Raw genomic sequence first — 115,343 nt, 5'->3', positions numbered from 1 at the left:
CAGTTCCACGTAGCCGATCCGGTCCGGACGCTGGCCCGCGTTCTCGTGAGCGGCCCTGATGACCGCCTCCTGCCCCTCCGGAACGGGCCGGGTCAGGAACTCGCCCGTACCTGAGTGGTTGACCGCACCGCCGTGGATCACCGCGAGGACCCGGTCCCCGTCGGCCAGGGCGCGTTTGAGCGGCTTGAGCACCACCACGGCTCCGCCTTCGCCGCGCACGTAACCGTTGGCCCGGGCGTCGAAAGTGTGGCAACGCGCGTCCGGTGAGAGCCCACCGAACCGCGCGACGGCCTCGGTGCTCTCGGGGACGAGGATGAGGCTGATGCCACCGGCGAGCGCCATCTCGGACTCTCCCCGGCGCAGGCTCTCCACGGCCATCTGCACCCCGACCAGGGAGGAGGCCTGCCCGGCGTCCACGGTCAGGCTGGGGCCGCGCAACCCGAGGGCGTGCGAGACCCGGTTGGCGATCATGCTCCGGTGGGTGCCGGTGAGACTGTGCCGGGTGATGGCGTCGGGGCCACCACGATCGTGGAGGAGGGCGTGGTCGGATCCGATGGTGCCGGTGAACACCCCCACCCGAGCACCGCGTAGGGAGCTCGGAGCGGTCCGCGCGTTCTCGACCGCCTCCCAGCTCAGTTCGAGCATCAGCCGCTGGTGGGGGTCCATCGCCAGTGCCTCGCGCGGGGAGATTCCGAAGAAGTCGGCGTCAAAACCGGCCACGTCGTCCAGGTAGCCGCCCCAGCCGGGGCCGCGTTCGGCGGGGGCACCGCCCAACCGCTCCGGCGGCGGCACCACGGCTTCACGCCCTTCGGAGAGCAGGCGCCAGAAGACGTCGGGGCTCTCCGCTCCGGGCAGTCTGCACGAGACCCCGACGACGGCGACGGGTTCCCAGGTCTCTGGGACAGGGGGGCCTTCCGCTCCGCCACTCACGATCGCGCCTCTCACTCTCGACTGCCCTAACCCGGCCTCTCCAGGCGGAGGGTCTCCCGCCCCTGCCAGGGGGCGCCCCGGGTTCCCGTGCATCTGCACAGAACAGCACCGTTTCGGGGAGTGAAAACGGACTCCATATCACACTTGCCCGAAACCAGGCTCCAGGGGACGACAGGAACCATCACACCAAAGACCATTCAGGACTAACAGGCACCAACCCGGAAGAGCGTAACGCTTGCTCATAACCACTGACAATGGAGGGTTCTTTTTCGGACAGTGGATTCGGTCCACGCAACAGCCGTTTCACGAAGGCAGCCCCGAAGCAGCAGCGGGCCCGGCACCCTCAGGAGGTACCGGGCCACACAGCCGTAAACATCAGGGGCCGGTCGGTTCAGTCGCCGTGGCGCGCCTTCACCTCGTCGATGTAGGCCTGCGCAACCTCCCTGTCGAACAGCCAGTTCTTGTAATCGGAGGGGCAGTCCCAGCCCTGAATCCAACGGTCGGCGATCTCCTGGTACTCCGCGGCCGCCATCATGACGTTGGTGACGTGTTCCGGGAGGTCCTGCTCCCACATACTTCCCGCGAACTCGGCCCACATCTGGTTGTCCTGACCGAACTCCCAGAACCGGTCAAATGCCCTGACCAGGAAAGATTCATCGAACTTCTGGTCGCCGTGCTCCAGAATGCTCTCCAGGTACGCCTCCGCACAGCGCGTGGAGTTGTTCCAGCTCTGCCCGACGAAGGGGTCCATGGTGACCACCACGTCGGCCATACCCAGGACCTTCCCTCCCGAGGGAAGGGTGCCCACCGGGTTACGGACCTGGGGAGAGAGATCCTCCACAAGGGTGCTGTGCCCGTCGATCAGCACCGCGTCCTTGGCTCGTTCGAAGAAACCCGGGGCGTGCTTGCGCATCAGGTCCTTCATCCGGCGCAGCTGCTCCTCGGCGCCCGGACGGTCCGGCCAGGCGTCCATCGGCCCGCCCTTCTTGTCCACCATGAGGATGTTGTGGGCCGGCCCCTCCTGGGTGAGGATCGGGATGAAGAGGATGTTGCCGGCCTCCTCGGTGATCGACGCCCACCCGATGTTCTCCGACTCACCGGGATCCGGCCACAGGTCGTAGACGTAGGCCTGGGCGAGGGCGCGGGGCCGGGTCCCGCTGAACCGACTGCTGTCGTAGTCGAAGAGCTGGCCGAGCTCCCCGTGGCCGACCGCGACGATGATCAGCTCGAACATCCTGGAGAAGTAGTCGAGGTCGGTCACCGTGACCCCGTGGATCACGACCTTGCCGCCGCGGTCCTCGAAGAACTCCAGCCAGTCCGCCATCTTGACCCGGCGGTCGACCGAGACCGTGTACCCGTTGCCCGGGTGGGAGCTGCCCTGCAACGCGGTGATGGGATCACCTTGCCGGTACATGAACAGCTTCTGTTCACGGATCTGGGGTGAGAGCGCACTCCAGAAGTCGAGGTCGAACTTGCGCTCGTACTCCAGGGCCGTGGGGAAAGTGAACTGGGAGATCGACGGCTTGGCGGTCCTGATCTCCGGCGAGGACTGCCCCGTGATCACCGTGACGTCGTAGCCATGGGTCAGGAGCCCGTGGGCCAGGTGCAGGCCGGCGTGGCCCGCGCCGACGATAAGGATCTTGCGCATTGTGTCGCTAACTTTCCTGGGGAATCTACGGGGCCGTGGGGAGACCAGGGGGTCCAAGGGCTCCCCACCCGTCAGGCGACGGGCTCGCTCGCTCGGTTGTGCTCGAGCGCGTACCGCAGCAGCGTCTTGAGCACGTCGCCGCCAGACGTCCTGTGCCTGGCGTCGAAATCGATGATCGGGACCTCAGGACTGACCTCCAGGGCCTCGCGGACCTGTTCGGAGGTGTAGTCCAGACGTCCCTCGAACTTGTTGAGCGCCACGATGTAGGGGATGCGCTTGTTCGTCTCGAAGTAGTCGACGGCGTCGAAGGAGTCCGCGAGCCTCCTGCAGTCGACCACGACGACGGCGCCCACGGCGCCCCGGACGAGATCGTCCCACATGAACCAGAACCGGGCCTGGCCCGGTGTGCCGAACATGTACATGACCAGTTCGTCGTCGATGGTGATGCGACCGAAGTCCATCGCGACGGTGGTCGTCGTCTTGTCGGGTGTGACCGAGGTGTCGTCGTGCCCGACACTGGCCTCGGTCATGATCGCTTCAGTCGTGACCGGTGGAATCTCCGACACCGAGCTCACCAAGGTCGTCTTGCCGGCACCGAAGCCGCCGGCGATGACGATCTTGCTCGACATCTTCTTGCGATTCGACCTGCTGTCACTGGAAAAGTCGTTCGAGACCACGAAGAGCCCTCTCCAGAACCTGGTTTTCGGACGGACTGCTGCCGGTGATGGTCGGGTGGATGTACACCAGGTCCTGCTCAGCCAGGTCACTGATCAGGACCTGGGTGACACCCAGGGGGATGTTCAGCTCAGCCGACACCTCGGCGAGAGACCGCGTCTCCCGGCACAGTTTGTAAATACTGATCGACTCCGGCATGAGGGTGCCAGGAGGGTCCTGCCCGGGCTCGGACGTCGAGACCAGGGTCTGCACCATCAGCGGATGCCGTGACCGCGTCCGCCCACCTGTGAAGGTGAACGGGCGAACACGGTTACTCCTTCGCCTGCGGAAGCTCATAGCCGCGGCAACCTCATTCCTGCCGAACCGTTACGGGTCACCGTCGTCAGTTCTGGATGACCTCGCGCAGCTGCGAGCGCAGCTGCGGCGTGAGCACGTGGGCGACGTTGTCCACGAGCTTGGCCATCTGGAAACCGACGATCTTCAGCTCCGTACCGGGTGCGGTGAGCACCGCCATACAGGAACCGTCACTGATGGCCATGATGAAGAGGTGGCCGTGGTTGAAGCGGACGAGCAACTGCTCGCACTCGCCCCGCTGGAACAGGCCGGCCCCGCCGACCGCCAGGCTGTGGAGGCCGCTGGCGATCGCCGCGAGCTGCTCGGCGTGCTCCTCCGGGAAGTCACTCGAGTGGGTCAGGACCAGGCCGTCGGAGGAGACCACCACGGCGTGCTCGACACCGCGCACGTCCCGGACGAACCGGTCGATGAGCCACGAGAAGTTCTCAACGCTGTCGTTCGTGGATTCAGTCATGCTTGTGCTCTACCTGCCTCGGCCGAGTGTCGTTTTCGCTGGGGGTTCTGGGGTGTGGGGGGCCCGCGCCGGGTGCGTGGGCCGCCGTGTCGGAGGTCATTCCTTGTCGCCTTCGAGGTCCTCGCCGTCGAGGGCGGCGCGTTCCCCGTCGAGGAAGTCGCCGAGCTCGTCGCGGATCTGCTCCGCCCGGGCCTCGCCGGTGAGCTTGGGCGGGGTGTCCTCCCGGCCCTTCGGCGGGGGCGGCGGGTTCTCCGAGAGCGCACCGGGGTGAGGCATCATCCGCAGCGGCGACCCGTGCGGGGTGGCACTGCGCCGGGGGAGCCCGGCGGAGGTCACCGACGAGTTCCCGCCGGCGGACGGGGCGGGCTTGGCACCGTTGGAGCCGTTGCCCCCCTTGCCGTTGACGGGCTGCTGCGGGATCGGTCCGGTCGGTGTCACGGGAGCGCTCACGCTGGGAATCGTGGAGGTTCGGGTCTGTCCGGGCTGCCGGGGCGTGGCCACCCGCAGGAGCCCCTTGGGAACGATCGTGTAGGCGCTGACCCCGCGGAAGGAGCGGGACTCCAGGCGGGTCTCCAGACCGTGCTTCTGCGCGATCCGGCTGGCCACGTACAGGCCCATGTGCCGGGGCACCTCGTCGTCCAGGACCGGCTCCCCGTCCAGGCGGCTGTTGAGCTCCGCCAGCTGGGTCTCGGGGATACCCACGCCCTCGTCCTCGACGACGACCATCAGGCGGCCGTCCTCCAGCTCCTGCGCGCTGATCACCACCTGTGAGTGCTCGGGCGAGTTCGCGGTGGCGTTGTCCAACAGCTCGGCCAGGAGGTGGCTGATGTCGTCGGCGGCCAGACCGGTGATGGAGGTCTGCGGGAGCTTGCCCAGGCTGACCCTGGGGTAGTCCTTGATCTCCGAGGTCGCGGCACGGGCGACGTCGAGCAGGGGGACGATCTCGTCGTGGGCGTCGGACTCGCCGCCGTCGTGCCCGGTCAGCACCAGGAAGTTCTCCCCGTTGCGGCGCATACGGGTCGCGAAGTTGTCGATCTGGAAGAGCTTGTCGAGGAGGTCGGGGTCCTGGGCGTCGGTCTCCAGCGCCTCGACCATCTCCAGCAGTGCGTCGACCAGGGACAGGTCACGCATGGCCAGACCGGCGAGTGCCTCGTTGAGGAGGTCGCCGGACGGGTCCTTCGGGGACTCGGCGGCCGTTTCGGCCGCGGTGTCCGCGGTCGGGGCGGTCCGGGACCCGGCCGCGCCGTCCTCGGCGGTCGGCTCCGCGGCCCCGGCCCGGGAGGCGCTCTCCGACTTCGCCTCGGTCCCGTTCCGGTCCGACCCGTCCGCCTGCTGCGCCGGGTCCTCCTCCCGGGTCCGGCCCTGGTCCTCGGCGGCCTCGGGCTCGTCCTCGGACCTGGGGAGCGCCTTGTCCTGGCCGACCTCCCGGGAAGAGGACGGTTCGGTGCGTTCGGCGAACAGCGTGGCGGCCGACTCGGCGCTGACGATCTGCGGCTGCTGCCCGGCGGTGAGCACGATGACGTGCTGCACGGGCTGCCCGTAGGGGTTGAACTGGCCGTAGGGGGCGAACTGGCCCGGGTAGACCACCGGCTGGCCCGGGTAGACGTAGCCGGGCGGCTGGTAGGGCGGCGGGTAGGCGCTCTGGTACGGCAGCGGCTGGGGGTGCGGGTAGGGCGCCGGGTAGGGCGGCGCGGGCTGCGGCGGCGCCGGGTGGTCGGCCCGCGGGTACCCCGGGTGGGGCGCGGGCGGGGCGTGGCCCTCCTGGTACGGCCACTGGTAACCGTGCGGCGGCTGCGGGGCCGCGGGCTGGCCCTGGTGGCCGTACTGTCCCTGGTAACCCTGGTAGCCCTGTTGACCCTGCGGTTCGGGGTAGCCGGGGTGCCCCTGGTAGCCGTAGGGGTCCGGGTGCCCCTGGTAGCCGTTGTGGGGCTGGGGAGCCTGCGGGGCGTTGCCGTATCCGGTGGGCCCGGTGCTGCGAGCCTGCTCCGCCCCCTGGCGGGTGTCGGCCCCCCCGGGGGTGTCGGTCGCGGTGCGCGGCGGCTCGTACGGTGCCTGCGGCCGGTCCTCGTGCCCCTGGCGGGCGTGGTCCCCCTGGGGAGGCGCCCACTGCCGCTGGGGCGCCGCGGGCCACTGGGGTTCGGGCTGCTGGCGGGCGGGCTGCCTGGTCTCGGGCCGCTGGGGTTCGCGGGCCGCGGCCTGCCCCGGTGCGGACCGTTGGCGGGGAGCGGGGTCGGGGGCCGTGGAGGCCGTCGGGGACACAGGGGCCTCGGGCCGCTCTGTGTGCTCTTCGGGTGTGGGGGTGTCGGTCATGGTGTCCGTGGTGGCGAGGATGTGCGGGCTGCGCGGTTCGGGCTCGTGGAGTCCGACGCCGCGCCACTGGCCGACCGGGTTGGCGCCGGTGTCGACATCGTCGACGTCGACGCTCCTGGTCGTGTAGGGGTTGGGAACGCTCACCCGGGGTGTGGGACGGTAACCGTTCTCGGCGGACGCGGAGAAGGGTCCGGTGGGGGGCTCCGTCGCGGATGTCTCCTCGCCGTCCGACGTCCGGTCGGGGTCCTGCGAGTGCGGATGCACGGGCTGATGCACGGGATGTCCTTGCTCGGTCTCCGGTGACGGGGGTTCCTGGGACTTGACCATCCGGGAGATGGCCCGGCGGAACCTTCCTTCACGCCTGGCTCCACGCCCATCCTCCGTCGACATCATCTTGGCCAGGGGGTTGTCATCGCGCTCGTGCGGTGACTGCGCCTGTGCCACAATCTCGTCTCCTCGAATCAGGTGGGCGGATTGGCGGTGGCCCCGCACCACCGCCCTGACCAGGGAGGAAGCCACTCCGGGGCCCCGTCGGGGCACTGGTGCGACCAGGCGTCCCGAACGCCGGGGGAACGCCTCGACCGTTTTCGGGGCAGCGGGAACAGGTGTGGCGGACCTTCACCGTGATCGTCGGAGAGCGCCCGATCCGGCGGACATGTGTCCGTGCTCCACACAATTCCTGTTCTTCCACCGAGAACCGTCGTTCGGTTCGTCAGACTAACAAAGGACGCCCAGCTTGACAGAAGAATCGAAGAAGGACCGGAAAAGCATCGGACGACACCCTTGCGACGTGCGCAAACAGCGAAAAATAAGCCCTTCACCCAGAAGGTGAACAGGGTATTTTGTGGTATTTTGTCTGATTCTTGCCGGGTGTCACCAGAATCACTTCGGCAGCCGCTCCGGCGACACCCGGCGCCCGGAGCCGCCTAGAGGTCGATTCCTACCTGGCCCGGGGCGGCGTTGACCAGGGCCGCCATGTTGCCCGGGGGCTGCTTGTTCTCGTGCAGCAGCTGGTGGGCCTCACCGATCTCGTCGAAGGGCACCGTCCTGGTCACACACGGGTCGAGCCGGCCGTCCTCGACCAGGTCGATGACCATGCGGCACTGCGCGGGCGAGGCGAAGTGCGAACCCTGGAGGCGCTTGAGCCGCATCCACAGGAAACGAAGGTCCACGTCGGCCTGGAAACCCGAGGTGGCCCCGCAGATCACCACCATCCCGGAGTTGTCGCACAGGTAGAGCGAGGTCGGCAGGGTGTCGGCCCCGGTGTGCTCGAAGACGATCCTGGGCGAGCGCCGCTCCCCCAACGCCTCCCAGAACTTCTTCCCGAACGCCCGGGCTCCGCGCATCCAGGCGGCGAAGGCCTGGGGGTCGCTCTCGTCGGGCACCCGGCCCCAGTGGTCGAACTCGGTGCGCAGGATCGTGCCGACCGCGCCGAGTTCACGGCACAGTTCGGCCTTCTCCGGAGTGGAGACCACGGCGACCGGCCTGCCGCCCACCTGACGGGCGAGCTGGATCGCCGAAGTGCCCAGCCCGCCCGCACCGCCCCAGATCAGCACCGGGTCGCCGGGACGCACGACGTTGGGCTCCCAGCCGAAGAGCTGCCGATAGGAGGTGGCGGCGCTGACCAGGAAACCGCCCGCCACGTCCCAGGGCAGCCGCTCCGGCTTGCGGTGGCACTGGACGTCCTGCACCAGGGTGAACTGGCCGAAGGAGCCGTAGTTGTGCTCGTAGCCCCACACCCGCATGCTCTTCGAGGCGATGGGGTCGCCGCCCATCCGGATGTCGTCCGCACCCTCGTCCCACTGTCCGGAGGCGAGGATGACGTGGTCGCCGACCTCGACACCGCGCACGCCCTCACCCACGGCCCAGACCACCCCGGAGCCGTCGGAGCCGCCGATGTGGTAGTCCTCGGTCGCCCCCGCCTTCTCCCGGGCGGCGATCACGTCGGCCGGGTGCCCCTTGGCCGCCCAGACGTTGTTGTAGTTGATGCCCGCGGCCATCGTGTACACGAGGACGTGGCCGGGCCTGAGCTCGGGCACCGGAACGACCTCGCGGGCGAAGGCCTCTCGGGGCGTGCCGTAGCGCTCCCTCCGGATGGTGAAGGCGTGCATCCGCGCGGGCACGTGGCCCAGGGGCGGAACCTCTCCGAGTTCGTACAGGTCCTTGGGCATGGCGCACCAGTCCTTTCGAGGGCCGGGAGCAGGGGGGCGAGGGGGTCGGGGCGGGCGGGGGACGAGCGGATGCGCGTGCCGGTGCACGCGTCGGTACCGATGCCGACGGGCAGGCGGATGCACGTGCGGTCCGGGGCCGGGGGAACGGGCCCGGAAAGCACACGGACTCCGACCGGATCCCCGGGAACGACGAACAGCGCTGTCGCGTCGCTGGGGGACGGACGATCGGGAGACTACATTCCCCGGCCCCGAACGCGCACAAACGGACCGCAGGGGGACGAAGCCGAGCATGCCCGTAATGTCCCGGGCACAGGTGCGGGGCGGGGCCCGAAGGCGCCCGCCCCGCCTCCACCGCCCCTCCCCCGGGTCTCCCCGGCCGTCCGACGGGAGGGACCGCGGCGCCCGTCGGGACGACCGGTCCGGTGGACGCTCCCGGACGTCAGCCCTCGACCGGGGACAGCTCGCCCTGGATCAGCGCGAGGATGATGTGGTTGTCCTGGTACTGCTCGTTCTGCGAGGTGGGGGTGTCGGTGGGGAACTCCTCGACCCGCACCCCCTCGACCGCCGGAGCGAGGTACTTGTAGGTCCAGATCGGGATGCGCGGCAGCAGTTCGTTGAAGACGATCGACATGGTCTTCAACGCCTCCAGCTGCTCCTCCTCGGTCTCGGCCCGCCGGGCGACGTCCACCAGCTCCGCCAGGTCCACCTCGCCCTGGGAGGGGCTCTCCACCCGGAGGTCGAACCCCTGGCCCGGAGAGTCCTCGGTGCCCGCGTTCTCCGTCATGAAGTTCATCTCGAAGGCGCCCCAGTAGTCGGGCTGCTCCGGGTTCCCCCAGTGGCGGACGGCGACCTCGAAGTCACCGGCGCCCCAGATGCCCCACGGGTTGTCCTGGGGAACGTTGCGCGCCACGGTCCTGATACCGAAGTCGTTCCAGGCCTCCTCGACCTGGGTGGCGGTCAGCTCGAAGTCACCCCATCCGGCGACGCCGATGACCTCGAAGCTGGCCTCGTCACCGTTGGGGAGGTACCACTTTCCGCCCTCCTTGGTCCAGCCGGCCTCCTCCAACAGCTCCGCGGCCCTGTCCTGGTCCTGGTCGAAGGTCTCGAAATCCTCGAGCTCCTGCGCGGTGAAGATCTCCTCGGCCTGGCGATCGGCCAGCCCCGCGTAGTGCGTGACCCGGGTGTAGGCCTCGCCCCGGGCCACCTGGCCGATCTGGTCCCCGTCGAGGACGTAGGCGAGCGCCTTGCGCACCCGCACGTCCTGGACCTCCGGCTTGGCCCTGTGGTTGAACATGATGCCGCAGCCGTCGTAACCGGCGTGCTCGATCCAGCGGAAGCCCTCCACGCTCTGGAAGGCCTGCTGGTCGGCGGCGGAGGGCGCCAGGGTGGAGTAGTCGATCTCGCCCTGCTGTACCAGCAGGGCCGACTGGCGGTTGTCACCCTTGTGGATGACGACCTCGTCGAACTTGACCTCGGTGCCCTGGTAGCCGTCCTCGTTGCGCACCAGCGTGATCCGCGCGTCCGACATCTGCGCCTCGTCGAACTGGTACGGGCCGCTGCAGATGATCGAGTCCGGGTTGAACTCGATGAACTCGGCGTTCCACTCGAGGTGCTCGTCGTCGCCCTGACGGACCCCGTCGTTGACCATCTCCAGCGCGCGCTCGCCGAAGCCGTCGTAGGTGGTCTTGGAGACGATGCGGTGCTTGAGGATGCTGCGCTCGATGTTGGGGAACGGGTCCTCGAAGCCCAGCCGGACGCTCAGATCGTCGAGTTTCTCCAGGTCCTGGACCTGGGGGAAGCCGGTGCCCCACGAGGGGGCCTCCAGGACGCGCATCGCGTAGCTGCGGACCATGTCGTCGGCGTCGAGGCTGCTACCGTCGCTCCACCTCAGGTCCGGGCGCAGGGAGACCACGAGGTTGTCGCCGTCCCACTCGTGCCCTTCGAGCAGGAGGTAGTCCCACTCGTGGGTACTCCAGTTGAAGACGGCGCCCGTGCACAGGAACAGGTCCTTGTAGACGGAGTTGAGCAGGAGCGCGCCGTCCTCGACGTGCACGTTGCGGGTCTGGGAGTCCAGGTCGAAGTCGAAGACACCGGTGAACCGCGTGGTCCCGGAGTTCGCGCTGTCGCCGCCGGAGCAGGCGGACAGGACGCCGGCGCCCGCCGCGCCGACGGTACCGAAGCCGACTGCCTTGAGCAGGCGCCGCCTGCTCAGATCCTGCAGGAGGGTGTTGCTCTGGGGGGTGGGGGTCATTCTTGACGCTTCCTTTCCAGAAGGAGGGCGAGCAGGCCGAGAACGAACACGAGCAGGCCGACACCGACGGTGAGGACGCTGATCGTGAACTCGGCCGTCCCTGGGGACGTGAACACGGCCGTGAGGGTGCAGGAGAGGGTGAGGAAGGCTCCGGTGAACAGGCCGAAGCGTCCGATGAGGGGCAACAGGTCGCCTCACCCCCGGGTGAGGACGTGGCAGGCCAGCAGCCGGTCGTGGCTGCGGACCAGCGGGGGGCGCTCGGTGTCACAGCTGCCCTGGACGTAGCTCGGGCAGCGCGGGTGGAAGTCGCAGCCCGGCGGCAGGGCGGTGAGGTCGGGGATGTCGTCGCTGCGCAGCCGCACCCGCTCCCTGGTCCCGGCCAGGTCGGGGTCCGGTTCGCAGACCGCGGAGACGAGTGCCCTGGTGTAGGGGTGCTGGGGGTCGTTGACCACCTGCGGGGTGGGCCCGTGCTCCACGACCCTGCCGAGGTACATCACCGCGATCTCGCCCCGCCAGGCGAAGTACTTGGCAACGGCGAGGTCGTGGGTGATGAACAGGAAGCTCACGCCGAGTTCGTCGCGGAGCCTGCCGAGGGTGTTCAGGAGGCTGACCCGGATGGACACGTCCAGCATCGACGTGGACTCGTCGGCGATGATCACTTCGGGGTTCATCGCCAGGGCCCGGGCCACGGCGACGCGCTGGCGCTGGCCGCCGGACATCTGGTGGGGGTACTTGTCCAGGTAGTCCTCGGCCGGGGTGAGGTCGACGCGCTCCAGCAGTGCGGTGACCGCGCGACGGGCCTCGCGGCGGCCCTTGACCATCCCGTGCCGGCGCAGACCGGCGGAGACCGTGGACAGGACGGTGCGCACCGGGTTCAGGGAGGCGTAGGGGTCCTGGTGGATGTACTGGACCGAGTGCCGGAAGGCGGCCCGCTCCTTGCGGTCCATCTCCGCCACGTCCCTGCCGCGGAACAGCACGGACCCCGACGTGGGGTCGGCCAGCGCGGCCGCCATGCGGGCGGTGGTGGTCTTGCCGCAGCCGGACTCACCGACCAGGCAGAGCACCTGGCCGTGGCGCACCTCCAGGTCGACCCCGGCGACGGCGGGGACGTCGCCGCGGGGGGTGTCGAAGACCTGTCGAACGCCTCTGAGGGCCAGCACCGGAGGTTCGTCGGGGCGGGGCTCGGTGTGGGCGGGGTTGGCGGTCCGGTCAGTCACGGAAGACCCCCTCGGCGTGGAGTTCGGTATCGGTGGAGCGCAGGCAGGCCGCTGCGTGGCTCAGTCCCGCGTCACGGGGTTCGAGTACTTCGAGCTCGGGGCGGGTGACGGTGCAGGCGTCGATGGTGTGGGCGCAGCGGGGGGCGAAGGAGCAGCCGGGCGGTAGGGCGTTGAGGCCGGGAGGGCCGCCGGGAAGGGGCTCGGGCACGTGGAGGTCGCCCGCGACCGGCGGCACGGAATTGATCAGCGCCGACGTGTAGGGGTGCCGGGGACGGTGGAAGATGTCGCGGGTCGTGCCGGTCTCGATGAGCCGCCCCGCGTACATGGTGCCGACCCGGTCGGCGAGTTCGGCGGCGAGGCCGAGGTCGTGGGTGATGAAGACCATCGAGAAACCCAGCTCCTCGCGGAGTTCGGTGAGGCGTTCCACGATGGAGCGCTGGGTGAGGATGTCCAGGGCCGTGGTGGGCTCGTCGAGGATGAGCAGTTGGGGTTCGAGCGCCAGGGCCAGGGCGATGAGGCTGCGCTGGCGCATGCCGCCGGACAACTCGTGCGGGAAGCTGCCGAGTACCCGTGCCGGGTCGAGCCGGACGGTCTCCAACAGTCGGGCGGAGCGTTCGAGGATCTCCCCGCGCGGGCGCCGACCGCCGACCCGTTCGTGGGCGCGGAAGGTGTCGAGGAAGTGGTCCTCGATCCTGAGCACCGGGTTGAAGGCGTTCATGGCGCCCTGGAAGACCATGGCCGCCTCGTTCCAGCGGAAGCGGCGCAGTCTCTCCTTCTCCAGGGTGCGCACGTCGACACGGGTGCCGTCCTTGCGGCGGAAGAGGATCTCGCCCCCGGAGACCACCCCGGTGCGCGGGAGCAGCCGCAGGAGTGCGAGGCCGAGGGTGGTCTTGCCGCATCCGGACTCGCCGACCAGGGCCATGGACTGTCCGGGGTACAGGTCGAAGGAGACGTCGTGGACGGCGGTGACCCGGCTCCTGCGTCCGGTGCGGTAGCCGACGTCGACTCCGCGGACGGACAGCAGGGCCCCGTCGGGGGTGTCCGGGGCGGTGGGGAGGTCGTTCACGGGGCTCACCTGTCCCGGAGTCGTGGGTTGAGGGCCTGTTCCAGGGAGCGGGTCATGGTGACCAGCCCGATCTGGAAGAGCATGATCATCACCATCGGGGCGACGAGGAAGGGGGCGGCCTGCGGCAGGAGGAAGGCGTTGTTGTCCCAGGCCTGCTGGATCATCAGCCCCCAGTTGTCGGCGGTGCTGGGCAGGAGGCCGAGCAGGTACATGCCGACGACCGCGTAGATGGCGTTGGTGATGGCGATGATGAAGTTGATGAAGATGTAGCCCGCCATATTGGGCAGCACCTCGACGAAGAGGATTCGCGCGGTGCCCAGGTCCTGGAGGCGCGCGGCCTCGATGAACTCGCGTTCCTTCAGGGTGAGCACCTGCGCCCGGATCGACCGCATCAGGTAGGGCCAGGTGACCAGGCCGATGATGAAGGAGACGACCAGCGGGGAGGAGGTGCGGTAGAAGGAGGCGATGACCAGCATCAGGACGATGAAGGGGATGGTCATCGTGATGTCGGTCAGTTGGAGCAGGAAGTGGTCGACCCGGCCCCGGACGTAACCGGCGACCGCGCCGAGGACGACGGCGATGGCGACGGTGATGAGGGCGGCCGTGACGCCGACCCAGATGGGTTCGCGGCCGCCCAGGACGAGCTGGGTGAGGGTGTCCTTGCCCTCGTGGTTGGTTCCGAGCCAGTGCTCGGAGCTCATCGGGCCCCAGATCCTGGTGACGTCCGTGGGGTTGTGGGGGTCGACGAACAGGGGGCCCACGAAGGAGAACAGCAGGACGCCGAGGACCAGGCAGAGTCCGACGAACCCGCTCGTGCTGCGGGTGATCCCCTGCCAGATGGAGCCCCAGACGCCCGCGGCGGGCGCGCTTGCTGTGGTGACGGCCATGCGTGCGTCCCCCTACTTCCGGATACGCGGATCGAGCCTGCTGTAGAGCAGGTCCGCGACGAGGTTGGCGATCACCACGCATGAGGTGATGATGATGAGCAGACCCTGCAGGAGGGGGTAGTCGCGGTAGTTGACCGCGTCGAGCAGCAGACCGCCGACCCCCTTGTAGACCAGGACCTGTTCGACGAAGATCGCGCCGCCGACGAGGGTTCCGAAGGAGATGGCGATCTGGGCGACCAGCGGCAGGACGGCGTTGCGGCCGACGTAGGCGGTGGCGATGCGGCCGTCCCGGAGTCCGCGGGCCCGGGCGACGGTCACGTAGTCCTCGCTGAGCACCTCGGTGGTGGAGGCCTTCATGATGAGCATCCAGGTGCCGATGATGGCGAGCACGTAGGTGAGGATCGGCAGGGCCGCGTGGAAGAACGCGTCGCCGACGAACTCGGCGGTGAAGCCGGGTTGGACGCCGGGGCTGAGGGTGCCTCGGAGTTCGATCGGGTTGAACCAGCCCAGGTACATGCCGCCACCGACGACGAGCACCATCGCGATGAGGTAGTTCGGGACGGCGCCCAGGACCGAGGCGAGCACGCTGAGGACGTGGTCGAGCAGCCTGTTGCGGCGGTAGGCCATGACCATGCCGAGGGCGAGGCCCAGGGCGATGGCGGCGAGGGTCCCGACACCGATGCTGAAGAGGGTCCAGGGAAGGTAGGCGCCGATCGCGTCGGTGACGCTGAAACCGGGGCGGTTGATGGTGTCGCCGAGGTCGAGGGTGAGGAGCCCGCGGATGAACTCCCACCACTGTTGGAGGAGGGAGGCGTCGGGGTCGTAGGCCAACGAGTTCGTCGCGATGGCCCGGGCCTCGTCCATCGACATGCCGCCCTGGGTGAGGCGCCCCGCCATTACGTCGATGGGGTCGCCCGGCATCGCGCGGCCCAGGAAGAACGTGGCGTTGGCGACAACGAAGACCACGACGAGGGCCTTGCGGACCTTCACGAAGACGTAGTTGCGCCAGAGCCGGTCCAGGACGGTTCTCGGCTTCCGGGGGGCTGCGGGCCCGGTTTCACCGGTGTCCGGTGGCGGGGCGGCCGCGGTTTCGGTGGCCACGGGGCTCCTTCGAGCAGGGGGTGCGGCGGTGCTGTGGAGACCATCTTTTTATTAGGAAACTTTCCTAATAAAACATCACGGTAGTCCCACCCCTGTGGCGCACACCACCCCCGTGACCAAACGGCGTCTTCTATGCGACCCGATCGGCATCACGAAAAGAACAAAAAATGACAAATGCCCCCATATGACCAAGCAATTCGTGGCCGCATCCGGCCGCATCCGCCCCAGGCGCCCTTGCCGGTCCCGTCACCGGGAGGCGGTACACGCCGCCACGGCACGACGACAGCCCGCGCCATCGGATGGCGCGGGCCGTTCATGTTCCGCGGGTCGTCGGAGGTTGCGGCTCCCTAGAGGCTGGAGCCCTCCAGGGAGCCGGTGGTCTGCTCGTCGAACTGGCCGACGAGGCAGAGGTACTCGCGGTCGCCCGCCGCCCAGCCCTCCTCCATCGGGAAGAGCGTCTGGAGGTTCAGCGCCGACTCCTCGACGGGGATCCCGACGAAGGCCGCGAAGGCCTCGTGGCAGCCCTCGTTGACCAGTGCGACGACCTCGTCCTCGCCCGGGTAGTCGAGCCCGCTGTCCAACGAACCCCCGTGGTAGACCTCGAGGTCGTGCGGCTCCGAGCAGTCGATGATCGGCACGGTGCTGACGGAGTCGTCGTAGCCGACCTCCATCTCGTTCAGGCAGTCCCCCACGACCAACACGTTGACGTCCTGGTCCTCGGGATCGACGGTCGGCTCCGGCGTCTCGGTCGGCTCGGGCTCCGGCGCCCGGGTGGGCTCCGCGGACTCCGTCGGCTCCGGCTCCGCCACCGGGGAGGGTTCGACGCCGTCATTGCTGAAGGCCGGCGGCAGCAGGGGCAGACCGCATGCCGAGAGGGACAGGGCGGCACCGGTGGCCGCAGCCGTCAGGGCGATACGGCCGGGCAGGGGGCGCGCTTCGGACAACATGACTGCTCCATTGGATCGTTGGTCGCACACCGACGCGGAAGAGGGGATCGGCGTCACCTGTCCAGATGCGCCCGGGAAGGAGAAGGTTTCGTCCCGCCCGCGAACCGGCTCCGGCAGGGGTCCGGTTCGCGAACGGGGGGCGGGCCGGGCCATCGGCCACGGGCCCGCCGCCGACCGGGTCAGCGGTTGGAGCCCGCCAGGCTTTCGCTGAGGGTCTCGCCGTCGATCAGGACGTAGCAGAGGATCTCGCGGTCGTCGAAGTGCTCCCAGGTCTGGGAGGTCGGCATGAGGCCACTGACGTAGAGCTCGGACTCCGCGTAGTCCGTGCCGACGAACTCCTCGAAGGCGCTGCCGGTGCAGATCTCCTCCATGGAGGTCTGCAAGGACGTCTCCCCCGGGAAGTCACCCTCGGGGAGGTCCTCGGTGTGGAAGACCTCGGAGTCGTGCGGCTCGCTGCACTCGACCAGCGGGATGTCACTCACCTCCCCCTCGGAGAAGGCGGTCTGGATCTCGCTCTCGTTGAAGCAGTCACCGACCGCGATCTCATGGACGTTGCCGGCCCCGAAGTAGGAGGTGAGCAGGCCGCAGGCGGAAAGAGTGGCGACCGCGCCGACGGCGAGGGCCGTGCGGGAGACGGCGCGGACAGCGGGGGATGTGGGCATGAGGGTGCTCCGGGTTTTCTTTGGTGGGAATCTCGCCGAGAGGATCGGCGGACGTGAAAAGATTTCACCAGAAGATGCGCGATGTCAATCTGGTTTTGAACCATCACTAATAAATCATGAATGAATACACATTGTAATTGAACAAAGTCATAACAACGTGCCTGACCTGGGAAACGCCACCGTTACAGGACCGAACCCCGAACGGGTTCACGCCATCCGGGGCTGACCGGGAAAGCGGCGGGAAAAGGTCCGGGCGAACCGGTTCCGTGGTTTTCCGGCAGCGGAAATCGGGGTGTTCACCCGAGATCATCCCGCGCAGCCACGACATTTGGGGGCGTGTGCTGCCGCACCGGGGGCGTGCGGACCGCGCACCGGCACCACCGGGGACGTCCGACCGGAGGTCGGGGGTGGTGGGACGCGAAAGACCCCGGCCGGTGGACGTGGTGTCCTCCGACCGGGGTCTCGTACTGTGCGCCATCAGGGACTCGAACCCCGGACCCGCTGATTAAGAGTCAGCTGCTCTGACCAACTGAGCTAATGGCGCCCGTCTCCGCCCGGAACCTGCGGTCCTTCGCGGCAACGGAGTTAACTCTACCGGAACTTCGGAGTGCCGGGAGCCATCAGGGGCACGATGTGTGCCAGGACACGGGGCGGCCGGGTGTGCGGACCGGCGGACTGCCGCTCCGGAGTACCTGCGCGCCCCGGGCGGGACCGCCGCACACACGAAAGACCCCGGCCGGTGGACGTGGTGTCCTCCGACCGGGGTCATGTTCTGTGCGTCATCAGGGACTCGAACCCCGGACCCGCTGATTAAGAGTCAGCTGCTCTGACCAACTGAGCTAATGACGCCCGTCTCCGCCCGGAACCTGCGGTCCTTCGCGGCAACGGAGTTAACTCTAGCAGGGCCGAAGGGTGGCCGCGAACAGGTTTCGGGGTCGGCCGGGGTCGGACCCGTCACACCGCGGCTCTCGCCTGAACCCGCACGTCACGCGAGGACTCGGGCGCCTAAAGGAAGGCGATGACCAGGGCGGCGATGATGGCGATGGCCAGAACGACACCGACGCCCGCCAGTGCCAGCGGCAGGATCGGGCGACGCGGGGCCTCCTCGGGCTCGGGGTTTTCGTCGACGAAACGGCGGAAGTGCTGCGTGGTACCCGCCGGGTCCATGTTGGGATCGTTGTTCTGCGTCATGGCTTTGACACTAGCGACTCATCCGACCACTGAGCACCCCCCGAAGCAGATCCGGTGGATCTGCGAACCCTCCGTTGGGACGAACGGGACCCGGATTTTCCGAAAATCCCTCGTTGCCGCCCTTCCCACCGGCCCCACGGACAGGCGGAACTCCCCTCAGGTTGAAAGCCGGCCGTAAGACCGAACCCGAAGACTCGACCCGGGGACGGAGCCCGGCCGGTACTTCCCCGCGGCCGTGCCCGTCCCTGCCACCGCCACCGTCCGGACCGGCCCGGGCGCGCCGTGCGGGTACGCTCCGCCCACCTGCCCGGAGACTTTCTGAGCTGGAAGCACGCCGGCGGGCCGGGGCACTTGCCGTGCGGACCGTCCCTTGAAATCCTTGATTCTCCCGATTTTTCCCGTCAGTGCGTTGACTCTGAACCACGACCGAAAGAAACTTTCCTCCATGGCGCAAACTCCGAAGCCTTCTGGCGACCATTCGAGCCGGGGTGATGCCTCCCGGTCACAGGTCCCCACGACGGTCCTCCGGATCCGGTCGCTGCTTCCCTCGCTGGCCCCCGCCGAGCAACGGGTGGCGCAACGGGTGATCGACGACCCCGAACGGGCGGCGGCCTCCTCGATCACCCAGCTGGCCAAGGACTGCGCGACCTCCGAGGCCACGGTTATCCGGTTCTGCCGCACCATCGACTTCAGCGGCTACCGGGAACTGCGGCTGGCACTGGCCACCGAAGCCGGACAGGCTCGGGGCGCCCGTACCAACACCCCCGAGCTGGCCAGCGACATCAACCCCGACGACACCCTGGTGACCGTCGTCCAGAAGATCGCCTACACCGACGCTCGCGCCGTGGAGGAGACCGGCGCCGCCATGGACGTGGAGGTTCTGCGTGCGGCCATCGACGCCATGTCGAACGCGCGTCGGATCGACGTGTACGGGGTGGGAGCGAGCGCGTTCGTGGGCGCCGACCTCCAGCAGAAGCTGCACCGGATCGGCCTGACGTCGTTCGCCTGGTCGGACGCGCACGTGATGCTGACGAGCGCGGCCCTGTTGGAGGAAGGCGACGTCGCGATCGGTATCTCGCACAGCGGCACCACCATCGACACCGTCCAGGCACTGACCGAGGCGGGCCGCCGGGGCGCGCGGACGGTGGCGATCACCAACTTCCCCCGGTCCCCGATCGGCTTCGCCGACCACGTACTCACCACCGCGGCACGGGAGACCCTGTTCCGCTCGGGGGCCACGGCCTCCCGTCTGGCCCAGCTGACGGTGGTGGACTGCCTCTTCGTGGGGTTGGCGCAGATCCGCTACACGGACAGCCGGACAGCTCTGGAGACCACCTACGAGGCGGTGCGCGGTCTGCGGCTCAGCGACGACCGCAGACGTCGGCGGAGCGAGGCCCCCGCGGCCCGGGGCGGCGGGAACCCGGCAACCCGCACCGACAGCAACGACAGCACCACCGGAAACGACGACTGACCCGCCACCCGCGTCGGTTCCGCGATCCGCTCGTCCGGGCGCGACCCGGTGCGGCCGAACGGAAGGACGAACACGGGTGCGGACCGGACAGGAGAGCGCAGTGCACGGCGGCAGGGAACAGAACCCACAGGACCGGGGACCGGGCGGCCGGGACTCCGAGGGCGGCGAAGCCGTGATCGTGCGAGCGCCCACCGAGGCCCGCAACCCCGACACCTACGACATCGACCTGCTCCCGGCCCTGGACGTCCTCCGGAAGATCAACGCCGCGGACGCCACCGTCGCGGCAGCCGTGGGCGCGGTGCTGCCGGAGTTGGCCCGTGCCGTGGAGCTGGGGGTGGCCGCGTTGGAACAGGGGGCGTCCATCCACTACTTCGGAGCCGGCACCTCGGGGCGGATCGCGGCCCAGGACGCCGCAGAGCTTCCCCCGACCTACGGTGTACCCGCGGAGTGGGTGGTGGCCCACCACGCCGGCGGCGGCGAAGCCCTGGTCCGCGCCGTGGAGGGGATCGAGGACGACTGGGAGTCGGGACGGATCGACGCCGCGGGGGTGGCCCCCGGTTCACTGGCGGTCGGCCTGGCCGCGAGCGGACGGACACCCTACGTGGGCGGCGCTCTGGAGGCTGCCCGGGAGAGGTCGGCCGACACGGTGCTGATCAGCGCGAACCCCGACGCCCCGTTGGCCGCGGTCGCCGACGTGCACGTGGGTGTGTCCACGGGGGCCGAGGTGATCGCCGGTTCGACCCGGATGAAGGCGGGGACCGCGCAGAAGCTGCTGCTGAACGCGTTCTCGACCGCGGTGATGGTGCGCATGGGGCGGACGTACTCGAACCTGATGGTGGGCGTGGACGCCAGCAACGGCAAACTCCGCGGCCGGGTGGTCACCATCCTGGTCGAGGCCACCGGCTCGGAGGAGCAGGCGTGCGCCGAGGCACTGACGGCGGCCGGGGGAGACACCCGGGTGGCGTTGGTTTCGCTGTTGGCCGGCGTGGACGCCACGACCGCGGCGGGGGCGTTGGAGAAGGGCCGGGGCCGGGTTCGTACGGCTCTGACCGAACTGGGGCTGCCCGGCCGACAGGCGCCGGGGTCCTGAGGCCCCGGGACCTGTCGGCGGCCGGTCAGCCGTCCAGGGCCGCCCCGATCAGCCCCAGGGGCGGCGAACCGAGCTCCAGCAGGGCGCGGTGGAAGCGCGGCAGCGAGAAGCCGCTCCCCCACTGCTGCCGTGCGCGTTCACGCAACGCCAGGATCTCCAGCTTCCCCCAGGTGTAGCGACCGTAGGTGGGGTCGAAGGTGGCCCGCTGCGCCTCGGCCACCGCCGCCGGGCCCTGGAGCGGGGTGTCCTCGGCGAAACGCGCCGCGCCCTCCTCCACTCTCATCCGTCCGGTGTGCATGCCGATGGCCACGGACAGCCGGGTGACGCGGATGAGGGCCTCGATCCACACCCCGATCTCGTAGTGGTCGGCGGTCCAGTCGGGGTCGCCGACCCGTTCGGCCGCGTACTCCCCGAACCCCTCCTCCAGGCACATCTCCTCGGCGTAGTGCGCCCAGCCCTCGGCGAAGGTCATGGACTGCAGGGCGCGCCGGACCTGGCTCGGCGCCCGGCGCAGGGCACGGCCGTGCGAATAGTGGCCGGGGGCGACCTCGTGGACGCTCACCGCGGGGAGGGTGGTGTGGCTGAACTGCTCCAGCCACTCCGCGGCCTCCTCCTCCGACAGCTCGGGGGCGGGCGGGGTGATGTAGTAGAACGACGGGGTGTCCCGCTCCCAGGGACCGGACCACGCCATCATCGCGGTGGCCCAGCGCATGGCGGGCGGCGGCACGTCGACCCTGCACTCGCCGTCGCCGTGGGGCGCGAGTCGGCGCTCCTCGGTGAAGTCGACGGCGATCCCGGTCCACCGGCGGGCGGCGTCGAGGACCCCCTCGGTGTCGGGGTGCCGGCGGGTGAGTTCGCGGCTGAACTCCATCGGGTCGCGCCCCGGGGCGAGGCGCCCGGTGGCCTCGGCGAGCCTGGCCCGCAGCCGGTCGCGCTCGGCGTCGGCGCGCGCGGCGAGGTCGGTGAGGTCGACCTCCATGGCCTCCCCGGTCCCCATCAGCAGGCTGAGCGCCTCAGCGCCCAGGCCGGCGTCCTCCGAGCCGTTCTCGACGGCCTCCGCCACATGCGCGACCAGCCTGGCGTGAGCCGTCAGGGCGTCGCGGCGCACGTCGTCGGGGAGGTCGCTCGGGAGGCCTTCGGCGATGCCGCGCACAGCACCGATCAGGGAACGCGCGACGGGTGCGGAGAGCCGGTCCAGCGCGGCGACCGCGTTGTCGGCCAGGGTCGGCCAGAGCTTCAGGTGAGCGATCCGTGCGGCGTCGCGCTCGGCCCTGGGCGCGTACTCGCGCTCGTAGGAGGAGACGTCCATCTCGCCGATGTGGTGGAGCGGGTTCCTCCGGTGCCACTCCAGCTCGCCCAGCTCGAAACGCAGCCCCGCCTCGGCGGCGGACAGGTGTGCCTCGTCGTGCGGGTCGTCCAGGGGTGCGCCGCCCAGGGCCTCCAGGCCGGCGCGCACGCCCTGCGGGGAGAGGTCGGCGGCCCTGCCGTCGTACTCGTGCATCCCCGCGCCCTCCCGCATGGCCCCGGGGGTCAGGTCGGCGATCGCCCGCAGTCGCGGTGGGAGTTCGTCATGGTGGTGTGCAGACATGCGGCGACCCTAACGTTCCCCGTGCCGGCGCACACCCGGGTTCTCCGGCGGTGCGGCCCCACCAAGCGAGCCGCGTCCCCCCACTCCACCGGACGCGTGCCCGGGCTGGCGGACCCCGGCCGGAACCCGATCCGTTCCCGGGGCGTCTCCCCCCTTGTGACGACCTCCGAGAACCCCGCCGCCGAAGAGCCCCGATCCGCCGTTCCCGACCGGGCCCGGGACCCCGCTCCCCCGGCCTGGCGCCGACGGCTCGCCCTGCTGACCGCGGCGTTCACGGTGCTGGCGTGCGTGCCGTTCGTGTGGGTGCTGGTCTCCACCGACAGCCAGCGCCACACCGCGGGTTCGGTGCCCGACCGGCCCGTGGCCATCGTCCTGGGGGCGGGTGTGCGTCCCGACGGTCTGCCCAGCCACCTGTTGGCCCAGCGCCTGGAGCTGGCGGTGGAACTGTACGAGGCGGGCAGCGTCCAGGCGGTTCTGGTGACCGGCGACAACAGCGTCGAGCACTACAACGAGACCGACACCATGGCCGAGTACCTGGTCGACCGGGGCGTACCCGAGGACCGGGTGGTCGGCGACTACGCGGGCTTCTCCACCTGGGACTCGTGTGTCCGGGCCAGGGAGGTGTTCGGGGTGGAGGAGGCCACGGTGCTCACCCAGGACTTCCATCTGCCGCGTGCGGTGCGGTTGTGTCGGGCCGCGGGGATCGACACCGTCGGGGTGGGCGACTCCAGTCTGCGGGAGCGCAGGACCGCCACGGTCTACGGGTGGGCCCGGGAGGTGCCCGCGGCGGTGGCGGCCCTGGGCACGGTCGTGTTCAGGCCCGACCCCACGTTCCTCGGTGACTACGAGAGCGGTGTGGACGAGGCCCTGGCCGGGGCCGCCGAGGAGGCCGCCGGGGCCGAGGGCTCCGGACGCTCCTAGGGGCGTCCCCGACCGCCGTGTTCCTACCCGGCGCGGGGCCGTCCCCGTCGTCAGCGGCCCCCGCCGAACAGGCGGCCGAGGATGCCGGTGGGTGCCTGCTGCTGGGGCTGCTGCCGCTGCGGTGCCGCGACCTCGGTCTCCTCCGCGGCCTCGGGTTCGGGCTCCACACCGACCAGGGCGCAGAACTCCTCCGCGTTGTCCGGCAGTGCCCAGGCGCTGAGGGTCGCGGTGAGCTCCTCGTCCTGCCACGCCGAGGCGGGCAGTTCCGCGATGGCCCACAGGACCTTCAGGGTCTCCTCGTCGTAATCGGCCTGGGCGTGCTCCTCGACCGTGTATCCCCTGGAGCGGGGGCCGAGGACGATCTCCAGGCCGACCCCGGTGACCAGGGCGCGCGACTCTTCCTCGCCCTTGATCAGGCCGGGCAGGATGTCCAGGCGCAGGCGGCGGGCACGGTCTCCGGCGCGGCCCAGCGCCAGGAACCCCAGGACCTGGGGCGAACGGTTGCCGCAGTGCGGCCACGACTCGTTGAACAGACCCTCGTAGCCCATGGAGGTGCCGCCGCCGCGGCCGATCCTGCGCAGCCCTTCACGCGGGGTGTTCTCCCCGTGGATGAGGACCAGGGCCACCGAGGCGGCGAAGGAGTTGTAGAGGTTGCCGCCGGCCATCTGGTGGGCCAGGCCGACGGTGGTGTCGATGTCGGAGGGGTCGGCGACCAGGCCGAGGGCGAACAGTTCGGCGGGCAGCGGCTCACCACTGTCCAACCCCTGGGTCATCACCTCGCGCATCGAGGTGGGGGCCTTGGGCGCGGGGCGCAGGTCCTTGGCGAGCAGCACCTGGGAGGCGCCGGTGATCTCGGCGGAGATGCGCTCGGCGTCGGCGGGCAGGAAGCCCAGCAGGTAGCTGACCCACTCCCCCGCTCGGTCCAGTCCGCCGCGGTTGGCGCCGCCGTGGAGAAGGGTGACCAGGTCGGGGACCCGGGCGAGGACGGCCTCGTAGGTGTCCAGCTCGGCCTGCAGGAGTTCGGCGCCGTCGTCGGCCTCCATCACGGCGAGGCGGTTGCGCATCCGGTGGTGGTGCTGCTCGTCGGGCGCCTCCTCCATCCAGGTGCGGTACTGCGCCCGCACCTTCTCGGCGTCGTTGGAGGTGGCCCAGGCCACTTCGTCACGCCACTGGTCGAGGTCCCGGTGCTGTGGGAAGCGGTCCTCGGCGTGCGCGCTGACCAGCTCCAGCAGGAGGCTGAGGGGACGCCAGCGGTCGACGGGCTGGGTGGCCTCGTCGGTCGCGATGTCGACCAGCCGGTCCACGGCCCTGGGGGCGGCCCGGTGCCCGGGGGCGGGGAAGTGGATGATGTCGTGGAGGTCGGACAGGGCACTGTCGCTGGTCGCGACCTGTTCGAGCAACTCGGGGATGCGCTCGCCGCCCTCGGGCGCCAGGGCGGCCCAGTCCACGTTCTCCGTGTTGTCGTGTGCTTCGTTTCCCGTGGTCGCGTTCATGCGCCCGATTATCCCGGCTCAGGGGTTCTACGCGAATCGACTCCGGGGTCGTGCTTCTCACCGGGCCCCGGGGAATCCTCCGCCGCGTTCCGCCCCGGCTGCCGGGCCCGTTCCGAGGCGGACGGGTGTCGGAGCCGTCCGTTATCGTGCCCGTATGCCCGCTCCCCCTCGTCTTCCGCCACCGGCCGGTCTGCGCATCGTGCGCGGGGACGCCACGAGTCCGCAGGCTCCGGGGCCCAAGATCATCGCCCACGTGTGCAACAACCGGGGCGGCTGGGGCAAGGGCTTCGTCCTGGCGTTGTCCCGCCGCTGGCCCGAACCCGAACGCGACTACCGCGCCTGGCACCGCGAGCGTGCCCGCAACGACTTCGCACTCGGGTCCGTGCGCCTGATCCGGGTAGGACCCGACACATGGGTGGCGAACATGGTCGCCCAGCACGGCACGCGACGCGGCAGCGGCGGCCCGCCCATCCGCTACGAGGCGGTGGCCTCCTGCCTGCGCGCGCTGGCGCCCCGAGCGCTCGAACTCGGTGCCACCGTGCACATGCCCCGGATCGGCTGCGGACTGGCCGGCGGCAGGTGGGACCGCATCCAGCCCCTCGTGGAGCGGGAGCTCATGGCCCGCGGCGTCGGGGTGACGGTCTACGACACCGACTGACCAGAGCGAGGGCGGGGTCGCCGACCATGCCGTCCGCACCTGCGAGCCGCCCCGTCCGCGCCGCTTAGGCGTCCTTGTCGGTGAGTTCCGTGTTCGTGGGTTCGGGGCGCAGGACGGCGTCGCGCAGGGCCTTCGCGGCCGCACCGAGTTCCCGTGCGTAGCCGATGAGGGTGGACCTGCGACGGGAGCCGAGACTGGGGTCGCCCACCCCGACGGCGTCGATCCCGGCGGCCCGGGCCAGGGAGACGGTGCGGGGCAGGTGGAAGGACTGGGTGACCATGGTCGCCGCGCCGATCCCGTAGAGCTCCCGGACCCGTACGCAGGTGTCCCAGGTGCGGTACCCGTGCGGATCGGCGGTCACCAGTTCGGCGGGGACGCCCTGTTCCACGAGGTAGTCGGTCATGGTGTCGGTCTCGCGGCGGGAGACCTCGCGGTTGTCGCCGGAAACCAGGACCCGGTCGACCTTGCCGGCCGCCACCAGCCGAACGGCCAGGTCCAGGCGGCGGGCGAGCAAGGGGGAGGGCCCGTCGGGCCAGGCCGCGGCGCCGAGCACCACGGCGACCGGCCGGTGCGGGACGGTGTCCACGGTGCCGCGACGGCCCGTGCTGGCGAGGTAGGTCCAGGCGAAGGGGCCGAGCCCGAGAGCGCACACCCCAGCGCCGATCGCCGCGATCCACATACCCACTGTCCCGTGACCTCCCGCTCTCCGCGCGGCCCCTGCCGCGCCCCACCATCATGGCGCACGGGGGGTGCCCTCGGTCCGGTCCGTCACGGTCGTCCCGGGGCGCTTACCCGCCCGGCACGGGCCGTCCGCGCGGGGCGGCGGGGTCAGCCGAAGAGGTCGGCCCACCCGCCCTGCTTCTTGTGCCGCACCCGGAGGGTGCCGCCCTGGCTCTTGCCGGTGATGACGAAGTGCGGTGCGTTCGGGCGGCGGATGGAGTCGATGTCGGAGCGCAGGCTGCCGAACCAGGAGGAGTCGACGTCGACCTCGGCGGTGGCGCCCTCGGGCAGGATCAGGTCGGCGCTGCCCCAGGAGGTGTCCAGCCAGACCTCCACGACGGGGGTGGTGAGCTGGGCCTGGCGGAAGTCGAGTTTGGTGTTGTTGAAGCGGGCGTCGACCTCGACCCGGTGGGGGACGGTCCACTCCCCCTTGCGCACGACGGGGTTGCCCTGGGCCTTGAGAACCAGCGGCTGTCCGCCCGCGAGGGGGCCTGCGCCGAAGGCCGGGAGCGTGGCGCCCGCGGCCGGCCGGGCGGTCCCGGGGGTGCTGAGGCCGCCCGCCCCGGCGGGGAGGTCGAACACGATGGGTTCGAGGTCGGCGTAGGTCTTGGCGGCGTAGACCGCGCTGAGGCGCTCGTCCAGTTCGTCGAGGTCCAGACGCCCCTCGCCCGCGGCCTCGCGCAGGATCTCGGCGACCTGGTCGCGCTCGGCGTCCGAGATACGCATGCGGCTCTTGTCGTTGGGGGACACGTGCTCGGCCCGCTCCTTCCACCCGGTTGGTCGCGTCCAACGTTAGAGCATGGTTCGCGCACGCAGGGAGCCGCGAGCCCGGCGGAGCGGCCGGCGGCCGGCGGCGGTTCTGTCACAGCCGTGGGGCAGGATGCGGGAAAGGTCGGCCGGAGTCCCCGCTTTGGACGGTACCGGGACTGGGTACCGCTTCTCTAGGGTGGTTGAGGACTCTGCCGGGGTAGGACGGACCCCGGCAGAGTCCTGAACCACGCGTGCTGCTTCCCCCGGGTGTGTCCACGATCCCGCACCGCACAGCTTCCCGCACAGAGCGTGTCCGCAACCGGCCAGACAGCGATCTCGCGGCACCGCGATCCCGTGTTTTCCCCTCTCTTTTCCACCCCGGGAACCCTCCTTTCCCGTCCCCGGGGGATCCTCCCTGGTTTCGGCCTCCCCGCCCCCTGTCGAGCCGATCCGCCTCCCCACCCGGTCGGAACAGGCTCACACCCACCCGGGGACCGGATTTCGGTCAGCAATATAACCGCCCTTTCGGCCACCACCGCACCCCAAGGAACCGCAGGTCACGGAAAGCCTCCCCCAGCCGCATGGAAAAGCCGCGAAAACAACTCGAACACCCTTGCGTAAAACATCATTTGAGCTGCGCATACACGGAACCGCAAGCGATCCGGGGAGCTGCCGAGAATCGTCCCCCGAGCGGCGTTTGCCCAAATTCCACGGCGAGCATGTCTCAGGTGTGAGCGAAGCCCGAAAACAGGCTTTCCCGTACACGAGGACCACCCGCTCCGAACGTCCGCTCCGACCGTCCAGAAGAGCCGCCACCAGGTCGAAGACCGGAGGAATCCACAACGTGTCCGCCCTCGCGATCGCACCGACGTTTCTCAGCGACTTCACCCGCCTCACACCCGACGTCCAGCTCGACACCCTGGCCGTGATGCGCGCCTACCAAGCGGGTGACCGTCCCGGGTTGGAGTCCGTCGCGGGCGCCGCCGATCCCCGGGTGCGGGTCGTCACCATCGCCCGTGACTGGTCCGGCGTCATCGTCCCCGACCCCGACGCCGCCCCCGGGCCCGATGAGACCGAGGAGACCGGCTCCGACGACCCGCCCTACCGGCTGCTCACCGTACGGCCGCGTGCCGAGGCCCTCCGCTACGCCCGGAGCCTGCGGCCGGAAACCCTGCCCGACGCCCCCACCGGGGCGGACGGCGCCGCCCTCGCCCCGGTCGGCCCACCCGAACTCTCCGGCGCGCTCAACGCCCCCTTCGCCCAGTGGCAGATCACCCTGCACCCGGACCAGCACCAGGTGACCGAAGGCCACTTCAACGGATCGGTCCAGGTCACCGGGGGCCCCGGAACCGGCAAGACCGTGATGGCCCTCCACCGCGCCGCGCACCTGGCCGAACTGGACGCGGCGGCCCACCCCGAGGACGACCGCGAGTCCGTACTGCTCACCACCTACAACCGCGGACTGGCCCAGTCCCTGGCGGAGCGGCTCGACCAACTGCTGCCCGACCCCGGCACGCGCTCCCGGGTGCGGGTGGCCACCATCGACAGCCTCGCGCGCACGGTCGTGCAGTCGCACACCGGTGTGGCACCCCGCATGGCGAGCAGGGACGAACTGGCCCAGCGCTGGCGTGCGGTCGCCCTCGCCGACGGACTGCCCTTCTCCGGGCGCTTCCTGGTCGACGAGTGGGAGCAGGTCATCCTGGCCAAGGGCCTGGAGCTGCTGCCCGACTACATCCGGTGCGAGCGCAGCGGCCGCGTCCAGCACCTGGCACCCGAGCACCGTCGCCAGGTCTGGGAGACGATTCGGCGCTACGCGGGTGCGATGCGGGTGGAGGGCCTGTGGTCCTACCCGCAGCTGGCCGGTGAGGCCGCCCGCCTGCTGGGCCGGTCCGGGCCGCTGTACCGGCACGTGGTGGTGGACGAGGCCCAGGACCTGCATCCGACGCAGTGGCGGATGCTGCGCGCCGCGGTCCCGGAGGGCCCCGACGACCTGTTCATCGTGGGCGACCCGCACCAGCGGGTGTCCGACAACCGGGTGTCCCTGGCCTCGCTCGGCATCAACGTGCGCGGCCGCGGCCACCGTCTGCGGGTCAGCTACCGGGTCACCCAGGAGATCCTGGACTGGAGCATGCCGATCCTGGGCCGCCGGTCCGCCCTGGGGATGGACGACGACGCCGACACCCTGGCCGGGTACCGCTCGCTGCTGCGCGGGCCGGCGCCGGTGGTGCGCGGCTGCGCCAACCGGGCCGAGGAGCTCAACGCGCTGGGCGAGTGGGTCCGGGTGTGGTTGGAGGCCGGGGTGAACCCGAGCGAGATCGCGGTGGCCGGGCGTAACCACTGGGTGGTGCGCGGCATCGCCAAGGAACTGGAGGCCCGCGGGGTGGCGACCACGCCGTTGGAGGGGGCCGGAGCCCTCTCGGCGGTCCGGGTCGGGACGATGCACCAGCTGAAGGGCCAGGAGTTCCGTTGCGTGGCCCTGCTCGGGGTGAGCGAGCACCTGCTCCCGCCCAGGGCCGCGCTCGAGGCGGCCGAAGGCGACCAGGTGGCGTTGGAACACGTCTACCAGCAGGAACGGACACTGCTGTTCGTGGCCTGTACCCGGGCCCGGGACGCACTGTACGTGTCGCACGTGGGCCGGCCCAGCCAGTTGATCTCGGAGTGGTGACCGGGTCCGGGCGCCCGGTCCGGGCGCCCTGAACCGCCCGGCCGCACACCGCAGGACGGGGGCACCGCGTTCACGGTGCCCCCGTCCCCTGCCTGCGTGCTCTCCCCGCGGGTCCGGCGGGGAGGTTCGAGGTGGTCAGGCTCCCCCGCCGTACTGGCCGTCCAGGTCGGGGATGGTCATGGTGTCGGAGGACGCCATCGGGTTGGCCACGTCCACATCGGTGACGTACATGATCGGGAGCAGGAGCGGCGGCGGGAAGTCCGGGGTGAAGGTCAGTGGGATACCGAGGATCCGCACGTGCATTCGGGTCACGTGCATCTCCACGTCACCGGTGAGGTTCATGGTGGGCAGGCCGAGGCTTCGGCGCGCGCCCGCGTCGTCGAACCACAGTTCGCCGTTGCTGACGTCACCGCTGCTCATCGTGAGCCGGAGGTAGCGCCGGGGGCCGTCGGCGGTCGGACACTCGACCACGCCCCCGTACCAGGCTCCGTACATGGTGAGGCTGTCGGCGGTGAGACCGGAGTCCCGGACCGACCCCCGGAAGCAGTCGTAGTCGGAGTCGACCACGACCTCCGGGAGCTCGTCCTCCTCCTCTGCGGCCTGGCACGCCGCGACCGCGTCGAGGAACTCCTCCTCGTCCTCGACGAGGGCGGCGTCTCCGACCCGCAGTTCGCACTCCTCGGGGTTGCCCTCCTCGGGCTCCTCGGCGGCCCCCTCGTCCTCGGTGCCCTCCTCCTCGCCGTCGGCCTCCTCCCCGTCCGGGTCCCCGGAGCCGTCCCCGTCGGAACCGCCCTCGTCGGGGTCGGTCCCATCGGGTTCCTCGGACGCCTCCTCGGAGGGCTCCCCGGAGGGTTCCTCGGAGGGTTCCTCGGACGGCTGTTCCTCGGACTGCTCCCCGTCGTCGGGGAAGAACCAGTCCCAGGGCCAGCCCGCGGCAGGGGCAGGCGCCGAGGCGAGGGTGACGGCCGCGGCGAGCGGCAGGGCGATCGCGGCCAGGGGCCGGTGCCCCCCGCGCGGCTCGGTGACGGTCGCGGCCCGGTGGGACCCGGGGCCGCTGTCCTCGGACGCTTCGGCGCGGGTTTCGGCGCCGTCTCCGGCGAAGGGTTCCTCGTCCTCCGGCTCGGGATCCGCGGGGTCCTCCTCGTGGTTACCGGTGTCCTCGGGGGCCGGTGCGCCCGTCCGGCGACGCCTGCGGGGGCGCCGCCGGACGTGGGGGGCCCACGCGAACATGAGAGCTCCGCCGACGATGCCGAGCAGCATCCCGATGACGAACCCACCGAAGTTGGAGGTCACGAAGGAGACCAGCGCGAGCATGAGCCCGACCAGGCCGAAGAACACGTGCTGTGCGGGCTGGAGCCAGCCCAGCACACCGAGCGTGATCAGCAGGAGGGCGATCAGGGCGCCGGACACCCCGGCGATGCCCGCGTAGATGATCAGGTCGATCGGCAGGATCAGGCTCTGCGCGGCCGGTGCGACCAGCAGCTCGACTCCGGCCGCGATGAGGAGGACGCCGCCCCAGAACGGACGGGTCCGTCGCCAGTCACGGAACCGTCCCCATCCCGAGCGGAGCAGGGTCAGTGGGTGGGCCATGGGATCAGAAGCACTCGTGGTTGCCGGGCTTGACCGCCAGGTTCAGCCCGGTCATCCGGAGCGAACCCGAGCTGACCGCCCACGAGGTCATCTCCATGTCGGAGACGGTGATGGAGTCGGCCTGGAGACCGAAACCGCCCTCGGGCCCCTGCCCGTTCTCCGCCTTGTCCAGGGTGCTGGCGTCACGGCCGATCTCGATGGCGCTGAACTCGGCGTTGCCCTGGAGCTGTTCGATGTCGATGACCATGTTGCTGCCCTCCACCGGGCTTTCGGCACCGGCGTTGATCACCAGGGTGGCCTCACCGATCGGCAGGTCCCACAGCGAGGACAGGCACAGGTTCTCCAACTCGGAGGAGTTGACCGTGGACAGACCGACCGCGCGGGAGGAGCCGTCCACCGAGTTGGCGACGTCGCCGTACTGGCTGAAGCCGCTCCCGGAGAACGAGTCCGCGGACAGCTTGAAGCTGTCCCCGGAGACCGCGAAGGAGGCCGCGAGAAGACCCTGGGTGGTCATCCCGCCGAGAACCGCGGCCGCCACGAAACCGGGGACCGCGACGAGGGCGAACCTGCGCCAGCGTGTTCCGCCACTGCCTTCGTGCTGCTCAGGCGCTTCCTGAGGCACCTCGGGGGCCTCATCGTGGGCCTTGGGCATGTGTACCTCCAGTGTTCCGTCGCGGGAAGGGCGACGAGGGGGAACGAAACTTGCGCCGAAGCACGCCACGCGTGTTACATGGAACACACCTTACTCGGCGGTAGTGACGAACATTACAATATGAATTGTCACATTTCTAGATGGCGCATTCATCGTTGCGGACTCGTATCCGGCGCATTACGGGCATCCGCTCCTGACCTGGAGAGAGACCCCACCCATGTCCCCTGAGCGCACAGAAGCCCCCGCCGCCGACGGAGCCCCAGCAGCAGACGGTTTCGACTACGACGTCCTCGTGGTCGGCTCCGGTTTCGGCGGCTCCGTGAGCGCCCTCCGCCTCACCGAGAAGGGTTACCGCGTCGGCGTCCTGGAAGCGGGCCGACGTTTCACCCCCGAGACCCTGCCGTCATCCTCCTGGGACCTGAAGAACTTCCTCTGGGCCCCGAAGGCCGGCATGTACGGCATCCAGCGCATCCACCTGCTGCGCGACGTGATGATCCTGGCCGGAGCCGGCGTCGGAGGCGGTTCGCTCAACTACGCGAACACGCTCTACCACCCGATGGACGCGTTCTTCCAGGACCCGCAGTGGCAGCACATCACCGACTGGAAGTCGGAGCTGGCACCCTTCTACGACCAGGCCCGGCGCATGCTCGGCGTGCGCACCAACCCCACCCTCACCCCTTCCGACGTCCACCTGAAGGCCGTCGCGGAGGACATGGGAGTCGGTGACACCTTCAAGCTCACCCCGGTCGGTGTGTGCTTCGGTGACGGCGACGACGGCGAGGGCAACAAGGCGGCCCCCGGCGAGTCCGTCGGCGACCCGTACTTCGGCGGAGCGGGTCCCGAACGCAGGGCATGCAAGGAATGCGGCGAATGCATGACCGGCTGCCGGCACGGGGCCAAGAACACCCTCACCGAGAACTACCTGTACTTCGCGGAGCGTGGCGGCGCCGAGGTGCACCCCCTGACCACGGTCGAGCGGCTGCGCGAGCTCCCCGGGGACCGGGGCGGCGGATTCGCGGTCGACACCGTGCGCACCGACGCGCCCCGGCGCCGGGAGAACGCCCGCACGTTCACCGCGCGCCAGGTCGTGGTCGCCGCCGGGACCTACAACACCCAGACCCTGCTGCACCGGATGCGGGACAGCGGGATGCTCCCCCGGCTTTCCGCGAAGCTGGGCACCCTGACCCGGACCAACTCCGAGGCCCTGGTCGGCGCCATGAGCAAGCAGGTACCGCCGCCGGAGGACCTCACCCGCGGCGTGGCCATCACCTCCTCCATCCACCCGAACGAGAACACCCACATCGAACCGGTCCGCTACGGCAAGGGCTCCAACGCGATGGGGCTGCTCACCGCGATCCAGGTACCGGGCGGCGGGAGGGTCCCGCGCTGGCTGCGCTTCCTCGGCCTGGCCGCGCGCCACCCGTACGTGTTCATGCGCAGCCTCTCGAACCGGCGCTGGTCCGAACGGATCATCATCGGCCTGGTGATGCAGTCCCTGGACAACTCCCTGACCACCTCCGTCAGACGCGGCCTGTTCGGCGGGAAGAAGCTCACCTCCCGCCAGGGCCACGGGGAGCCCAACCCCACCTGGATCCCCGAGGGCCAGGAGGCGGCCACCCGGCTCGCCGACCGGATCGACGGATACCCGGGCGGCACGGTCGGCGACATCTTCAACATCCCGATGACCGCGCACTTCCTGGGCGGCTGCCCGATCGGAGACAGCCCCGAGAGCGGTGTGATCGACCCCTACCACCGGTTGTACGGGCACCCCGGGGTGCACGTGGTGGACGGTTCCGCGGTCACCGCGAACCTGGGCGTGAACCCGTCCCTGACCATCACCGCACAGGCCGAGCGGGCGATGTCGATGTGGCCGAACAAGGGCGAGGAGGACACCCGGCCGGAGCAGGGCGCGGAGTACCGGCGCACCGAGCCGGTCTTCCCCAGGGAGCCGGCGGTCCCGGCCGGCGCCTTCGCCGAGCTCCGCTTCACGAAGTCGCTGCCGCTGTCGGTGGTCGACCCCACCGGAGCCGCGGAGGAGTCCGTCGAGCGGCCGGAGGAGTCCGGGGGGAGGTCGGACGGGGCCGCCGCGGAGGAGTCCGGGGCCTGAGGTGGTGCGGAATCCGCGGGACCGACCCGGCGTGCGGGCCCGGACACTGATGCGGTGTCCGGGCCCGCGGCCCGTCCGGGGGTCGAGGTCTGCGGGGAGCGGGGGTCTCGGGGGTCCGAAGGGAGCGGGGGTCAGGTGAGCCGAAGCGTCGGGGCGACTGTCCGGCGGTCCCGGGAGGGCTGGAGGAGGCACGGGGTCCCGGAGTGCTCGGCAGGACTCAGGAGGGCCCGGGGAGGCCCTCCATGTCCCGGCCCGCCTGGTCCTGCGCCTGAAGGTGCTCCATGGCCTCGGCGAAGTGGTCGCCCAGGACGTTGGTGAGGTGGTGGGCCATCTCCTGGGCCAGGACCGCGTCCACGGCCTGCTGGGCCAGGGGGCGCACCCTGCGGATGAGCTCGGCGATCTGGGCGACGTCCTCGCTCTGGATCACGGTCCCGGGGGCGTGTTCGGTGATGATGTGGTCGGCGACCAGCCGGACCATGTGCTCGGAGACGTCACCGATCTTGAGCCGGAGGTTCTCCGCGATGTCCAGGACCGAGTCCACGGTCATGCCGAGCTTGACCAGTTCGACGCCGGCGTGGAAGAGGCGGGGGCTGGGGACCCGGAACCGCAGCCCGTCGCGCTCCAGCACACCGAGGTCCAGAGCCCGCTTTATGGTCTTGGGGGTCACCCCCTTGCCGAACAGTTCCCGCAGGTCCCCGAGGCTGACGTAGTCGGCTATCTCGTCGCTCCAGGCGTCCCCCACGGCGGACTCGAAGCCGAGGATCTCGGAGAGGTCACCGCCGCGTTCCCACACCTGGAACATCTCGCCGATGTTGGCGAAGGTGTAGCCCCGGCGGAGCAGTTGGCCGATCAGCCGCAGACGTGCCAGATGCGCTTCGGAGTAGATGCCCACCCGGCCCTGGCGCCGGGGCGGCGCGAGGAGTCCTCGGTCCTGGTAGACCCGGACGTTGCGCACCGTCGTGTCGGCGAGCCGGGCGAGTTCGTCAATACGGTATTCGGCCATGGAACCAGCCTAGAGACCCTGGAGGGCCGTACTCATCAGTAAATCCGCCCCTCGGCGCCGTTGAACGTTGTCAACAGAGATTGTAACGTTCTAGAAAATCGGAGTGAACGGGGTCACATCACGCGAACCGCCCGTTCGGCGCGCCTCCGGCACGGAACACCCCCTGGAGGGATCCATGTCCGCGGGAAACGTCCGCACACCGAAGCTCACCGACCGCGAGGACATCGCCAAACGCCTGCTGCGCGGCTCCGCCAAGGCCTCCTTCGACCCCCTGGTGGAGATCGACTGGGAGGCTCCCCTCGATGACAAGTGGGGCATGCGCCCGGAGCGGGTGTCCATCTACGGCACCCACCTGTGGGACCGGCTCAGCGAGGACCAGCGCAGGGAACTGTCCCGGCTCGAGATGGCCAGCACCATGGCCACGGGCATCTGGTTCGAGACCATCCTGATGCAGATGCTGGTCCGGCACGTCTACCACAACGACCCCACGACCAACCACGTCCAGTACGCCTACACCGAGATCGCCGACGAGTGCCGCCACACGGTCATGTTCGCGAAGGCGATCGAGAAGCTCGGCTCCAGGGCCTACCGGATCGACCCCGTGGCCCACGTCCTGGGCAACGTCTTCAAGGCCCTCGCCCACGGGCCGCTGATCTTCGCCGGCGCGCTCTTCGTCGAGGAGATCCTCGACCAGCTGCAGCGGGAGATGATCGACGACGAGAGCATCGAGCCGGTCGTGCGCTCCACCTCCCGGATCCACGTGATCGAGGAGGCCCGGCACATCCGCTACGCCCGCGAGGAGTTCCACCGCGACTGGATCGGGCGCGGCAGGCTGGACAAGGCCTACAGCAGGCTCGTCCTCGGCCTGGTCACCTACTACTCGGCCACCCGGCTGGTGCACCGGAAGGTCTACGAGCGAGTCGGCCTCGACCCGCGTGAGGCGCACCGGACGGCCCGGCGCAACCCCCGCTTCATCGACAGCAAGACCGAGCTCTCCCGCAAGGTCGTGAAGACGCTCGACACCGCCGGGGCGATCTCGGGCCTGGGCCGGTACTTCTGGAAGAAGGCCGGACTGCTCGGCCGATAGTGCCCCGATCGTGACCGGGGCGGATTCCGGGGTCGCGCGCCTGTTCGCGCGACCCCGGAGCCGTATCCGAGCACACCCGCCCCGACCTGCGACTGAACCCCCGGAGCGCCGACAACCCCCACCTGGGCCGGGACACGGCATCCGACGCCGCCAGGCACCCCCGAACCTTACTCGCGAGTAAATTTCCGGCTACTACCCATTGCATTGTGACAATGGCCGTTGTAACGTTCCGGCAATGACTGTGGAGGAGATCACATGACGACCCCCTTGCCGCGCCACCTGAGCCGGCTGTCCGGCCAGAACGCCATCGTCACCGGCGCCTCCGGCGCGTTCGGCAGCGCCACCGTGGCGGTCCTCCGCCAGCTCGGCGTCAACGTCGTCGGCATCGACCGCAAGGCCGCCCCCGGTGTCATCGCCTGCGACATCACCGACGACCAGCAGGTGCGCGAAGGGGTCGCCGAGGCGATCGAGCAGCTCGGCGGACACCTGGACCTGCTCGTCCACTACGCCGGGGTCGGCCCGTCCGTGGACATCGGCCACATGCCCGACGCCCACGCCCACCAGGCGCTGGAGGTCAACCTCCTGGGCACCTGGCGGGTCACCGCCGCCGCGATGCCCGCCCTGCTCCAGAGCCGGGGCCGGGTGATCGTCACCGCCTCGCTGCTGGCCAACCTCCAGGTCCCCCTGGCAGGCGCCTACACCGTCTCCAAGCGCGCGGTGACCGCCTACTCGGACGCCCTGCGCGCCGAGTACGGCACCCACGTCGGCGTGACCACGGTCTACCCCGGCTTCGTCGACACCCCCATCCACGAAAGCTCGCGCGCCACCGGCGCCTCGCTGGACGGGGTGGTCCCCGCCGAGACCAAGCGGGACACCGTGATGACCGTGGTCCGCGCCGCGGCCGCCAAACGCCCCCCGCGCGACGTCGCCTGCACGGCCTTCGGAACCGCGGCCCTCCACCTGACCAAGCACTTCCCCGCCACCACCGAACAGATCGTGTCGCTCCAGCTCGGCCTGCTCCTCACGGACGGCGCCTTCGCGGACGCGGAGATCGCCCAGGGGCTCCACGCACGCCACGGTTCCCCGCACGCCAAGACCAGCGCTTCCTGAGGAGGAACAAGAGATGACCGCCGAAGTAGTCGCCAAGCCCAAGGTCACCGACCGCGAGGACATCGCCAAGCGCCTCCTGCGCGGCTCCGCCAAGGCCTCCTACGACCCCCTGGTCGAGATCGACTGGGACGCCCCGGTCGACCCCGACATGTGGGCGATCCGGCCCGAGCGCATCTCGATCTACGGCACCCACCTGTGGGACCAGCTCAGCGAGGACAAACGCAAGGAGCTGTCCCGCCTGGAGGTCGCCAGCGTCGCCACCATCGGCATCTGGTTCGAGACGATCCTGATGCAGATGCTGGTCCGGCACGCCTACCACAACGACCCCACGTCACTGCACGTCCAGTACGCCTACACCGAGATCGCCGACGAGTGCCGCCACACGGTCATGTTCGCGAAGATGGTGCGCAAGCTCGGCTGGGAGACGCACCGGCTCGACCCGGTCACCTTCCACCTCGGCCGCGTCTTCAAGGCGATCGCGCACGGACCGCTGATCTTCGCCGGCGCGCTCTTCGTCGAGGAGGTCCTGGACCAGCTCCAGCGCGAGGCCGTCCCGGACGAGCAGATCCTGCCGCTGGTGCGCGCCGTGGCCCGCATCCACGTGACCGAGGAAGCGCGCCACATGCGCTACGCCCGTGAGGAGTTCCAGCGCGACTGGCCCGAGCGCAGCGCCCTCAACAAGGCCTACAGCCGGATCGTGCTCGGCCTGGTCACCTACTACTCCGCGACCCGCCTGATCAACCCGAAGGTCTACGAGCAGGTCGGACTCGACCCCAAGGAGGCCTACCGGGTCGCCAAGGGCAACACGCACTGGGTCGAGACCAAGACCTGGGCCGCCCGCAAGGTGGTCAACACGCTGGACACCGCCGGGGCGATCTCCGGCCTGGGCCGGTACTTCTGGAAGAAGGCCGGGCTGCTCGGCAGCTAGCCGACTCCCCGAGGGGCACTCCCCCTCCCAAGAACGCCGCCGTCGGAAGGCGAAACGCGCCACGTCTTCCGGCGGTGGTCCCCCAGACGTCGGGAGCTGAGAGCGGACGCGCCACGCGCTCAGCCCCCGACACCCTCCCCCCGGGGGCGAAACGCGCCACGCCCCCGGGGACCATACTTACCGGTCGGTACGCAAGTCTCCACGGCCGAACCGGGACGCACGAAGGGAACAGCATCGTGACCGAAGCAGTGCCGCACTACCGGGTCGCCGTCATCGGCACCGGATTTGCCGGGATCGGTATGGCTGTCCGCCTCAGGCAGGCCGGGCTCAAGGACTTCGTGGTCCTGGAGAGGGCCGACGGCATCGGCGGCACCTGGCGCGACAACTCCTACCCGGGCGCCGCCTGCGACGTTCCCTCGCACCTGTACTCGTTCTCCTTCGCGCTCAACCCCAACTGGAGCCGGACCTTCTCGCCGCAGCCCGAGATCTGGGACTACATGAAGCGGGTCGCCGGCGAAAACGGCGTGGACCAGCACGTCCGCTACAACAGCGACGTCCGGGCCGCGCACTGGGAGCCCGGGAACAACCGCTGGCGGATCGAGACCACCGACGGCACCGTCACCGCGCAGTTCCTGGTCAGCGGCGCCGGCCCCCTCGCCGATCCCACCTACCCCGACATCAAGGGCCTCGACACCTTCGAGGGCAAGCTCTTCCACTCCGCCGCATGGGACCACGACCACGACCTGACCGGCCGCAAGGTCGCCGTGATCGGCACCGGCGCCTCCGCGATCCAGTTCGTACCGAAGATCCAGCCGAAGGTCGGCAGGCTGACGCTGTTCCAGCGCACCGCCCCGTGGGTGATGTTCCGCCACGACCGAGACATCACCAAGGCCGAGAGCTGGCTCTACCGGAACGTCCCCGGCGCGCAGCAGATCGCCCGCAAGAGCATCTACTGGGGCCGCGAGAGCTACATCTTCGGCTTCGCCAAGAACCCCAAGCTGCTCGGGATCGTGGAACGCCTCGGCCGGGCCAACATCAACCGCAGCGTCAAGGACCCCGCCCTGCGCGCCAAGCTCACCCCGAGCTTCCGCGCCGGGTGCAAGCGCATCCTGATGTCCAACGACTACTACCCCGCGCTGGCCCGGCCCAACGTGGACGTGGTCACCGACGGCATCGTCGAGGTCCGGCCGAACTCCGTGGTCACCCGGGGCCCCTCCGGCGAGGAGACCGAGCACGAGGTCGACACGATCATCCTCGGCACCGGCTTCCAGGTCACCGACCCGCCGATCGCGCACCGCCTGTACAACTCCGAGGGCCGCTCGCTCGCCCAGCACTGGGGCAGCAACGTCCAGGCCTTCCGCGGCACCACCGTCAACGGGTTCCCGAACGCGTTCGTACTCGCCGGCCCCAACACCGGCCTGGGCCACACCTCCCAGGTGTTCATGATCGAAGCGCAGATCCGCTACACGATGGAAGCGCTCAAGTACGCGTGCCGGAACCGGCTGGACCGCCTGGAACCCCGCCCCGAAGCCCAGCGCGCCTACAACAGGATGATCGACAAGTCCATGCAGGGAACCGTGTGGGTGACCGGGGGCTGCGACAGCTGGTACCTGAACGAGGAGGGCCGCAACACCACCCTGTGGCCCACCTTCACCTGGAACTACGCCCTGCGCACCCGCTGGTTCGACCCGCACAACTACGACCTGCGCCGTGTCCCGCGGGGCGGCGGAAAGCGCAAGGACGCCGTCCCGGCCTGACGGGACCAGAGAAGGAGAAGCATCATGAGCGGGTTCGACGACGGGGAAGAGGAGTACCGGGGCATGGTGACGGTCCTCCTCTCCGAGGAGTCCTCGGAGGGCTTCGAGGTCCAGGCCCACCTGGCCGGGCACTTCTCACCGCTGACCGGTGACTACCGGTGGAAGGGCCGCCTGTCGGCCGAACCCGGGATCACCAGGGCCTACGAGCGCGGTGTGCGCACCGTCATCGTGCGCACACCCGACGGCCACGAGGGGGTCGGCACACTCGACACCCCCAACCTCTGGGGCGGGCACCCGGTCAACGGGTCGGGCACCCCGCCCTTCGCGGTCCCCCAGATCGACCTCGACGGCTGAGGCCGCCCCGAAGACGTCCCTCCAGTTCACGCGCCGACCTGGAGGGACACCCCCCGCGCCGCGGCGGTCGCACCGACCGCCGCGGCGCTCCCCCGAGTGAGAGGTAACCCCTGATGGCGACACGACACGTGGGCCACGCCCAGGAACTCAAGGTGCGTTCCGCCGACGGCACCCGGTTGCACGTCGAGGTACGCGGACCAGCCGACGGCCCGACGGTGGTCCTCTCCCACTGCTGGGCGACCTCCCTGGCCTCCTGGGGGCCCGTGGTCCGGGAACTGGACCCGAGCCTGCGGGTGGTCCTCTACGACCAGCGCGGGCACGGCCGTACCCAGACCCCCATCACCCGAGCCGGGTACGGCACCGAGAAGCTCGCCGACGACCTGTGCGCGGTCCTGGAGGCGACCGTGCCGGAAGGGCGCAGGGCCCTGGTCGCCGGGCACAGCATGGGCGGTATGACCGTGATGGCCGCGGCTCCACGCGAGACCTTCAAGGAGAAGGTCGGCGCCGTGCTCCTCACCAACACCGGATGCACCGACCTGCCGAGGAAGTCCACCGCCATCCCCCTCCCCGGTGCTCTTGGCACCCTCGGCGCCAGGATCTTCCTGACCGCGCCCCTCCCCCTGGGCCCGCCCAACGCCCTGTCCGCGGAGATCTTCAAGTTCCTGGTCATGGGCAGGAACACGGACAAGGCCAACAAACGCCTGTGCGCCAAGCTCGTCCACGACTGCGGCAGCATCCCCCGCGGCGAGTGGGGCAGGGTCCTCACCGAACTGGAACTGGACGACTCCACCCGTCAGATCTCCGCCCCCACCGTGGTCGTGGGCGGAGACGAGGACAAGCTGACCCCCGCGTGGCACGCCCACCACATCGGGGACCTCGTGCAGAACTGTGAGGAGGTCCGGGTGCTCCCCGGTCTCGGGCACATGGGACCGCTGGAGGCGCCCAAACCCCTCGCCGAACTGATCGACAAGCTCACCTTCACCCACATCGTGTCGGCCTGACCTTCCCGCCCAGGAGGCCGTCCGGGTGACGGCCCCCGCCGCAGTCAACCCCTGGGGTTCTGTCGCGCCTCTCAGGCTCCCGCACACCAGGGGTTGAACGTGCCCCTGCAAGTGACAGCACCCCAGGGGGTAGGGCCCCACCATCCGCCGTAGTAACCCACACGGCCCCGCCCCCCCTGAACCCCTGGGGGTTGGGCGTGCACCTCCAGGTGACGGCACCCCAGGGGGGTTGGCGAGCTACGGGCCTCGCCCTTTTCCAGATCCAGTCGTAGAAAGATCAAGCACGTCCCGCGAGGTGCGTAGCGGCCTCCGAGTACGCCCGACATCAACCCCCACAGGGCTCAGCCGGACGAACACCGGGCCCAGACCACCCCAGGGGGGGTGTCCTGAACCCCCACCACAGACCGTTTGAACCAGCACCCACGCAACCCCCCGCACCACAGCGGGTCTCCCACACTCTTCAACCAACAGCACCACAACGGGTCCTGAACCCCAACCCACCACCCCCAGACACCCTGTCCCGCGCGGAAAACCGCACCCGCACACCCCTCAGCTTTCCCTGACCAGGGTTGGGATCACGTGTTCGGAAACCTCCGAGTGCACCTGGTGCAGGCGGGCCTGGACAGCCCTTCTCAGTTTGGCCAGACACTCGACCAAGGTGATGTCGTCACCGACCAACCCGCCCTTGGCCACCACGGGCGTACCGTCCAGCGGGCCTCCGCTGAGGTGACCGTGGACGGCGAGCGGGACGATCTCACCGCCGACGTCGAAGGCGTGCACATCCAGTTCGTCCAGGAGGCTGGCGACGAGGTCGCCGCCGGTCAGGTACAGACCGCTGGGCAGAGCCTGGGCCCCCACCGTGTCGGCGAGCTCGTTGACCACGTCCGCGACCAGACCCGCGATCCGGCCCGGCAGTTCGGCGCGGGCCTGAGCGGGGAGTTCCCGGACCTGTTCGGCCGTGGTGATCATCCGCAGCACACACAGCTCGGGGAAGCCCGAAGAGGACAGCTGTGTGGTGAGTTCTTCGGCAACCTCATCGGCGTGGTCGCTCTCGGGGTCCGCCAGGGCTACCGCGTCCACGTCCACGAACCGCACGGCGCCGGTACGGGCCACTGTGGCCAGTTGACGGCGGGTGAGCTCGGTGGTGCTGCCCGCGACCGCGAGCAACGGTCCGCGAGAACCAGCCTGGCCGCGCAGGCGCAGGGCGTAGGCGAGCAGGGCGCCTGTGGGTCCCGGGTCGACGGCCACCCAGACGGTGCCGTCGGAGTGGTGTGCCGCCGCTGCGGCCTCGGCTATGTCGGTGAGGTGCTGCTCGCTGCTGGCATCGCAGACCACGATCGGTTCGTCCCCGGCGAGGAGCTCCGCGGTGAGCATCTCCTGGGTGATCTGGCGGACCGGCACATGCCGGACGGCGAGATCGGTCTGGGCTCCGAGGATGTCGGCGACCACGCTGGTGGTCATCGGGAAGAGGGGGTCGACCGCGAGTTCCGTGCGTTCCAGCGGTGTCCCGTTGAGCAGCTGCACACCGTCCTCGGTGATCCGGCCGGAGCCGGGGAAGGCGGGGGTGAACAGCACCCGGACCCGGGTTCCGGTGGGGACCCGGTCGCGGACCGCGTCGTAGGCGGCCTGGATCTCGGCGCCGATGTTGCCGCGCAGGGTGGTGTCGGTGCGTTTGACCACGAGGCCGACCGGCCATACTGCCTCAACCACGTCGGTGACCAGGTCAGCGGCCTGTTCAGCGGGGACGTGCCGGCTGTCCAGGTTGGCGACGACCACGTCGTAGTCACCGGCGACCCGGCTGACGTGCTCGGGAGTCACCGTGGCCACGCGCATCCCGGTACGTGCGAAACGGGCGCCGGTGGCGTTGGCACCGGTGAGATCGTCAGCGACCACGAGGACCTGGGCCACGGCGCTTCTCCTTCGGTGGGGTGGTGGTTTTGGTGCGGCTTGGAGCGTCTTAGGACAGTTTGGTGCGGGGTCGGTGAGCAGGTGAGGCGTAGGTGGGGTTGGGATTGGGAGCGGGGTGGGCGGGCAGGTGGTCCAGGGTGGGTGGGTGTGTGTTGGAGAACCCCCGATCAGCCCTCTTCCAACATAGGCCCAAGGAGAAGGTTCGGGGATGTGGTTCGAGCGGGCTGTGTCTGAGCTTCAAGCCAACCCGCTGTGGTGCGGGGGGTTGCGTGGGTGCTGGTTCAAACGGTCTGTGGTGGGGGTTCAGGACAACCCCCTGGGGTGGCTTGGGCCCGGTGTTCGTCCGGCTGAGCCCTGTGGGGGTTGATGTCGGGCGTACTCGGAGGCCGCTACGCACCTCGCGGGACGTGCTTGATCTTTCTACGTCTGGTTCTGGAAAAGGGCGAGGCCCGTAGCTCGCCAACCCCCTGGATCACTGATGTGTTCCAGAGATGCGTGTCCCCAGCCCTGGCGAAAACCCCCTGTGTCCGGGCGCCGCCCACCGCGCTCCGGCCAACCCCCACCACTGGGGGAGGGCGGGCAAGATGCACGTTTTGTGACCCCCTGGGGTTGAGGGGGTTTGCACCGCCCGCCTGACAACAGCGCAGGGTGGGGGTCCCAAACCCCCTGGGGTGCCGTCACCTGGAAGCGCACGCCCAACCCCCTGGGGTTGAGGGGGTTTGCACCGCCCGCCTGACAACAGCGCAGGGTGGGGGTCCCAAACCCCCTGGGGTGCCGTCACCTGAAAGCGCACGCCCAACCCCCAGGGGTTGAGGGGGTTGGGGTTGTGCCGCTTACTACGGTGCAGGGCTGGGGCTCACGCCCTCTTGGGAGTGGATCGGTTTGCGTTTTGCCAGAGCTGCTCCGGCGGCCAGGACCGCTGCTGTGCTGAGGGTGAGCACGGTGAAGCCCTGGCCCGACAGGGCGGCTGCGAGTTGGGGGCCCAGGCCCGCACCGATGAAGAGGGTGAAGGTGTAGAGGGCAGTGGCCGACCCCCGGGCGGGGCCGGCGTGCAGGCCGATGGCCTGGATGAGAGCGGGCGCCGCCACGGCGACGCATCCGGCCAGGGCCAGCAGGCTCGCCCCTAGGGCGAGGGGGCCCAGGTGGGCGGCCGGACCGGTGGCGGCCACGGCGACGGCGGCACCGATGAGAGCGGCGGGCACTCTGGTTTCGGGCGCGTAGCGGGCCAGGCGGGAGCCCAGGAGAGGGACCGCGAGCATGGCGGGCAGGGCACTGGCGCGCAGGAGCAGTAGGGCTTGGGGGTGGTCCGCGAGCCAGGCGGGACCGGAGAGTTCGAGACCGCTGTAGACGCTGACGAAACCGAGCAGAACGGTGGCGGTGGCTCCGTAGAGCAGGAGGAGTCGGCGGTCACGGAGCAGGGCGAGCATGCCGCCGTTCCCGGAGGTCGGGGAGGGCCGGTCGGAGGCGAGTACGAGACGTAGAACGCTCGCGGCCACGGCCAGGGCTGCCGCGGAGGCGGTGAACACGCCGCGCCAGCCGATGACCTGTTCGAGGGTTTGGGCCGCGAGCTGACCGATGACGGCTGCGGCAAGGAAGGAGCTGGTGAGCCAGGTGATGGCGGCGACCCGGTGTTCGGGGCGGACCCTGGTGGCGATGTAGCTGAACGCGGCGGGTGCGAAGGAGGCTGCCGCCAGGCCCTGGAGGGCTCTGAGGGTCAGCCCCGTGGCGGCCCCGGGTGCCAGGGCCACCACCGCGGTGGTCAGGGCGGTCGCCAGCCCTCCCGCGACGATGACCCGGCGGGGACCGAAGCGGTCGGCGGCGGGGCCGGAGGCGAGGAAACCCGTGGCGTAGGCGATGGCGAAGACCGTCACCGACCAGGCGACGGTGGGTTGGTCAGAACCCCAGCTCCGTGCCATGGGCGCCATGAGCGGGAGAACGGCGTAGAGCTGACCGACGACGAGGACGCCGGTCAGGGAGAGGGCCGTGACGGCGGACCGACTGGTGGCCTGTGTTGTGGACATGGCCCCATCGTTTAAAACCAACTAGTTGGTTGTCAAGATCCTCGATAACCAACCGGTTGGTTATCATCGTGGGATGGACAACACCTCGCGTACCGAGAACACCCGTGCGCTCCTGTTGGCAGCCGCGCGGCACGAGTTCGCCGCGCACGGCATCGCCGGAGCCAGGGTGGATCGCATCGCGGAGCGCGCCGGGGTCAACAAACAGCGGATCTACGCGCACTTCGGCGACAAGGAACAGTTGTTCCGGCACGTGGTCGGGGAGGCGGTCGACGAACTGTCACGGGCCGTGACCCTCACCGACGACAGCGACCCCGCCTCCTACGTCGTCCGGGTCTTCGACTACCACCGCGCCCATCCCGAGGTGCTCCGACTGCTGCTGTGGGAGGCCCTGCACTACGGCGACTCCCCGGTCCCGGGCGAGGAGGAGCGCGCGAAGCTCTACGACGCCAAGGCCGCCGCCCTCGCCGAGGCGGTCGGAGGTTCGGCCTCCGACGCCCGCCACCTGCTCCTCACACTGGTCGGCCTGGCCGCCTGGCCGCAGATCACTCCTCAGCTGACCCGCCTCGTCCTGGGCCGGGACCCCTCCGAGGAGGAGGTCCTGGACCAGCTGCGCGAGCACCTGACCGCGTTCACCAGGAACGCGGTCCCGGAGCGCTGAGGTGCGGTCAGTGCCGCGCCGGCTCCACCACCGACCCGGTTCGGGCGCTGCACCGGGCCGCCTCGATGACCTCCAGGCCGTGAATCACCTCGTGGAGGTCCACCGGCAGCGGTTCGCCCTCACCGACGGCGTCGCGCACCCCGGCGTAGAACTCCGGGTAGGCGCCGCGCTCACTGGGCACCGGCTTGGTCCGGCCGTCGGCCCCGAGCAGGCCCCACTCCGCCTCGGGGACCACACCCCAGTCGGGCGCGTCCGCGCGCTCCCCCGCGGTCAGTCGGGCCTCCTGGCCGTCCAATCCGTGGCTGACGAAGGCCGCCTCGTCCCCGAGCACCCGGAAGCGGGGGCCGTTCTGAGCGCTGAGAGCGCTCATCCACAGGTGGGAGCGCGTGCCGCGGACGTGGTGCAGGGCGAGGAAGACGTCGTCGTCAGCCTGTACGCCCTCGCGCAGGGAGTCGGTCTCGGCATAGACGGAGGCCACCGGGCCGAACAGGTTGACCGCCTGGTCGATGAGGTGCGGACCCAGGTCGTACAGCAGGCCCGCACCGTCTTCCACTCCCCCGATCTCGCGCCAGGTCCCCTTCGGCTCGGGGCGCCACCGCTCGAAACGCGACTCGAAGCGGTGCACCCGTCCCAGGGAGCCCTCCTCGATGAGCTGCCACAGGGTGAGGAAGTCGGCGTCCCAGCGACGGTTCTGGTAGACGGTGAGCACCTGGTCGAGCTCCTCCGCCAGTTCGGTGAGCTCCCGCGCCTGAGCCGAGGTGAGCGCGAACGGCTTGTCCACGACCACCGCCATGCCCGCTTCCATCGCGGCACGGGCCAAGGGCGCGTGGGTGTCGTTGGGGGTGCTGACGACCGCGATCTCGTAACGCCCGGCGTCGGCCCACAGGTCGGCGGCGGTGGGGTACACGGTGACCCCCGGGTACCGTGCCTGCGCGGCCCGCCGGCGTTCGGGCGATCCGGTGACCACGGCGGACAGGCGCAATCCCGGCACAGCGTCGACAAGGGGGGCGTGGAAGACCTCCCCGCCCTTGCCGTAGCCGATCAGGGCGACGTGCAGTTCGGGTCCGTCATGTCCGGGTGTGCCCTGACCAGGGCTGGTGGGTGCGTCAGCCATGCCCCCAATGTACGGCGCACCGCCGGTGGCCGGCTCGGGCTCCGCACCGAGGCCCGAGCCGACATCCCACCTTTCCGATGACAAAACCCCTGTCCACACGGCTCACCTGCAAGATTTCAGATCGTTACGCAAGAATTTGCGCAGGGCATGGACAAAATCCCCGAATACGACTTTCATCGAAGGGCGCATGACCTGAATCACATCCGCAACACCGGCGGGTGTGCGTGCCGAAGGAGTGAACGCCCATGCCCAGTCCGGTCCACCGACGCACTCTGGCCGCGGCCGCCGGAGGCCTGGCCCTCCTGGTTTCCGGGTGCTCCTATCTCAGCGGAGGCGACAGCAGCACCGTCGACACCTCCGACATCGACTGCTCCCCCTACGAACAGTGGGAGGGCACGGGGGGCACCGTCTCCGTCTACGCGTCCATCCGTGACGAGGAGGGCGACCTCCTGGAAGAGTCCTGGGCGGACTTCGCGGCCTGCAGCGGCATCACCGTCCAGTACGAGGGCAGCGGTGAGTTCGAGGCCCAACTACCGGTCCGCCTCGACGGAGGCAACGCGCCCGACCTCGCCTTCATCCCCCAGCCCGGCCTCCTGGAGCGCGCCGCCAACGACGGCCACGCCCTCCCCGTCGCCGACGGCGTGCAGAGCAACGTCGAGTCGGGGTGGAGCGAGGACTGGCAGGGCTACGCCTCCGTGGACGGCGACCTGTACGGCTCCCCGCTCGGCGCCAACATGAAGTCGATGGTCTGGTACTCGCCCGGCTACTTCGCCGAGAACGGCCACGAGGTCCCCGAGACCTGGGACGAGATGATCGAACTCAGCGACGCCATCGCCGCCGACGGCACCAAGCCCTGGTGCGTGGGCTTCGAGTCCGGCGACGCCACCGGCTGGCCCGGCACCGACTGGATCGAGAACGCGCTCCTGCGCACCTCCGGGACGGACGTCTACCACGACTGGATCTCCCACGACATCGCCTTCGACTCCCCCGAGGTCGAGGAGGCCTTCGACCTGGCCGACGAGGTCATCCGGAACGAGGACTACGTCAACGGCACGTTCGGCGGCGTCGACAGCATCGCCGTCACCTCCTTCCAGGAGGCCGGGATGCCCCTCCTCGACGGCGGCTGCGCCATGTACCTGATGGGCTCCTTCTACGGCGCCCAGTTCGAGGACGACGTCGAGATCGGCGAGGACGGCGACGTCTACGGCTTCGTCATGCCCCCGCTGGAGGCCGGCTCCGACATTCCGATCATGGGCGGCGGCGAGTTCGTCGTCTCCTTCGACGACCGCGACGAGGTCGTGGCCATGCACGAGTACCTCTCCTCGGCCGAGTACGCCAACCAGCGCGCCTCCCTGGGCTCCTGGGTCTCCGCCCACCAGGAGCTGGACCAGTCCCTGCTGGCCGACCCCACCGACCAGTTCACCGCCGAGGTCCTCAACGACCCCGACACCGTCTTCCACTTCGACGGGAGCGACGCCATGCCCTCCTCCGTGGGCACCAACGTCTTCTGGAGCGGGATGGTCGACTGGGTGACCGGTGCCGACACCGCAACGGTCCTGGAGAGCGTCGAGTCCGCCTGGCCGTAACCCCGGGTCTGCTCGGGGCCTTTGCCCGACGCCCCTCAACGGGTGTCTGAGGCGCGATCCCGCCCCGGCTCCGGCCCGTGCCCGAAGTTCCCGGCCGCGCGGCGTCAGTGACGCCGCGCGGCCCTCCCCGCCCTCCCCTTCCACCTCTCCAGGCACCACCAAAGGTCTTCCATGGAGTTCTCCTTCCTGAACGAGCTGCCCAAGCTCGTGTGGATGCTCATCGGGATCGTCGCCTTCCTCGGCGTCATCGGCCTGATGCTCGTCCTGCTCGACGCGCCCCGCAGCAAGCGGGACCGGTGGCAGGCGGCCTTCTTCCTCGGCCCGGCCGCGGTCCTCATTCTCGGCGGGCTCGTCTACCCGGTCATCCGCACCACCATCCTGTCCTTCCACGACCGCAACGGCGACGTGTTCGTGGGACTGGCCAACTACCTCTGGATGTTCCAGCGCCCGGAGATCCTCCAGGTCCTGCTCAACACCATGCTGTGGGTACTGTTCGCCCCGGTCATGGCCACGGCGGTCGGCCTGCTGTACGCCGTGCTCATCGACCGCTCCCGGTTCGAGTCCGTGGCCAAGTCGCTGGTGTTCATGCCGATGGCGATCTCGTTCGTCGGCGCGAGCATCATCTGGCGGTTCGTGTACGCCTACCGCCCCGCCGACCAGGAGCAGTACGGGCTGTTCAACCAGATCGTCGTGTGGTTCGGCGGCGAGCCCCGGTTGTGGCTGCTCGAACAACCCCTCAACACGTTCCTGCTGATCCTGGTCCTGATCTGGGTCCAGGCCGGGTTCGCGATGGTGGTCCTGTCCGCGGCCATCAAGGCGATCCCCGCCGAGATCGTGGAGGCCGCGCGCATCGACGGCGCCGGCCCCTGGCAACTGTTCAGCCGCATCACCCTGCCGTCGGTCTGGCCCACCCTCCTGGTCGTGCTCATCACGATCTCGGTGCAGACCCTCAAGATCTTCGACATCGTCCGCACCATGACCGGCGGCAACTACGGCACCAGCGTGATCGCCAACGAGATGTACAGCCAGGCGTTCTCCCAGGGCCAGGTCGGTCAGGGATCGGCCCTGGCCGTGTTCCTGTTCGTCCTGGTCATCCCGTTGGTCGCCTTCCAGATCCGGCGCAACCGCAAGGCCAGGGAGCTGACATGAGCACGAACGACACCCTCCCCGGGGCCGCCGCGCCCGCCGCACGCGAGACGCCCGCCGACCGGGGCGCCGCCGACCGGGTCCGCAAACGGCTCAGCGGCGGCGCGGCCAGCCTCGCGGCGCTGGTCATCGCCGTCGTGTGGACGCTGCCCACCGCCGGGCTGTTCATCTCCTCGTTCCGGCCCGCCGAACAGATCCGTACCACCGGCTGGTGGACGTTCTTCGGCTCCCCCGAGGTGACCCTGGACAACTACCGGGACGTACTCTTCGGCAACGCCAACGACGGCCGTCTGGCAAGCCACTTCGTGAACTCGTTCGTGATCACCCTGCCCTCGACGGTGTTCGTCCTGGGGGTCGCGGCCCTGGCGGCCTACGCTCTGGCCTGGATCGACTTCCGCGGCCGTGACTGGGTGTTCCTCGGGATCTTCGCGCTCCAGATCGTCCCGCTCCAGATGTCCCTGGTCCCGCTGCTGCGTTTCTTCTCCCAGGGTGTGTCGGTCGGCGGCGCCCAGATCCTCCCCGCCTGGGAGCTCTCCGGTGCCATGGCGTTCACCAACGTGTGGGTGGCGCACACCATCTTCGGTCTGCCGCTGGGCATCTTCCTGATGCACAACTTCATCTCGCAGCTACCGAAGTCGCTTTTCGAGGCCGCCCGCGTGGACGGTGCCGGGCACGGGACGATCTTCCGCAAGGTGGTACTTCCGCTGATCGCCCCCGCCCTGGTCTCCCTCGGCATCTTCCAGTTCCTGTGGGTCTGGAACGACCTGCTGGTGGCGCTGATCTTCGCCGGCGGCGACACCGCGACCGCGCCGCTCACCGTCCGGCTGGCCGAACTCGCGGGAACCCGCGGCGAGGCCTGGCACCGGCTCACCGCGGGGGCGTTCGTGTCGATCATCGTCCCGCTGATCGTGTTCTTCCTGCTGCAGCGCTACTTCGTGCGGGGGCTGCTGGCCGGCAGCGTCAAGGGCTGACGGCCCGGTGGGGGCGGCACCGGCGCCGCCCCCACCGTGGCGGGCACCGGAGCACGGGTCAGCCGGCGCGGTACGCGGTCCGCGCGGCCTCCAGAGCGGTGGTCCGGTAGGCAGCTCCGAACAGGCACACGTGCACGAGCAGAGGGTGCAGCTGGTGCAGGGCCACCCGACCCCGCCACCCCGAGGACAGCGGGGCGACCTCGTTGTAGGCGTCGCGGACCCGGTCCAGGTAGGGCAGGCCGAACAGGGCCAGCATCGCCAGGTCCGCCTCGCGGTGGCCGCCGTGCGCGGCGGGATCGATGAGCACCGCGTCGCGTTCACGCCAGAGCACGTTGCCGTTCCACAGGTCCCCGTGGACACGGGCCGGTGGTTCCGGTTCCCCGGCCAGTTCCTCGACCGAGTCGACCACCTTCTCGACGGCACGCGCGTCGGCGGGGGTCAGCGCACCCTGGTCCAGGGCTTGGCGCAGGTAGGGGCGCAGCCGCTGCTCGGCGTAGAAGCGCGGCCAGTTCCGGGACGGGGTGTTGTCCAGGGGAAGCGGACCGATGTAACCGGTCCAGTCCGCACCGAAACCGTCGGCCCCGGTGAGGTGGGTTCCGGCGAGCTGTCTGCCGAGCCGCTCGGCCGCGGCGGGTGTGGGTTCGCGCTGTTCGATCCACGGCAGGACGAGCAGGTGCGAGTCCCACCCCAGGGGCGCGATCGCCGGGGAGCCGAAACACCTCCCGAGCCATTCCAGTCCGCGCGCCTCGGCGACCAGCACCCCCGTGGGCTCGGCCCCGCGCGCCAGGGACTTGACGAACAGCCGGGTACCGTCGGCCAACTCGGCGTAGGACAGGGTCCAGTCGTGGCTGCTCCCGGCCCTGGCGGCCCGCCGGACCTCCCGGCCCAGCAGGGCAGAGACACGTTCGGCGAGGGTCCCGGTCAACGGATCCCGGCGCGGTCGCTCCGGCCCGTCCCCCGGGCCCCCGGGTCCGAAGGACCGCACGATCATCTCCCTGTTCAAGCGGCTAGCCCCGCAGCCGGGATACGAGTTCCCCGGTGAGCCCCTTGGCGGCGGCCTCGACCATGTTCAGGACGGCGGTGAACCCGTCGTCTCCCCCGTAGTAGGGGTCGGGGACCTCCGGGTTGGGGCCGCACCCGGGCGCGAAGGAGCGGAACAGTCGCAGCCGGGAGATGTCGAAGCCGAACTCGGCCCCCCGTTCGTCGACGGCGCGGCGCACCTCGTCCAGGTTGTCCAGGTCCATCGCCAGAACGAGGTCCCTGGTGGCGAGGTCCTCGGGGTCGAACTGGCGGGCGGTGTGGTCGGTCAGGTACCCGTGCACACGCAGTGTGGCGGCGGCACGGGGGTCCATGCCGCCGCCCACGTGCCAGTCGCCCGTGCCGGAGCTGTCGACCTCCACGAGGTCGCTCATTCCGGCGCGTTCGAGGTCTGCGGTGAGCACCTTCGCCGCCATGGGCGATCGGCAGATGTTTCCCAGACACACCACACTGACGCGGTAGGGACCAGCGGGTTCACGCGGTTCCGGCAGGCTCATGCCCTTACCGTAACGAAAAACCGCCGCACCCACCCGGTCCGGCGCGGTGAGTGCGGCCCTCGTCCCCGGATCCGGGTCCCGGATCAGCTCTTGGGGAGCCGAACGACGGTGACGAAGAAGTCGTCGATCTGGCGCACGACCCTGATGAACTGCTCGAAGTCCACGGGCTTGGGCACGTAGGCGTTGGCGTGCAGGCGGTAGCTGCGCAGCACGTCCTCCTCGGCCTCCGAGGTCGTGAGTACCACGACGGGGATGTGCGCGAGGTTGTCATCGCTCTTGACCTCCTCCAGTACCTCCCGGCCGTCCTTACGCGGCAGGTTGAGGTCCAGGAGGATCAGGTGGGGGCGGGGGGCATCAGCGAACTCACCCTCGCGACGCAGGAAGCGGAGCGCCTCGACGCCGTCCGAGACCACGTGCAGCCGGTTCCCCAGCTTGTGTTCCTCGAACGCCTCCTTGGTCATCAGGACGTCACCGGGATCGTCCTCGACCAGCAGCACCTCAATGGGATGCACCAACATGACCTCGCTCAAGCTTTCAGACCCCTATACGGGCCCCGCCCCGCGACCGGGGGGAGCCGTACCGCCAGCACCGCCGGGCCGGGGACGGGGTTCCCCTTCGGGTTCTTGACCCGTGGGAACCCCGGTCTCCGGCTCGTTGCCGCTGGACTCTCGTGTGGCCGTCGGCGTCTCGTCCGCGGGGGCGGACTCGACTGCCTCGGTGCCCTCAACATGGTTATCGGTATCAGCGGTCGATCCGGTTCCCTCCACAGCAACCGGATCTTCCTCCTCCGCCTGGGTGTCGACGGGCAGGGTCCAGCATATGCGGGTTCCGGTCCGGCCGGAGTCCGCGCCCTCGGCGGTTTCGGCCCCTTCGGCGTCCTCTGCGCCCGTGTCCAGCCACATGCGTCCGCCGTGGAACTCGATGATCTTCTTGCACATGGCCAGGCCGATACCGGTACCGGTGTACTTCTCCCTGGTGTGCAGGCGCTGGAAGATGACGAAGATCCGCTCGGCGTACTGCGGTTCGATGCCGATGCCGTTGTCCGTGCAGCAGAACACCCATTCGTCGTCCTGGCGTTCCACGCTGACGTGGACCTTGGGCGCGTCCTCGCCGCGGAACTTGACCGCGTTGCCCACGAGGTTGAAGAAGACCTGGGTGAGCAGGGTGCGGTCGCCCTCGATGGTGGGCAGGACATCGCCGGTGATCTCGGCGTCCGCCTCCTCCAGGCGGGTCTCCAGACTGCTCAGAGCGTCGTCCAGGGCCACGTTCAGGTCGACCGGGGCGAAGTTCTTGGTGCGCCCGACCCGGGAGAAGGCCAGGAGGTCGTTGATGAGGGTCTGCATGCGTTTGGCGCCCTCGACCGCGAAGTCGATGTAGGAGTCCGCGCGCTCGTCCAGCTGGCCGTGGTAGCGGCGCTGGAGCAGCTGGCAGAAGCTCGCCACCTTGCGCAGCGGTTCCTGGAGGTCGTGCGAGGCGACGTAGGCGAACTGCTCCAGTTCCAGGTTGGACCGGCGCAGCTCCTCCGTCTGGTGCTCCAGCAGGCTGGACTGCTCCTGCAGCTTGCGCCGCGCCGAGGCGACCTCGTCCAGGTCGTGCACGATGCGCTCGCGCATGGCGTCCACGTCCTGGCCCAGCTGGACGATCTCCGGTGGTCCCTGCAGGGAGATGCGGTGGGCGTAGTAGCCCTCGGAGACCTGGCGCATGTGCCCGGCCAGGTCCTCCAGGGGGCGCAGCACCCACTGCTGGAGCATCACCCAGAGGAAGACCGACAGGAACACCACGACCAGGCCGACGAGCACCAGGAGGGCCACGACCTGCTGGGTGGCCAGGGTCAGCCCGCTCTGGGCCTCCTGGATCTCGCTCTCGAGGTGGTTGGTGGTGGCGTCGGCGGCCCGGTTGAGCTCCAGGAACAGCACCCGGCCGCGCTGGAGGTCCTCCTGGGTCGGTGTCTGGCCGGTACGGACCTGTTCCAGGACCGGTTCGGCGAACTCCTCGCTCCAGACCTCGCCGGCCGCGATGAGCTCCTCGACCTTGGGCGCGACGTCCTCGTTCTCCTCGGCCAGGGTGGTCAGGGCGCTCCGGTACTCGGCGAGGGACATCCGCTGCTCGACGAAGGGCTGCAGGAACTCGCGGTCGCCGGTGAGGATGTAGCCGCGCAGGGCGTGGTCCTGGCTGAGGTAGGCCGAGCGGGTCTGCTCGACGGTACTCAGCCCCGGCGTGAGCGAGTCGACCTGGCGGGTCAGGGAGTCGCGTGCCTGGAAGGCGGCGAGGGTGATCACCGAGACCGCCAGCACCAGAACGACGGCGACCACCGTCAGCAGGCTGGTGACCCGGCGGCGCAGGCTCCAGGAGTGCCTGCTGGAGTGCACCCGGTTGCGGAGGGAGGCGCTGACGGAGGAGGCCCCTCCGAAGGACCTCCGGGCTCTTTCCCCCTCCCCTGGGACCGGATCCGTTCCGGGCTCGTTGTCCATGGTGCGATGTCCCTCCCCGGGGGAGCTCACTCCGGCTCTCCGTGGTTGACGAGCAGCATCGCCACGTCGTCCTGGAGCGGCCCCCCGTTGCTGCGCTCCGCCTCGTCCACCAGGTGTTCGGGCAGGTTGTTCAGGGCCACGCCCTGGGTGAGCGCCCCGTTCACCATCCGACGCAGACCCGCGACCTCCAGGCGCGCGGGCGGTCCGCCGTCGTAGGCGTCGACCAGGCCGTCGGTGTAGAACAACATGCTCGCGCCCTTGGGCAGCACGATCTCGGCCGCCTCGTCCTGATCTACCGGGAAGACTCCCAGCGGCGGCTGTGGGACGGCCTGGATCTCCTCCGCCACACCGTCGGTGACGACCATGGGGGGCGGATGGCCGAGGACGCGCACCCGGGCCCGGTCACTGCCGGTGTCGAGGCTGGCCATGCACAGCGTCGCGTACATCTCCTCCTGGGCGCGCTCGCTGACCAGGAGGTCCTCCAGGTTGGGCAGGACGCGTTCCTCGGCGACCCCGCTCATGACGAGGGTGCGCCAGGCGATGCGCAGGCTGACGCCGAGAGCGGCCTCGTCCGGGCCGTGGCCGCTGACGTCGCCGATGATGACGTGGGTGGTGCCGTCCTTCTCGACCGCATCGTAGAAGTCGCCGCCGACCAGGGCGCGTTTGCGGCCGGGCCGGTAGTAGGCACGGTGGCTGAGCGGCGAACGGCCGAGCAGGACCTGGGGCAGCAGGCCGCGCTCCAGGCGCATGTTCTCGCGGGCCCGCATCCGCGCCTCGCGCAGCTGGCGGGCGTTCTCGTCGGCGCGGCGCCGCTCCAGGGAGTAGCGCAGGCTCCGGGCCAGCAGGGAACCGTCCACCTGGCCCTTGACCAGGTAGTCCTGGGCGCCCGCGGCGACGGCGGCGATGCCCTCGTGCTCGTCGTCGAGGCCGGTGAGGACCACCACCGCGGCTGAGGGCGCGCTGCCGAGGACCTCGCGTAGCAGGCCCAGGCCGTGCCCGTCGGGGAGGTTGAGGTCGAGCAGGACGCAACCGCGGAAGTCGGTGAGGTGTTCGCGGGCCGCCTCGAGCGTGGAGACCCAGGTGATGCGTGTGGTCAGTGCGGTGTCCGCGAGGAGTTCCTCGGCGAGGAGGGCATCGCCGGGGTCGTCTTCGATCAGCAGGACGTCAACCGATTCGACGGTAGCCTCCACCCGGTCGTCCAGGACGGTGTCGTCACCCGGGGCGGCGCTGCCGTGTGTCGCAGCGCCGTCGGCGGCGTTGGCCGCTTCGTCACCGATCACCGTCACGGGATCGTGCCCTGTTCTCCTGGTATCCACTCATCGCCTCAAGGTTCGTGGGTCCGTGGGGTGCGTTGTCATGCCGGAGGCCCGAGGCGGACACCTCGGGTCTTCCCGGCGGTTCGGACCGCACGACACCCAAACGATAAACGCCCTGGCGACCAGTTGACCAGCGGACGAGACGAGACACACCCAACGCCGGGGGGACACGGCCGCCCCACCTCGCGTGCGCGCAGGCCCGGGCGCGCGGGGCATCCGGATGCGGGCGGCGATCGCGTAGGTGGTCAGAGCATGCAGGTGCGCGTGCAGGAGCGCGTGAACCATGTGACGCAGGGCACTCCAAATGAGCCCTGTATCCCTTTTTATATGACAGAGCGTCGTATCCGCCTTGACAGCGCCGCGCACCTAAATGACATGATGTCATAAAGACCCCGAAGCGAGAGGCGGACAGTGCCGATGAGCACAACGGCCGAGGCCCCCGCAACGGCCTCCCCCACCGTCGGCGAACCGTTCTCCGAACGACTCAGGGCCGCCACCCGGGGCGACCACGCCACCGCCGAGCAGCACGGCTTCACCGAGGCCCTGCTCGCGGGCGAGCTCCCGCGCGCGGGCTACACCGAGATGGTCGCCCAGCACCACTTCGCCTACGTGGCCCTGGAGCGGGTCGGCCGCGCCCTCCGCGAGGACCCCGTCGCAGGCCGCTTCCACTACCCGGAACTGGAGCGCGTCCCCGCCCTGGAGGCCGACCTGGAGCACCTGCTCGGCACCGACTGGCGCGGGCTGGTCTCCCCGACCCCGGCCACCAGGACCTACGTCGCGCGCATCGAACAGATGGCCGACCACCCCGCGGGCTTCGTCGCCCACCACTACACCCGCTACATGGGCGACGTCTCCGGCGGCCAGTTCATCCGCCGGATCGCCGAGAAGGCCTACGGCCTCACCCCCGACGCGGGGGTGGCCTTCTACGTCTTCGACGCCCTGGGCAGCCTCCCGAAGTTCCGTTCCGGGTACCGTGACCGCCTCGACTCCCTGGCCCCGGACGAGGCCACCGCGGAGTTCCTCATCCGGGAGACCCGCCTGGCCTACCAGCTCAACACCGAGGTCCTCGCCGACCTGGGCAGGCAGCACGCCTGACTCGCCTCCGGCCCGCCCCTCACCCCTCCGGCCCCGCTGCGGCCCCGACATGCCAGTCCGGCCGCCGCAGCGTGCCACCATAGGGACATGCCCAAGATCACGGCCCCGACCATCGCCGCCCACCGCGCCCGCACCCGGGACCGCATCATGGACGCCGTGGACGGGCTGATCAGAGCACAGGGGATCGACCGCATCTCCATGACCGACGTGGCCAACGCCGCGGGCATCACCCGCACCGCGCTCTACAACTACTTCCCGGACAAGCCCGCCCTGCTCCTGGCCTTCACCGAACAGGTCAACAGCGCGTTCGTCGAGCGGTACAAGCGCGAACTCCCATCGGGGGTCTCGGCGGCCCGGCGCCTGTCAGCCTTCGTGCGGCTGCAACTGGAGGGCCTCGTCGCCCACCCGCACCCGCCCGCCGCCGAACTGGGCGCCAGCCTGGGACCGGACGCCTACCAGGCCCTGGCCGCGCACGTCGCCCCGATGCAGCGTCTGCTCACCGAGATCATCGAGGAGGGCGTCACGGCCGGGGAGTTCGACCACCTGCCCGCCGAGCGCACCGCCGGTCTCACCCTGTCCATGGTGGGCTCCCAACGACTACCTCTGGTCAACGACGAGATCGACCTCGACGGGACCCACGCGCTGGTCACCCGGTTCGTACTGCGTGCCCTCGGAGTGGCGACCGAAACCGTGGACACCATCCTCCCCTCCACCGCCAGGGGAAACACCGAGAGTTCCTGATGGTTCACCCTCGGTGATAAAGGTCAGGGCCTAACCCGAGCTGGCCAGGAGTGGCCACCCCCGATCTGCATGAACGCGACGGAACCGGGGAACTATCCGCCCTGCCCGGAGCCCCCGCCCGGGCACTTCCACCCGCCCGGATCCGAGTCCCGTTAGGCCCTCCTCCCGTGTCCCTCGTACTGATCGCCGTCGGCGCCGTCCTGGTGTCGATCGCCCTGTTCAACAAGGTCCCCCGCCTCACCGCCGGGCGCCTGCCCGCACCCCGCCCCGGCGGCGGGGTCGCCACCGCCCAGCGTGTCAGCGCACCGCCACGGCTGCGCCTGGCCCCCGCCCGACTCACCGAACAGGGGCGAGCCCTGCTCACCACCGTGGGCGGCAGCGCACTGATCGTGGCGTTCTTCCTCACCCTGTCCGGTCTTTGACGCCCCGGACCGGGTCATCTCTCTGACGGGACCCGGGCCACCGGACCCGGGGTCAGCCCGCGCGGCCCCGGAGACCGCCGCGCCCGCCCGCCATGCGCACCAGCAGGCCACCCGCGACCGTGGCCGCGACCCCTCCGGTCACCGCGGCGGCCGCGGCCACCCGCTCCCACAGCCTGGAGTCACGGTGCGCGGCACTCTCCGCGGCCGCCCGGTCCGCCGCCCCGAAGGCGCCACCGCACAGCGCGGCGTCCAACTCGGCGCCGCGCCAAGACGCCTTCCACTCGTTCAGGGGCTCCAGCCCACCGGGCTCCGGGGTCGTGCGAGGCTTCCAGCGCACCGGGCCGTCCACGGGCTCACCGCCCCGGAGGACCAGGGGCGGCGGCCCCGCGTAACGCAGCTCGCCGGGCGCGTTCGCGATCATCTCCACGAGCAGCCTGGCGCAGGCGCGGGCGTCGCCCAGGGCGGTGTGCTGCCCCGTCGGCCAGGACCCGCTCAGCAGGTGGGTGGCGCGCGGCAGCGAGTAGCGGGGGAGGTCGATCTGGGCGCGCAAGGCCCTCAGCGTGCACAGGCCCGACTGGCCGCGCGGTAGACCGGCGGGAACCAGCTCAGCGGCGAGGAAGCGCTCCTCGAAGTCCAGGTTGTGGCCGACCACCACCGCCCCGGAGAGCAACTGGGCCAGGCGGGGGACGATCTCGGCCACCCGCGGGGCACCGATGACATCTCCCTCACCGATCCCGTGGAACTCCTGTCCGGCCACCGGGCCCCGGGGGTCCACCAGCGTGCTGAACTCGTCCACGAGCTCTCCGTCACCGCGCACCCGCACCACGGCGACCTCGACCAGACGCGCGCCCTCGCGCGGGTCCAGACCGGTCGTCTCGACGTCAAGCACCGCGTACTCCAGGTCCGCCGCACGCGTGCCGACCCTTCTCCGGGTCAGTTCGCCCATCCGCAGCGTTCCCATCGCCAGTCCCACTCCCTTTGTCACGCCGATGCCCCGGCAGGTGTTCCAGCAGGTCGTCCCGGTGCGTCCGGCACCCGCCCACCGTCGGTCCCCGACCTTACTGCCCGCGTCCGACACCGGGCGCACACCCTGGCGCGGCGCCAACGGCATCCCAGAGCGCGGACAGAGCCGCCGGCGACCCCGCGAGCCGCACACCAGCGCACGGGAAGAACCGAGGGTGTGTGTACGTTTTGACGCGTGCCTGCCGTCGGCGGGTGCACACCGCGATTCCCCCACAGCCTCAACGGCGAGGAGAAACCACATGAACCAGGATCCGCTGCCCAGCTACGCTCCCCTGGCGGAAGTCGTCCGTTCCGGAATGCGCGAAGGCGTGCACTACGGCGCGGTCGTCGGGCTCTCGGCCGAAGGTGAGATCGCCTACGCGCGCGGGCCCGTGCACGACGCCATGTTCCCCCGCTCCTCCGCCAAACCCTTCCAGGCCCTGGCCGCGCTGCGCGCCGGCGCCCCGCTGGAGGGGACCTCCCTCGCGATCGCCGCGGGAAGCCACGGGGGCGAGGAGTTCCACGCAGCCGAGACCGAACGGATCCTGGCCTCGGCCGGACTCACCGCCGAAGCCCTCCGTTGCCCGCCCGCCGTCCCCGGCGGTTCCGCCGCCCGTAAGGCCTTCCTCGCCGCGGGCCGCTCCCCCGAGCGCCGGTACATGAACTGTTCCGGCAAGCACGCGGGCATGCTCGCCGCCTGCGTCGCCCAGGGGTGGAGCACCGAGGACTACCTCGACCCCGAGCACCCGCTGCAGGTACTGGTACGCGAAGCGACCGAGGACATGTGCGGCGAGAGGATCGCACACACCGCCGTCGACGGCTGCGGGGCGCCACAGCTCGCGGTCTCCCTGGTCGGCCTCGCCCGAGGCATCCAGGGCATGCGCCTGTCCCCCGAGGGCAGCGCCGAGCGGACCATCATCGAAGCGATGAGCGCCCACCCCGAGTACGTCTCGGGTACCGACCGCATCGACACCGAACTGATGACCCGTATGCCCGGCCTGGTCTCCAAGATCGGCGCCGACGGCGTACTCGTGCTCAACGTGCCCACCGGTGAGACGGTCGCCGTCAAGATCAGCGACGGAGACGCCGAAGAACGCTCACGCGTCCTCGTCGGCCTCACCGCCCTCCAGGCCCTGGGGGTGGACGTCACACCCGTCAAGGAGCACCTGACCACCCCCATCCAGGGCGGCGGCCGGACCGTCGGCGAAGTCCGCGGATTGTAGTGCTTGTTTGGGGGCTGTGTTTGCTTGGGGCCTCCCTGTGTTTGCTTGGGGCCTCCGCTTCGCTTCGGACCGTGTTCGGGCGCCTGAGGGGAGATGTTCTTCATCCTCGTCTGCGCCTGGCTCGTTCCTCGCCGGCGGCTTGACTCGTCTTGCAGAACACTCCCGCGCCCGAACGAAAGAACACCCCCTGGGGTGACGGTGAGCGGGAAGCACTCCCTCTGGGGCTGAGGTGGGAAGGCGGGCACACCCCCTGGGGTGGAGGCGGGCGGGAGGTGTTCCTCCTGGAGTCGAGGTGGAAAGTGCATCCTGGGGGCCAGAGCCCGGGAGACGGAAAGGAAACACGGTGTCGGACACCCTGAACGAGATCGTCATCGCCGGTGCGGGCATGGCCGGGCTGCACGCGGCGGAGGCCCTGCGGGAACACGGCTTCGAGGGGCGTCTGACCCTGGTCGGGGAGGAGCCGCACCGGCCCTACTCACGACCTCCGCTGTCCAAGGAGGTCCTGACCGGGGTCGGGATGGACCCCGCGCACGGCGGCCCGGGATGGCTGGTCGGGCACCGCGCCCTGCGGCTGCGTGAGGACGCCGTGGTCGAGGGCCTGGACCTGGACTTCCGACCGAACACGCGGGCGGTCGGGCTGGACCCGGCAGCCCGGGAGCTGCGCGTGGCCGGACCCGGCGGCGGGGGTTCGCTGAGCTACGACGGGCTGATCGTGGCCACCGGGGCGCGGGCCCGGCGCCCCGGCACCGACCTGGCCGGGGTACACGTCCTGCGCACCCTCGACGACGCCGAGGCGATCCGTGCGGCCTTCGACTCCGGCGGACACCTGGTGGTGGTCGGCGCGGGGTTCGTCGGGGCCGAGGTCGCCGCGAGCGCCCGTGCCGTGGGAATGGAGGTCACCCTGGTGGAGGCCGCTCCCACCCCGCTGACCAGGGTGGTCGACCCGCGTGTCGGGGACGTCCTCACCGACCTGCACCGGGAGAACGGTGTGGACGTGCGTCTGGGCGCGGGGGTGACCGGGTTCGAGGGTGCCGGCCGGGTGGAACGCGTCCGGTTGGCGGACCGTTCCGCGATCGAGGCCTCCCTGGTGGTGGCCGGGGTGGGTGTCCACCTCAACACCGAGTGGCTGCGCGGTTCGGGCGTGGAGCTGTTCGACGACGGCTCGGTGGTGTGCGACGAGTACTCCGCCACCTCGGTGCCGAACGTGTACGCGGTCGGTGACCTGGCCAACTGGCCGCACCCGCGCTACGGCGGCCGGATCCGGCTGGAACACTGGACCAACGCGAGCGAACAGGGCGAGGCGGCCGCCCGCAACCTGCTCGCCGGGACGGGGCGGACGCCCTTCACCCCGGTGCCCTATTTCTGGTCCGACCAGTACAAGAAGAAGGTCCAGCTGCTGGGGCAGGGCGCCCCCGCCGATGAGGTCGCCTTCGTGCACGGGTCACCGCAGGACCGGAAATTCGTCGCGTTCCTGGGGCGCGGGGGGATGCTCACCGGGGTGCTCGGCCTGCGCTCCACCCCGCGCACCATGCGTTACCGCGGCATGTTGGAGAAACCCACCACCTGGGAGGAGGCCATGGCCGCGGCCGGGGCTACCCCGTCACGGTGATGGCTCCCTTGGGGCACATCCGCTCCGCCTGGAGCACCTTCGCGCGGAGCTCCTCGTCCGGCTCCTCGGTGAGGAGGTAGAGGAAGTCGTCGTCCCTGACCTCGAACACCTCCGGGGCCGCGGCCATGCACAGGGCGTTGCTCTCACACTGGTCGTAGTCGACCTCGACTCGCATGCTGCCTTCCTCTCGTCCGCGGGCCGCCGCCCGGCCACGGGCGGCGGCCCTGGGGGGCACGGGTGGCCTCACCCTAGCCACGGATCCCTACTTGGCGAAGCGGTCGGTCGCCTCGATCAGCTGGTGCAGGATGCCGGGCTCGCTGAAGGCGTGCCCCGCGTCGTCGACGACGTGGAACTCCGCCTCCGGCCAGGCCCGGTGCAGATCGTGGGCGGTGCGCATCGGGGTGCACACGTCGTAGCGGCCCTGGACGATCACCCCGGGTATGTGCCGGATCCGTTCGGCACCCTCGATGAGCTGTTCGGGGGTGAGGAAGCCCTTGTTGTGGAAGTAGTGGTTCTCGATCCGGGCGAAGGCCAGCGCGTAGTCCTCGTCCGCGTGGTGTTCGCGCAGTGCGGGGTTGGGCAGCAGCGTGATCGTCGACCCCTCCCACACGCTCCACGCGCGGGCTGCCTCCAGCCGCGTCTTTCGGTCCTGGGACTCCAGGCGGCGGGCGTAGGCGGCGATGAGGTCGTCGCGCTCCCCCTCCGGGATGGGGGCCAGGTAGGACTCCCACAGGTCCGGGAAGAGGTGGGAGGCGCCCTCCTGGTAGAACCAGCGAAGCTCCTGGTCGCGCAGGGTGAAGATGCCGCGGACGACCAGCTCGGTGACGCGCTCGGGGTGCTTCTGCGCGTAGGCGAGGGCCAGGCAGCTGCCCCAGGACCCGCCGAAGACCTGCCAGGCGTCCACGCCGATCATCTCGCGCAGGCGCTCCATGTCCTCGACCAGCGCCCAGGTGGTGTTGGTGGCCAGGTCGACGTCCATACGGCTGGCGTGCGGGGTGGAACGCCCGCAGTTGCGCTGGTCGAACAGGAGGATGCGGTACCTCTCCGGATCGAAGAGCCGACGGTGGTCGGGGGTGCAGCCGCCGCCCGGGCCACCGTGCAGGAACACCACGGGTTTGCCCGCGGGGTTGCCGCACAGCTCCCAGTAGACGCGGTGTCCGTCACCGACGTCGAGCATGCCCGAGTCGTACGGCTCGATGGGCGGGTACAAGGTGCGCAAGGCGTGGGCCCTTTCGTGCTGTTCGTGGCTGGGTCGTGTTCGGGGCCGGACCGGGATCAGAGCCGCCCCAGGAGCTCCGCTTTCTTGGTGCCGAACTCCTCGTCGGTCAACAGCCCCTCGGCGTGGAGGTTCCCGAGCTCCCGGATCTTGGCGAAGATCTCGTCGCCGTCGTCGGCCGCGCCCGCCGTCAGGGCGGCGGGCTCCTCCCCGGGTTCCTGGTCCGCCAGGGCGATGCGGCTGTTGACGGTGGCGGCCATCAGGAGGGTTTCGTCGCTGCCCTTGGGGCCGTGCGAGACCAGGGTGAAGAAGTCGTGTTCGAGGCCGGAGGCCTCGGGGATGGTCGCTCCGCGCAGCACCACGCGGAGGAAACCCTCACCGAAGTCGACCTGCGGGGACCACTGGAGGGACCCGATCTCGGAGAGCGGGAACTCGCGCGACTTCTCCTGTCCCTTGGCGGTGCTCGCCATCCAGCCGTCCCAGTGGAGCCGTACCCGTTCCCCGTCGAAGGAGACGGATCCCTCTCCGGTGCGCGCCTGGAAGGGCGGCCTGACCACCAGCCCCAGGGCGACCTCCGAGAGGTCGAGCGGCGCCCCGCGGACCTCGCGTGCGTAGCGGGCGGACTCGGCGAGCCGGTCGGCGCAGTACTCGGCGACCAGCTCCCGATCATGCGGCCCGGTCAGCACCAGTGGTGTGGCGGGGGCGGCGGTGCCCACGGTCTCCAGATCCGCGTAGGGGTCGGCCCCGTCCACCAGCCGCACCCGGAGCCGCCACCCCTGTTTGCGGTCGCCGGGGTCGAAGTCCACCTCGCGTACGGCGGCCAGCGGAACCGAGCACTGGCCGAGCGCCCTGAACAGGTGCGGCACCTTGCGCCCGGTGCCGAACCCGATGCGCACCCTCTCCTCGTCGAAGCGCCAGATGGCGTGGTGCCCGCGTAGTTCCTCCATGGGGAAACATCCTAGAGGTGCCGGTGCGCGGCGGGCAGGCCCCGGCCGCACCCGGCAAACCCCGGCATCGGCGGGGCGATGGGTCGAGGCGGCCCGTTGCGGGTAGAACCGCAGGGGCACACCCCGCCCCATCCGCTCGCACGGCGGTGGGGGCCCGTGGGCGGCGCGCTCGGCGCGCCGTACCCGAAACGGAGGCCTTCGATGTCGAAAGAGATGTCCGAGGGGGCACGGGAGTTCCGCGCCGCGCGGGACCTGCTCCTGCAGCACCGGGAGGACCAGGAGACCGCGTGCCGGGAGTTCGAGTGGCCCAGACCGGAACGGTTCAACTGGGCACTGGACCACTTCGACCTGGTGGCGGCAACCCGCCCGGACCGGACCGCGCTCTGGCTGGTGGAGGAGGACGGCACCGAGGTCCACCACACCTACCGACAGATGTCGGAGCGGTCCAACCAGGTGGCGAACTGGCTGATCGGCCAGGGTGTGCGCCCCGGGGACCGGATCATGCTGATGCTCGGCAACCAGGTCGAGCTGTGGGAGACCATGCTCGCCGCGATCAAGCTGGGCGCCGTGGTCACCCCGACCGCGACCAACCTGTCCGAGAGCGACCTGGTGGACCGGCTGGACCGGGGCGACGTCGCGCACGTGATCTGCTCCCCCGCCGAGACCGAACGGTTCGAGCACCTGGACGGGCACTGGACGCGGATCTGCGTGGGCTACATGGACGGCTGGCTCAGCTACCCGGACTCCGAGCACGCGGGGCTGGACTTCACTCCGCCGCGGCCCACCGGGCCGGACGACCCGCTGCTGCTGTACTTCACCTCCGGCACGGCCGCTCGCCCCAAACTGGTCACCCACACGCAGCGCTCCTACCCCGTCGGCCACCTGTCCACCATGTACTGGTTGGGCCTGCGCCCCGGCAACGTGCACCTGAACGTCTCCGCCCCCGGCTGGGCCAAGCACGCCTACAGCAGCGTGTTCGCACCGTGGAACGCCGAGGCGACGGTGCTGGTGGTCAACCGGGAGCGGTTCGATCCGACGGCGCTGCTGGACGCGGTGGTGCGGTGCGGGGCGAGCAGCCTGTGCGCGCCACCGACGGTCTGGCGAAGGCTCCTGCAGGTCGGCCCGCAGGCGTGGGAGGTCGGACTGCGTGAGGCGGTGTCCGCGGGGGAGCCGCTCAACCCGGAGATCGTGGACCGGATCCGTGCGGCGTGGGGGATCACGGTACGCGACGGGTTCGGGCAGACCGAGACCACCATGGTCATCGGCAACGGCCCGGGCCAGGAAGTGGTCCCGGGCTCGATGGGACGGCCGCTGCCCGGCTACGGCATCGTCCTGATCGACCAGGAGACCGAGGAGCGTTCGGACTCGGGGCAGATCTGCGTGGACCTGGCCAACGAACCCGTGGGGGCGATGCGAGGGTACTCCGACGACCCCGAGGGAACCCGGGAGGCGACCCGGCGCGGCATGTACCGCACCGGCGACATCGCCACCCGGGATTCGCGCGGTTACATTACCTATATCGGCCGGTCCGACGATGTGTTCAAGGCCTCGGATTACCGCATCTCACCATTTGAGCTGGAAAGTGTTCTGGTCGAGCACGAATACGTGGCCGAGGCGGCGGTCGTCCCCTCACCCGATCCGCTGCGGCTCTCGGTCGCCAAGGCCTACGTGACCCCGGCCGAGGGCGTGCCACCCGACGCCGAGGCCGCCCGTGCCGTCCTGGAGTACGCCCGCGGTCGGCTGTCCCCGTACAAAAGGGTGCGCCGCCTGGAGTTCATCGAACTTCCCAAGACCTCCTCGGGTAAGATCCGACGGGTGCAGCTGCGCCGGGCCGAGGCCGAACGCGGCACGGTCACCGACGGCACGCGCAACCCGCGCGAGTTCTGGGAGGAGGACCTCCCGAAACCGGGGGACTGACCCACCGGCCTCCGCAGTGCCTTCGGAGGAATGGCCACCGCGCATTTTTGTCTCGAATAATGAGACACCTTCTTCGGAAATGCCCTGGTGTGGCCTTTCCCATCCTCCGCCCACCGTCGAAATGCCGACGCGGCCGCACCAGCCGTGTGCGACCGCGCTACGGTTTTGTTGCGAGACGACCAACCCGACGGGACCTAGGGGAGACGATGACGAGCACCAACGACACACGGGTGGCGAGTTACAAGCCACTCATCGCCCCCCGGGACCTGCTCGCGGAACTGCCGATGAGCGCCCAGAGCACGGAGCTCGTGGAGAGTTCGCGCACCGAGGTCAAGCGCGTACTGGACGGTACGGACGACCGCCTCCTGGTCGTCGTCGGCCCCTGCTCGGTGCACGACACGGAGTCGGCCCTGGACTACGCCCGCCGGCTCAAGGAGCTGGTGCCCTCGGTCAGCGACGAACTGTGCGTGGTCATGCGGGTCTACTTCGAGAAGCCCCGCACCACGGTGGGCTGGAAGGGCCTGATCAACGACCCGGGCCTGGACGACACCTACGACGTGCACCGCGGCCTGCGCACCGCCCGCAAGCTACTGCTGGACATCAACGCCATCGGACTGCCCGCGGGCACCGAGTTCCTGGACCCGATCACCCCGCAGTACATCGCCGACGTGGTGTCCTGGGGCGCGATCGGCGCCCGCACCACCGAGAGCCAGGTGCACCGCCAGCTCAGCAGCGGCCTGAGCACCCCGGTCGGTTTCAAGAACGGTACCGACGGCGACGTACAGGTCGCCGTGGACGCCGTGGGCGCCGCGGCCGCCTCGCACACCTTCTTCGGTGTGGACCCCGCGGGAGCGGGTTCGGTCGTGGTCACCGACGGCAACCCGGACTGCCACGTCATCCTGCGCGGCGGCCGCAGCGGCCCCAACCACGACCCCGCTTCGGTCGGTTCGGCCCTGGGCGTCATCGAGGGCGCCGGTCTGCCGCGACGCCTGATGATCGACGCCAGCCACGCCAACAGCGGCAAGGACCACGTCCGCCAGGCGGCCGTGGCCCGGGAGATCGCCGCCCAGGTCGCCGAGGGCGAGAGGGGCGTCGTCGGTGTGATGCTGGAGAGCTTCATCGAGGAGGGCGCGCAGAAGCTCGGCGACCCGGCCGAACTCACCTACGGCCAGTCCATCACGGACAAGTGCATGAGCTGGGAGACCACCGGGGGCGTGCTGGAGAACCTCGCCGAGGCCGTGCGCCAGCGCCGCAAGAACGCCGTCTGACCGGTTCGGGGTCCGGCGCGATCCGCCGGGCCCCGGACAGACCGGACCATGGGAAGCGGGGGGCTACCGCGCGGGAAGGGCCTCCAGCGCCACCAGGAGCTCACGGCCCAACGGTTCGCTCAGGACGGCGTCACCCGCGTCCTCGAGCTCCAGCCGGAGCGCGAACGTGTGCAGGTCGTCCCCGCGTTCGACCCAGCCGACCCACCAGCCCGGCACGGAGTCGACCTCCGCGCCCAGACCGGTCCGACCGAAGAGCTGATGGTCCGGGCCCTCCTCGATCATCAGCAGTTCGCGCATCGCGTGCTGGTGGCCGACGTCCACGGGCAGTGCGGCACGGGCCAGTTCGGCGATGAAGGTGGCCTGCTCCAGCGCGGAGATCTCCAGCGGACCCTCCAGCCAGAAACGGTCCATCCTGTCCTCGTCGCCGACCTGCCGGTTGCCGTAGTCGAACCGGTCCACCCAGGCGGTCATCTGCTCGTGCCCGATCCGGTCGGCGATCTCCCGGTGGACCGGCACGTCGGAGGAGGGCAGGGACTCACGCAGGCTCATCTCCTTCCCTCCCTCGGGGGAGACGACCTCGTCGATGTCGGCCACCTCGCCGGTCTGGAGGGCGATGAGCGTGTTCGGCAGCTTGAAGGTGGAGGCGGGCACGGCCCGCTCCCGGGCGCCCTCCGGGTTCACCACGACCGCGGACCGGTCCTCGGCGTCGAAGAGCACGAACGTCCCGTCCACCCCGGCCTCGGCGAAGACCGCTTCGAGGTCGGCGCGCTCCACGGTCTCCACGTCACCCAGCGCGACGGGTTCACCGGCGCGCCCCTCGGCCCGTTCGGCGGGCTGACCGTCCCCACCACAGGCGGACGCGGCCAGGCTGAGGGCGCAACCCGCCGCACCGGCGGCGAGCCGGACCCGGGTCCGCCCGGACCTGCCGGGAACGTGTTCGGTGTCGGTACGCACTCGTCTCCTCCACAGGGTGTCCGAAGGAACGTCCCCCACCAAGCTAGGGCATGCCCGACGGCCGCGTACCCTGCTTCGCGAGACCCCGAACGAGCCGCCCCGATCGGGCCGTCCCCCGAAGCCACCAGCGGGCCTCCGTCCCACCGTGCCGCCCCCACTGCCGGCCCGCCCGGCGGTGGGGCCGAACCGGTCGGTCAGTCTTGGGCGCCCTGTGACGCCGCTGCTAGGCTGAACGTGTTGCTGACCCCGTACGGGAGAGAGTCCGCGTATCCAGCGTGGGCCGCCGAAGGAGCAATCCTCCCCGATGACAACCTCTCAGGCACAGCGGACCGTACGGGCGAGACCACTCTGGAAAGCAGGGACCTGCTCCCTCGCCGAAGGTGCAAACCACGCCGAGCGCGCGGTGAAGCTCTCAGGCACCCATGACAGAGGGGGAGGATGGCAACGCCTTACGCACGACACGACGCCCATCCTCTCGGGAGTGCCCATGTCAGAGCCCACGCCCGCGCCACGTCTCACGGCGCTGCACAAGACCCACGAAGAGGCCGGGGCCACACTCGTCGACTTCGCCGGGTGGCTGATGCCGCTCCGCTACTCCAGCGAGACCGTCGAGCACAACGCCGTCCGTGAGGCCGCCGGACTGTTCGACCTCTCCCACATGGGCGAGATCCGGCTGACCGGCCCGCAGGCAGCCGAGGCCCTCGACTACGCCCTGGTGGGCTTCCTCTCCAAGGTCAAGGTGGGGCGCGCCCGCTACACCATGATCACCGCCGAGGACGGCGGCGTCCTGGACGACCTCATCGTCTACCGGCTCGGTGAGCAGGAGTACCTGGTCGTGGCGAACGCGGCCAACGTGCCCGTCGTCGCCTCCGCCCTGGCCGAGCGCGCCTCGGACTTCGACGTCGAGGTCGCGGACGAGTCCGCCGCCTATTCCCTCATCGCGGTCCAGGGCCCGCGCGCCGTGGAGATCCTCGCCCCGCTCACCGATGCGAACCTCGACGAGATCCGCTACTACGCCGGGTACGAGCACACCGTGGCCGGGGTCCCGGTCCTGCTCGCCCGCACCGGCTACACCGGCGAGGACGGCTTCGAGATCTTCGTCAAGCCCGCTGACCGGGCGCCCGAGGTCTGGGCCGCGCTGATCGCCCAGGGCTCCGAGCACGGGTTGGTCCCGGCCGGGCTCTCCTCCCGGGACACCCTCCGGATGGAGGCCGGGATGCCGCTCTACGGCCAGGAACTCACCTCCGAACTCACCCCCTTCGACGCCGGGCTCGGCCGTGTGGTCAAGTTCGACAAACCGGGCGACTTCGTCGGCCGCGCCGCACTGGAGGAGGCCTCGCGTACCGCACGGGAGCGCCGCCTGATCGGGCTCGCCGCCCGCGGCCGCCGCCCGCTGCGCAAGGGCCAGGACGTGCTGCGCGACGGGACCGTCGTCGGAGTCACCAGCAGCGGCGCCCCCTCCCCCACTCTGGGCCGCCCCATCGCCATGGCCTACGTGGACGGCGACCTCGACACCTCGACCGGCACGTTCACCGTGGACGTGCGCGGGAGGGGCGAGGAAGTCGACGTGGTCGAGCTGCCGTTCTACAAGCGGCAGTCGTAGGAAGCGGGGGTCCGACGAGGGCCCCCGAGAGCCTGCACGCACCGCACGGCTGGATCCCCACGAGGGACCGGCACGGTCGGGGCGTGGCCGGGCGTAGGCCGGGCCGGGTCGCCGTACGGGCGCACGGCAGACAAATGGAACACCTCCAAGGAGAGTTGAAGTGAGCGTTCCCACGGAGCTGGGTTACACCGCCAAACACGAGTGGATCGTGGTCGAGGACGGGATCGCCACAGTCGGGATCACCTCGTTCGCCGCCGAGTCGCTGGGCGACATCGTCTACGTCGAGGCCCCCGAGGTCGGCACCGAGGTCACCGCGGGTGAGCCCGCGGGCGAGGTGGAGTCCACCAAGTCCGTCAGCGACGTCTACTCGCCCGTGAGCGGAGAGGTCGTGGAGGTCAACGAGTCCCTCGAGGACGCCCCCGAGACGATCAACTCCGCCCCCTTCGAGGGCGGCTGGCTGTTCAGGGTGCGGATCTCCGAGGAGCCCGCGAACCTTCTCTCCGCTGAGGAGTACACCAAGCTGACCGAAGGCGAGAACTAGCATGACCAGCGACAACCTGCTCAACCAGAGCCTGAGCGAGCTGGACCCCGAGGTGTCGGCCGCGGTCGACGCCGAGCTGGGCCGCCAGCGCGACACCCTTGAGATGATCGCCTCGGAGAACTTCGCCCCCCAGGCGGTTCTGGAGGCCCAGGGCACCGTCCTCACCAACAAGTACGCGGAGGGCTACCCCGGCCGCCGCTACTACGGGGGGTGCGAGCACGTCGACGTGGTCGAGCAGCTCGCGATCGACCGCGCCAAGGAGCTGTTCGGCGCCGAGCACGCCAACGTACAGCCGCACTCCGGTGCCCAGGCCAACACCGCCGTGTACTTCGCGCTGCTCAAGCCGGGCGACACCATCCTGGGCCTGGACCTGGCCCACGGCGGCCACCTGACCCACGGCATGCGGATCAACTACTCCGGCAAGATCCTCAACGCCGTGGCGTACCACGTGCGCGACGAGGACGGCACCGTCGACTACGACGAGGTCGCGGCGTTGGCCAAGGAGCACCAGCCGAAGATGATCGTCGCGGGTTGGTCCGCCTACCCGCGCCAGCTCGACTTCGCGAGGTTCCGCCAGATCGCCGACGAGACCGGCGCGCTGCTCATGGTGGACATGGCGCACTTCGCCGGTCTGGTCGCGGCCGGGCTGCACCCCAACCCGGTGCCGTTCGCCGACGTGGTCACCACCACGACGCACAAGACCCTCGGCGGCCCGCGCGGCGGCATGATCCTGGCCAAGGCGGAGCTGGGCAAGAAGATCAACTCCGCGGTCTTCCCCGGCATGCAGGGCGGTCCGCTGGAACACGTGATCGCGGCCAAGGCGGTCTCGTTCAAGGTCGCGGCGAGCGAGGAGTTCGCCGAGCGCCAGCGCCGCACGGTGGCCGGCGCCCGGATCCTCGCCGAGCGGCTCACCCAGCCGGACGCGGCCGAGGCCGGGGTCAAGGTCCTGACCGGCGGCACCGACGTCCACCTGGTCCTGGTCGACCTGGTGGACTCCCAGCTCAACGGGCAGGAGGCCGAGGACCGGCTGCACTCGGTCGGTATCACGGTCAACCGCAACGCGGTTCCCAACGACCCGCGGCCGCCGATGGTGACCTCGGGGCTGCGGATCGGCACCCCGGCCCTGGCCACGCGCGGCTTCGACGAGGGTGACTTCACCGAGGTCGCCGACGTCATCGCCGAAGCGCTCAAGCCGGAGTTCGACGAGGCCGCCCTGCGCGACCGGGTCAGCGCCCTGGCCGCCAAGCGCCCGCTCTACCCGAACCTGTAGCAGTACCCAGCCGTGTGGGTCGCCAACGGCCCACACGGCGCCGCCCCCACGGCCCGACCCCTGTGCTCAACGAGGAGGACAGCATGGCCATCAGCGTCTTCGACCTGTTCAAGGTCGGTATCGGACCATCCAGTTCACACACCGTCGGCCCGATGAAGGCGGCCCGGACCTTCGTGTCCGGACTCCGTTCGGAGGGAGTCGTGGGGCGTGTCCACCACCTGCGCGCGGAACTCTACGGTTCCCTCGCGCTCACCGGTAAGGGGCACGGCAGCGACACGGCCGTGATCCTGGGACTGATGGGGCACACCCCCGAAGGGGTGGACGTGGACGCGGTCCCGGACCTGGTGGAGGGGGTCCGCTCGGAGCGGACCCTGTACCTGGGCGGCCCCGACGGTCCCCCGGTGGCATTCGACCCCTCCGTCGACGTGGACTTCCGCCGCAAGGAGAGCCTGCCCGACCACCCGAACGGGATGCGGTTCGTGGCGCTGGACTCCTACGGGACCGAGGTCGCCGCCAAGGTGTACTACTCGGTGGGCGGCGGTTTCGTCGTGGACGAGCGGGCCGCGGGTGCGGACCGGATCAAGGCCGACGACACCGTGGTCCCGTACCCCTTCGACAGCGCCGAGGAACTGCTGCGCCTGTGCGAGCGGACGGACATGTCGATCAGTGCCCTGATGCTCGCCAACGAGCAGGCGTTCGGCCGCACCCCGGACGAGATCCGCTCCGAGCTGCTGGAGATCTGGACGGCGATGCGCCAGTGCGTGCGCCGCGGGGTCATGACCGAGGGCAGCCTCCCCGGCGGTCTGAAGGTGCCCCGGCGGGCGCACCGCCTGTACCGGCAGCTGGGCGGCAACTGTGACGAGCACGGCCTGCTCGCCCCCACCCACGTGGATCCGGACCCGATGCGCGGCAGTGACTGGATCACGCTGTACGCCCTGGCGGTCAACGAGGAGAACGCCGCGGGCGGGCGCGTGGTGACGGCCCCGACCAACGGCGCGGCGGGGATCGTTCCCGCGGTGCTGCACTACTACCTGCACTTCAGTCCGGGCGCGGGCGACGAGGGAGCGGTCCGGTTCCTGCTGACCGCCGCGGCCATCGGCATCCTGTTCAAGCAGAACGCGTCCATCTCCGGTGCCGAGGTGGGCTGCCAGGGAGAGGTGGGTTCGGCCTCCTCGATGGCGGCCGCCGGCCTGGCCGAGGTGCTGGGCGGGTCCCCCGCACAGGTGGAGAACGCGGCGGAGATCGCCATGGAGCACAACCTGGGTCTGACCTGCGACCCGATCGGCGGTCTGGTCCAGATCCCGTGCATCGAACGCAACGCGCTCGCCTCCGTCAAGGCGATCAGTGCCACCCGGATGGCCCTGCGCGGCGACGGCAGCCACTTCGTGAGCCTGGACAAGGTCATCAAGACGATGCGCGACACCGGCCGCGACATGATGGACAAGTACAAGGAGACGAGCCGCGGCGGTCTCGCCGTCAACGTCATCGAGTGCTGAGGGGCGCGGCCCGGCCGAGGCCCTCCCACCGGGGTCTAAGCGGCCCCGGTCCCGCAGCCCACGGGCCCTCAGCGCGTTCCGGCGGTGAGCCGCGGCCGCTGCTCCCCCGGCTCCCTGGGGCGCAGGCGCCGCTGGTCGAGGACCGCCTCGCGGGGAACCCGGTCGACGACGTAGTCGACCTCGGCCCGCCACAGTCCGTCGGCTCCGCGGCCCGTCCAGCGTTTGAGGAGGCCCTTGTGCCACGTTCCGTGGTCCATGACCCAGCACAGCCGGGTTCCGGGGGGCGCATGGTCCGGGAAGCAGTGGATACACGGCGGCCTGTCGTGCACGATCCGGTCGATGGGGGCGGTGACGGGGTCGTGCAGCTCCAGCCCCAGCCGGAAGGCCTTCTTCCGACCCTCCACCAAGGCTTCACAGTGCGTGTCCCGATGGAAGACCGAGCCGCCGGCCGTAATGACCACCCGTGCCGCCAGTCCGCTCGGAACCGGCTTGCACAGGCCGCACTGGCCGGGGAGGAGATCGTGCAGGCAACGTTCGTCAGCCACCCCGCCATTTTACCGAAACACGTTACAGAAATCGTTTCCCCCGATCGACGCCAGGTCGCTGACCTGGAAACATTCCCTGACTGAAAAGGTTGTCCACAACTGGACACCGGTTTTCGAGACGCGCCACAGACAGAGAACTCGTTCCTGCCGAAAAAGTTCGGGGCGAACAACGAACCCGAGCTCGGCGGAGGTCGCCGTGGAGCACGCCGCGAACCCGACCGGCACCGCCCGCCCCTTGGCCCGCCGGCCGAATCGGGTGCATCCGAGCGGGAATGCTCGAAGGACATTCGGGGTTGTACCGGACGCACGGCCAGTGACCGGGCTTGAGCCTCCCACCCGCTCGCCCATGCTGGTCGTCACCCCGGGTCTGGTGGCTTGAGCTCAGCTCGCCACCAGACTCGCCCCCTTTCTGCACCGACCTACCGGGCCGACGTGTTCGGCGCGGGGGGAGCAGCGCTTCGACCGCGTTGGGGAAGGCGTGCGTCCCGGCCTCAGCACACTGACCCCGGTTGGAGCCGGAACCGGTTCGGTGGCCGCTCCAGCCAGAGGCCCATGGCCACGACCAGGTCGGTTCGGGTGTACGGGTGGAACCGGCAGTGGTTCGAGGAAGGGCCCAGGCGCACGGAGGTGGAACCGGAGCACCCGACGGCCCCGGACGCTACCTGGTGCCCGTCCCGGCCGGATTGCTGCTTCCGGAGCTCACGCTCGCCGGAACATTCGTCACGGTCCCCACGCCTCTGACCACATCCGGCCACCGGATTCGAACCGAGCAGGAACACCCAGGAGGCCTGTTTACGGCTGTGGTAGAACAAGCTTCCGTGAACCCCATTCTCTCCTCCCCCGTACCGCGCTTGTTGGCGCCCCTCGCCGCCCTGATACTGGCGGCCACCGGCTGTGGCCTCGTCGGCGCTTCGTCAGGTGAAGAGGAGACCACGGGCGCCTCGGCCGACGCGCCCGCCGACGAAGACGCCCCCCGGGAAGAGGGCGCCGAGGAGGAACCCCCGGAAACGCCCTCCCTGGCCGACCCCGGCATCCTCACCGCGAACTGCGACGTGGCCGAGGGCTGGGTCGAGTACACCCTTTACTCCTCCGACAACGCCGACGAACTGCTCCAGGTCGGATTCGACATCATGGGCAGCGACCGCGGCGAGTCCGAGGACCTCTCCCACGGCCGCATGGTGGACGCGGGCATCGCACTGGGCTCCTCCTGCCACGAGAGCCAGCGGCCGCCGCTGTTCCCCGAGCGCAACCTCGTCATGGCCACCTTCACCGAGGAGGTGAACGGCAACCAGGTCAGCGGGTTCGGGGTCCTGTCCGCGGACGGCATGTTCACGGCGCTCAGCCCCGAGCAGGAGGTCGACGACTTCGGCACCCCGATCGACTACATCCACCCGGTGGCCGACCCGGAGCGCGACCGGATCATCTTCGTGCAGGACGAGGGCGGGACCGAGCACACCATCCACGCCATGGACCTGGAGAGCGGGGAGATCACCGACCTCGGCGCCACGTGCGCCAGTACGCGGTGCGACCAGCTCACGGTCGTGCCGGGGATCGACGGCGCCGTGCTCTACGGAAACTACTTCAACAGCATGGCGGTGGTCATGGACGGTGCGGGGCTGGTCGGGAGCCTCGAAAGCCGCACCCTGTTCTACTTCGACATCAGTGACCAGGTCGGTTCCGACGTGGTCGACCTGACCCGCGACACCATCTATCCGGACCGCTCCCCCGAGGTCCCCGTGGACAAGCGGTCCGGCTTCCAGGCCCTCGACGACGGCACCCTGCTCTTCGCCGACGACGAGCTGAGCGTCATCGAGTTCACCGCGGACACCCCCGAGACCTACGAGGCGGAGAACGAGGGCGTCCTCCACCACGAGCTGGAGCCGCTGCCCACCGAGCGGACCCTGATCCCCGAGGGCCCCCGGTCCAACTCCGACCCCGTACTGTCGCCCGACGGCTCCGAGGTCATCTTCCGCTCCAAGCCGCAGACCGGTGACTCCAGCTGGTACAGGGTGCCCACGGACGGCTCCAGCGGACCGGAGGAGTTCCCCGGGCTGCCCGCAGACGTCCACAAGATCCTCGCCTGGAGGTAGAACGACCCGAAAAGGCGGGAATGTCCGGCCGTGCTCCCGGCTTGTACCGAGGGCACGGCCGGAGTCCGGGCTCGAGCCTCCCACCCGCTCGCCCGTACCGGCCGTCACCCCGGGTCTGGTGGCTTGAGCCCAGCTCGCCACCAGACTCGCCCCTCCCGGAACGGGATTGCCGCCCCCTCAGGCCAGACTGCGCCTGGGGTTCTTGGCCGGGGCGGTCATCGACATCCGAATGACCGCGGGCACCTGGTCCAGTCCGAGGGAGCCGCGCAGGTTGGCGAGCGCCTCCGAACGCACCCTCTTCCAGACGTGCGCCACGTCCGCGTCGTCCTCAAGGGTGAGCGCCAGGCGCAGGTGCGGTTGGTCGCTGGACTCGGTCAGCCGTGCCCGGGCCTTGCGAACCCCGGGGTAGTCGGCGACCTCCTGTTCCAGAGCCCCACGAGCCACGCTCTCGGACATCTCCACGTTGCCCGCGTCGTCGCGCTCCAGGAAGAGACGGCCCACCGTGTCGTTCATGCCCTGCACCATCAACCACCGCAGGGCGAGGAAACCCGCCACGAAGGCGACCGCCACCACCGCGTACGGAACCCACTGCTGCGCGAGCAGCTCGTTGAGGCGCTCGCCGACCAGCGGTGCGGACGCCAGGTCTCCACCGAAGAGCCCCTGCCCCACCGCCAGTGCGGCCAGGCCCGCCGCCAGAAGCACCGACCCCACGATGACCAGGCCCAGACGGTTGCCCCGGGCCGACCTCCGACTCCTGTCGCGCGCCATCGTCAACCCTCCGCGTATCGAACGTGCGTGGCGATCCGCATGCTGCGCAGCGGGGCCAGCTCCTCCAGTCGGCGCTCCACTGCCGAGGTCACCTCGCCGGGCAGTTCGCGTGAATCACGCATGCCAGTACGTACGTGGACCTTCAACCTGTTGCCGCGCACCGCCACCTGGACCCCGTCGACACCGCTCACGTCCTGGGCCGCGGCGGACACCGCGCGGCGCAGCGCGGGCCGGGTCAGACCGACGACCAGCGCCGGGTCGTCGGTGCGCAGGGCGGTCCACCGGCCCCGGCCGGGCGCCAGTGCCACCACGATCAGAGCCAGCCCGATCAGGGCCAGGATCGCCGAGGCGATCTGCACGGACGGTTCCGACCAGGTGGTGGTCCCCGCGTAGTCGGTCGCCGCACCGACGGGGATCAGCCGCAGTGGGTTCCCCGCGAGGGCGGCGATGACCTCGGCCGCGGCGACCACGGCGACCACCAGGATCACGAGACCGGTGAGCACCGCCGGCCAGGACCTGCGCGGACGGAACGTGTGCACGGCGACCCGCCTGGCGCGGCGGTCCGTCCCCTGGCTCGGACGACCGAGCACCTCTTCCACGGTGGTCATGTCAGCGCACCAACTCCGCGATCTCGATGTCGATGTGGTGGACCTGTTTTCCGGTGATCCACTCGATCCGGCCCTTGACGTGTTCCCGTACCGCTCGGGCGACCTGGAGCGCCGGCCGCGGGTAGCTCACCTCGATACGCAACCGCAGGAGGACCACCTCCCCGCTGACCCGGGCGCGAGCCGCCCTCGAACGTGCGGCCCGCGCCCCGGAGACCTCGCCGACAGCCTTGGCGGCTGCCTTCTCGATGACGTCCCCGGGTATGTCCGTGCGGCCTCCGGGGTCCCGGGGGCGGACGTGCCTGCCGCCCTCCCGGTCCCCCGCGGGCGCGGCATCCCGCTGGCGGGGGACCGTGTCGCTTCGAACCCCGACCACGACCTCACCCCCGTCTACGCCGAACGCCGTGTGAACATCTCGGCGAGATCGATCTCGCCCTCCATCGCCCGGCCCGCGACGAACCCGACGAGGCCGAGGACCAGGACCAGCGCGAAGGCGGGGAATCCGCCGAACGCCGCCGCGAGCCCGAGCACCGTCCCGTAGGACAGTCCAACGATGGGCCACATGGCTACCCCCTCTAATCAGCACGCCCTGTTTGTAGGTCTTGTTCAGCTGGCCGCGCGTGTACCGTCGCCGAGACCGGCGACCACGTCCTCCACCGAGATGTGGACGGCGCGGCCGCCGGCCAGCGGGGCCAGGCCCCGTCGGATCTCCGCCGAGATCTCCGGCAGCGGCCGCCCGTAGCGGACCACCACGCCGATCTCGACGTGGCCGTCGCGTACCGCCACTCCCCGGATCCGGCCCCCCGGCACAGCGGTGCTCAGGGTGCCGAAGGAACCGGAGGACAGTTCGACCACGTCGGGAAAGCCCGCGGTCGACTCCGCGATGGCGCGTGCGGTCTCACCCGGTGTGTCGCCGCCGGCCACGACTAACGGACCCTGGGCTCGGAATCGCCGTCGTCGGCGTCCTCGTCGTCCCCGGGCAGGTGGATGTCGTCCACCTTGATGTTGATCTCGGTGACTTCGAGGCCCGTCATCCGCTCGACCGCGGACGTGACGTTGCGGCGCACGGCGGCGGCGAGGTCCTGGATGGCGGCGCCGTATTCAACGACGAGGTCGATGTCGACGGCGGCCTGCCGCTCCCCGACCTCGACGGCGACGCCCTGTGCCACCGAACCGGAGGAGCTGCCCCGGCTCACGGCGTCACGAACCGCACCGACCATGCGCGCGGTCCCGCCGCCCATGGCGTAGACGCCGCCGATCTCCCGGGCCGCCATACCGGAGATCTTGGCGACGACGCCGTCGGCGATGTGGGTGCTTCCCTGGTCGTTCCTGCCGGCGGCCTCACGCTTGCCGCCGGACTCACGGGCGCTCGGCACCGCGGATTCGGTCTTGATGTCCGACACTGGTCCCCCTACGCAGTGTGCAAACCGTCCTGGACGCGTCTACTTCTTCTTGAAGACGCCCTTGATCTTGTCCTCGGCCTGGTCCTTGAACTCCTCGGCCTTGCCCTTGGCCTTGTCCGCGGCGTCCTTGGCCCCGGACTTGGCCTGGTCGGCCTTTCCCTCGAACTCGGTGCCGCGGTCTCCGGCAGCCTTGCCGACGGCTTCCTTGCCCTTGCCCACGGCGTCATCGAAATGCTTGCCCATTTGTGCCCCCTACTCAGAGCCGCTTCGACTCAGGGTTGTGGACCGAAACCCGGAGCCACCCCGGGACGGGGTAACCGGAGAGGTTTCGACCTCATCACACCATATACGCACTCTATGTAGTCAACAAGGCACTGCATGAGACGAATCGCTGGTCGGAAGGGTCATGGTCTTACCAGACCTGCCCCAAAACCGCACCCGGAACCCCGGCTGGGCAAGAAAAAACCAGGAGCACCCGCAGGTACCCCTGGCCGTCCGAAAATCAAGTTGTCCCGGCCGCGTCGCCGATTCGGGGGCCGACCGCCCAGCCGCGCGGCGGCGCACCGCCTAGCCGAAGATGACCGTCTTGTCCCCGTTGAGCAGCACCCGACGCTGGGCGTGCCAGTTCACCGCGCGCGCCAGAGCCACCGACTCCAGGTCGCGGCCGATCGCGGTGAGCTGGTCAGGGCTGTGCGTGTGGTCGACCCGGGAGACCTCCTGCTCGATGATCGGGCCCTCGTCCAGGTCGGCCGTGACGTAGTGGGCGGTGGCACCGATCAGTTTCACGCCGCGCGAGTGCGCCTGGTGGTAGGGGCGGGCACCCTTGAAGCTCGGCAGGAAGGAGTGATGGATGTTGATGATGCGCCCGGACATCTTGGTGCACAGCTGCTCGGAGAGCACCTGCATGTAGCGGGCCAGCACCACCAGGTCGACGTCGTAGGAGTCGACGAGCTCCAGGATCCGCTCCTCCTGAACCCCCTTGGTCTCCGGGGTGACCGGCAGGTGGTGGAAGTCCACACCGTAGGAGTCGGCGAGGAACTCCAGGTCGGGGTGGTTGGAGACCACCGCGGCGATGTCGATGTCGAGTAGGCCGCTGCGCTGGCGGTAGAGGAGGTCGTTGAGGCAGTGCCCGAACCTGGAGACCATCACGATCATGCGCGGACGCACGTCCGAGGCCTGCAGGGTCCACTCGACGAACGACTCTCCGGGACCGCCGAAGTCCCCGGCCAGTGCGGCGAAGGCGCCGCGCAGAACGTCCTCACCGACCACCCCGGAGCGCCCGGACTCGGCCACGAACTGCATCCGCAGGAAGAAGCGTCCGGTGAAGTGGTCGCCGTACTGCTGGCTCTCGGTGATGTTGCACCCGTGGTCGGCCAACAGGTTGGCCACGGCCGCCACGATGCCCCGGCTGTCGGGGCAGGAAAGGGTCAGGACGTACTCGCGTTCGCTCATGTGTGGCACCACTCCCGGGGTCGACCGGCCGATCAGCCGTGACGCCCCAGGATATCGAGCGTCCGGAGCCCGGGGGACGCTCCCGGGGCGTCCCGTGTCACCCGCGGTTTCCACAGGGGCCACAAAATCGGTCCCTTCGGACAATATGAAAGACATTCATGTTCTGGCATCCTCGAAGGCATGACTAGCCTGCGTGAGAAGTACGAGGCCGCGACGCGCGAAATCCAGGCCCCCTTCGCCATGGTCGACCTGGCCGCCTTCCGCGCCAACGCGGCCGACCTCACCCGCCGCGCCCACGGGCGTCCCGTCCGTGTCGCCAGCAAATCCGTGCGCTCCCGGGAGCTGCTGCGCACGGTGCTCGCGATGCCCGGTTACGCGGGGATCATGGCCTTCACCCTGCCCGAGGCCCTCTGGCTGGCCACCGGGGACCGGGAACCTCTCAGCGACGACATCCTCGTCGCCTACCCCACCGCGGACCGCCCCGCCCTCGCCGAACTCGTCCGCGATCCCGTCGCAGCGCGCACCATCACCCTGATGGTCGACTCCCCCGCCCACCTCGAGCTCATCAGCGCGGCCGTGGCCGAGGCCGGGCGAGGGCCGGACGCCCCGCCCGTCCGGGTGTGCCTGGACATCGACACCAGCTGGCAGCCTCTGGGCCCGGGTACCCGGATCGGCTCCTACCGCTCCCCCGTCCGCACCCCGGCCCAGGCTGCCTCCCTGGCCCGCGCCGTCGTACACCGCCCAGAGCTGGAGCTGGACGGGATCATGGCCTACGAGGGCCAGATCGCCGGGGTGGGCGACGCTCCCCCCGGCAGGCCGCTCTACGGGCGACTGCTGCGCGGCATCCAGCGCCGCTCAGCCCTGGAACTGGCCAAGCGCCGGGCCGCGATCACCCGCGCCGTCCGCGAGGTCGCCGACCTGCGCTTCGTCAACGGAGGCGGCACCGGCAGCCTGCACACCACCGGACGCGAGCGGGCCGTGACCGAACTGGCCGCCGGCTCCGGGCTCTACCAGCCCCACCTGTTCGACCACTACAGCTCCTTCCGCGGCCGCCCCGCAGCCCTGTTCGCGCTGCCCGTGGTCCGCCGCCCCGCGCCCGACGTGGCCACCGTCCTGGGCGGCGGATATCCGGCCTCCGGCCCCGTCGACACGCACCGCCCCCCGGTCCCCCACCTGCCCGAGGGCCTGGCCTACAGCGCCAACGAGGGCGCGGGCGAAGTCCAGACACCGCTGATCGGCGAGGCCGCACGAGGGCTGTCCGTCGGGGACCGGGTGTGGATGCGCCACGCCAAGGCCGGGGAGCTGTGCGAACGCTTCGACACCCTGCACCTGGTCGACTCCGACACCGGGACCTATGAGGGGGCCGTTCCCACCTACCGGGGCGAGGGCCGGACCTTCCTCTGATCCCGCGCCCTCCACCAACGCAACGGGGCCCGCGCGACGTACGCGCGGGCCCCGTCCCGTCAGGGCTGTGCCTGCGGCTACTTCCGCTTGCGGCGGACCGCCCAGGCGACGACGCCGACCGCGAGGACCGCCCCGACACCGGCCGCGAGGATCATCGCCTCGGGGGGCAACTGGCCGCGTGACTGGTAGGTCGTGACCACCTTGTCATCGCCCTTGAGGACGATGCTGCCCTCCTCGGGCTCCACCAGGTGGCTCTCCACCCGCACCGCACCGCCGCCGAGGACGAGCGCCCGAGCCTCGTCGAAGATCCGGGCCCCCCGGTCCTTGGCCTTGGTGAACTGGCGCCGGGCGATGTTCGCCGGGCGGGCCTGTTCGCCGAGCTCGCTCAGGGTCTCGGCAAGCTGCCGCTGCTCACGGTCGATCTCGGCCTGGACCTCGGCTGCGGTCTGGCGCGGTTCGGTGTCGCTTCCCGTCATAGGGGTGCCTTTCTGCCCTAGGGCACGGTTGTCTGAGAGCCCGTGTCCGAGCCGGTGTCCCGGCCCTGCTCCTCCGCGCCGTCGGACGGACCAGAGAATCTCAGCGCGCCGTCGATTCCGTCGACCACACGGAAGAAGTCCCGTGTGGACAACCACAGTTTATAGATGATGGCGATCTCGAAGGCGAGCAGCAAAACGCCCGCAAAGGCCGTGATCCACCCGATTACCGGCGGACCGAAGAGGGCCGCGGCGACGGGGGAGAGCACGAAGACCGCCAGCTGGAACTCGATCCCGCCCACCAGGTGGGTGCGCACCCGCCGGTCGTTGAGGGACCCCCAGAACCGCTGGTACCAGGGGAAACGCGTCCGGAACTCCTGGTGCAGGTCGACCTTGGGCAGTGTCAGGTCCGGCTGTTTGCCCGCTGTGCGCTGGTTACGGGCCTCCCGCTCGTTCTGGCTGCGCAGGATCTGCTCCAACACACCGATGCCGTGTCGCAGCACCGCCTGCTCGCCGCCGTCGCTCATCGTCCGGCCGCCGCGACCGGTCGCGCGGCCGGTGGCGTCGCCCTCGGGTTCGAGCATGGACAGGGTCGCGCGCGCCCGCTCCAGTGCGGCCGCCAGGTGCGAGCGCATCTCACGGCGCACCTTGTACACCTGGAGCGCGTTGAGATAACGCAGCATGTCCAGGAAGACCACGGCCAGCGCCAACCAGAGGAACGCCACGTGCCCGGTCTCCCGGTACTGGCCGCCCATGAGGGCGACCACGCACACCAGGACCCGGAAGCGGTCCGAGACGTAGTCCATCCAGGAACCGAACAGCGACTCCGAACCGGTGAGCCGGGCGAGCTTGCCGTCCGTACAGTCCACGAGGAAGCACAGGTAGTACAGCGCGGCACCGATGAGGAGCAGCTGCCAGTAACCGAACGCGAAGCACACGGCGGCGCCCAGGCCCAGGAAGAGGGCGGCCACGGTCAGTTGGTTGGGGGTGATCGGTGTCCGGTTCGCGATCTGACGCACGATCCGGACCGCGAACGGGTCTACGAGGTAGACCGTCAGCCAGGAGTCTCGTTCCTTGAGCGTACGAGCCCTGACCTCGTCGAGTGTGAATCCAGGCATCGTGGCGAACTACTCCCAAAGCGAAGCGGATGTGTCCCGGTCGGTGGCCGCCGGACACACCGTCGGGCCCCGGGCGACCCGCGCACGCTACGCCATGACCCAGAGGACGGCCAACCTATAGCACATGGTCAACAATAGGTGATGGGACTCCTGGTCACTCCCAAAGCGGATGAACCGAACCGCAATCGCAACCGAAGAGCCCTGTCCGCGGCCACCAGCACCGACGAAGCGGCCAGGCACCCCCCCGGAGCGCACATCTCGTACTGTGAGGCGTGAACGAGCCGGTCCGGCACGCCCGGACCGCCAGAGGCAGAACAGGAAGACACCACGTGAGCGAAACCATCCGTCTGGAGCCCGGCGACCAGGCACCCGACTTCACCCTCAGCGACGCCGACGGCCAACCCGTCTCCCTGAGCAAGGTCCTGGCGGACACCGGCAGGAGCGTCGTCCTGTACTTCTACCCGGCCGCCATGACGCCCGGGTGCACCACCCAGGCCTGCGACTTCCGGGACAACCTCACCGAGTTCGCGGACGCCGGGTTCACCGTACTGGGCGTCTCCCCGGACGAGCCCGAGAAGCTGGCCCGGTTCCGGGAGAAGGAGAGCCTGACCTTCACCCTGCTCGGCGACCCCGAGAAGGAGACCCTGCGCGCCTACGGCGCCTTCGGTGAGAAGAAGAACTACGGCCGTGTCGTCCAGGGCGTCATTCGCTCCACGGTCGTCGTGGGCGCTGACGGCAGGGTCGAGAAGGCCTTCTACAACGTGAAGGCGACCGGCCACGTCGACCGGATCAAGAGGGAACTGGGCGTCTGACCCGGTCCGCCGGTCGTCCGCCCGACCACGGGGCCGGACGACCGGTCCCCTCTCCGATCCCGGTAGAGTGGCCCCGTCGGGGCCGTAGTCCAACTGGCAGGAGACGGCAGCTTTAGGTGCTGTACAGTGCGGGTTCGAATCCCGCCGGCCCCACTCACGAACCTCCGGGAGCGCTCTCGGCCCGAGGCCCCGTCCCAGACGCCGACCCACGCGGTCGGCGGGGGCGAGGCCCGGCCGCACCCCCGCGGTCCGACCCGTGGACTACAGGCCGAACAGAGCCCACACGACCAGCGCCAGCAGCGCGACCACGCCCAGGCCGACACCGGCCGCCACCGTCAGGTGGCTCCGCTCCGAGTGCTTTCCCGACTTGGTCAGGCCCAGCGTCTCCGTGGACTCACGGATGGACAGCATGATCGAGTTCATCGCATCCGGGCTGTGCCGCAGCCGGTCACTGATGGACTCGGCCAGCACGTGGGCACCGGCGCGGAAGTGCTCCCTCGCCGTCTCCGGCTCCTCGTGATCGCTGTCGTCCCCGGTCTCCGCGTCCTCGCCCCCGGCGGCGGCACCCTCCTCGGAGGTGTTCCCGTCGCGCTTCGGGGACCAGGGGGCCAGGGCCGCGATCCTCAGCATCTTGGCGGCGTTCTCCGCGGTGAGCCGTTCGCCGGGCTCGACCCTGAGCATCCCGGCCAGCACCGGGGCGAGCGGACCCGCGTTCGCGGCCTCCTTGGGCTCGTCCAGCTGTTCCTGGCGCAGGATCTTGATGTAGCCCTTGCGGTCGTAGGGCGGGTAGCCCTCGACCGCCGCGTACAGGGTGGCGCCCAGCGACCACAGGTCGGACTCCGGGCCGACCGGGCCGGCCTTGGCCCGCTCCGGCGGAATGTAGGCGGGCGATCCGATGATGCGGCCGGACGCGCTCAGGGCGGACTCACCGTTCCAGGCTGCCAGCCCGAAGTCGGTCAGCACCACCCGTCCGTCCTCGCTGATCATCACGTTGTCCGGCTTGACGTCGCGGTGGACGATGCCCTCACCGTGCGCGACCTTGAGCGCGTCGATCAGCTGGAGCCCGATCTCGGCCACCCGCTGGTAGGGCAGCGGGCCGCCCACCTGGATGATCTCCTCCAGGGTGGAGGCCTCCAGCAACTCCATGACGATCCACGGCCGCTCGTCCTCGTCGACGACGTCCAGGACGGTGACGAGGCTGGGGTGGGTGAGCCGTCCGGCGACACGTGCCTCACGGGTGGTGCGCTGGACGAGCGACTCGCGTTCGGAACGGCTCAGCTCAGAGGGCAGCCGGAGCTCCTTGACCGCGACCTCACGTTTGATGACCAGGTCGGTGGCGCGCCAGACCGTTCCGACACCGCCGCGGGCGATCTCGGAGGTCAGCTGGTAGCGACCCTTCAGCAGCCGACCATCGGCCTCCGACTCAGACACGGAGGACTCTGGACGCGCGGGGTCGAGCGACGTCTGTGGCCGCTGCGTGTGAGGGTTGTCTAGGGAGGACACGGTTATCCACGGGTCCATTCACCGGCCATGGTGGCCTCCTGCGGAGCATTGCGGTCGCTGTCACCACGTAGGTGCACGGATCACTCGTTATACCAGCACGGCGCGGAGGCCGAGCCACTGGTTGCCGGATGGCTGACACATAGGTTCGGTTTCGTTATGTCCGAGGAAAGGCCACACATGCCATGACGAGGGTCTCCCTTGCCAATTCTTGACCTCGGCCGGGTTTCGTGCACGTGCGCCGGCGCGTGCACGAAACCCTCGGACATCAGCTCCAGAGGGACTCCGGAGTCCGCACCTCGACCGGGCCCACCCCGGTCTCGGTGAGCGGACCGCGCAGGCTCCGGGCGTCACCGACCACCACCACGACGGCTTCCTCCGGGCGGAGGTACTCCACGGCGGCGCTGTTCATGTCCTCGGCGGTGAGCTTCTCGTACCCGGCGCGGGTGCGATCCACGTGGTCGTCGGGCAGGTCGTGCACCACCATGTCGACGAGTGCCCCGGCCATGCTCCGAGCGGTCGAGTAGCTGACCGGCAGCCCCACGGTGTTGGATTCGCGGACCGTGGACAGTTCGTCCTCGGTGACGCCCCCGGCGCGCAGCTTGTTCATCTGCTCCAGGGAGGAGGTGACCGAGTGGGCCGTGGTGCCGGCCTCGACCTGGGTGGACATGAAGAACACCCCGCTGTCACGGCGCAGGTCGAAACGGCTCCCGGCACCGTAGGTGTAGCCCAGGCGCTCGCGCAGCTCCATGTTGAGGCGGGAGGTGAACATCCCGCCGAGGACCTCGCTGATGCCCTCGGCGCGCGGCAGGTCCACCTGCGAACGCGAGGGTGCGCGGTGCGCGATGACCAGGGCCGACTGGACCGACCCGGGGCGGTCCACGACGAGTACGCGGGGCAGTTCACCGGGCGGCGGCGCGGGCTCGGTGAGCGCACGCTCCGGCGCGGGGGCGGCGTCGCCGAAGACGGTCCTGCCCAGCTGCTCCAGGTCGACGCCGGCCAGGTCCCCGACGACCACGAGGGTTCCGGCGACCGAGGCGATCGAGTCGGCGTGGAAGCGGGCGACCGTCTCGGGGGTGACGTCGGCCAGTTTGACCGGCCCCCCGGCCAGAGGGGTGGCGTAGCGTCCGGTGAACAGCTGACCGCCCAGGCTGCGCATGGCCAGGGTGGAGGCCGAGGAGGCGTCCAACCAGAAGCGCTCCAGGAGCTGGTCGCGGCGGCGCACGATGTCGTCGGCCTTCAGGGCCGGCCGGCGCACGGCGTCGGCGAACAGGCGGACGGCCTCGCCGAGGCGGTTCGTGGGCGCGTCCAGGCCGGTGATGAAACCGTCCCAGCTCACGCGTGAGATCCACTCCGCGCCGTGGCGCTCCATCGCCGGGGCCAGCGAGCTCTGGCCGTCGGGTCCGTCCTCGAGGACCTCACTGGTGAGGGCGCTGACGCCCATGGCTTCGAGGGGTTCGACGGCACCGCCGAAGGGGTGCACGAGGCGGAGCGAGGCCAGCTGCTGGCCGGGCACGTCGATGGCGACGACCGTGCCGCTGCCGACGCTGATCCGCTGGGGCTTGGGAAAGGTGTAGGAGGCGGGGGCGCCGAGGTCCGGGCGGGTCTGCTGCATGCTCTGCGGCTCTTTCTGCGGCTTGACGGGAACGGAGCGGTTACGCCGGCGCGTCGGCCGCGGCGTCGGCCCCGGCTTGCGCGCTGATCGTCTCGGCGGCGGTCTCGGGCTCGGGGTCGAAGCGGACGACGAGCATGTTGTCGTCGACGAGCAGGCGCTCGGCCGCGGCACGGACCTCCTCGGAGGTGACGTCCGCCCAGCGCCGGGGCCAGGTGTAGGCGAGCTCGGGGTCGCCGAGCAGCTGGGTGCAGTTGCCGATGGCGTCGGCCAGCCCGGAGGGGCTGGCGATGGCGTGCAGGTGCTCGCGCTCCAGGACCGCGCGGGCCCGGTCGAGTTCGGCGTCGGTGACCCCCTCCGCGAGTTTGGCGACCTCCTCGCGGATGGCCTGCTCCAGGAGGTCCCCCTGCACGCCCTCGCGGGCGAGCATGTTCACCAGCAGCAGGCTGTCGGTGTAGCGGAACGGCAGGAGGTCGGCGGAGCCGCCGCCGTCGTCGGCGGCGATGGGCCGGTCCACGACCAGCGAGCGGTACAGGCGGCTGCCCTGGCCCTGGCCGAGGACCGCGGCGGCCAGCTGGGCGACGTCGTGCCCGCGCTCGCCGTAGGCGGGGACGCGGAAGCCGATGAACACCCCCGCCGCCGGAACCGTCTCGGTGACGGAGTCGCGCACCGGGCCGCCCAGCGCGGCGTGCAACGCGGGGTCGGGGGTGTCGGGGACGAGGTCGCGGGCGGGGATGCCACCGAAGTACTTCTCCACCCGGGCGAGGACGTCCTCGGACTCCAGGTCGCTGACGACGGTCAGGACGCAGTTGTCCGGGCCGTAGTGCGCCTTGTGGAAGGACTTGACGTAGTCCAGGTCGGCGGCGTCCAGGTCGGCCATGGAGCCGATCGTGGGGTGGTGGTAGGGGTGGCCCTCGGGGTAGGCCAGGCGCAGGATGCGCTCCAGGGCCGTGCCGTAGGGCTGGTTGTCGTAACGCTGGCGGCGCTCGTTCTTGACGACGTCGCGCTGGTTGTCCAGGACCTCCTGGGTCATGCCCTCGCGCAGGGTGGCCAGGCGGTCCGCCTCCAACCACAGGATGGTGTCCAGGGCGTGCGTGGGGACCGTCTCGAAGTAGTTGGTCCGGTCGGTGGAGGTGGAGGCGTTGATGTCGCCGCCCAGCCGCTCGACCACGTCGAAGTGCTCGCCCTTGGTGACGTTGCCGCTGCCCTGGAACATCAGATGCTCGAACAGGTGCGCGAACCCGGTGCGACCGGGCACCTCGTGGCGGGAACCGACCCCGTACCAGAGGTTGACCGAGGCGACCTGGCCGGTGGAGGCCGGAGCCGTCACCAGACGCAGTCCGTTGTCCAGTGTGTACTGATCGACCCGTCCCGCCGTTCCCATGGTGGTCACCAGCGCATGCACCCCATCAAGTTCCGTTGACTGCTTGACCGGTTACGAGCCTATGGCCTAACCGCACCGTAGGGACACTTGGTTCGGGTAATCCGTCGGGGATTCGGCCGGGCGGGAGCCCCCGTCCGGGCGCCGGGGAGTCCGGGGCACCGCACATCCGGCGCGGGGATCGAACCGCCGGTGGGGAACGAGCGTCGAGCGGGGACGGCGGGGAACCCCGCGGAGGCGCCGAACACGCGCAGGCGCGAGGCGGACGGGTCAGGAGTCGGCGCGGTAGGCGGTGGTGTCCATCGACGCCGCGATCTCGTCGTAGACGGCGCTGTACTGGGCGTCGGCGGACCAGACGTAGAGCAGCACGTCGCTCTGCGGGAGGAACCACATGCGCACCTCGAAGGTGTCCTCGTTGTCGCAGGTCACGCTCCACACCGAGTGGTGGGACTTGAGGCCGTCCGCGTGTTCGAAGACCGCGCCCCGGTCCGTGGTCAGGGTGGCGCCGTCGACCCCGATGTTGCCCGAGGCGGCGGTGTTGAGGCTGCGGCAGCTGTCGGTGTTGTCCGCCCAGCCGTCGTCGGCGTAGAAGGCGTCATCCTTCTTGGGCCAGTTCCGCGGGTGCTTCTCCGCCTGGTGGGGGACCAGTCGGACCGAACCGTAGGCGCAGGCGCTCTGGCCGGGCGGGGTCATGCACAGCTGGCCATCCTCGTTCTGGACCTCCCAGCCCTCGGGGACGTCGACCTTCACCCCGGCGACCTCAGCGCTGTCGAAGCCCTCCGGACCGGGAGGGTCGATCGAGGGCATCATCCCGCTCTCGCCGCGTTCCAACTCGATCTCCCCGGCCGATTCGGCGGAGCAGGCGCTCAGCGCCAACAGGGCCGCCGCCGCGACCGCGGCGACTCGGCCGCCCCCCGCACGGTGCCGCACCTCGTCCGTCGTGCCCGCCATCGAACGTCCCGCCCTTCTCTACGATGCCCGACCACGCGTATGACAGGTCGGAGCACAGACCATAGCGTCCCCGGCGCACCCGCCGCACCGGGGAAGGAGCCGCACTACCCTGGGTCCATGGTGGACCTCGCGAAGATCACTGAGCCCTTGTCCCTCAACCGTTTCGGCCCCCGCTCCCGCGGACCGTTGGTACTGGAGCTGGACCTGACGGAGGGGGTCGCCGACGAGTCGCAGGGCGACCCCCTCAGCCAGCTCATGAACCGACGCAAGCAGCACTACCTCGACGTGCTGGAAGGCATCCGCAGAGGGGCCCGCGACCCGGGGGTGGGCGCCCTCGTCGTGCGGGTGGACTCCCGCTCCCTGAGCCTGGCCCAGGTGCAGGAGCTGCGTGACACGGTCGCGGACTTCCGGGCCGCCGGCAAGCCCGCGGTGGCCTGGGCGGACACCTTCGGCGAGGCCGGGGACGGGAACCTGCCCTACTACCTGGCCACCGCCTTCTCCCGCGTGGTCCTGTCCCCCACCGGGCTGGTGGGGCTGAGCGGCCTCAGGTCGCGCTCCACCTTCTTCAAGGGCGCCCTGGACAAGCTCGACGTGAAGTTCGAGGGCGGGGCCCGCCACGAGTACAAGAACGCGATCAACCCGTACACCCAGACCGGCTACACCGACCCCCACCGCGAGGCCATGGGCCGGATCGTGGAGTCCCTGAACGACCAGATCGTCGAGGCGGTCGCCGAGACCCGCGGGCTCCCCCGGGAGCGGGTCCGCGAACTCGTCGACACCGCCCCGACCCTGGCCGAGGAGGCCCTGGAGGCCGGGCTGGTCGACCGGCTCGCCTACCGGGACGAGGTCTACGCCGAACTGGACCGGGAGGTGCGCGGCAAGGAGGAGGGCTCCCCCGAGCCCGCGCTCCGGTTCGTCACCCGCTACCACCGCAAGCACACCCAGCAGTCCGGACCGAGGCTGGCGGGCGGTGGCGACCACATCGCCCTGGTCTCCGCCAGCGGCGGCATCAACCTGGGCAAGAGCCGCCGGTCCCCGCTGGGCGGCGGCACCGTGATGGGTTCGGACACCGTCTGCGCCGCGTTCCGCGCGGCCCGGAAGGACCCCCGGGTCAGGGCCGTGGTGTTCCGGGTGGACAGCGGCGGCGGCTCGGCCATCGCCTCGGACCTGATCCGACGCGAGAGCCAGCTGACCCGCGAGGCGGGCAAGCCGGTCATCACGACGATGGGCGGCCTGGCCGCGTCGGGCGGCTACTACGTCGCCCTGGGTTCGGACGCGATCGTGGCCCAGCCCGGCACCATCACCGGCTCCATCGGCGTGCTCACCGGCAAGCCGGTCCTGGGCGCGCTCAAGGAGCGGTACGGGATCACCTCGGACTCGGTGAGCCAGGGCGCGCACGCGGGCATGTTCGACACCGACGAGGGCTTCAGCGAGTCCGAGTGGGAGCGGCTCGACAAGCTCCTGGACACCATCTACGACGACTTCGTGGGCAAGGTGGCCGCGGCCCGGGGACGGACCTGGGACGAGATCCACGAGGTCGCCAGGGGGCGGGTCTGGACCGGGGCGGACGCCCGGGAGCGCGGTCTGGTCGACGAACTGGGCGGGGTCGAGACGGCCGTTCGGCTGGCCCGGGAGAAGGTGGGCGCCGGGGCGCTGCCGGTGCGGGTGTTCCCGCGCCCGAACCCGCTGGACCGGCTCCGCCAGCACGAGTCCAGCGAGGACCTGGCCTCCGCCGAGCCGCAGACCGTCCTGAGCGCCTGGGGACCGTTGGAACACCTGGCCGCCCGGCTGGGACTGCCCGCCGCCGGTCCGCTGAGCATCCCGGGGACGTGGGAGATCCGTTGAGTGTCGCGAGCGGCGCCTACCTGGAGGCCATGTCGCTGTTGCCGACCGGGGTGAGCGTGGTGACCATCGCGGACGGCCGCGACGACATCGGGGCGACGGTGAGCGCCTTCGTCTCGGTGTCCGCGAATCCTCCGGTCGTGATGTTGAGCGCGGACAGCCAGGGCTACGTAGCCGAGGTCGTCGAGTGGGTGGGCGCCTTCGCGGTGAGCGTGCTCGCCGACGACCAGCGCGCCCTGGCGGGACGCTTCTCCGCCGAGGGGCGGCCGAGCGCGCGGCTCCTGGTCTCCGGCCAGCCGCACCACCGGGGGGAGCGCACCGGAGCGATCGTCCTCGACGGTGCGCTGGCCGCGCTGGAGTGCTCGGTGCGCCAGAAGGTGGAGGTCGGTGACCACACGGTGTTCTTCGCGGACGTGGTGGGGCTGCCCGAGGTGGGGGCCGACCGGCCCGGCCGCGCGATGGTGCGCTGGGGCGGGCGCTACCACGGGCTCGGCTGAGCGGCCGCGGGGCGGGGCTCGGTGCCCCGCCCCGCGGCCGGCTCCTCCGCGGACCCGGCGGCCGTTCCGGGGTGTCCTCGCACGGTCCGAAACAGGGCCCGGGAGCAGGAACGCTAGGCCAGGCCCTGCTCCTCCAGCCACTCCTGGGCGACGTCGGCGGCGTTCTCGTTCCGGATCACGACGCGCTCGTTGAGCCGGGTGAGCTCCTCCGTGGTGAGGGCCGCGGAGACGGCGTCGAGGGCGGCGCGCGCGGTGTCGTCGACCTGGTCGCTGTTGATGAGCGGGGTGACGTTCTGCGCGCCGAAGAGGTTCTCCGGGTCCTCCAGGACCACGAAGTCCTCCACCGCGATCTGCGGGTCGGTCGTGAACAGGTTGGCGGCCTGGATGTCGTCGTCCAGCAGCGCCTGGGTCAGCAGCGCGACCTCCAGCGAGCGAAACTCCGCGAACTCGACACCGTAGACCGATTCCAGGCCCTCGACGCCCTGGTGGCGGGTCTCGAACTCGGGCGGGCCGCCCAGGACGAGCTCGTCGGCGACGTCGGCCAGGTCGGCGATGGTGGTCAGGTCGTACTCGTCCGCGACCTCCCTGGTGACGGTGACGGAGTCCTTGTTCTCAGCGCTGGAGGAGTCCAGGATCTCCAGCCCCGCGGGCAGGGCCTCCTCGACCAGTGCGTTGGTCTCCTCGGAGTCGGCGGTGGGCGCCTCGTCGTCGAGGTAGACCAGGGTCGCCCCGTTGTACTCGGGGAACACGGAGAGGTTGCCCGACTCGATCTGCGAGTAGTACACCTCGCGGCTGCCGATGTTGAGCTGGTACTCGACGTCGACGCCCTCGGCCGCCATGGCCCGGCCGTAGAGTTCGGCGAGCAGGGAGCTCTCGGGGAAGTCGGCCGAACCGATGACGACCGTGCCCGACCCACCGCCGCCGTCGCCGCCGTCCTCCTCGAAGGGGTCGCTGCCACCGCACGCGCTCAGGAGAACCACCAGTGGAAGCCCGATGAGGGCGAGCTTCTTGTGCATGTCCACAACCTTCTCTCTGGAAAACTTCCTCTGCGGGCGGCACCGACCGCCCCGGTCAGCGCACCGCCGCGGCCTCGGCACGCAGGCCGGGAGCGACGAGGAGCCGTCGCAACCCGGCGAACAGGAGTGTGGTGGCCACGGCGAGCGCCACCACGAGCACGGAGCCGCCCAGCATCATCGTCAGGTCCTGGCGGGCCTGGCCGTCGACGATATAGCGACCCAGTCCGCCCACCCCCACATAGGCGGCGATGGTGGCCGTGGCCACCACCTGGACGGCGGCGGTGCGCATCCCGATGAGGATGAGCGGTGTCGCCACCGGCAGCTCCAGTCCGAACAGGACCTCGCGACCGCGCATGCCCATGCCCAGCGCGGCGTCCCGGAGCCGGGGCTCGACGCCCCGGACGCCCTCGTGGGTGTTGACGAGGATCGGCGGTACGGCCAGCGCCACCAGGGCGGCGACGACGGGGACCAGGCCGATCCCGGCGGCCAGCACGATGAGGAACAGCACACCGATGGTGGGCAGGGCGCGGGCGAAGTTGGCCAGGCTCGCGGTGAGGAAGCCGCCCGCCCCGGTGTGCCCGGTGAACAGGCCGATCGGCACCGCGACGACCGTCGAGATCAACAGCCCCAGCAGCGAGTAGTGGACGTGTTCGCCCAGGCGGGCGGGGATGCCCGAGGGGCCGCTCCACTGTGCGGGGTCGCCGAACCACGCCACGAGTTCGTTCAGGATGTCCATGGCTACCTCTCCCCCGCCGTTCGCTGTTCCGAGGCCGGGGCCGGGGGCACGGCGGCCGTGGGTGTGCCCGTGGCGACGGTCCGTCCGCGGCGCGGCCGTCCGCGTTTCCCGTCCCCCCGCGCCCAGGGTGTGAGCAGGTACTGGGCGAGCACGAGCAGGGCGTCGGTGACGAACGCCAGCAGGACGACCAGCACGATGCCGACGACGATGGGCGCGTCGAACTGGCGGCGGAAGCCCTCGCTGAGGATGAGTTGGCCGAGCCCGCCCAGGCCCACCAGGGAGGCGACGCTGACCATGCTGATAGTGGCCACCGAGGCCACGCGCAGCCCGGCGATGATGACCGGGACCGCGACGGGCGTCTCGACGGTCACCAGGCGCCGGAGCGGGCTGAACCCCATCGCGACCGCCGCCTGGCGTACGTGGTCGGGGACCTGGCGCAGCCCGTCGACCACGTTGGGCAGCAGGATCACCAGGGTGTACAGGGACAGCGGCACGATCGCGGTCCAGTCACTGAACCCGGTGTAGGGCAGGATGAGGAAGAACAGCGCGATCGAGGGGATGGAGTAGAGCACGTTCACGCCGGTGAGCACCGGCGGGTAGAGCGGGCGCCACCGGGCGCACGCCAGGCCCAGCGGTAGCGCGATGACCAGTCCGATGAGGATGGACAGGTAGGACAGGCGCATGTGTTCGAGCACCAGGGGGCGGATGCCGCGGTCGGGTTCGCCCGGGTAACTCCAGTTGGCCGTGCCCCATTCGGTGACGCGGACGACCCACTCCCAGGCCCCGAGGACCCAGTTACCGCCCTCCGCGGCGATCACTCGGCCACCGACCAGAGGGCGGCGCCCAGGTCCTCCTGGGAGACCACCCCGACAACCCTGCCCTCGTCGTCCACGCCGACCGCCCGGCCCGCGGGGGAGAGCACCGCCGCGTCGAGGGCGGCGCGCAGGGAGTCGGTCCCCACGTCGAAGGTGTGGCCGTAGGGTGCGAGTTCCAGCGTGCCCAACGGCACACCGGTGGGTTCGCGGAGCAGCTGCGCGGCGCTGACCCACCCCATGGGCAGCCGGTCCCCGTCCACCACCAGTGCCCACGGCTCGCCGCCATCGCCGACGGTGGTCAGGGCGCGCTCGACCCGGTCCTCGTCGTCGAAGACCACGTCCTCGCGCAGGGAGAGGGCGCTGGCGGGGAAGAACGAGAGCCTGCGCACCCCGCGGTCGTAGCCGATGAAGGACTCGACGAACCCGTCCACCGGCTCGGCGAGCAGGCGTTCGGGGGTGTCGTACTGCGCCAGCTCCCCGCCGGGGCGGAAGACCGCGATCCGGTCGCCCAGGCGGACCGCCTCGTCGATGTCGTGGGTGACGAACACGATGGTCTTGTTCAGTTCCCGCTGGAGCCGGATCAGCTCGTCCTGGAGGCTGGTGCGCACGATCGGGTCGACGGCGCTGAAGGGTTCGTCCATCAGCAGGATCGGCGGGTCCGCGGCCAGGGCGCGGGCGACGCCGACCCGCTGCTGCTGTCCGCCGGAGAGCTGGTGCGGGTAGCGCTTGGCCTGGGCGGGTTCGAGCCCGACCAGTTCCATGAGTTCGGCCGCCCGTGCGCGCGCCCTGCCGCGCCGCCACCCCAGCAGCAGGGGCACCGTGGCGATGTTGTCCAGGACGGTGCGGTGCGGGAAGAGCCCCGCCTGCTGGATGACGTAACCGATGGAGCGGCGGAGCTGGGCGGGGTCCTGCTCACGGATGTCGGCGCCGTCGATGCGTACGGTGCCGCCGGTCGGCTCGACCATGCGGTTGATCATCCGCAGCGAGGTGGTCTTGCCGCTACCGGAGGGCCCGACGAAGACCGTGGTCTTCGCGGTCTCGACGGTGAGGTCCAGGCCGGCGACGGCGACGGTGCCGTCGGGGTAGACCTTGGCGGCGCCCTCGAATGTGATCATCGCGGGGTCGTCTCCGTTCGGGGGCCGGGTGGTGTTGCCGGGGGACGTGCACGGGCTCGCGTCCCCTCCCGCGCCGGGGTGCACGGGAGGAGGTACCGCGCCGTGTGGCGGACCGCGGTCCGGTCCTGCTCCTGGTTGTGCTGGGGAGGGTATCCGGGGCGTGCGCGGTCCGGGCGGGACGACACGCCGAACGAATCGAACGGGAGTATGACCCCGGCCACGGGCGGGCGCCGGGTCCGGTCGTGGGTCCGGTGCCGAACCCGGGGCCCTAGTTCCGGTCGGAGATCCAGTCGGCCAGCTGGTGCAGGTCGTCCACCACCGCGTCGGCCGCCTCGGCGTCGGGGGCCGCGGAGTGGCGGTACCCGTAGATGCCCCGGCGCAGCAGGACGGCACCCATCCCGGCTTTGCGGGCGGGGAGGACGTCGTTGTCGGTGCGGTCGCCGACGTAGAGGATCTGCTCGGCGGTGATTCCGGGGCGGCTCCGGGCGGCCAGTTCCACGACCCGGTCGAAGAAGTCCGGGTGGGGTTTCTGCACGCCCCAGTCGTCGGAGATCCCGATGCCGTCGACGCCCAGCTCCATGGCGGCCAGGGCCGGCCCGGCCTCGGAGGGCTGGTTCCCCGCGATGACCAGGGACAGTCCGGCGGAGCGCATCCTCTCGAAGGCGGGGCGCACGTCGGGATAGAGGTCGCGCTCACCGAAGTGCTCGCGCTCCCCGTGGGGGTCCTCCGCGCGCCAGCGGGCGCTCTCGTTCTCCAGGTCGAAACCGGGAACGAGCAGCCGGAAGCCCTCGGTGAGGGTGCCTCCGGAGGCGATCACGCCGCCGATGGTGCCGAAGAACGCCATGTGCGGGATCCCGAAACGGTCCGCCCAGCGCGCGAAGATACGCGTCTCGTCGATGAGTGTCTCGCCGACGTCGAACACCACAGTACGAATTGCCACGGTTAGGGAGTGTACACAGCGTGTGCGACCACGGAGTGTGCGACCACGGACCCGTCACCCGGGCGGCCGCAGCACCGCGAAGGCGTCGGTGACCTCCAGTTCCCGCGCGCGGAAGCGGAACAATGCCGCGGGTCGCCCGCCCGAACGGCCGGAGGGCACCGAACGGCCGGTCTCCTCGATCTGTCCGCGCCGCAGCAGGACCCGGCGCAGGTTGGTGGCCGCCACGTCGTGTCCGAGGGCGGCCCGGTAGTGGGCCGACAGTTCGGACATGGTGAACTCCGGTGGCGCCAGGGCGAAGCCGACGTTGGTGTAGCTGAGTTTGGAGCGCAGGCGCCGTCGGCCGGAGCGGACGATGGCGGCGTGGTCGAAGGCCATCGGCGGCAGGTCGGCGGCGGGGTGCCACCCGGTGTCGGCGGGGACCACCGGGTCGATGTGCGCGGGCACCAGGCCCAGGTAGGCGGTGGCCAGGGTGCGGCGCTGGGGGTGGCGTCCGGGGTCGCTACGGGTCTCCAACTGTTCCATGTGGCTCAGGTCGCGGACGTCGACCTTCTGGGCGAGCTGTCGGCGGATCGAGGCGCCGAGGCTCTCGTCGGCACCGAGGCGCCCTCCGGGCAGGGCCCACTCCCCCTCACAGGGCGGGAGGGCCCGCCGCCACAGCAGCACGGACAGTTCGCCCTCGCGGATCTGCAGGACGACGGCGAGCACCTCGTGCGCCGAGAGCACCGCTCCCCCTCCCCCGCCGACCCCGGCGGGCGATCCCGCTCCGGCCGCCACAGCCCGTCCGTTTGCTTCCGGTATATCCACCCTGTCCCTTCCGTCCCACGCCATGTTAAGCTTCAGTAGGTTTGTGCCTGATAGACAAAAACTTGATTCCCCGCACCGACCTCCCACGGCACGGCATCCGTACGACGTGCCCACAGCCTCAAGGAAGTAGTAGGACATGGCATCGGTCACCGCGACGGCGGACACCATGACCAGGCAGGAATGGGCCGCTGAGGTCCACCGCCTGGCAGAGGAGCGCGACGCTGTCATCCTCGCGCACAACTACCAGCGCCCGGAAATCCAGGACGTCGCCCACCACACCGGCGACTCCCTGGCCCTGTCCCGCCTGGCCGCGAGCGTCGACGCCGGCACCATCGTCTTCTGCGGTGTGCACTTCATGGCCGAGACCGCCAAGATCCTTGCGCCGGAGAAGACCATCCTGCTGCCCGACCCCAACGCGGGCTGCTCGCTGGCCGACACCATCACCGCCGAGGACGTGCGCGCCTGGAAGGCCGAGCACCCCGGCGCGGTCGTCGTCGCCTACGTCAACACCACCGCGGCGGTCAAGGCGGAGACCGACATCTGCTGCACCTCCTCCAACGCCGCGGACGTCATCCGCTCCATCCCGGAGGACAAGGAGATCCTGTTCCTCCCGGACCAGTTCCTGGGCGCCCACGTCAAGCGGGTCACCGGTCGCGAGAACATCCACATCTGGATGGGCGAGTGCCACGTGCACGCCGGGATCGACGGCCACACCCTGCGCGAACGCGTGGCCTCCGAGCCCGACGCCGAGGTGTACGTCCACCCCGAGTGCGGCTGTGCCACCTCCGCCCTCTACCTCGTCGGCAGCGGCGCGGTCCCCGAGGACCGGGTCAAGGTCCTCTCCACCGGCGGGATGCTGACCGCCGCCGAGAACACCAGTGCCAAGAAGGTGCTCATCGCCACCGAGACCGGCATGCTGCACCAGCTGCGCAACGCCAACTCGACCACGGAGTTCGAGGCGGTCAACTCGCGTGCCGAGTGCCACTACATGAAGATGATCGACGCCGACAAGCTGCTGAACTCGCTCCGTCACGGCACGAGTGAGATCACGGTCGACGCCTCGACCGCCGAGCGCGCCCGCCGCTCCGTGGAGCGGATGGTCGCGATCGGCCAGCCCTCCCGGGGCGGCGAGTAGTCCCTTCGGGGCCGACCGGAGGCGCGCCCCGGCCGGCCCCGAAGGCGCGGAGACGGTAACAGAAGTCTCACCTTCAAGCTACAGCTGAACGATTCACCCACACCAGAGCGCTCCCCTCGCTAGCGTCACCACAGAACGGGGGGAGAATCGTGACCAGAGGTAACGAAACAGACGTAACGGCGACCGAAGCCGTCGAGGAACTCCACGACACCTTCGCGCAGCAGCTGTACCGGTACGCGTGGTCCCTCCTGGGCGACCCCGAACGCCACGGCGGCGGGGACCGCACGGACGAGGACCCGGTCACCGACGCCGTACACGAGGCCCTGGTCGCCGGAATCGGGCTCGAGGCCGAGCTCACCGACCCCGCCGACCGGGGGCCCTGGCTGTACGCCCTCGTCCGGGTCGCCTGCCAGCTCCGCGGCTTCGCGCACACCTGCCCCTACACACGTCTGGCGACCGTGCCCGCGGAGGTCCCGGTCGCCCGGATGTTCTCCCGGCTGCCCGCCAGCCACCGGGAACTGGTCGAGCTCAACCTGCGCCACGCGCTCTCCACCTCGGCGGTGTCCCGAGTCCTGGGCCTGGAGCCGCGGATCTGTGGCGAGCTCTCCCGCTCCGCGATCCGCAGGGCCGCGGAGGGCCTCGACGACCTCTCCGCGACCGCCCCCGAGGAGGAGTCCCCCGGCGCGCTCTGGCGTACCCAGGTACAGCAGGTCTCCTCCGCCCTGTCCCTGCTGCGCCCTCCCGGCGCTCCGCCCGGCCTGCGCTCGCGGGTCGTGCACACGTGCACCGCGCCCGAGGCCGCCCAGGAGCGCGCCCGGATCGCCGCCGCCATGCGTCCGCTCACCGCCGACGGCTACCCGGTCCACCGCTCGCACCCGTCCGGCACCGCCGTGGTCGAGGAGTCCGAGGACTCCGGCGGCGGCACGGTCGAGATCCCGCTCCCCCGGGCCCTGCCCGGCGATCGGGTGACCACCGGCGACCACCCCGTCCGCGACGACGCGCGCTCCCCGCTGCCGGCCCCGGACCACGACCCCCTCAACGAGGTGAGGACGCCCGGGCACCGGCGCTGGCCGCTGCCGGCGATCTCCGGTCTGGCCACGGTCGTGGTGGCGGTCGGACTGTGGTGGTGGGCCAGCTCCGTGGACGGGCCCTCCGCCGTGATCGACACCGGCCCCGCGGCCCAGGGCGCCCGGTCGGGCACGGGACGGGTGGAGGCGTCGTCGACGGCCTCCGACGGCAAGCCGGGAACGGAGCGGAGCACGGCCTCGGCCCCGGGCGCATCGGTTCCGGAGGCTCCCGAGGACCCGGAACGGGGTGCTTCGGAGACAGAGGAGCCCGGACCGCCGCAGGAGTCACCGGGCGAGGAGCGCGACGGAGGCGGAGACGGTGCGCAGGAGAGCCCCGAGGAGGAGCTGACGGGCGTGCCGGTCCCGCCCACGGCCCCGGGGGGCGAGCCGCCCGGAGACGGTGGTCAGGAATCCGGGGACGGAGAGGCCGGCGGAGACGAGCCCGGGGACGGGGACTCCGGCAGCGGGTCGGACGGCCTTCTCGACGGCCTGCTCGGCCTGCTGTTCGGCAGCGGCCGGAGCCAGTAGGGGTCAAAGTCGCGGCTGACGGTCGGCGAAGGACCGCCGACCACCGCGGCCGCGGTCAGAAGGAGGCGAGCAGGCGCTCGGCCGCGACCTGCAGACGGCGTTCGGCGCCGTCGATGTCGCGGCGGCCCTTGAGGATCTCCACCAGCTCGAAGATCCACACGCTGGTGAGCGAACCGACCAGGACGTAACCGGTGCTCTCGCGGTCCACGCCGGTACCGGCCTCGGCGGCCTCCTCGTCGGTGGCGCCAGCCCCCTCGAGGTTGCCGGTGGCCACCCGCCACACCAGGTCGCTGATGCGTACGTCGAGTTCGATCTTGACCTCGGCCATGATCAGGGAGCGCACCAGGGCGTCGGCGAGTTCGGGCTCGCGCATGAGGCCTCGGGTGGCGCGCAACAGGACGTCGACGGCCCGGCCCGAGGCGCTGGCCGCGGTGGGCGGACGGCGGACGATACCGCCCTCGAGGAGATCGAGCTCCTCGGTGACCACGGCGACGACCAGGTCCATCTTGGAGGGGAAGTAGCGGTAGAGCGTACCGAGGGCGACACCGGCGCGTTCGGCGACCGAACGCATCTGCATGGCCTCCACGCCGCCGCGCACGGCCAGGGCGGCCGCTGTCTGGACGATGCGCCGACGACGCTGGGTCTGACTCCGCGTCATCGTTCCGATCGGTGCCTGCACCGCCACTGGATCTCCCGTTCGTCTTCGGTCCGCATGCCGCCGGTGTGCCACGGGCCGGGTGCCAGCTCTACCGGACCGGTACGCCACCCATGACAGACCGGCCCCACGAGAACACGTTATCCAAAGAATTCCCTCTGTCGCAGCGCTTCGAACCCATGATCCTTGCCTCATCACCCGATGTGGCAGAGGCAATACGAGATCTTGGCCCAAGCTTTCAGGGCGCCCGTCAGACCTTTGTAGAATATGTTCTATTTTGTCTGGCCGATATGCCCCGGGCAGCACCGCACCGCTCAGGGCACCCGCCGCCCGAAGGTCTCGGACACCGCTTCCCTAGAATCGAACCAGATTCGGTTTTCAGCGGAGAGGTCGGCCCAGGATGCGTGACGTTCCCCCAGTAGAGGACCTAGGTGAAGGGCTGTGGAGCATCCCCGTCCCGGTCCCCGGCAACCCGATCGGGTTCACCTACGTCTACGCGATCTCCGCCCCGGGCGGACCCGTCCTCGTCGACACCGGCTGGCACCACGACGACTCGTGGGAGGCCCTGGTCAGCGGGCTCAAACAGACCGGACACGGTATCGACGAGGTGCAGGGCGCCGTCCTGACCCACTTCCACGCCGACCACGCCGGACTCACCGGCCGCCTGCGCGAGGCGTCCGACGCCTGGGTCGCCATGCACCCCTCCGACGCCGAGGTCCTGCGGCGCCTCGGTGAGCGCACCGACGACGAACGGAGTGCGTCCGTCATCGAACAGATGGTCCGCGCGGGATTCCCCGAGGAGGACGTCGAAACCTTCCGCTCCTCCCCCGCCGTCTTCCCCTCACCAGCGCTTCCGGACCTCGCACTCGGCGACGGAGAGCGCGCCGACGTCCCCGGACTGGACCTGCGCGCCGTGTGGACCCCCGGCCACACCCCGGGCCACCTGTGCCTCCACCTGGCCGAGCGCGACCTCCTCTTCACCGGCGACCACGTCCTTCCGCGCATCACCCCGCACGTGGGCCAGTTCCCCCTCGACTCCGCCGACGGCGACCCCCTGGGCGACTTCCTGGCCGCCCAGGCCCGGATCGGGCGCATGCCCGGAGCCGACCGCCTCCTGTGCCTTCCCTCACACGAGAGGCGCTTCACCGACCTCCCGGCGCGCACCGAGGAGATCGTCGACCACCACGAGGAGCGCCTGGAGTCCATGGCCCGGCTGCTCACCCGGGGAGCCACGACCCTGTGGGAACTCACGTCGAGCCTGGAGTGGCGCCGCCCCTGGGCCCAGATGCGGATCATGGCCCGGCACATGGCCGCCTCCGAGACCGCGGCGCATCTGCGCCTGCTGGAAGAGCGCGGACTGGTCCGCCGAAAAGGTTCGGCCGAGCTCCCCCGATGGGCCAGCGTCACCCGGGCGCACGGCCCCGAATAGGATCCCCAGTACCTGATCCCGGCGCCGACCCCGAATGAACTCGCGAGTAACATATGGGGGCGCCACACCGTCCCACCGGCGAATCGACCCGCCTCCGGACGGCCTGCGCCACCGGCGCCGGAAACCCGGCGGCACACGGCGGCGACCGGGCACGCGACCCAACGAAGAGGTGGACTCTTGACCCAGTCGGGCACAAGCACGGGACCGACACCACGGCCCTCAGGCGACCGCCCCCTGCGCGTCGCCCTCCTGTCGTACCGGAGCAAACAGCACGTCGGCGGCCAGGGAGTCTACGTCCGCCACCTGTCACGGGAACTCGCCGCGCTCGGCCACCAGGTCACCGTCTTCTCAGGACAGCCCTACCCGGCCCTCGACGAGGGCGTCACCCTGGAGAAGATCCCCTCCCTCGACCTCTACAACGACGCCGACCCCTTCACCACCCCGCCCCTGCGCGAGTGGCGCGACTGGATCGACGTGCTGGAGGTCGCCACCATGTGGACCGCCGGTTTCCCCGAACCCCTCACCTTCTCCCTGCGCGCCAACCGCGAGCTGCGCAACCGCCTGGGCGAGTTCGACGTCGTCCACGACAACCAGACCCTCGGCTGGGGCCTGCTCGGTATCAGGTCCGCCGGGATCCCCCTGGTCACCACCATCCACCACCCGATCAGCGTGGACCGCCGAATCGAGCTCGAGGAGGCCCGTGGCCTCCAGAAACTCTCCAAGCGCCGCTGGTACGGCTTCGTGAGGATGCAGGCCAGGGTGGCCCGCAGACTCGACCCGATCCTGGTCCCCTCCCAGTCCTCCGCGGACGACATCGTCCGCGAGTTCGGCGTCGACCCCGCCACCATGGAGGTCACCCCACTGGGCGTGGACACCCGCTACTTCCACCCCCGTTCCGAGGTGGAGCGCGTTCCCGGCCACATCGTGTGCACCGCCAGCGCCGACAGCCCGCTCAAGGGCGTCAGCATCCTCCTGCGCGCGGCAGCCAAACTCGCCACCGAACGCGACATCACCCTGACCATCGTCAGCAAACCGAAACCGGGCGGCCCCACGGACCAGCTCGTCGACGAACTGAACCTGCGCGAGAAGGTCGAGTTCGTCAGCGGCATCGGTGATCAGGAACTGGGCGAACTCATCTCCAGCGCCCAGGTCGCGGTCGTCCCGTCCTTCTACGAGGGCTTCTCCCTCCCCGCCGTGGAGGCCATGGCCTGCGGCACCCCACTGATCGCCAGCCACGCGGGCGCCCTGCCCGAGGTCGTCGGCACCGACGGCGAGGCCGGACGCCTCATCCCCCCGGGCGACTCCGAACTGCTGGCCGCCGAGCTCGCCTCCCTGTTCGACGACGACACCGAACGCGAGCGGATGGGCGCCGCCGCCTGGCGCCGTGTCCAGGAGCGCTTCACCTGGCGGGCCGTGGCCGAGCTGACCGCCCAGCGCTACGCCTCCACCATCGACTCCGTCGCGGGAACCGGTGCCGGTACCGACGACGGGAACCGACCCGCGCCCGTGCGGGCCCGCGCGAACGGCGCCTGACCCGGCAGGCCGCGCACACCACGACCCGCAGCACCGTCCCTAGGGAGCCTCCACTGATCACCGTCGACTTCAACCTGTTCCCCGTCGGCCCGGGCGACCGCGTTCTCGACCTCGGCTGCGGCGGTGGCCGCCACGCCTTCGAGATCTACCGCCGCGGCGCCGACGTGGTCGCCTTCGACCAGAACGTGAGCGACCTCGCCGAGGTCGAGACCATGTTCGCGGCCATGGCCCAGGAGGGCGAGGCCCCCGAGTCCGCCAGGGCCGAGACCGTCAAGGGCGACGCCCTCGACATGCCCTTCGACGACGACAGCTTCGACCGCGTCGTCGCCGCGGAGATCTTCGAGCACCTGCCGCACGACACCGCCGCCATGAAGGAGCTCCACCGGGTCCTCAAACCCGGGGGGATCGCGGCCGTCACCGTGCCGAGCTTCCTGCCCGAGCGCCTCTGCTGGGCCCTCTCGGAGGAGTACCACACCAACGAGGGCGGCCACATCCGCATCTACACGCGCGCCGAACTGGAGGCCAAGCTCAAGGCCACCGGTTTCGAGATCGGCCCGCACCACCACGCGCACGCCCTGCACGCGCCGTACTGGTGGATCAAGTGCGCGGTGGGCACCGACAACAACGACCACCCGCTGGCCAAGGCCTACCACGAGCTCCTGGTCTGGGACATGCTCCAGGCCCCGAAGGTGACCCGCGTGGCCGAAAGACTCCTCAACCCGGTCATCGGCAAGAGCGTCATCGTGTACGTGCGCAAGCCGCGTGCCGGCGCGGCCTCCTGATGGCGGCCGCGCCGGCGCCCTCCGACCCGGCGGCCCTGCGCCTACCCGGTGTCCTCAGCTCCGAGCAGCTCTACCTGTCCGCGCATTACCTGGCCCGCTCCCAGGAGCCCGGGGGCGCGATCCCGTGGTTCCCCGGCGGTCACACAGACGTGTGGGACCACGTGGAGTGCGCCATGGCCCTGACCGTCACCGGCCTGCTCGTCCCCGAGCACGCCGAGGCGGCCCGCCGCGCCTACCTGTGGCTGGAGGGCAGCCGCCATCCCGACGGCGGCTGGCCCGCCAAGTTCCGTCAGGGCCGGGCCGCGACGGAGCTGCGCGAAGCCAACCACGCCGCCTACCCGGCGGTGGGCCTCTTCCACCACCTGCTCACCACCGGCGACACCGCGTTCGCCGAACGGATGTGGCCGACGGTGGAGAGTGGGCTGGAATTCGTCCTGGCTCTACGCGGCAGCCGGGGGGAGATCCTGTGGGCCCGCTCCGAGGACGGCACTCCGGGCGACCACGCCCTGCTCACCGTGTGCGCGAGCGTGCACCACGCACTGCGCTGCGGTGCGGCCCTGGGGGCCCGTCTGGGCCGGGACCGGCCGGAGTGGTCGGCCGCCGCGGAACGGCTCGGCGTACTCATCAACGAGGACGAGGGACTCTTCGCCGACCGCTCCCGTTTCTCGATGGACTGGTTCTACCCGATCCTCGGCGGCGCGGTGCGGGACGGCGCCGCCAAGGAACGGATCGCCGAACGCTGGGACACCTTCGTCATGCCCGGCCTGGGCGTGCGCTGCGTGAACGACCAGCCGTGGGTGACCGCCGCGGAGTCCGCCGAGCTGGTCATGGCGTTGGCCGCAATGGGCGAGACCGAGGCGGGCGTGCGCATCCTGCGCGACGTGCAGCACCTGCGCGACGCCGACGACGGCGTCTACTGGACCGGTTACCAGTTCGCCGAACAGGTGCGGTGGCCGGTGGAGCGCAGCACCTGGACCTCGGCCGCCGTCATCCTGGCCGTGGACGCGCTCACCCGCACCACCCCCGGCTCCCGGGTGTTCCTGCACGGCTGGGAGCAGGAGCCGGTCGGCGTCTGAGCACCCCCCGCCCCAGGACGACCACGTGAGAGGGCCTCGGTACCGGATCCGGTACCGAGGCCCTCTCACTGCACGGGGAGCAGCGGCCCCGCCGCCGCGGGGGGAGTTACCGCTACTCCTCCTCTTCCCCCCGGCTCGGCGGAGGCTCGGGGATCCCCGGTTCCTCCGTGTCACCCGGGCCTCCGGGCTCACCCGGTGTGACCGGAACATCCGGATCCTCGGTTTCGATCGGGTCGACCGGCTCCTGGGGCTCGGTCGTGTCGACCGGCTCCTGGGGCTGGGTCGTGTCGACCGGCTCCTGCGGTTCCTGCGGTTCCTGGGTCGTCACCTCCGGAGCCCAGTTCTCCGTGTTCCCACCGAATTCGGGGCCGGGGAAGGAAGCCGGTTCGAGGTCCTTCACCGCCTCCTGCATGTAGCGGTTCCAGATCTGCGAGGGCAGACCGGTACTGGAGATGTTCTGCCCGGGGATGGTGAAACTGCGGTTGTTGTCGCTGTACACGCCGACGGACGTCGACAGCTGCGGGGTGTAGCCCACGAACCAGGCCGCGGAGGTCCCGCCGCCCTGCTCGTCCCGAACGGTCCCCGTCTTGCCCGCGGTGGGGTGGTTCGGGTCCCACAGGTTCGCGGTCCTACCGGTTCCGCTGTCGGCCACGCTCTTCAGGGCGTAGGTGAGGTCCGCCGCGACGGAGTCGGAGAAGGCCTGGTTGCTCTCCACCTCCGGCCGCTCGTCCTCGCCTTCCTGGTTGACGATCTCCTTGATGACGTGCGCCTCCATGTGGACGCCGCCGTTGGCGAAGGTCGCGTACCCGCTGGCCTGGTCGACGGGCCGGACGCTGTTGGCGCCCAGGGGCATGACCGGGACGAGCTGGTTGTCCTTGATACTGCCCTTCTTCAGGCCCGCGTCGTAGGCGGTCTCGCGGATCTCCTCGTAGCCCACCCGCTGCGCGAGTTCGATGTATCCGAGGTTGTTGGAGACCTGGGTCGCCTCGGTGAGCGTCATGATGCCGCCCGGTGCGTTGCCCGCGTTCTGGATGGGCGAGCCGTTGATGTTCTGCGGACCGCGCCCGTCCACCCTGGTGTTGAGGCCGATGCCCTGCTTCAGGGCGGTGGCCAGCACGTACGGCTTGAACGCCGACCCGGCCTGTGCGGAGCCGAGGAAGGAGCTGTCGTACTGGTTGTCGTTGTAGTCGTGTCCGCCGAAGAAGGCCAGGACCTCGCCGGTCGCCGGATCGACGGTGCTCAGCCCGATGTTGATCCCCTCGGGCATCTCCTCCTTCGAGACCATTCCCTCGACGGTCTCGTAGGCGGCGTCCATCATGTCCTTGTCGAACGTGGTGACGATTCGGTAGCCCTGCCGGTTGACCATGTCCTCGGTGTAGCCGAGCCGGTCGAGCTCGCTCATGGCCTCCTGGAGCATGTACCCGTGGTAGCCACTGACGTCCCCCGTGATCTTCTCGGGTTCGGGGGCCGGGAACTCCATCTCGTCGGCCTCGTCCTGGCTGATCGCCCCGGTCGTGACCATGCCGTCGACCACGTACTGCCAGCGGCTCTCCATCTCGGGAGTGGTCTCCACGTCCGCCTGACCGAAAGGCGTCGGCTGCTGGATGGCGGCGGCCAGGAAAGCGGCCTCCTCCGCGGTGAGTTCGTCGACGTCCTTGTGGTAGTACGCCTGCGCGGCGGCCTGGACGCCGTAGGACATGCGACCGAAGTAGATGGTGTTGAGGTACTGCTCCATCACCCACTCCTTGTCCTCGCTCTGATCCACCTTGATGGAGATGATGATCTCCTGGATCTTGCGGGACACGGTCTGTTCGCGGGAGACGCCCTCGTAGTAGTTGCGGACCATCTGCTGGGTGACGGTGGAGCCGCCCTGAACCTGTTCACCGGTGATCGTGGACCACACGGCCCGGGTGGTGCCCTTCACCGAGACACCGGGCTCGGTCCAAAACCCCCGGTCCTCGGCGGAGATGACGGCCTCGACGATGTGGTCGCCGCCGGCGACCATCTCGTCGTAACTGATGACGTCCCGGTCGGTGCCCCGGTAGGCGAACTCGGTCTCACCGTCGGCGAAGTAGAAGGTCGACCCCTGCTCGACCGCGTCGGCCTTGGCGGCGTCCGGCACCTCGACGGTGGTGTAGAAGTACGCGAAGGCACCGCAGCCCAGGATGACGATCAGGCCGGTGACCACGAGGAAGGCCCGCAGGAGGCGGAACCACAGCGGCTTCCTGCGCTTCTGTTTCTTCTTTCCGGAGCCGTCGCCGGGCCCCTTCGGCCCGCCGGGGCCGCTCGGTGGACCCTTGGGGCCGCCCGGCCCCTGCGGTCCGCCCGGAGCGCCCGCACCGTGCTCGGCGGGGCCCCCCTGCCGGGGGCCGCCCGCTGCTCCGGAGCCGCCTCCCGGTCCGGGAGACGTGGGGGCGCCGCTCGAGGCCGCGGCCGATGTCGCACCGGCTGCACCTGCCGTACCCGCGGCACCCGCCACAGTCGCCGCTGCAGCACTGTCAGAGGAGTCCTCGGACTCGGTGACGTAGTCGGACAGGCGGCGGGGCTCAGGCCACAGCGCGGCGGTCTCCTTCTCGGCACCGTCCTCGGAACGCTGCTCCGCGGTCCGCGGTGTGTCTTCCCCGTCCTCGGTGTCCTCCTCCGGAGGGGCTCCGGCGAAGGACACCGCGTCCGGAGCGGGCGCGGGCATGGCCTCGGTCCGAACGGACTCGTCCGGCTCCCCGTCCTCCGCATCACCAGCATCGTCGTTTCCGGAGCTCTCGGTTCCGGCGCCCTCGTCCCCGGAACCGCTCTCCGTGCCGGCTGAGGGGACGGCACCGCGGGCAGGCGTGTCGTCGTCACCGGTTCGGAAGGGCTCGGTCTCGGGAACCGACCCCGCCAGGGTCGCGGCCGCGGCCACAGCGTCACCGGTTTCGGGCAGCGCTTCGGTACGGACTTCGTCCGCAGAAGCGCTCTCCTCCCCTGAAACACCCTCCTCCGCCGAGGAGGTGTCCTCGGTGTCAGGGACGCTCTCCCGTTCGGGTTCGGCGGAGTCCTGGATCGGGATCTCCTGCGTCTCGGGCTCGGGCTCGCCTCCGTCCCCGGCATCCTCCTTGTCGGAGTGCTGGTCAACGTCTCCGGGAACCGTCTCGGAGATCGCCTCCCCGTCAGCGTCCTCCTGCGGTGCCCCGTCCTCCGCGTCCTCCTGGGCGCCGGCCACGACCGCGGTCTCCGGAGAACTGCTGTGCTCCGTCTCGCCGGCCGTCTGCTCGCCCTGGGCCCCGGAGCCCTCGGAGCTCAACTCACCAGGCTCGAAGCCCTGTTCGGCGAGGGTTCGTGCCACGCGCTCACGGAAGAAGGTGCCACTCGTCTTGAAAGTTATCGGCCCTGCGATGAACTCCGGTTCGGGCTGCCCGTCGCTCTCGGGATCCGAAACCGGGGTCTCCCCCTCTGATTGATCCTCACCTGTGGTGGGTAGATCATCACCCTGGGGGCTCGCCTGACTGGACAGATCCTCGGTAGAGGTGTCGTTCGTCTCCGGCGTGTTCGAGTCAGGACGCTGTCCATCCGTCCCGCCACTGCCGTGTGTGCTCTCGCTCAGCTCCCCGCCCCCATGGCAAATCACGTCCGGCACCGTGCCGTCCTGATGTTTGACGCGCGAGTGCCCCTGATCGGTTCAGTTCGAGTCAGGACTGAAGCGGTATTTCGGGGAAATCGTCACCATCGCTCAACCCTCACCGACACGATACCCGCACGTAACCGTGTCAAGGTCGAATCCGTAACCACGCAATCTCTTCTTACCGAAGGCTTACCCTCCAGGCGCGTGTAACTTGCCGGATGTTGGATCACTCACTTTCAGCCACCCGGAGTTTTTGCGTGCTGATTCGATGACGGTCCGTACTCTTTTGTCCGCGGCCCGCCCCGGCGACTCGGCTCTACGGCCCGCGGAAAACCACTCCGGAACAGGCCCGGAGGGCGGGTGGCCCCCACGGGCCGGCATCTGCCGGATCAAACTCCGCCGTCTCGGGCGACACACTCCAGAACACGCATGGAACCGACCACCCGGACCTCCTTGAACCTCCCGGAGTCGAGGGCCCGGCAGTAAATGTTGTAGGGCGGACGTCCGCCGTCCTCCGGGTTCGGAAACACGTCGTGGATGACGAGCGCGCCACCGACGGCGATGTGCGGGGTCCAGCCCTCGTAGTCGTTCTGTGCGGCAGTCTCGCTGTGACCTCCGTCGATGAAGAGCATGCCGAGTTCGGTGCCCCAGACCGCAGCGACGTCGACCGAGGCCCCCGCGATCGCGATGACCTCTTCCTCCAGCCCCGCCCCGACGATCGTGTGCCGGAAGTGCGGGAGGGTGTCGAACCTGCCGGTGACCGGGTCGATGAGGGAGGTGTCGTGGTACTCCCAGCCCTCCTGGTGCTCCTCCGAACCCCGGTGGTGGTCGACGGTGATGATCTTCGTCCCGGTGACACGGGCAGCCGCACCGAGGAAGACGGTGGACTTGCCACAATAGGTGCCGATCTCCACCACGGGACCGCGGTCGGCATACTCCAGGGCGGTCTCGTAAAGCGCCAGGCCCTCGTCGGTGGGCATGAAGCCCTTCGCTGCCTCGGCAGCGGCCAACAGCTCGGCAGGGATTGTCTTCGTCATACCGAAATTCTCCCACCAAGGGAGAACACCCTTGCCAGCAACCCCGCTTTTCACATGTTCACAAACCACCACAAAAAAGAAGAGAGAGAAGCCCGCACCAGCGAACCCCTCCCCCTTCTTCTCAAGAAAAACCGTGGCAGCGACCTACTCTCCCACCCCACCACAGGGCAGTACCATCAGCGCAAGGAGACTTAACGACCGGGTTCGGAATGAGACCGAGTGTGACCCTCCTGCTACAACCACCACGGAAACCTAACACCCACAACCACCACTCAACCCCAAAAAAGAGGGAACGATGACCACGAGCAAGCTTCGTGTGAATACAGTGTGCGCGAACATCCAATTATCTGCAGCGGACAAGCCCTCGGCCTATTAGTACCGGTCAGCTCCACCCCTCACAAGGCTTCCACACCCGGCCTATCAACCCTGTCGTCTACAGGGAGCCTTACCCTCTCCAGGAGGCAGGAGACCTCATCTCGAAGCAAGCTTCCCGCTTAGATGCTTTCAGCGGTTATCTCTCCCGAACGTAGCCAACCAGCCATGCCCTTGGCAGGACAACTGGCACACCAGAGGTTCGTCCGTCCCGGTCCTCTCGTACTAGGGACAGCCCTTCTCAAGTCTCCAACGCGCACAGCGGATAGGGACCGAACTGTCTCACGACGTTCTAAACCCAGCTCGCGTGCCGCTTTAATGGGCGAACAGCCCAACCCTTGGGACCAACTCCAGCCCCAGGATGCGACGAGCCGACATCGAGGTGCCAAACCATCCCGTCGATATGGACTCTTGGGGAAGATCAGCCTGTTATCCCCGGGGTACCTTTTAGCCGTTGAGCGACACCGCTTCCACACGCCGGTGCCGGATCACTAGTCCCAGCTTTCGCTCCTGCTCGACACGTCCGTCTCACAGTCAAGCTCCCTTGTGCACTTACACTCAACACCTGATTACCAACCAGGCTGAGGGAACCTTTGGGCGCCTCCGTTACTCTTTGGGAGGCAACCGCCCCAGTTAAACTACCCACCAGACACTGTCCCCGAACCGGATCACGGTCCAAAGTTAGATGCCCGAAACAGTCAGAGTGGTATTTCACCAACGCCTCCACCGCCACTAGCGTGACGACTTCACCGGCTCCCACCTATCCTACACAAACCATCCCAAACACCAATGTCAAGCTATAGTGAAGGTCCCGGGGTCTTTCCGTCCTGCTGCGCGAAACGAGCATCTTTACTCGTAGTGCAATTTCACCGGGCCCATGGTTGAGACAGTGGGGAAGTCGTTACGCCATTCGTGCAGGTCGGAACTTACCCGACAAGGAATTTCGCTACCTTAGGATGGTTATAGTTACCACCGCCGTTTACTGGCGCTTAGATTCCTAGCTTCGCCGGGGCGAACCCCAACTAACCAGTCCTCTTAACGTTCCAGCACCGGGCAGGCGTCAGTCCGTATACAGCGTCTTACGACTTCGCACGGACCTGTGTTTTTAATAAACAGTCGCTTCCCCCCGCTATCTGCGACCCCACCCAGCTCAGGCCGTAAAGACCGTCACCAGACAGGGCTCCCCTTCTCCCAAAGTTACGGGGACAATTTGCCGAGTTCCTTAACCATGGTTCACCCGAACGCCTCGGTATTCTCTACCTGACCACCTGCGTCGGTTTAGGGTACTGGCCACACACGAACTCGCTAGAGGCTTTTCTCGACAGCATGGGATCACTCACTTCACCAAAAACGGCTCGGCATCACGTCTCAGCCTCAACGAGAGGCGGATTTACCTACCCCTCGGCCTACACGCTTACCCCCGGACAACCACCGCCGGGTAGAGCTACCCTCCTGCGTCACCCCATCACTTACCTACTACAAGCTCGGGTCCCAGACCAGATACAAACAATCTCCCGAAGGATTTTGAAAGATCCGGCGTGGTTAGCATCACCTGATTCAGTATTGGACGCTCATGCACGGGTACGGGAATATCAACCCGTTATCCATCGACTACGCCTGTCGGCCTCGCCTTAGGTCCAGACTCACCCTGGGCGGATTAACCTGCCCCAGGAACCCTTAGTCAATCGGCGGCAACGTTTCTCACGTTGCTTTCGCTACTCATGCCTGCATTCTCACTCGCACACCCTCCACCACACGATCACTCGGCAGCTTCACTGGATGCACGACGCTCCCCTACCAACCCAGCCCTCAACGGGCTGAACTTCACAGCTTCGGCGGTGTACTTAAGCCCCGCTACATTATCGGCGCAGAACCACTTGACCAGTGAGCTATTACGCACTCTTTAAAGGATGGCTGCTTCTAAGCCAACCTCCTGGTTGTCTGGGCAACTCCACAACCTTTCCCACTTAGCACACGCTTAGGGGCCTTAGCTGATGATCTGGGCTGTTTCCCTCTCGACTACGAAGCTTATCCCCCGCAGTCTCACTGCCACGCTTCACTTCACCGGCATTCGGAGTTTGTCTGACGTCAGTAACCTTGTCGGGCCCATCAGCCAAACAGTAGCTCTACCTCCAGCAAGAAACACGTGACGCTGCACCTAAATGCATTTCGGGGAGAACCAGCTATCACGGAGTTTGATTGGCCTTTCACCCCTACCCACACCTCATCCCCCAGATTTTCAACTCTGGTGGGTTCGGGCCTCCACGAGGTCTTACCCCCGCTTCACCCTGGACATGGGTAGATCACTCCGCTTCGGGTCCACAGCATGCGACTCAACCGCCCTATTCAGACTCGGTTTCCCTACGGCTACCCCACCCGGGTTAACCTTGCCACACACCATGACTCGCAGGCTCATTCTTCAAAAGGCACGCCATCACCAGGAACAAGTCCCAGCTCTGACGGCTTGACAGCACACGGTTTCAGGTACTATTTCACGACCCCTCACCGGGGCACTTTTCACCTTTCCCTCACGGTACTAGTGCACTATCGGTCATCAGGACGTATTTTGGCTTAGCAGGTGGTCCTGCCAGATTCACACGGAATTTCTCGGGCTCCGCGCTACTCGGGAACACACCAACACCTAGACTCTTCCTTCACCTACGGGACTCTCACCCACTCCGGTACCGCTTCCCAACGGATTCAGCTAGAAGAACCATCAGCGCTCCAGGCCGACAGACCTGGAAAGATGCACCCCACAACCCCGCACACGCAACGACTGCCGTCTATCACACGCATACGGTTTAGCCTCTTCCCCGTTCGCTCACCACTACTAGGAGAATCACTGTTGTTTACTCTTCCTACGGGTACTGAGATGTTTCACTTCCCCGCGTCACCACCAACTACCCTATACATTCAGGTAGCGGCAACCCGACACAACTCGGGCTAGGTTTCCCCATTCGGACACCCGCGGATCAAAGCTCGGTTGACAGCTCCCCGCGGCCTATCGTGGCCTCCCACGTCCTTCATCGGCGCCTGATGCCAAGGCATCCACCGTGTGCCACTATCACTTGGCCACTACAGATAATAAGATGCTCGCGCACACTATTCACAAGTCAAAACACCCACCACAAACCCCGATACCTCAACACCAGCACCAGCTGGGAGTTCTCAGGGGTGGTCCAGGGGAACCAACCAGACCACCCGCCCCCACCCATGGTGAAGGCCGATGGCCACGATTGCTTCCTCAGATACCCAACAGCGCGCCCCCCGGTGCTTCTAGTCACCAGAGGTATGAGTCCGATTCTCTTCAGCCACTCCCGAACACCTGCCGGCCATCAAGACCAGCACGCTCGGGTCCACTTTCGAGTCCGACCAACGATAGGAAAAAGTTGGCCTTCAAAAGACTCCTTAGAAAGGAGGTGATCCAGCCGCACCTTCCGGTACGGCTACCTTGTTACGACTTCGTCCCAATCGCCAGCCCCACCTTCACTCATTCCCTCCCCGAAGGGTTAGGCCACAAGTTTCGGGTGTTGCCGACTTTCATGACGTGACGGGCGGTGTGTACAAGGCCCGGGAACGTATTCACCGCGGCGTTGCTGATCCGCGATTACTAGCGACTCCACCTTCATGGGGTCGAGTTGCAGACCCCAATCCGAACTGAGACCGGCTTTAAGGGATTCGCTCCACCTTACGGTATCGCACGCCCATTGTACCGGCCATTGTAGCATGTTTGCAGCCCAAGACATAAGGGGCATGATGACTTGACGTCGTCCCCACCTTCCTCCGAGTTGACCCCGGCAGTCTCCCATGAGTCCCCACCATTACGTGCTGGCAACATGGAACAAGGGTTGCGCTCGTTGCGGGACTTAACCCAACATCTCACGACACGAGCTGACGACAGCCATGCACCACCTGTCACCCACCAACTAAATGACCCTGTATCTCTACAGGTCCACGGGTGATGTCAAACCTTGGTAAGGTTCTTCGCGTTGCGTCGAATTAAGCAACATGCTCCGCCGCTTGTGCGGGCCCCCGTCAATTCCTTTGAGTTTTAGCCTTGCGGCCGTACTCCCCAGGCGGGGCGCTTAATGCGTTAGCTACGGCGCGGAAACCGTGGAAAGTCCCCACACCTAGCGCCCAACGTTTACGGCATGGACTACCAGGGTATCTAATCCTGTTCGCTCCCCATGCTTTCGCTCCTCAGCGTCAGGTAAGGCCCAGAGACCCGCCTTCGCCACCGGTGTTCCTCCTGATATCTGCGCATTTCACCGCTACACCAGGAATTCCAGTCTCCCCTACCTACCTCTAGCATGCCCGTATCCACTGCAGAACCGGGGTTAAGCCCCGGTCTTTCACAGCAGACGCGACACGCCGCCTACGAGCTCTTTACGCCCAATAATTCCGGACAACGCTCGGACCCTACGTATTACCGCGGCTGCTGGCACGTAGTTAGCCGGTCCTTATTCCCCACCTACCGTCAACCCCGAGAGAACCCGGGGCCTGCGTTGGTGGTAAAAGAGGTTTACAACCCGAAGGCCGTCATCCCCCACGCGGCGTCGCTGCATCAGGCTTTCGCCCATTGTGCAATATTCCCCACTGCTGCCTCCCGCAGGAGTCTGGGCCGTGTCTCAGTCCCAGTGTGGCCGGTCGCCCTCTCAGGCCGGCTACCCGTAATCGCCTTGGTAGGCCTTTACCCCACCAACAAGCTGATAGGCCGCGAGCCCATCCCTGACCGATAAAACTTTCCACACACCACCAGGAGATGGTGTGTCATATCCGGTATTAGACGGCGTTTCCACCGCTTATCCCGGAGTCAGGGGCAGGTTGCTCACGTGTTACTCACCCGTTCGCCGCTCGTGTACCCCGAAGGGCCTTACCGCTCGACTTGCATGTGTTAAGCACGCCGCCAGCGTTCGTCCTGAGCCAGGATCAAACTCTCCATAAAGGTCCTGCAACCCTACCCGGCGACCCGAGGGTCTGCCTGGGACGGGTAAACCTAGAAGAAATCCTGACCAACCAACTCGCGTTGGTTAATCAAAGGAACCCTACGCACCGTGGTGCGTCGGGGCCAAAACAAACATGGCTTAAAGAAAATCAAACACGCGCTGTTGAGTTCTCAAGAAACAATCGCTTTTCCCGTACAAGCTCCGGAACGTGTGTTCCGGTTGCTCTTCCGTGGAAGGCTTTGTCGCGGTCCAGCCGCCGTTGCGGCTTTCTCGCTGTGTTGTGTCTTTACTTTATCAGGTGTTCCGCGCCCCGCCAAATCGGCGGTTTGTGTCTTTCCTGATCGGGGTAAAGCCCGTGTGCTCCGTTTGCCTTTGCGTTTCCGCCGTGTTGGCTTCCACCGGGCTTTTGAAGCGACTCTCCGAAGTTTACATGCCCCGAGCACCGCTCGAACCACCGTGTTTCGAAA

Annotated in this window: 98 protein-coding genes, 3 tRNA genes, 3 rRNA genes and 1 riboswitch (1 of these 105 running past the window's edge); of the genes, 39 read left to right on the top strand and 65 right to left on the bottom strand. The window is 69.6% G+C overall.

The genetic code is table 11. From position 1 onward, the window contains the following. From ACUKCB_RS00520 to ACUKCB_RS00435, 18 genes are all read right to left on the bottom strand, one after another. Positions 1–930, bottom strand: partial view of a type I polyketide synthase gene (locus ACUKCB_RS00520; protein WP_473038474.1) — the 5' portion only. Its footprint begins 5,538 nt before the window's first position; the window shows 930 of its 6,468 coding nt (coding positions 1–930); it begins with the start codon at positions 928–930; its stop codon lies beyond the left edge, outside the window. A gap of 391 nt (positions 931–1,321) precedes the next feature. Continuing rightward, complete coding sequence (locus ACUKCB_RS00515; RefSeq protein WP_473038473.1) at positions 1,322–2,578, bottom strand: styrene monooxygenase/indole monooxygenase family protein; 1,257 nt, start codon at positions 2,576–2,578, stop codon at positions 1,322–1,324. Between the two features lie 71 nt (positions 2,579–2,649). Next, positions 2,650–3,207 carry a GTP-binding protein gene (locus ACUKCB_RS00510; protein ID WP_191274943.1) on the bottom strand — a complete coding sequence of 186 codons (558 nt, stop codon included), beginning with the start codon at positions 3,205–3,207 and terminating at the stop codon, positions 2,650–2,652. A gap of 22 nt (positions 3,208–3,229) precedes the next feature. Beyond that, entirely contained in the window at positions 3,230–3,589 is a 360-nt protein-coding gene (locus ACUKCB_RS00505; protein ID WP_191274940.1) for a DUF742 domain-containing protein, read from the bottom strand. Between the two features lie 46 nt (positions 3,590–3,635). Next, entirely contained in the window at positions 3,636–4,061 is a 426-nt protein-coding gene (locus ACUKCB_RS00500; RefSeq protein WP_191274938.1) for a roadblock/LC7 domain-containing protein, read from the bottom strand. A 96-nt stretch (positions 4,062–4,157) separates the two neighbouring features. Beyond that, a complete protein-coding gene (locus ACUKCB_RS00495; RefSeq protein WP_473038472.1) occupies positions 4,158–6,647 on the bottom strand; it encodes a sensor histidine kinase in 2,490 nt (829 codons plus the stop codon). A 650-nt stretch (positions 6,648–7,297) separates the two neighbouring features. Then, positions 7,298–8,542: a crotonyl-CoA carboxylase/reductase gene (gene ccrA, locus ACUKCB_RS00490; protein ID WP_473038471.1), complete on the bottom strand. Its 1,245-nt coding sequence runs from the start codon at positions 8,540–8,542 to the stop codon at positions 7,298–7,300. A 439-nt stretch (positions 8,543–8,981) separates the two neighbouring features. After that, positions 8,982–10,793, bottom strand: a complete 1,812-nt coding sequence (locus tag ACUKCB_RS00485) for an ABC transporter substrate-binding protein (RefSeq protein WP_473038470.1) — start codon at positions 10,791–10,793, stop codon at positions 8,982–8,984. After that, positions 10,790–10,981 carry a hypothetical protein gene (locus ACUKCB_RS00480; protein ID WP_473040875.1) on the bottom strand — a complete coding sequence of 64 codons (192 nt, stop codon included), beginning with the start codon at positions 10,979–10,981 and terminating at the stop codon, positions 10,790–10,792. The genes ACUKCB_RS00485 and ACUKCB_RS00480 overlap by 4 nt, the downstream gene beginning before the upstream one ends. Positions 10,982–10,987: 6 nt before the next feature. After that, the gene (locus ACUKCB_RS00475) at positions 10,988–12,010 is read right to left on the bottom strand and encodes an ABC transporter ATP-binding protein (RefSeq protein WP_473038469.1); all 1,023 of its coding nucleotides are present in this window, start codon (positions 12,008–12,010) and stop codon (positions 10,988–10,990) included. Further along, positions 12,003–13,076 carry an ABC transporter ATP-binding protein gene (locus ACUKCB_RS00470; RefSeq protein WP_473038468.1) on the bottom strand — a complete coding sequence of 358 codons (1,074 nt, stop codon included), beginning with the start codon at positions 13,074–13,076 and terminating at the stop codon, positions 12,003–12,005. The genes ACUKCB_RS00475 and ACUKCB_RS00470 overlap by 8 nt, the downstream gene beginning before the upstream one ends. Positions 13,077–13,081: 5 nt before the next feature. After that, positions 13,082–13,963 carry an ABC transporter permease gene (locus ACUKCB_RS00465; protein WP_473038467.1) on the bottom strand — a complete coding sequence of 294 codons (882 nt, stop codon included), beginning with the start codon at positions 13,961–13,963 and terminating at the stop codon, positions 13,082–13,084. Between the two features lie 12 nt (positions 13,964–13,975). Further along, positions 13,976–15,064 (bottom strand): ABC transporter permease, encoded by a 1,089-nt coding sequence (locus ACUKCB_RS00460; protein ID WP_473038466.1) that lies wholly within the window; start codon positions 15,062–15,064, stop codon positions 13,976–13,978. 347 nt (positions 15,065–15,411) lie between these two features. Beyond that, complete coding sequence (locus ACUKCB_RS00455; protein WP_473038465.1) at positions 15,412–16,011, bottom strand: septum formation family protein; 600 nt, start codon at positions 16,009–16,011, stop codon at positions 15,412–15,414. A gap of 179 nt (positions 16,012–16,190) precedes the next feature. Beyond that, on the bottom strand, positions 16,191–16,673 hold the full coding sequence (locus tag ACUKCB_RS00450) for a septum formation family protein (protein ID WP_473038464.1): 483 nt from the start codon (positions 16,671–16,673) through the stop codon (positions 16,191–16,193). Between the two features lie 470 nt (positions 16,674–17,143). Beyond that, a tRNA-Lys gene (locus ACUKCB_RS00445) sits at positions 17,144–17,217 on the bottom strand. A gap of 231 nt (positions 17,218–17,448) precedes the next feature. Next, positions 17,449–17,522, bottom strand: a tRNA-Lys gene (locus ACUKCB_RS00440). A gap of 156 nt (positions 17,523–17,678) precedes the next feature. Then, complete coding sequence (locus ACUKCB_RS00435; protein ID WP_191274912.1) at positions 17,679–17,864, bottom strand: hypothetical protein; 186 nt, start codon at positions 17,862–17,864, stop codon at positions 17,679–17,681. Between the two features lie 445 nt (positions 17,865–18,309). Here ACUKCB_RS00435 and ACUKCB_RS00430 point away from each other — a divergent pair, with 445 nt between their 5' ends. Further along, the gene (locus tag ACUKCB_RS00430) at positions 18,310–19,335 is read left to right on the top strand and encodes a MurR/RpiR family transcriptional regulator (RefSeq protein WP_473038463.1); all 1,026 of its coding nucleotides are present in this window, start codon (positions 18,310–18,312) and stop codon (positions 19,333–19,335) included. A gap of 76 nt (positions 19,336–19,411) precedes the next feature. After that, entirely contained in the window at positions 19,412–20,425 is a 1,014-nt protein-coding gene (locus ACUKCB_RS00425) for an N-acetylmuramic acid 6-phosphate etherase (RefSeq protein WP_473038462.1), read from the top strand. 25 nt (positions 20,426–20,450) lie between these two features. Here ACUKCB_RS00425 and ACUKCB_RS00420 read toward each other — a convergent pair whose 3' ends face one another. Next, on the bottom strand, positions 20,451–22,013 hold the full coding sequence (locus tag ACUKCB_RS00420; RefSeq protein WP_473038461.1) for a DUF885 family protein: 1,563 nt from the start codon (positions 22,011–22,013) through the stop codon (positions 20,451–20,453). 156 nt (positions 22,014–22,169) lie between these two features. On the opposite strand from ACUKCB_RS00420, the gene ACUKCB_RS00415 reads away from it, so the two are divergent. Beyond that, on the top strand, positions 22,170–22,934 hold the full coding sequence (locus ACUKCB_RS00415; RefSeq protein ID WP_473038460.1) for a SanA/YdcF family protein: 765 nt from the start codon (positions 22,170–22,172) through the stop codon (positions 22,932–22,934). Between the two features lie 50 nt (positions 22,935–22,984). Here ACUKCB_RS00415 and ACUKCB_RS00410 read toward each other — a convergent pair whose 3' ends face one another. Further along, positions 22,985–24,427: a hypothetical protein gene (locus ACUKCB_RS00410; protein WP_473038459.1), complete on the bottom strand. Its 1,443-nt coding sequence runs from the start codon at positions 24,425–24,427 to the stop codon at positions 22,985–22,987. Between the two features lie 154 nt (positions 24,428–24,581). Here ACUKCB_RS00410 and ACUKCB_RS00405 point away from each other — a divergent pair, with 154 nt between their 5' ends. Next, positions 24,582–25,085 (top strand): macro domain-containing protein, encoded by a 504-nt coding sequence (locus ACUKCB_RS00405; protein WP_473038458.1) that lies wholly within the window; start codon positions 24,582–24,584, stop codon positions 25,083–25,085. A gap of 64 nt (positions 25,086–25,149) precedes the next feature. Here the strand turns inward: ACUKCB_RS00405 and ACUKCB_RS00400 are convergent, their stop codons facing one another. Together ACUKCB_RS00400 and ACUKCB_RS00395 are read right to left on the bottom strand one after the other, a co-directional pair. Continuing rightward, entirely contained in the window at positions 25,150–25,770 is a 621-nt protein-coding gene (locus ACUKCB_RS00400; protein ID WP_473038457.1) for a SanA/YdcF family protein, read from the bottom strand. A gap of 143 nt (positions 25,771–25,913) precedes the next feature. After that, positions 25,914–26,555 (bottom strand): DUF1707 SHOCT-like domain-containing protein, encoded by a 642-nt coding sequence (locus tag ACUKCB_RS00395; protein WP_473038456.1) that lies wholly within the window; start codon positions 26,553–26,555, stop codon positions 25,914–25,916. Positions 26,556–27,399: 844 nt separating this feature from the next. On the opposite strand from ACUKCB_RS00395, the gene ACUKCB_RS00390 reads away from it, so the two are divergent. Next, positions 27,400–29,220 carry a UvrD-helicase domain-containing protein gene (locus ACUKCB_RS00390; RefSeq protein WP_473038455.1) on the top strand — a complete coding sequence of 607 codons (1,821 nt, stop codon included), beginning with the start codon at positions 27,400–27,402 and terminating at the stop codon, positions 29,218–29,220. Positions 29,221–29,355: 135 nt separating this feature from the next. On the opposite strand, the gene ACUKCB_RS00385 is transcribed toward ACUKCB_RS00390, so the two are convergent. Both ACUKCB_RS00385 and ACUKCB_RS00380 read right to left on the bottom strand, forming a co-directional pair. Continuing rightward, a complete protein-coding gene (locus ACUKCB_RS00385; RefSeq protein ID WP_473038454.1) occupies positions 29,356–30,810 on the bottom strand; it encodes a DUF6114 domain-containing protein in 1,455 nt (484 codons plus the stop codon). Positions 30,811–30,814: 4 nt separating this feature from the next. Next, complete coding sequence (locus tag ACUKCB_RS00380; RefSeq protein ID WP_191274893.1) at positions 30,815–31,462, bottom strand: DUF6230 family protein; 648 nt, start codon at positions 31,460–31,462, stop codon at positions 30,815–30,817. A gap of 217 nt (positions 31,463–31,679) precedes the next feature. Here ACUKCB_RS00380 and ACUKCB_RS00375 point away from each other — a divergent pair, with 217 nt between their 5' ends. Next, a complete protein-coding gene (locus tag ACUKCB_RS00375; protein ID WP_473038453.1) occupies positions 31,680–33,569 on the top strand; it encodes a GMC oxidoreductase in 1,890 nt (629 codons plus the stop codon). 217 nt (positions 33,570–33,786) lie between these two features. Here ACUKCB_RS00375 and ACUKCB_RS00370 read toward each other — a convergent pair whose 3' ends face one another. Then, positions 33,787–34,572 (bottom strand): MerR family transcriptional regulator, encoded by a 786-nt coding sequence (locus tag ACUKCB_RS00370; protein ID WP_473038452.1) that lies wholly within the window; start codon positions 34,570–34,572, stop codon positions 33,787–33,789. Positions 34,573–34,747: 175 nt separating this feature from the next. Between ACUKCB_RS00370 and ACUKCB_RS00365 the strand changes: the two genes are divergently transcribed. From ACUKCB_RS00365 to ACUKCB_RS00340, 6 genes are all read left to right on the top strand, one after another. Continuing rightward, on the top strand, positions 34,748–35,659 hold the full coding sequence (locus tag ACUKCB_RS00365; protein WP_473038451.1) for an AurF N-oxygenase family protein: 912 nt from the start codon (positions 34,748–34,750) through the stop codon (positions 35,657–35,659). A gap of 255 nt (positions 35,660–35,914) precedes the next feature. Further along, positions 35,915–36,769 carry an SDR family NAD(P)-dependent oxidoreductase gene (locus ACUKCB_RS00360; protein WP_473038450.1) on the top strand — a complete coding sequence of 285 codons (855 nt, stop codon included), beginning with the start codon at positions 35,915–35,917 and terminating at the stop codon, positions 36,767–36,769. A gap of 13 nt (positions 36,770–36,782) precedes the next feature. Continuing rightward, positions 36,783–37,697: an AurF N-oxygenase family protein gene (locus tag ACUKCB_RS00355; protein ID WP_473038449.1), complete on the top strand. Its 915-nt coding sequence runs from the start codon at positions 36,783–36,785 to the stop codon at positions 37,695–37,697. Between the two features lie 236 nt (positions 37,698–37,933). After that, positions 37,934–39,454, top strand: coding sequence for a flavin-containing monooxygenase (locus ACUKCB_RS00350; protein WP_473038448.1), 1,521 nt, complete (start codon positions 37,934–37,936; stop codon positions 39,452–39,454). A 24-nt stretch (positions 39,455–39,478) separates the two neighbouring features. Next, positions 39,479–39,808 (top strand): DUF4873 domain-containing protein, encoded by a 330-nt coding sequence (locus tag ACUKCB_RS00345; protein ID WP_473038447.1) that lies wholly within the window; start codon positions 39,479–39,481, stop codon positions 39,806–39,808. A gap of 113 nt (positions 39,809–39,921) precedes the next feature. Beyond that, entirely contained in the window at positions 39,922–40,809 is an 888-nt protein-coding gene (locus ACUKCB_RS00340; RefSeq protein ID WP_473038446.1) for an alpha/beta fold hydrolase, read from the top strand. A 549-nt stretch (positions 40,810–41,358) separates the two neighbouring features. On the opposite strand, the gene ACUKCB_RS00335 is transcribed toward ACUKCB_RS00340, so the two are convergent. After that, entirely contained in the window at positions 41,359–42,717 is a 1,359-nt protein-coding gene (locus tag ACUKCB_RS00335) for a four-carbon acid sugar kinase family protein (protein WP_473038445.1), read from the bottom strand. An 836-nt stretch (positions 42,718–43,553) separates the two neighbouring features. Then, complete coding sequence (locus tag ACUKCB_RS00330) at positions 43,554–44,738, bottom strand: MFS transporter (protein WP_473038444.1); 1,185 nt, start codon at positions 44,736–44,738, stop codon at positions 43,554–43,556. Positions 44,739–44,811: 73 nt separating this feature from the next. Between ACUKCB_RS00330 and ACUKCB_RS00325 the strand changes: the two genes are divergently transcribed. Next, positions 44,812–45,396 (top strand): TetR/AcrR family transcriptional regulator, encoded by a 585-nt coding sequence (locus ACUKCB_RS00325; RefSeq protein ID WP_473038443.1) that lies wholly within the window; start codon positions 44,812–44,814, stop codon positions 45,394–45,396. Positions 45,397–45,403: 7 nt separating this feature from the next. Here ACUKCB_RS00325 and ACUKCB_RS00320 read toward each other — a convergent pair whose 3' ends face one another. Continuing rightward, entirely contained in the window at positions 45,404–46,510 is a 1,107-nt protein-coding gene (locus tag ACUKCB_RS00320; protein ID WP_473038442.1) for a Gfo/Idh/MocA family oxidoreductase, read from the bottom strand. Positions 46,511–46,755: 245 nt separating this feature from the next. On the opposite strand from ACUKCB_RS00320, the gene ACUKCB_RS00315 reads away from it, so the two are divergent. The 3 genes from ACUKCB_RS00315 (at position 46,756) to ACUKCB_RS00305 (ending at position 50,213) form a co-directional block, all read left to right on the top strand. After that, positions 46,756–48,096, top strand: a complete 1,341-nt coding sequence (locus ACUKCB_RS00315) for an ABC transporter substrate-binding protein (protein ID WP_473038441.1) — start codon at positions 46,756–46,758, stop codon at positions 48,094–48,096. A gap of 171 nt (positions 48,097–48,267) precedes the next feature. After that, positions 48,268–49,245: a carbohydrate ABC transporter permease gene (locus ACUKCB_RS00310; protein ID WP_473038440.1), complete on the top strand. Its 978-nt coding sequence runs from the start codon at positions 48,268–48,270 to the stop codon at positions 49,243–49,245. Next, a complete protein-coding gene (locus tag ACUKCB_RS00305) occupies positions 49,242–50,213 on the top strand; it encodes a carbohydrate ABC transporter permease (protein WP_473038439.1) in 972 nt (323 codons plus the stop codon). The genes ACUKCB_RS00310 and ACUKCB_RS00305 overlap by 4 nt, the downstream gene beginning before the upstream one ends. A gap of 58 nt (positions 50,214–50,271) precedes the next feature. Here the strand turns inward: ACUKCB_RS00305 and ACUKCB_RS00300 are convergent, their stop codons facing one another. The 5 genes from ACUKCB_RS00300 to ACUKCB_RS00280 form a co-directional block, all read right to left on the bottom strand. Further along, complete coding sequence (locus ACUKCB_RS00300; RefSeq protein ID WP_473040874.1) at positions 50,272–51,204, bottom strand: fructosamine kinase family protein; 933 nt, start codon at positions 51,202–51,204, stop codon at positions 50,272–50,274. A 16-nt stretch (positions 51,205–51,220) separates the two neighbouring features. Further along, on the bottom strand, positions 51,221–51,748 hold the full coding sequence (locus ACUKCB_RS00295) for a low molecular weight protein-tyrosine-phosphatase (RefSeq protein WP_473038438.1): 528 nt from the start codon (positions 51,746–51,748) through the stop codon (positions 51,221–51,223). An 83-nt stretch (positions 51,749–51,831) separates the two neighbouring features. Then, positions 51,832–52,266 (bottom strand): response regulator, encoded by a 435-nt coding sequence (locus ACUKCB_RS00290; RefSeq protein WP_191275227.1) that lies wholly within the window; start codon positions 52,264–52,266, stop codon positions 51,832–51,834. Positions 52,267–52,290: 24 nt separating this feature from the next. After that, positions 52,291–54,219 (bottom strand): sensor histidine kinase, encoded by a 1,929-nt coding sequence (locus ACUKCB_RS00285; RefSeq protein ID WP_473038437.1) that lies wholly within the window; start codon positions 54,217–54,219, stop codon positions 52,291–52,293. 26 nt (positions 54,220–54,245) lie between these two features. Beyond that, positions 54,246–55,505 (bottom strand): PP2C family protein-serine/threonine phosphatase, encoded by a 1,260-nt coding sequence (locus ACUKCB_RS00280; RefSeq protein ID WP_473038436.1) that lies wholly within the window; start codon positions 55,503–55,505, stop codon positions 54,246–54,248. A gap of 447 nt (positions 55,506–55,952) precedes the next feature. On the opposite strand from ACUKCB_RS00280, the gene ACUKCB_RS00275 reads away from it, so the two are divergent. The 3 genes from ACUKCB_RS00275 to ACUKCB_RS00265 all read left to right on the top strand — a co-directional run bounded on the left by ACUKCB_RS00275 (position 55,953) and on the right by ACUKCB_RS00265 (position 57,793). Beyond that, positions 55,953–56,630, top strand: coding sequence for a biliverdin-producing heme oxygenase (locus ACUKCB_RS00275; protein WP_473038435.1), 678 nt, complete (start codon positions 55,953–55,955; stop codon positions 56,628–56,630). Positions 56,631–56,717: 87 nt separating this feature from the next. Continuing rightward, complete coding sequence (locus tag ACUKCB_RS00270; RefSeq protein WP_473038434.1) at positions 56,718–57,371, top strand: TetR/AcrR family transcriptional regulator; 654 nt, start codon at positions 56,718–56,720, stop codon at positions 57,369–57,371. 167 nt (positions 57,372–57,538) lie between these two features. Next, positions 57,539–57,793, top strand: a complete 255-nt coding sequence (locus tag ACUKCB_RS00265) for a hypothetical protein (protein ID WP_473038433.1) — start codon at positions 57,539–57,541, stop codon at positions 57,791–57,793. A gap of 52 nt (positions 57,794–57,845) precedes the next feature. Here ACUKCB_RS00265 and ACUKCB_RS00260 read toward each other — a convergent pair whose 3' ends face one another. Next, a complete protein-coding gene (locus tag ACUKCB_RS00260) occupies positions 57,846–58,754 on the bottom strand; it encodes a 3'-5' exonuclease (RefSeq protein ID WP_473038432.1) in 909 nt (302 codons plus the stop codon). A 301-nt stretch (positions 58,755–59,055) separates the two neighbouring features. Here ACUKCB_RS00260 and ACUKCB_RS00255 point away from each other — a divergent pair, with 301 nt between their 5' ends. Together ACUKCB_RS00255 and ACUKCB_RS00250 are read left to right on the top strand one after the other, a co-directional pair. Next, the gene (locus tag ACUKCB_RS00255; RefSeq protein ID WP_473038431.1) at positions 59,056–60,018 is read left to right on the top strand and encodes an asparaginase; all 963 of its coding nucleotides are present in this window, start codon (positions 59,056–59,058) and stop codon (positions 60,016–60,018) included. Positions 60,019–60,361: 343 nt separating this feature from the next. Next, positions 60,362–61,627 carry an NAD(P)/FAD-dependent oxidoreductase gene (locus ACUKCB_RS00250; RefSeq protein ID WP_473038430.1) on the top strand — a complete coding sequence of 422 codons (1,266 nt, stop codon included), beginning with the start codon at positions 60,362–60,364 and terminating at the stop codon, positions 61,625–61,627. Here ACUKCB_RS00250 and ACUKCB_RS00245 read toward each other — a convergent pair. The 3 genes from ACUKCB_RS00245 to ACUKCB_RS00235 all read right to left on the bottom strand — a co-directional run bounded on the left by ACUKCB_RS00245 (position 61,611) and on the right by ACUKCB_RS00235 (position 63,790). Further along, a complete protein-coding gene (locus tag ACUKCB_RS00245; RefSeq protein WP_452544858.1) occupies positions 61,611–61,802 on the bottom strand; it encodes a ferredoxin in 192 nt (63 codons plus the stop codon). The two genes, ACUKCB_RS00250 and ACUKCB_RS00245, sit on opposite strands and share 17 nt — an antisense overlap. Positions 61,803–61,889: 87 nt before the next feature. Further along, positions 61,890–62,846, bottom strand: a complete 957-nt coding sequence (pip, locus tag ACUKCB_RS00240; protein ID WP_473038429.1) for a prolyl aminopeptidase — start codon at positions 62,844–62,846, stop codon at positions 61,890–61,892. Between the two features lie 56 nt (positions 62,847–62,902). Next, positions 62,903–63,790 carry a DUF4429 domain-containing protein gene (locus ACUKCB_RS00235; protein WP_473038428.1) on the bottom strand — a complete coding sequence of 296 codons (888 nt, stop codon included), beginning with the start codon at positions 63,788–63,790 and terminating at the stop codon, positions 62,903–62,905. A 201-nt stretch (positions 63,791–63,991) separates the two neighbouring features. Here ACUKCB_RS00235 and ACUKCB_RS00230 point away from each other — a divergent pair, with 201 nt between their 5' ends. Both ACUKCB_RS00230 and ACUKCB_RS00225 read left to right on the top strand, forming a co-directional pair. Beyond that, positions 63,992–65,707: an AMP-binding protein gene (locus ACUKCB_RS00230; protein ID WP_473038427.1), complete on the top strand. Its 1,716-nt coding sequence runs from the start codon at positions 63,992–63,994 to the stop codon at positions 65,705–65,707. 206 nt (positions 65,708–65,913) lie between these two features. Next, positions 65,914–66,975: a 3-deoxy-7-phosphoheptulonate synthase gene (locus tag ACUKCB_RS00225; protein ID WP_473038426.1), complete on the top strand. Its 1,062-nt coding sequence runs from the start codon at positions 65,914–65,916 to the stop codon at positions 66,973–66,975. Positions 66,976–67,038: 63 nt separating this feature from the next. On the opposite strand, the gene ACUKCB_RS00220 is transcribed toward ACUKCB_RS00225, so the two are convergent. Further along, positions 67,039–67,929, bottom strand: coding sequence for a penicillin-binding transpeptidase domain-containing protein (locus ACUKCB_RS00220; protein WP_473038424.1), 891 nt, complete (start codon positions 67,927–67,929; stop codon positions 67,039–67,041). Between the two features lie 241 nt (positions 67,930–68,170). After that, a riboswitch (glycine riboswitch) is annotated at positions 68,171–68,271 on the top strand. Between the two features lie 145 nt (positions 68,272–68,416). Between ACUKCB_RS00220 and gcvT the strand changes: the two genes are divergently transcribed. The 4 genes from gcvT to ACUKCB_RS00200 all read left to right on the top strand — a co-directional run bounded on the left by gcvT (position 68,417) and on the right by ACUKCB_RS00200 (position 72,839). Then, a complete protein-coding gene (gene gcvT, locus ACUKCB_RS00215; protein WP_473038423.1) occupies positions 68,417–69,532 on the top strand; it encodes a glycine cleavage system aminomethyltransferase GcvT in 1,116 nt (371 codons plus the stop codon). Between the two features lie 160 nt (positions 69,533–69,692). Further along, positions 69,693–70,073 carry a glycine cleavage system protein GcvH gene (gene gcvH / locus ACUKCB_RS00210; protein ID WP_191274819.1) on the top strand — a complete coding sequence of 127 codons (381 nt, stop codon included), beginning with the start codon at positions 69,693–69,695 and terminating at the stop codon, positions 70,071–70,073. Position 70,074: 1 nt separating this feature from the next. Further along, positions 70,075–71,343, top strand: coding sequence for a serine hydroxymethyltransferase (locus ACUKCB_RS00205; RefSeq protein ID WP_473038422.1), 1,269 nt, complete (start codon positions 70,075–70,077; stop codon positions 71,341–71,343). 83 nt (positions 71,344–71,426) lie between these two features. Next, positions 71,427–72,839: an L-serine ammonia-lyase gene (locus ACUKCB_RS00200; RefSeq protein ID WP_473038421.1), complete on the top strand. Its 1,413-nt coding sequence runs from the start codon at positions 71,427–71,429 to the stop codon at positions 72,837–72,839. A gap of 68 nt (positions 72,840–72,907) precedes the next feature. Here ACUKCB_RS00200 and ACUKCB_RS00195 read toward each other — a convergent pair whose 3' ends face one another. Then, positions 72,908–73,384 carry a hypothetical protein gene (locus ACUKCB_RS00195; protein ID WP_473038420.1) on the bottom strand — a complete coding sequence of 159 codons (477 nt, stop codon included), beginning with the start codon at positions 73,382–73,384 and terminating at the stop codon, positions 72,908–72,910. Positions 73,385–74,202: 818 nt separating this feature from the next. Between ACUKCB_RS00195 and ACUKCB_RS00190 the strand changes: the two genes are divergently transcribed. Beyond that, the gene (locus tag ACUKCB_RS00190) at positions 74,203–75,474 is read left to right on the top strand and encodes a hypothetical protein (RefSeq protein WP_473038419.1); all 1,272 of its coding nucleotides are present in this window, start codon (positions 74,203–74,205) and stop codon (positions 75,472–75,474) included. 177 nt (positions 75,475–75,651) lie between these two features. On the opposite strand, the gene amaP is transcribed toward ACUKCB_RS00190, so the two are convergent. The 8 genes from amaP to purU form a co-directional block, all read right to left on the bottom strand. Then, positions 75,652–76,242, bottom strand: a complete 591-nt coding sequence (gene amaP, locus ACUKCB_RS00185; RefSeq protein WP_473038418.1) for an alkaline shock response membrane anchor protein AmaP — start codon at positions 76,240–76,242, stop codon at positions 75,652–75,654. Between the two features lie 2 nt (positions 76,243–76,244). Continuing rightward, entirely contained in the window at positions 76,245–76,850 is a 606-nt protein-coding gene (locus ACUKCB_RS00180) for a DUF6286 domain-containing protein (protein ID WP_473038416.1), read from the bottom strand. 1 nt (position 76,851) lies between these two features. Then, positions 76,852–77,223, bottom strand: coding sequence for an Asp23/Gls24 family envelope stress response protein (locus ACUKCB_RS00175; protein WP_473038415.1), 372 nt, complete (start codon positions 77,221–77,223; stop codon positions 76,852–76,854). 14 nt (positions 77,224–77,237) lie between these two features. Continuing rightward, the gene (locus tag ACUKCB_RS00170) at positions 77,238–77,411 is read right to left on the bottom strand and encodes a hypothetical protein (RefSeq protein ID WP_017546417.1); all 174 of its coding nucleotides are present in this window, start codon (positions 77,409–77,411) and stop codon (positions 77,238–77,240) included. Between the two features lie 42 nt (positions 77,412–77,453). After that, complete coding sequence (locus ACUKCB_RS00165; RefSeq protein WP_452544825.1) at positions 77,454–77,771, bottom strand: Asp23/Gls24 family envelope stress response protein; 318 nt, start codon at positions 77,769–77,771, stop codon at positions 77,454–77,456. A gap of 2 nt (positions 77,772–77,773) precedes the next feature. Continuing rightward, positions 77,774–78,250 (bottom strand): Asp23/Gls24 family envelope stress response protein, encoded by a 477-nt coding sequence (locus tag ACUKCB_RS00160; protein WP_473038414.1) that lies wholly within the window; start codon positions 78,248–78,250, stop codon positions 77,774–77,776. 39 nt (positions 78,251–78,289) lie between these two features. Further along, positions 78,290–78,493: a CsbD family protein gene (locus tag ACUKCB_RS00155; RefSeq protein WP_473038413.1), complete on the bottom strand. Its 204-nt coding sequence runs from the start codon at positions 78,491–78,493 to the stop codon at positions 78,290–78,292. Positions 78,494–78,817: 324 nt separating this feature from the next. Further along, positions 78,818–79,702 (bottom strand): formyltetrahydrofolate deformylase, encoded by an 885-nt coding sequence (purU, locus tag ACUKCB_RS00150; RefSeq protein ID WP_473038412.1) that lies wholly within the window; start codon positions 79,700–79,702, stop codon positions 78,818–78,820. Between the two features lie 180 nt (positions 79,703–79,882). On the opposite strand from purU, the gene ACUKCB_RS00145 reads away from it, so the two are divergent. After that, entirely contained in the window at positions 79,883–81,106 is a 1,224-nt protein-coding gene (locus ACUKCB_RS00145) for an amino acid deaminase/aldolase (RefSeq protein WP_473038411.1), read from the top strand. A 77-nt stretch (positions 81,107–81,183) separates the two neighbouring features. On the opposite strand, the gene ACUKCB_RS00140 is transcribed toward ACUKCB_RS00145, so the two are convergent. Together ACUKCB_RS00140 and ACUKCB_RS00135 are read right to left on the bottom strand one after the other, a co-directional pair. Further along, the gene (locus tag ACUKCB_RS00140) at positions 81,184–81,582 is read right to left on the bottom strand and encodes a DUF3618 domain-containing protein (protein WP_473038410.1); all 399 of its coding nucleotides are present in this window, start codon (positions 81,580–81,582) and stop codon (positions 81,184–81,186) included. A 17-nt stretch (positions 81,583–81,599) separates the two neighbouring features. After that, complete coding sequence (locus ACUKCB_RS00135) at positions 81,600–82,697, bottom strand: CDP-alcohol phosphatidyltransferase family protein (RefSeq protein WP_473038409.1); 1,098 nt, start codon at positions 82,695–82,697, stop codon at positions 81,600–81,602. A gap of 329 nt (positions 82,698–83,026) precedes the next feature. Between ACUKCB_RS00135 and bcp the strand changes: the two genes are divergently transcribed. Beyond that, complete coding sequence (gene bcp, locus ACUKCB_RS00130) at positions 83,027–83,509, top strand: thioredoxin-dependent thiol peroxidase (RefSeq protein ID WP_473038408.1); 483 nt, start codon at positions 83,027–83,029, stop codon at positions 83,507–83,509. A gap of 78 nt (positions 83,510–83,587) precedes the next feature. Continuing rightward, a tRNA-Leu gene (locus tag ACUKCB_RS00125) sits at positions 83,588–83,662 on the top strand. 108 nt (positions 83,663–83,770) lie between these two features. Here the strand turns inward: ACUKCB_RS00125 and ACUKCB_RS00120 are convergent. From ACUKCB_RS00120 to ACUKCB_RS00105, 4 genes are all read right to left on the bottom strand, one after another. Next, positions 83,771–85,030 carry a serine/threonine-protein kinase gene (locus tag ACUKCB_RS00120; protein WP_473038407.1) on the bottom strand — a complete coding sequence of 420 codons (1,260 nt, stop codon included), beginning with the start codon at positions 85,028–85,030 and terminating at the stop codon, positions 83,771–83,773. A gap of 247 nt (positions 85,031–85,277) precedes the next feature. Beyond that, a complete protein-coding gene (locus tag ACUKCB_RS00115; RefSeq protein WP_473038406.1) occupies positions 85,278–86,624 on the bottom strand; it encodes a M16 family metallopeptidase in 1,347 nt (448 codons plus the stop codon). A 40-nt stretch (positions 86,625–86,664) separates the two neighbouring features. After that, positions 86,665–88,005, bottom strand: a complete 1,341-nt coding sequence (locus ACUKCB_RS00110) for a M16 family metallopeptidase (protein WP_473040873.1) — start codon at positions 88,003–88,005, stop codon at positions 86,665–86,667. A 267-nt stretch (positions 88,006–88,272) separates the two neighbouring features. Beyond that, the gene (locus ACUKCB_RS00105) at positions 88,273–88,953 is read right to left on the bottom strand and encodes a hypothetical protein (protein WP_473038405.1); all 681 of its coding nucleotides are present in this window, start codon (positions 88,951–88,953) and stop codon (positions 88,273–88,275) included. Positions 88,954–89,070: 117 nt separating this feature from the next. On the opposite strand from ACUKCB_RS00105, the gene sppA reads away from it, so the two are divergent. Together sppA and ACUKCB_RS00095 are read left to right on the top strand one after the other, a co-directional pair. Next, entirely contained in the window at positions 89,071–90,798 is a 1,728-nt protein-coding gene (gene sppA / locus ACUKCB_RS00100) for a signal peptide peptidase SppA (RefSeq protein ID WP_473038404.1), read from the top strand. Then, a complete protein-coding gene (locus ACUKCB_RS00095) occupies positions 90,795–91,292 on the top strand; it encodes a flavin reductase family protein (protein WP_473038403.1) in 498 nt (165 codons plus the stop codon). The genes sppA and ACUKCB_RS00095 overlap by 4 nt, the downstream gene beginning before the upstream one ends. A 113-nt stretch (positions 91,293–91,405) precedes the next feature. On the opposite strand, the gene ACUKCB_RS00090 is transcribed toward ACUKCB_RS00095, so the two are convergent. The 6 genes from ACUKCB_RS00090 to ACUKCB_RS00065 all read right to left on the bottom strand — a co-directional run bounded on the left by ACUKCB_RS00090 (position 91,406) and on the right by ACUKCB_RS00065 (position 96,718). Next, complete coding sequence (locus ACUKCB_RS00090; protein ID WP_473038402.1) at positions 91,406–92,308, bottom strand: ABC transporter substrate-binding protein; 903 nt, start codon at positions 92,306–92,308, stop codon at positions 91,406–91,408. Positions 92,309–92,363: 55 nt separating this feature from the next. Next, the gene (locus tag ACUKCB_RS00085; protein ID WP_473038401.1) at positions 92,364–93,044 is read right to left on the bottom strand and encodes an ABC transporter permease; all 681 of its coding nucleotides are present in this window, start codon (positions 93,042–93,044) and stop codon (positions 92,364–92,366) included. Between the two features lie 2 nt (positions 93,045–93,046). Continuing rightward, positions 93,047–93,862, bottom strand: coding sequence for an ABC transporter permease (locus ACUKCB_RS00080; protein WP_473038400.1), 816 nt, complete (start codon positions 93,860–93,862; stop codon positions 93,047–93,049). Continuing rightward, positions 93,859–94,974: an ABC transporter ATP-binding protein gene (locus ACUKCB_RS00075; RefSeq protein ID WP_473038399.1), complete on the bottom strand. Its 1,116-nt coding sequence runs from the start codon at positions 94,972–94,974 to the stop codon at positions 93,859–93,861. Before ACUKCB_RS00075 ends, ACUKCB_RS00080 begins: the two co-directional genes overlap by 4 nt. 268 nt (positions 94,975–95,242) lie before the next feature. Next, entirely contained in the window at positions 95,243–95,914 is a 672-nt protein-coding gene (locus tag ACUKCB_RS00070) for an HAD family hydrolase (RefSeq protein ID WP_473038398.1), read from the bottom strand. Positions 95,915–95,968: 54 nt separating this feature from the next. Then, complete coding sequence (locus ACUKCB_RS00065; RefSeq protein WP_473038397.1) at positions 95,969–96,718, bottom strand: NUDIX hydrolase; 750 nt, start codon at positions 96,716–96,718, stop codon at positions 95,969–95,971. A 136-nt stretch (positions 96,719–96,854) separates the two neighbouring features. Between ACUKCB_RS00065 and nadA the strand changes: the two genes are divergently transcribed. Then, entirely contained in the window at positions 96,855–97,853 is a 999-nt protein-coding gene (gene nadA / locus ACUKCB_RS00060) for a quinolinate synthase NadA (protein ID WP_473038396.1), read from the top strand. 149 nt (positions 97,854–98,002) lie between these two features. After that, a complete protein-coding gene (locus ACUKCB_RS00055; RefSeq protein WP_473038395.1) occupies positions 98,003–99,448 on the top strand; it encodes an RNA polymerase sigma factor in 1,446 nt (481 codons plus the stop codon). A 55-nt stretch (positions 99,449–99,503) separates the two neighbouring features. Here ACUKCB_RS00055 and ACUKCB_RS00050 read toward each other — a convergent pair whose 3' ends face one another. Then, positions 99,504–100,133, bottom strand: a complete 630-nt coding sequence (locus ACUKCB_RS00050) for a TetR family transcriptional regulator (protein WP_473038394.1) — start codon at positions 100,131–100,133, stop codon at positions 99,504–99,506. Positions 100,134–100,503: 370 nt separating this feature from the next. Between ACUKCB_RS00050 and ACUKCB_RS00045 the strand changes: the two genes are divergently transcribed. The 4 genes from ACUKCB_RS00045 (at position 100,504) to ACUKCB_RS00030 (ending at position 104,923) form a co-directional block, all read left to right on the top strand. Next, positions 100,504–101,532 carry an MBL fold metallo-hydrolase gene (locus ACUKCB_RS00045; protein ID WP_473038393.1) on the top strand — a complete coding sequence of 343 codons (1,029 nt, stop codon included), beginning with the start codon at positions 100,504–100,506 and terminating at the stop codon, positions 101,530–101,532. Positions 101,533–101,709: 177 nt separating this feature from the next. Beyond that, the gene (locus ACUKCB_RS00040) at positions 101,710–103,065 is read left to right on the top strand and encodes a glycosyltransferase family 4 protein (RefSeq protein ID WP_473038392.1); all 1,356 of its coding nucleotides are present in this window, start codon (positions 101,710–101,712) and stop codon (positions 103,063–103,065) included. Positions 103,066–103,118: 53 nt separating this feature from the next. Further along, a complete protein-coding gene (locus ACUKCB_RS00035) occupies positions 103,119–103,847 on the top strand; it encodes a class I SAM-dependent methyltransferase (protein ID WP_473040872.1) in 729 nt (242 codons plus the stop codon). Continuing rightward, positions 103,847–104,923, top strand: coding sequence for a glucosidase family protein (locus ACUKCB_RS00030; protein ID WP_473038391.1), 1,077 nt, complete (start codon positions 103,847–103,849; stop codon positions 104,921–104,923). Before ACUKCB_RS00035 ends, ACUKCB_RS00030 begins: the two co-directional genes overlap by 1 nt. Before the next feature lie 112 nt (positions 104,924–105,035). On the opposite strand, the gene ACUKCB_RS00025 is transcribed toward ACUKCB_RS00030, so the two are convergent. The 5 genes from ACUKCB_RS00025 to ACUKCB_RS00005 all read right to left on the bottom strand — a co-directional run bounded on the left by ACUKCB_RS00025 (position 105,036) and on the right by ACUKCB_RS00005 (position 114,875). Then, positions 105,036–108,245, bottom strand: coding sequence for a transglycosylase domain-containing protein (locus tag ACUKCB_RS00025; RefSeq protein WP_473038390.1), 3,210 nt, complete (start codon positions 108,243–108,245; stop codon positions 105,036–105,038). Positions 108,246–108,910: 665 nt separating this feature from the next. After that, complete coding sequence (locus tag ACUKCB_RS00020; protein ID WP_473038389.1) at positions 108,911–109,558, bottom strand: class I SAM-dependent methyltransferase; 648 nt, start codon at positions 109,556–109,558, stop codon at positions 108,911–108,913. A 131-nt stretch (positions 109,559–109,689) separates the two neighbouring features. Further along, positions 109,690–109,805 (bottom strand): 5S ribosomal RNA (gene rrf, locus ACUKCB_RS00015). Between the two features lie 104 nt (positions 109,806–109,909). Continuing rightward, a 23S ribosomal RNA gene (locus ACUKCB_RS00010) occupies positions 109,910–113,005 on the bottom strand. Positions 113,006–113,342: 337 nt separating this feature from the next. After that, positions 113,343–114,875, bottom strand: a 16S ribosomal RNA gene (locus tag ACUKCB_RS00005). The 16S, 23S and 5S rRNA genes sit together here, the layout of an rRNA operon. Positions 114,876–115,343 lie beyond the last annotated feature (468 nt).

The organism is Nocardiopsis moroccensis (genome assembly GCF_055763695.1).
Note: the sequence above shows the minus strand (reverse complement) of the source record. Positions and strands in the feature narration are given on the sequence as shown.

What these genes read in the sequence shown, in the direction of transcription:
- purU (WP_473038412.1), bottom strand. Translation starts at nt 79,702, where the DNA reads ATGAGCGAACGCGAGTACGTCCTGACCCTTTCCTGCCCCGACAGCCGG.
- ACUKCB_RS00315 (WP_473038441.1), top strand. Translation starts at nt 46,756, where the DNA reads ATGCCCAGTCCGGTCCACCGACGCACTCTGGCCGCGGCCGCCGGAGGC.
- ACUKCB_RS00020 (WP_473038389.1), bottom strand. Translation starts at nt 109,558, where the DNA reads ATGACGAAGACAATCCCTGCCGAGCTGTTGGCCGCTGCCGAGGCAGCG.
- ACUKCB_RS00155 (WP_473038413.1), bottom strand. Translation starts at nt 78,493, where the DNA reads ATGGGCAAGCATTTCGATGACGCCGTGGGCAAGGGCAAGGAAGCCGTC.
- ACUKCB_RS00345 (WP_473038447.1), top strand. Translation starts at nt 39,479, where the DNA reads ATGAGCGGGTTCGACGACGGGGAAGAGGAGTACCGGGGCATGGTGACG.
- ACUKCB_RS00110 (WP_473040873.1), bottom strand. Translation starts at nt 88,005, where the DNA reads ATGGGAACGGCGGGACGGGTCGATCAGTACACACTGGACAACGGACTG.
- ACUKCB_RS00145 (WP_473038411.1), top strand. Translation starts at nt 79,883, where the DNA reads ATGACTAGCCTGCGTGAGAAGTACGAGGCCGCGACGCGCGAAATCCAG.
- ACUKCB_RS00365 (WP_473038451.1), top strand. Translation starts at nt 34,748, where the DNA reads ATGTCCGCGGGAAACGTCCGCACACCGAAGCTCACCGACCGCGAGGAC.
- ACUKCB_RS00030 (WP_473038391.1), top strand. Translation starts at nt 103,847, where the DNA reads ATGGCGGCCGCGCCGGCGCCCTCCGACCCGGCGGCCCTGCGCCTACCC.
- ACUKCB_RS00510 (WP_191274943.1), bottom strand. Translation starts at nt 3,207, where the DNA reads ATGTCGAGCAAGATCGTCATCGCCGGCGGCTTCGGTGCCGGCAAGACG.
- ACUKCB_RS00455 (WP_473038465.1), bottom strand. Translation starts at nt 16,011, where the DNA reads ATGTTGTCCGAAGCGCGCCCCCTGCCCGGCCGTATCGCCCTGACGGCT.
- sppA (WP_473038404.1), top strand. Translation starts at nt 89,071, where the DNA reads ATGGTGGACCTCGCGAAGATCACTGAGCCCTTGTCCCTCAACCGTTTC.
- nadA (WP_473038396.1), top strand. Translation starts at nt 96,855, where the DNA reads ATGGCATCGGTCACCGCGACGGCGGACACCATGACCAGGCAGGAATGG.
- ACUKCB_RS00245 (WP_452544858.1), bottom strand. Translation starts at nt 61,802, where the DNA reads ATGCGAGTCGAGGTCGACTACGACCAGTGTGAGAGCAACGCCCTGTGC.
- ACUKCB_RS00295 (WP_473038438.1), bottom strand. Translation starts at nt 51,748, where the DNA reads ATGAGCCTGCCGGAACCGCGTGAACCCGCTGGTCCCTACCGCGTCAGT.
- ACUKCB_RS00340 (WP_473038446.1), top strand. Translation starts at nt 39,922, where the DNA reads ATGGCGACACGACACGTGGGCCACGCCCAGGAACTCAAGGTGCGTTCC.
- ACUKCB_RS00205 (WP_473038422.1), top strand. Translation starts at nt 70,075, where the DNA reads ATGACCAGCGACAACCTGCTCAACCAGAGCCTGAGCGAGCTGGACCCC.
- ACUKCB_RS00090 (WP_473038402.1), bottom strand. Translation starts at nt 92,308, where the DNA reads ATGCACAAGAAGCTCGCCCTCATCGGGCTTCCACTGGTGGTTCTCCTG.
- ACUKCB_RS00105 (WP_473038405.1), bottom strand. Translation starts at nt 88,953, where the DNA reads ATGGCGGGCACGACGGACGAGGTGCGGCACCGTGCGGGGGGCGGCCGA.
- ACUKCB_RS00085 (WP_473038401.1), bottom strand. Translation starts at nt 93,044, where the DNA reads ATGGACATCCTGAACGAACTCGTGGCGTGGTTCGGCGACCCCGCACAG.
- ACUKCB_RS00075 (WP_473038399.1), bottom strand. Translation starts at nt 94,974, where the DNA reads ATGATCACATTCGAGGGCGCCGCCAAGGTCTACCCCGACGGCACCGTC.
- ACUKCB_RS00135 (WP_473038409.1), bottom strand. Translation starts at nt 82,697, where the DNA reads ATGCCTGGATTCACACTCGACGAGGTCAGGGCTCGTACGCTCAAGGAA.
- ACUKCB_RS00120 (WP_473038407.1), bottom strand. Translation starts at nt 85,030, where the DNA reads ATGGACCCGTGGATAACCGTGTCCTCCCTAGACAACCCTCACACGCAG.
- ACUKCB_RS00450 (WP_473038464.1), bottom strand. Translation starts at nt 16,673, where the DNA reads ATGCCCACATCCCCCGCTGTCCGCGCCGTCTCCCGCACGGCCCTCGCC.
- ACUKCB_RS00235 (WP_473038428.1), bottom strand. Translation starts at nt 63,790, where the DNA reads ATGGAGGAACTACGCGGGCACCACGCCATCTGGCGCTTCGACGAGGAG.
- ACUKCB_RS00255 (WP_473038431.1), top strand. Translation starts at nt 59,056, where the DNA reads ATGAACCAGGATCCGCTGCCCAGCTACGCTCCCCTGGCGGAAGTCGTC.
- ACUKCB_RS00310 (WP_473038440.1), top strand. Translation starts at nt 48,268, where the DNA reads ATGGAGTTCTCCTTCCTGAACGAGCTGCCCAAGCTCGTGTGGATGCTC.
- ACUKCB_RS00200 (WP_473038421.1), top strand. Translation starts at nt 71,427, where the DNA reads ATGGCCATCAGCGTCTTCGACCTGTTCAAGGTCGGTATCGGACCATCC.
- ACUKCB_RS00225 (WP_473038426.1), top strand. Translation starts at nt 65,914, where the DNA reads ATGACGAGCACCAACGACACACGGGTGGCGAGTTACAAGCCACTCATC.
- ACUKCB_RS00045 (WP_473038393.1), top strand. Translation starts at nt 100,504, where the DNA reads ATGCGTGACGTTCCCCCAGTAGAGGACCTAGGTGAAGGGCTGTGGAGC.
- ACUKCB_RS00435 (WP_191274912.1), bottom strand. Translation starts at nt 17,864, where the DNA reads ATGACGCAGAACAACGATCCCAACATGGACCCGGCGGGTACCACGCAG.
- ACUKCB_RS00270 (WP_473038434.1), top strand. Translation starts at nt 56,718, where the DNA reads ATGCCCAAGATCACGGCCCCGACCATCGCCGCCCACCGCGCCCGCACC.
- ACUKCB_RS00370 (WP_473038452.1), bottom strand. Translation starts at nt 34,572, where the DNA reads ATGGCCGAATACCGTATTGACGAACTCGCCCGGCTCGCCGACACGACG.
- ACUKCB_RS00305 (WP_473038439.1), top strand. Translation starts at nt 49,242, where the DNA reads ATGAGCACGAACGACACCCTCCCCGGGGCCGCCGCGCCCGCCGCACGC.
- ACUKCB_RS00275 (WP_473038435.1), top strand. Translation starts at nt 55,953, where the DNA reads ATGAGCACAACGGCCGAGGCCCCCGCAACGGCCTCCCCCACCGTCGGC.
- ACUKCB_RS00320 (WP_473038442.1), bottom strand. Translation starts at nt 46,510, where the DNA reads ATGGCTGACGCACCCACCAGCCCTGGTCAGGGCACACCCGGACATGAC.
- ACUKCB_RS00180 (WP_473038416.1), bottom strand. Translation starts at nt 76,850, where the DNA reads ATGACCACCGTGGAAGAGGTGCTCGGTCGTCCGAGCCAGGGGACGGAC.
- ACUKCB_RS00505 (WP_191274940.1), bottom strand. Translation starts at nt 3,589, where the DNA reads ATGAGCTTCCGCAGGCGAAGGAGTAACCGTGTTCGCCCGTTCACCTTC.
- gcvT (WP_473038423.1), top strand. Translation starts at nt 68,417, where the DNA reads ATGTCAGAGCCCACGCCCGCGCCACGTCTCACGGCGCTGCACAAGACC.
- ACUKCB_RS00140 (WP_473038410.1), bottom strand. Translation starts at nt 81,582, where the DNA reads ATGACGGGAAGCGACACCGAACCGCGCCAGACCGCAGCCGAGGTCCAG.
- ACUKCB_RS00500 (WP_191274938.1), bottom strand. Translation starts at nt 4,061, where the DNA reads ATGACTGAATCCACGAACGACAGCGTTGAGAACTTCTCGTGGCTCATC.
- ACUKCB_RS00300 (WP_473040874.1), bottom strand. Translation starts at nt 51,204, where the DNA reads ATGATCGTGCGGTCCTTCGGACCCGGGGGCCCGGGGGACGGGCCGGAG.
- ACUKCB_RS00375 (WP_473038453.1), top strand. Translation starts at nt 31,680, where the DNA reads ATGTCCCCTGAGCGCACAGAAGCCCCCGCCGCCGACGGAGCCCCAGCA.
- ACUKCB_RS00380 (WP_191274893.1), bottom strand. Translation starts at nt 31,462, where the DNA reads ATGCCCAAGGCCCACGATGAGGCCCCCGAGGTGCCTCAGGAAGCGCCT.
- ACUKCB_RS00115 (WP_473038406.1), bottom strand. Translation starts at nt 86,624, where the DNA reads ATGCAGCAGACCCGCCCGGACCTCGGCGCCCCCGCCTCCTACACCTTT.
- ACUKCB_RS00420 (WP_473038461.1), bottom strand. Translation starts at nt 22,013, where the DNA reads ATGTCTGCACACCACCATGACGAACTCCCACCGCGACTGCGGGCGATC.
- ACUKCB_RS00405 (WP_473038458.1), top strand. Translation starts at nt 24,582, where the DNA reads ATGCCCGCTCCCCCTCGTCTTCCGCCACCGGCCGGTCTGCGCATCGTG.
- ACUKCB_RS00330 (WP_473038444.1), bottom strand. Translation starts at nt 44,738, where the DNA reads ATGTCCACAACACAGGCCACCAGTCGGTCCGCCGTCACGGCCCTCTCC.
- ACUKCB_RS00515 (WP_473038473.1), bottom strand. Translation starts at nt 2,578, where the DNA reads ATGCGCAAGATCCTTATCGTCGGCGCGGGCCACGCCGGCCTGCACCTG.
- ACUKCB_RS00285 (WP_473038437.1), bottom strand. Translation starts at nt 54,219, where the DNA reads ATGGACAACGAGCCCGGAACGGATCCGGTCCCAGGGGAGGGGGAAAGA.
- ACUKCB_RS00355 (WP_473038449.1), top strand. Translation starts at nt 36,783, where the DNA reads ATGACCGCCGAAGTAGTCGCCAAGCCCAAGGTCACCGACCGCGAGGAC.
- ccrA (WP_473038471.1), bottom strand. Translation starts at nt 8,542, where the DNA reads ATGCCCAAGGACCTGTACGAACTCGGAGAGGTTCCGCCCCTGGGCCAC.
- amaP (WP_473038418.1), bottom strand. Translation starts at nt 76,242, where the DNA reads ATGGCGCGCGACAGGAGTCGGAGGTCGGCCCGGGGCAACCGTCTGGGC.
- ACUKCB_RS00410 (WP_473038459.1), bottom strand. Translation starts at nt 24,427, where the DNA reads ATGAACGCGACCACGGGAAACGAAGCACACGACAACACGGAGAACGTG.
- ACUKCB_RS00325 (WP_473038443.1), top strand. Translation starts at nt 44,812, where the DNA reads ATGGACAACACCTCGCGTACCGAGAACACCCGTGCGCTCCTGTTGGCA.
- ACUKCB_RS00230 (WP_473038427.1), top strand. Translation starts at nt 63,992, where the DNA reads ATGTCGAAAGAGATGTCCGAGGGGGCACGGGAGTTCCGCGCCGCGCGG.
- ACUKCB_RS00385 (WP_473038454.1), bottom strand. Translation starts at nt 30,810, where the DNA reads ATGGCCCACCCACTGACCCTGCTCCGCTCGGGATGGGGACGGTTCCGT.
- ACUKCB_RS00465 (WP_473038467.1), bottom strand. Translation starts at nt 13,963, where the DNA reads ATGGCCGTCACCACAGCAAGCGCGCCCGCCGCGGGCGTCTGGGGCTCC.
- ACUKCB_RS00360 (WP_473038450.1), top strand. Translation starts at nt 35,915, where the DNA reads ATGACGACCCCCTTGCCGCGCCACCTGAGCCGGCTGTCCGGCCAGAAC.
- ACUKCB_RS00290 (WP_191275227.1), bottom strand. Translation starts at nt 52,266, where the DNA reads ATGTTGGTGCATCCCATTGAGGTGCTGCTGGTCGAGGACGATCCCGGT.
- ACUKCB_RS00260 (WP_473038432.1), bottom strand. Translation starts at nt 58,754, where the DNA reads ATGGGAACGCTGCGGATGGGCGAACTGACCCGGAGAAGGGTCGGCACG.
- ACUKCB_RS00170 (WP_017546417.1), bottom strand. Translation starts at nt 77,411, where the DNA reads ATGTGGCCCATCGTTGGACTGTCCTACGGGACGGTGCTCGGGCTCGCG.
- ACUKCB_RS00430 (WP_473038463.1), top strand. Translation starts at nt 18,310, where the DNA reads ATGGCGCAAACTCCGAAGCCTTCTGGCGACCATTCGAGCCGGGGTGAT.
- ACUKCB_RS00485 (WP_473038470.1), bottom strand. Translation starts at nt 10,793, where the DNA reads ATGACCCCCACCCCCCAGAGCAACACCCTCCTGCAGGATCTGAGCAGG.